At 69.1% G+C, this 115,343-nt stretch carries 95 protein-coding genes (2 of these 95 cut by a window edge); 62 read left to right on the top strand and 33 right to left on the bottom strand.

Going from position 1 to position 115,343, the window contains the following annotated elements; translation table 11 throughout:
- Positions 1-481, bottom strand: partial view of a hydrogenase small subunit gene (locus tag R3E10_04330; GenBank protein ID MEZ4414959.1) — the beginning only. It extends 614 nt beyond the left edge of the window; 481 of the gene's 1,095 nt are visible here — the first part of the coding sequence; its start codon is at positions 479-481; its stop codon lies off the left edge, out of view.
- A 326-nt stretch (positions 482-807) separates the two neighbouring features.
- On the opposite strand from R3E10_04330, the gene R3E10_04325 reads away from it, so the two are divergent.
- The 3 genes from R3E10_04325 to R3E10_04315 are packed head-to-tail and all read left to right on the top strand — an operon-like array spanning position 808 to position 5,543.
- Complete coding sequence (locus R3E10_04325; protein ID MEZ4414958.1) at positions 808-2,976, top strand: response regulator; 2,169 nt, start codon at positions 808-810, stop codon at positions 2,974-2,976.
- 3 nt (positions 2,977-2,979) lie between these two features.
- Entirely contained in the window at positions 2,980-4,068 is a 1,089-nt protein-coding gene (locus R3E10_04320) for a HEAT repeat domain-containing protein (GenBank protein MEZ4414957.1), read from the top strand.
- Positions 4,065-5,543: a glycosyltransferase gene (locus R3E10_04315; GenBank protein ID MEZ4414956.1), complete on the top strand. Its 1,479-nt coding sequence runs from the start codon at positions 4,065-4,067 to the stop codon at positions 5,541-5,543. The genes R3E10_04320 and R3E10_04315 overlap by 4 nt, the downstream gene beginning before the upstream one ends.
- Here the strand turns inward: R3E10_04315 and R3E10_04310 are convergent.
- From R3E10_04310 to R3E10_04300, 3 genes are all read right to left on the bottom strand, one after another.
- A complete protein-coding gene (locus tag R3E10_04310; protein ID MEZ4414955.1) occupies positions 5,504-6,919 on the bottom strand; it encodes a tetratricopeptide repeat protein in 1,416 nt (471 codons plus the stop codon). The two genes, R3E10_04315 and R3E10_04310, sit on opposite strands and share 40 nt — an antisense overlap.
- Entirely contained in the window at positions 6,919-8,103 is a 1,185-nt protein-coding gene (locus tag R3E10_04305) for a hypothetical protein (protein ID MEZ4414954.1), read from the bottom strand. Before R3E10_04305 ends, R3E10_04310 begins: the two co-directional genes overlap by 1 nt.
- A 173-nt stretch (positions 8,104-8,276) precedes the next feature.
- Complete coding sequence (locus tag R3E10_04300) at positions 8,277-10,226, bottom strand: M1 family metallopeptidase (protein ID MEZ4414953.1); 1,950 nt, start codon at positions 10,224-10,226, stop codon at positions 8,277-8,279.
- Between the two features lie 253 nt (positions 10,227-10,479).
- On the opposite strand from R3E10_04300, the gene R3E10_04295 reads away from it, so the two are divergent.
- The 3 genes from R3E10_04295 (at position 10,480) to R3E10_04285 (ending at position 14,160) form a co-directional block, all read left to right on the top strand.
- A complete protein-coding gene (locus tag R3E10_04295; GenBank protein MEZ4414952.1) occupies positions 10,480-13,074 on the top strand; it encodes a DPP IV N-terminal domain-containing protein in 2,595 nt (864 codons plus the stop codon).
- 118 nt (positions 13,075-13,192) lie between these two features.
- Positions 13,193-13,681: a hypothetical protein gene (locus tag R3E10_04290; GenBank protein ID MEZ4414951.1), complete on the top strand. Its 489-nt coding sequence runs from the start codon at positions 13,193-13,195 to the stop codon at positions 13,679-13,681.
- Entirely contained in the window at positions 13,678-14,160 is a 483-nt protein-coding gene (locus R3E10_04285; protein MEZ4414950.1) for a prepilin-type N-terminal cleavage/methylation domain-containing protein, read from the top strand. The genes R3E10_04290 and R3E10_04285 overlap by 4 nt, the downstream gene beginning before the upstream one ends.
- Before the next feature lie 56 nt (positions 14,161-14,216).
- On the opposite strand, the gene R3E10_04280 is transcribed toward R3E10_04285, so the two are convergent.
- Complete coding sequence (locus R3E10_04280) at positions 14,217-15,272, bottom strand: proline racemase family protein (protein ID MEZ4414949.1); 1,056 nt, start codon at positions 15,270-15,272, stop codon at positions 14,217-14,219.
- A gap of 251 nt (positions 15,273-15,523) precedes the next feature.
- Between R3E10_04280 and R3E10_04275 the strand changes: the two genes are divergently transcribed.
- The 3 genes from R3E10_04275 to galK are packed head-to-tail and all read left to right on the top strand — an operon-like array spanning position 15,524 to position 18,430.
- Positions 15,524-15,865: a YciI family protein gene (locus R3E10_04275; GenBank protein ID MEZ4414948.1), complete on the top strand. Its 342-nt coding sequence runs from the start codon at positions 15,524-15,526 to the stop codon at positions 15,863-15,865.
- On the top strand, positions 15,858-17,180 hold the full coding sequence (locus R3E10_04270; protein ID MEZ4414947.1) for a DUF6596 domain-containing protein: 1,323 nt from the start codon (positions 15,858-15,860) through the stop codon (positions 17,178-17,180). Before R3E10_04275 ends, R3E10_04270 begins: the two co-directional genes overlap by 8 nt.
- Positions 17,177-18,430, top strand: a complete 1,254-nt coding sequence (gene galK / locus R3E10_04265; GenBank protein MEZ4414946.1) for a galactokinase — start codon at positions 17,177-17,179, stop codon at positions 18,428-18,430. Before R3E10_04270 ends, galK begins: the two co-directional genes overlap by 4 nt.
- Here the strand turns inward: galK and R3E10_04260 are convergent.
- Genes R3E10_04260 through R3E10_04250 form a run of 3 tightly spaced genes read right to left on the bottom strand, consistent with a single transcriptional unit; the run spans position 18,414 to position 22,014 of the window.
- Positions 18,414-20,183, bottom strand: a complete 1,770-nt coding sequence (locus R3E10_04260; GenBank protein ID MEZ4414945.1) for a sodium:solute symporter family protein — start codon at positions 20,181-20,183, stop codon at positions 18,414-18,416. The two genes, galK and R3E10_04260, sit on opposite strands and share 17 nt — an antisense overlap.
- A gap of 55 nt (positions 20,184-20,238) precedes the next feature.
- Entirely contained in the window at positions 20,239-21,132 is an 894-nt protein-coding gene (locus tag R3E10_04255) for an NTP transferase domain-containing protein (GenBank protein ID MEZ4414944.1), read from the bottom strand.
- Between the two features lie 18 nt (positions 21,133-21,150).
- Positions 21,151-22,014, bottom strand: coding sequence for a dienelactone hydrolase family protein (locus R3E10_04250; GenBank protein ID MEZ4414943.1), 864 nt, complete (start codon positions 22,012-22,014; stop codon positions 21,151-21,153).
- Here R3E10_04250 and R3E10_04245 point away from each other — a divergent pair.
- From R3E10_04245 to R3E10_04235, 3 genes are all read left to right on the top strand, one after another.
- On the top strand, positions 22,004-22,507 hold the full coding sequence (locus R3E10_04245) for a VOC family protein (protein MEZ4414942.1): 504 nt from the start codon (positions 22,004-22,006) through the stop codon (positions 22,505-22,507). The two genes, R3E10_04250 and R3E10_04245, sit on opposite strands and share 11 nt — an antisense overlap.
- 131 nt (positions 22,508-22,638) lie before the next feature.
- Positions 22,639-23,013 carry a BlaI/MecI/CopY family transcriptional regulator gene (locus tag R3E10_04240; GenBank protein ID MEZ4414941.1) on the top strand — a complete coding sequence of 125 codons (375 nt, stop codon included), beginning with the start codon at positions 22,639-22,641 and terminating at the stop codon, positions 23,011-23,013.
- On the top strand, positions 23,010-24,680 hold the full coding sequence (locus tag R3E10_04235) for a M56 family metallopeptidase (protein MEZ4414940.1): 1,671 nt from the start codon (positions 23,010-23,012) through the stop codon (positions 24,678-24,680). The genes R3E10_04240 and R3E10_04235 overlap by 4 nt, the downstream gene beginning before the upstream one ends.
- A gap of 44 nt (positions 24,681-24,724) precedes the next feature.
- On the opposite strand, the gene R3E10_04230 is transcribed toward R3E10_04235, so the two are convergent.
- The 3 genes from R3E10_04230 to R3E10_04220 form a co-directional block, all read right to left on the bottom strand.
- Positions 24,725-25,645: a proline dehydrogenase family protein gene (locus R3E10_04230; protein ID MEZ4414939.1), complete on the bottom strand. Its 921-nt coding sequence runs from the start codon at positions 25,643-25,645 to the stop codon at positions 24,725-24,727.
- A 165-nt stretch (positions 25,646-25,810) separates the two neighbouring features.
- Complete coding sequence (locus R3E10_04225) at positions 25,811-28,093, bottom strand: tetratricopeptide repeat protein (protein ID MEZ4414938.1); 2,283 nt, start codon at positions 28,091-28,093, stop codon at positions 25,811-25,813.
- On the bottom strand, positions 28,090-29,418 hold the full coding sequence (locus R3E10_04220) for a c-type cytochrome (GenBank protein ID MEZ4414937.1): 1,329 nt from the start codon (positions 29,416-29,418) through the stop codon (positions 28,090-28,092). Before R3E10_04220 ends, R3E10_04225 begins: the two co-directional genes overlap by 4 nt.
- A gap of 130 nt (positions 29,419-29,548) precedes the next feature.
- Between R3E10_04220 and R3E10_04215 the strand changes: the two genes are divergently transcribed.
- A complete protein-coding gene (locus R3E10_04215; GenBank protein MEZ4414936.1) occupies positions 29,549-30,049 on the top strand; it encodes a Yip1 family protein in 501 nt (166 codons plus the stop codon).
- A gap of 27 nt (positions 30,050-30,076) precedes the next feature.
- Here R3E10_04215 and R3E10_04210 read toward each other — a convergent pair whose 3' ends face one another.
- Complete coding sequence (locus tag R3E10_04210) at positions 30,077-30,934, bottom strand: hypothetical protein (GenBank protein ID MEZ4414935.1); 858 nt, start codon at positions 30,932-30,934, stop codon at positions 30,077-30,079.
- A gap of 130 nt (positions 30,935-31,064) precedes the next feature.
- On the opposite strand from R3E10_04210, the gene fdhD reads away from it, so the two are divergent.
- From fdhD to R3E10_04180, 6 genes are all read left to right on the top strand, one after another.
- Entirely contained in the window at positions 31,065-31,928 is an 864-nt protein-coding gene (fdhD, locus tag R3E10_04205) for a formate dehydrogenase accessory sulfurtransferase FdhD (GenBank protein ID MEZ4414934.1), read from the top strand.
- Positions 31,925-32,566 carry a molybdenum cofactor guanylyltransferase gene (locus R3E10_04200; protein ID MEZ4414933.1) on the top strand — a complete coding sequence of 214 codons (642 nt, stop codon included), beginning with the start codon at positions 31,925-31,927 and terminating at the stop codon, positions 32,564-32,566. Before fdhD ends, R3E10_04200 begins: the two co-directional genes overlap by 4 nt.
- Before the next feature lie 222 nt (positions 32,567-32,788).
- Positions 32,789-35,806 carry a SusC/RagA family TonB-linked outer membrane protein gene (locus R3E10_04195; GenBank protein MEZ4414932.1) on the top strand — a complete coding sequence of 1,006 codons (3,018 nt, stop codon included), beginning with the start codon at positions 32,789-32,791 and terminating at the stop codon, positions 35,804-35,806.
- 18 nt (positions 35,807-35,824) lie between these two features.
- Positions 35,825-37,054 carry a RagB/SusD family nutrient uptake outer membrane protein gene (locus tag R3E10_04190; GenBank protein ID MEZ4414931.1) on the top strand — a complete coding sequence of 410 codons (1,230 nt, stop codon included), beginning with the start codon at positions 35,825-35,827 and terminating at the stop codon, positions 37,052-37,054.
- A 141-nt stretch (positions 37,055-37,195) separates the two neighbouring features.
- The gene (locus tag R3E10_04185; GenBank protein ID MEZ4414930.1) at positions 37,196-37,651 is read left to right on the top strand and encodes a hypothetical protein; all 456 of its coding nucleotides are present in this window, start codon (positions 37,196-37,198) and stop codon (positions 37,649-37,651) included.
- A gap of 123 nt (positions 37,652-37,774) precedes the next feature.
- Entirely contained in the window at positions 37,775-39,658 is a 1,884-nt protein-coding gene (locus R3E10_04180; GenBank protein ID MEZ4414929.1) for an ATP-binding protein, read from the top strand.
- Between the two features lie 35 nt (positions 39,659-39,693).
- Here R3E10_04180 and R3E10_04175 read toward each other — a convergent pair whose 3' ends face one another.
- Together R3E10_04175 and R3E10_04170 are read right to left on the bottom strand one after the other, a co-directional pair.
- Positions 39,694-40,440: a glycerophosphodiester phosphodiesterase family protein gene (locus R3E10_04175; protein MEZ4414928.1), complete on the bottom strand. Its 747-nt coding sequence runs from the start codon at positions 40,438-40,440 to the stop codon at positions 39,694-39,696.
- A 5-nt stretch (positions 40,441-40,445) separates the two neighbouring features.
- Positions 40,446-40,736 carry a hypothetical protein gene (locus R3E10_04170; GenBank protein MEZ4414927.1) on the bottom strand — a complete coding sequence of 97 codons (291 nt, stop codon included), beginning with the start codon at positions 40,734-40,736 and terminating at the stop codon, positions 40,446-40,448.
- Positions 40,737-40,923: 187 nt separating this feature from the next.
- Between R3E10_04170 and R3E10_04165 the strand changes: the two genes are divergently transcribed.
- Genes R3E10_04165 through R3E10_04145 form a run of 5 tightly spaced genes read left to right on the top strand, consistent with a single transcriptional unit; the run spans position 40,924 to position 45,052 of the window.
- Positions 40,924-41,460 carry a sigma-70 family RNA polymerase sigma factor gene (locus tag R3E10_04165; GenBank protein ID MEZ4414926.1) on the top strand — a complete coding sequence of 179 codons (537 nt, stop codon included), beginning with the start codon at positions 40,924-40,926 and terminating at the stop codon, positions 41,458-41,460.
- Entirely contained in the window at positions 41,457-42,149 is a 693-nt protein-coding gene (locus R3E10_04160) for a zf-HC2 domain-containing protein (protein MEZ4414925.1), read from the top strand. The genes R3E10_04165 and R3E10_04160 overlap by 4 nt, the downstream gene beginning before the upstream one ends.
- Position 42,150: 1 nt before the next feature.
- On the top strand, positions 42,151-43,071 hold the full coding sequence (locus R3E10_04155; protein ID MEZ4414924.1) for a DUF4097 family beta strand repeat-containing protein: 921 nt from the start codon (positions 42,151-42,153) through the stop codon (positions 43,069-43,071).
- Positions 43,068-43,988, top strand: coding sequence for a DUF4097 family beta strand repeat-containing protein (locus R3E10_04150; GenBank protein MEZ4414923.1), 921 nt, complete (start codon positions 43,068-43,070; stop codon positions 43,986-43,988). Before R3E10_04155 ends, R3E10_04150 begins: the two co-directional genes overlap by 4 nt.
- Positions 43,989-44,008: 20 nt before the next feature.
- Complete coding sequence (locus tag R3E10_04145; GenBank protein MEZ4414922.1) at positions 44,009-45,052, top strand: DUF4097 family beta strand repeat-containing protein; 1,044 nt, start codon at positions 44,009-44,011, stop codon at positions 45,050-45,052.
- An 89-nt stretch (positions 45,053-45,141) separates the two neighbouring features.
- Here R3E10_04145 and R3E10_04140 read toward each other — a convergent pair whose 3' ends face one another.
- Positions 45,142-45,726: a DUF2911 domain-containing protein gene (locus R3E10_04140; protein MEZ4414921.1), complete on the bottom strand. Its 585-nt coding sequence runs from the start codon at positions 45,724-45,726 to the stop codon at positions 45,142-45,144.
- Between the two features lie 100 nt (positions 45,727-45,826).
- A complete protein-coding gene (gene thiO, locus R3E10_04135) occupies positions 45,827-46,933 on the bottom strand; it encodes a glycine oxidase ThiO (GenBank protein ID MEZ4414920.1) in 1,107 nt (368 codons plus the stop codon).
- On the opposite strand from thiO, the gene R3E10_04130 reads away from it, so the two are divergent.
- The 22 genes from R3E10_04130 (at position 46,932) to R3E10_04025 (ending at position 74,848) form a co-directional block, all read left to right on the top strand.
- Complete coding sequence (locus tag R3E10_04130; protein MEZ4414919.1) at positions 46,932-47,372, top strand: thioesterase family protein; 441 nt, start codon at positions 46,932-46,934, stop codon at positions 47,370-47,372. The two genes, thiO and R3E10_04130, sit on opposite strands and share 2 nt — an antisense overlap.
- A 334-nt stretch (positions 47,373-47,706) precedes the next feature.
- Positions 47,707-49,440 carry a tetratricopeptide repeat protein gene (locus R3E10_04125; GenBank protein ID MEZ4414918.1) on the top strand — a complete coding sequence of 578 codons (1,734 nt, stop codon included), beginning with the start codon at positions 47,707-47,709 and terminating at the stop codon, positions 49,438-49,440.
- 165 nt (positions 49,441-49,605) lie between these two features.
- Positions 49,606-50,277 carry a hypothetical protein gene (locus tag R3E10_04120; GenBank protein MEZ4414917.1) on the top strand — a complete coding sequence of 224 codons (672 nt, stop codon included), beginning with the start codon at positions 49,606-49,608 and terminating at the stop codon, positions 50,275-50,277.
- A 10-nt stretch (positions 50,278-50,287) separates the two neighbouring features.
- Positions 50,288-51,205: a 16S rRNA (cytosine(1402)-N(4))-methyltransferase RsmH gene (gene rsmH / locus R3E10_04115; GenBank protein ID MEZ4414916.1), complete on the top strand. Its 918-nt coding sequence runs from the start codon at positions 50,288-50,290 to the stop codon at positions 51,203-51,205.
- Positions 51,202-51,483, top strand: a complete 282-nt coding sequence (locus R3E10_04110; protein ID MEZ4414915.1) for a hypothetical protein — start codon at positions 51,202-51,204, stop codon at positions 51,481-51,483. The genes rsmH and R3E10_04110 overlap by 4 nt, the downstream gene beginning before the upstream one ends.
- Positions 51,480-53,516 (top strand): penicillin-binding transpeptidase domain-containing protein, encoded by a 2,037-nt coding sequence (locus R3E10_04105; protein MEZ4414914.1) that lies wholly within the window; start codon positions 51,480-51,482, stop codon positions 53,514-53,516. The genes R3E10_04110 and R3E10_04105 overlap by 4 nt, the downstream gene beginning before the upstream one ends.
- Positions 53,513-54,982, top strand: coding sequence for a UDP-N-acetylmuramoyl-L-alanyl-D-glutamate--2,6-diaminopimelate ligase (locus R3E10_04100; GenBank protein MEZ4414913.1), 1,470 nt, complete (start codon positions 53,513-53,515; stop codon positions 54,980-54,982). Before R3E10_04105 ends, R3E10_04100 begins: the two co-directional genes overlap by 4 nt.
- Positions 54,979-56,355 (top strand): UDP-N-acetylmuramoyl-tripeptide--D-alanyl-D-alanine ligase, encoded by a 1,377-nt coding sequence (gene murF, locus R3E10_04095; GenBank protein ID MEZ4414912.1) that lies wholly within the window; start codon positions 54,979-54,981, stop codon positions 56,353-56,355. Before R3E10_04100 ends, murF begins: the two co-directional genes overlap by 4 nt.
- Before the next feature lie 3 nt (positions 56,356-56,358).
- Positions 56,359-57,468 (top strand): phospho-N-acetylmuramoyl-pentapeptide-transferase, encoded by a 1,110-nt coding sequence (mraY, locus tag R3E10_04090; protein ID MEZ4414911.1) that lies wholly within the window; start codon positions 56,359-56,361, stop codon positions 57,466-57,468.
- 9 nt (positions 57,469-57,477) lie between these two features.
- A complete protein-coding gene (murD, locus tag R3E10_04085; protein ID MEZ4414910.1) occupies positions 57,478-58,821 on the top strand; it encodes a UDP-N-acetylmuramoyl-L-alanine--D-glutamate ligase in 1,344 nt (447 codons plus the stop codon).
- 2 nt (positions 58,822-58,823) lie between these two features.
- Positions 58,824-59,987, top strand: coding sequence for a putative peptidoglycan glycosyltransferase FtsW (locus tag R3E10_04080; protein MEZ4414909.1), 1,164 nt, complete (start codon positions 58,824-58,826; stop codon positions 59,985-59,987).
- A 1-nt stretch (position 59,988) separates the two neighbouring features.
- Positions 59,989-61,122 (top strand): undecaprenyldiphospho-muramoylpentapeptide beta-N-acetylglucosaminyltransferase, encoded by a 1,134-nt coding sequence (murG, locus tag R3E10_04075; GenBank protein MEZ4414908.1) that lies wholly within the window; start codon positions 59,989-59,991, stop codon positions 61,120-61,122.
- Positions 61,119-62,516 carry a UDP-N-acetylmuramate--L-alanine ligase gene (murC, locus tag R3E10_04070; GenBank protein MEZ4414907.1) on the top strand — a complete coding sequence of 466 codons (1,398 nt, stop codon included), beginning with the start codon at positions 61,119-61,121 and terminating at the stop codon, positions 62,514-62,516. The genes murG and murC overlap by 4 nt, the downstream gene beginning before the upstream one ends.
- Complete coding sequence (locus tag R3E10_04065) at positions 62,513-63,277, top strand: FtsQ-type POTRA domain-containing protein (GenBank protein ID MEZ4414906.1); 765 nt, start codon at positions 62,513-62,515, stop codon at positions 63,275-63,277. Before murC ends, R3E10_04065 begins: the two co-directional genes overlap by 4 nt.
- Entirely contained in the window at positions 63,274-64,506 is a 1,233-nt protein-coding gene (gene ftsA, locus R3E10_04060; protein ID MEZ4414905.1) for a cell division protein FtsA, read from the top strand. Before R3E10_04065 ends, ftsA begins: the two co-directional genes overlap by 4 nt.
- A 137-nt stretch (positions 64,507-64,643) precedes the next feature.
- Positions 64,644-65,795 (top strand): cell division protein FtsZ, encoded by a 1,152-nt coding sequence (gene ftsZ, locus R3E10_04055; GenBank protein MEZ4414904.1) that lies wholly within the window; start codon positions 64,644-64,646, stop codon positions 65,793-65,795.
- 51 nt (positions 65,796-65,846) lie between these two features.
- Positions 65,847-67,187 carry a peptidoglycan DD-metalloendopeptidase family protein gene (locus tag R3E10_04050; GenBank protein ID MEZ4414903.1) on the top strand — a complete coding sequence of 447 codons (1,341 nt, stop codon included), beginning with the start codon at positions 65,847-65,849 and terminating at the stop codon, positions 67,185-67,187.
- A 31-nt stretch (positions 67,188-67,218) separates the two neighbouring features.
- A complete protein-coding gene (locus tag R3E10_04045) occupies positions 67,219-69,162 on the top strand; it encodes a hypothetical protein (GenBank protein ID MEZ4414902.1) in 1,944 nt (647 codons plus the stop codon).
- 28 nt (positions 69,163-69,190) lie between these two features.
- Positions 69,191-70,111, top strand: coding sequence for a signal recognition particle-docking protein FtsY (ftsY, locus tag R3E10_04040; protein MEZ4414901.1), 921 nt, complete (start codon positions 69,191-69,193; stop codon positions 70,109-70,111).
- A gap of 127 nt (positions 70,112-70,238) precedes the next feature.
- Positions 70,239-72,329: an ATP-dependent DNA helicase RecG gene (recG, locus tag R3E10_04035; GenBank protein MEZ4414900.1), complete on the top strand. Its 2,091-nt coding sequence runs from the start codon at positions 70,239-70,241 to the stop codon at positions 72,327-72,329.
- A 167-nt stretch (positions 72,330-72,496) separates the two neighbouring features.
- Positions 72,497-73,798, top strand: a complete 1,302-nt coding sequence (gene asnS / locus R3E10_04030; protein MEZ4414899.1) for an asparagine--tRNA ligase — start codon at positions 72,497-72,499, stop codon at positions 73,796-73,798.
- 21 nt (positions 73,799-73,819) lie between these two features.
- The gene (locus R3E10_04025; GenBank protein ID MEZ4414898.1) at positions 73,820-74,848 is read left to right on the top strand and encodes a D-2-hydroxyacid dehydrogenase; all 1,029 of its coding nucleotides are present in this window, start codon (positions 73,820-73,822) and stop codon (positions 74,846-74,848) included.
- A gap of 71 nt (positions 74,849-74,919) precedes the next feature.
- Here the strand turns inward: R3E10_04025 and mazG are convergent, their stop codons facing one another.
- Positions 74,920-75,696, bottom strand: coding sequence for a nucleoside triphosphate pyrophosphohydrolase (gene mazG, locus R3E10_04020; protein MEZ4414897.1), 777 nt, complete (start codon positions 75,694-75,696; stop codon positions 74,920-74,922).
- Positions 75,697-75,748: 52 nt separating this feature from the next.
- Between mazG and alr the strand changes: the two genes are divergently transcribed.
- The 11 genes from alr (at position 75,749) to R3E10_03965 (ending at position 93,247) form a co-directional block, all read left to right on the top strand.
- On the top strand, positions 75,749-76,873 hold the full coding sequence (gene alr, locus R3E10_04015) for an alanine racemase (GenBank protein MEZ4414896.1): 1,125 nt from the start codon (positions 75,749-75,751) through the stop codon (positions 76,871-76,873).
- Positions 76,863-77,264, top strand: a complete 402-nt coding sequence (locus R3E10_04010; protein ID MEZ4414895.1) for a cytidine deaminase — start codon at positions 76,863-76,865, stop codon at positions 77,262-77,264. Before alr ends, R3E10_04010 begins: the two co-directional genes overlap by 11 nt.
- Positions 77,265-77,358: 94 nt before the next feature.
- Entirely contained in the window at positions 77,359-78,600 is a 1,242-nt protein-coding gene (locus R3E10_04005; GenBank protein ID MEZ4414894.1) for a hypothetical protein, read from the top strand.
- Complete coding sequence (locus R3E10_04000) at positions 78,597-79,763, top strand: hypothetical protein (protein ID MEZ4414893.1); 1,167 nt, start codon at positions 78,597-78,599, stop codon at positions 79,761-79,763. The genes R3E10_04005 and R3E10_04000 overlap by 4 nt, the downstream gene beginning before the upstream one ends.
- Positions 79,764-79,777: 14 nt before the next feature.
- Complete coding sequence (locus R3E10_03995) at positions 79,778-81,094, top strand: MiaB/RimO family radical SAM methylthiotransferase (GenBank protein ID MEZ4414892.1); 1,317 nt, start codon at positions 79,778-79,780, stop codon at positions 81,092-81,094.
- Positions 81,095-81,135: 41 nt separating this feature from the next.
- Complete coding sequence (gene miaB / locus R3E10_03990) at positions 81,136-82,560, top strand: tRNA (N6-isopentenyl adenosine(37)-C2)-methylthiotransferase MiaB (protein ID MEZ4414891.1); 1,425 nt, start codon at positions 81,136-81,138, stop codon at positions 82,558-82,560.
- 3 nt (positions 82,561-82,563) lie between these two features.
- Positions 82,564-82,872 carry a lipopolysaccharide assembly protein LapA domain-containing protein gene (locus R3E10_03985; protein MEZ4414890.1) on the top strand — a complete coding sequence of 103 codons (309 nt, stop codon included), beginning with the start codon at positions 82,564-82,566 and terminating at the stop codon, positions 82,870-82,872.
- Positions 82,873-82,948: 76 nt separating this feature from the next.
- Positions 82,949-85,213, top strand: a complete 2,265-nt coding sequence (locus tag R3E10_03980) for a DNA internalization-related competence protein ComEC/Rec2 (GenBank protein MEZ4414889.1) — start codon at positions 82,949-82,951, stop codon at positions 85,211-85,213.
- 44 nt (positions 85,214-85,257) lie between these two features.
- Complete coding sequence (fbp, locus tag R3E10_03975; GenBank protein MEZ4414888.1) at positions 85,258-86,262, top strand: class 1 fructose-bisphosphatase; 1,005 nt, start codon at positions 85,258-85,260, stop codon at positions 86,260-86,262.
- Between the two features lie 350 nt (positions 86,263-86,612).
- Positions 86,613-89,717, top strand: a complete 3,105-nt coding sequence (locus tag R3E10_03970; protein ID MEZ4414887.1) for an SdrD B-like domain-containing protein — start codon at positions 86,613-86,615, stop codon at positions 89,715-89,717.
- 305 nt (positions 89,718-90,022) lie between these two features.
- Positions 90,023-93,247 (top strand): carboxypeptidase regulatory-like domain-containing protein, encoded by a 3,225-nt coding sequence (locus R3E10_03965; GenBank protein ID MEZ4414886.1) that lies wholly within the window; start codon positions 90,023-90,025, stop codon positions 93,245-93,247.
- A gap of 141 nt (positions 93,248-93,388) precedes the next feature.
- On the opposite strand, the gene add is transcribed toward R3E10_03965, so the two are convergent.
- The 14 genes from add to lexA form a co-directional block, all read right to left on the bottom strand.
- Complete coding sequence (gene add / locus R3E10_03960) at positions 93,389-94,414, bottom strand: adenosine deaminase (GenBank protein ID MEZ4414885.1); 1,026 nt, start codon at positions 94,412-94,414, stop codon at positions 93,389-93,391.
- A 48-nt stretch (positions 94,415-94,462) separates the two neighbouring features.
- Positions 94,463-95,917 (bottom strand): amidophosphoribosyltransferase, encoded by a 1,455-nt coding sequence (gene purF / locus R3E10_03955; protein ID MEZ4414884.1) that lies wholly within the window; start codon positions 95,915-95,917, stop codon positions 94,463-94,465.
- Complete coding sequence (purL, locus tag R3E10_03950) at positions 95,917-98,199, bottom strand: phosphoribosylformylglycinamidine synthase subunit PurL (GenBank protein ID MEZ4414883.1); 2,283 nt, start codon at positions 98,197-98,199, stop codon at positions 95,917-95,919. Before purL ends, purF begins: the two co-directional genes overlap by 1 nt.
- Positions 98,200-98,219: 20 nt before the next feature.
- The gene (gene purQ / locus R3E10_03945) at positions 98,220-98,918 is read right to left on the bottom strand and encodes a phosphoribosylformylglycinamidine synthase subunit PurQ (GenBank protein ID MEZ4414882.1); all 699 of its coding nucleotides are present in this window, start codon (positions 98,916-98,918) and stop codon (positions 98,220-98,222) included.
- A complete protein-coding gene (gene purS / locus R3E10_03940; GenBank protein MEZ4414881.1) occupies positions 98,915-99,181 on the bottom strand; it encodes a phosphoribosylformylglycinamidine synthase subunit PurS in 267 nt (88 codons plus the stop codon). The genes purQ and purS overlap by 4 nt, the downstream gene beginning before the upstream one ends.
- Positions 99,178-100,035, bottom strand: coding sequence for a CDP-diacylglycerol--serine O-phosphatidyltransferase (pssA, locus tag R3E10_03935; GenBank protein MEZ4414880.1), 858 nt, complete (start codon positions 100,033-100,035; stop codon positions 99,178-99,180). The genes purS and pssA overlap by 4 nt, the downstream gene beginning before the upstream one ends.
- 24 nt (positions 100,036-100,059) lie before the next feature.
- On the bottom strand, positions 100,060-100,737 hold the full coding sequence (locus R3E10_03930) for a phosphatidylserine decarboxylase (GenBank protein ID MEZ4414879.1): 678 nt from the start codon (positions 100,735-100,737) through the stop codon (positions 100,060-100,062).
- Positions 100,734-101,681, bottom strand: a complete 948-nt coding sequence (locus R3E10_03925) for a phosphoribosylaminoimidazolesuccinocarboxamide synthase (GenBank protein ID MEZ4414878.1) — start codon at positions 101,679-101,681, stop codon at positions 100,734-100,736. Before R3E10_03925 ends, R3E10_03930 begins: the two co-directional genes overlap by 4 nt.
- Positions 101,678-103,129 carry an adenylosuccinate lyase gene (gene purB, locus R3E10_03920; protein MEZ4414877.1) on the bottom strand — a complete coding sequence of 484 codons (1,452 nt, stop codon included), beginning with the start codon at positions 103,127-103,129 and terminating at the stop codon, positions 101,678-101,680. The genes R3E10_03925 and purB overlap by 4 nt, the downstream gene beginning before the upstream one ends.
- Positions 103,129-104,532 carry a trypsin-like peptidase domain-containing protein gene (locus R3E10_03915; protein ID MEZ4414876.1) on the bottom strand — a complete coding sequence of 468 codons (1,404 nt, stop codon included), beginning with the start codon at positions 104,530-104,532 and terminating at the stop codon, positions 103,129-103,131. Before R3E10_03915 ends, purB begins: the two co-directional genes overlap by 1 nt.
- A gap of 6 nt (positions 104,533-104,538) precedes the next feature.
- On the bottom strand, positions 104,539-105,195 hold the full coding sequence (gene fsa / locus R3E10_03910; protein ID MEZ4414875.1) for a fructose-6-phosphate aldolase: 657 nt from the start codon (positions 105,193-105,195) through the stop codon (positions 104,539-104,541).
- A gap of 4 nt (positions 105,196-105,199) precedes the next feature.
- Entirely contained in the window at positions 105,200-106,018 is an 819-nt protein-coding gene (truA, locus tag R3E10_03905) for a tRNA pseudouridine(38-40) synthase TruA (protein MEZ4414874.1), read from the bottom strand.
- Between the two features lie 93 nt (positions 106,019-106,111).
- Positions 106,112-106,264: a hypothetical protein gene (locus R3E10_03900; protein MEZ4414873.1), complete on the bottom strand. Its 153-nt coding sequence runs from the start codon at positions 106,262-106,264 to the stop codon at positions 106,112-106,114.
- A gap of 40 nt (positions 106,265-106,304) precedes the next feature.
- Positions 106,305-106,913 carry a transcriptional repressor LexA gene (gene lexA, locus R3E10_03895; GenBank protein ID MEZ4414872.1) on the bottom strand — a complete coding sequence of 203 codons (609 nt, stop codon included), beginning with the start codon at positions 106,911-106,913 and terminating at the stop codon, positions 106,305-106,307.
- A gap of 257 nt (positions 106,914-107,170) precedes the next feature.
- Here lexA and R3E10_03890 point away from each other — a divergent pair, with 257 nt between their 5' ends.
- Together R3E10_03890 and R3E10_03885 are read left to right on the top strand one after the other, a co-directional pair.
- Positions 107,171-108,910 carry a HEAT repeat domain-containing protein gene (locus R3E10_03890; protein ID MEZ4414871.1) on the top strand — a complete coding sequence of 580 codons (1,740 nt, stop codon included), beginning with the start codon at positions 107,171-107,173 and terminating at the stop codon, positions 108,908-108,910.
- 1 nt (position 108,911) lies between these two features.
- Complete coding sequence (locus R3E10_03885; GenBank protein MEZ4414870.1) at positions 108,912-110,360, top strand: HD domain-containing protein; 1,449 nt, start codon at positions 108,912-108,914, stop codon at positions 110,358-110,360.
- Positions 110,361-110,428: 68 nt separating this feature from the next.
- Here R3E10_03885 and R3E10_03880 read toward each other — a convergent pair whose 3' ends face one another.
- Positions 110,429-112,033, bottom strand: coding sequence for an NFACT RNA binding domain-containing protein (locus R3E10_03880; protein MEZ4414869.1), 1,605 nt, complete (start codon positions 112,031-112,033; stop codon positions 110,429-110,431).
- 179 nt (positions 112,034-112,212) lie between these two features.
- On the opposite strand from R3E10_03880, the gene R3E10_03875 reads away from it, so the two are divergent.
- From R3E10_03875 to lepB, 3 genes are read left to right on the top strand one after another with little or no spacing between them, the layout of a single operon-like run.
- Complete coding sequence (locus tag R3E10_03875) at positions 112,213-112,788, top strand: hypothetical protein (protein MEZ4414868.1); 576 nt, start codon at positions 112,213-112,215, stop codon at positions 112,786-112,788.
- Entirely contained in the window at positions 112,781-113,254 is a 474-nt protein-coding gene (locus R3E10_03870) for a LytR C-terminal domain-containing protein (GenBank protein ID MEZ4414867.1), read from the top strand. Before R3E10_03875 ends, R3E10_03870 begins: the two co-directional genes overlap by 8 nt.
- Before the next feature lie 30 nt (positions 113,255-113,284).
- Complete coding sequence (gene lepB / locus R3E10_03865) at positions 113,285-114,070, top strand: signal peptidase I (GenBank protein ID MEZ4414866.1); 786 nt, start codon at positions 113,285-113,287, stop codon at positions 114,068-114,070.
- 10 nt (positions 114,071-114,080) lie between these two features.
- Here the strand turns inward: lepB and R3E10_03860 are convergent, their stop codons facing one another.
- Positions 114,081-115,343: the 3' portion of a bifunctional UDP-sugar hydrolase/5'-nucleotidase gene (locus tag R3E10_03860; protein MEZ4414865.1), read on the bottom strand. 540 nt of this gene lie beyond the right edge of the window; 1,263 of the gene's 1,803 nt are visible here — the last part of the coding sequence; its start codon lies off the right edge, out of view; the stop codon is at positions 114,081-114,083.

Below are 115,343 nucleotides of genomic sequence, written 5' to 3'. Positions count from 1 at the left end.
ACGCCGCGCAGGTGCCCACCGCGATCGTCGCTTCGGCGTTGGCGCACACGCTGCGCACGATGTCCAGGGCCGAGCGGCCGCCGATGGTGCAGTAGGCACCTCCGGCGCCCGTCGGAATCGAGCCCTCCACGACGACGAGGTATCCTTCACCTTCGGCGACACCGGCCAGCGCCGCTTCGGCCTGGTGGCCGGCCGCGGCCATGATGGTCTCGTGATAGTCGACGGAGAGAGTGTCCAGCAGGATATCCGCGGTCGAGGGGCGCGCAGCGCGGAGGAAGGACTCGGTGTTGCCCGCGCAATCCTGGAACTCCAGCCAGACGAGCGTCGGCTTCCGCCCCGTCTCCAGCGCCTGTACCAGATCGCCGGCGGCGGAGCGGGGAAGCATGAGGATGGTCGCGACGCCGCCGCAGAATTCGAGAAACTCGCGCCGGGACACGCCCCTGCGCTCGAGCTCCCGCCCAAGCCAATCCACGCTCGCCATGCTCGCGCCTCCTGCGGGCCGGTCTGGTGCCGGAAACGCCGGACGACTCTGACGGGACGGGACGGGACCCGCGCCTCCCCGTGCCGCTGGATGCTTGACCAAGATCCGGCCAACTCCGCGGCGCCGGATGTAGGAGAGGGAACGCGGGTTTCGGTGGGGAAATCCCCCCGGATCCCGGGGCTGCCGGGCCGGTGACTCCACGGGGCGGACCTCGCTGCGGGAAGGGGCGGGCCCTGGATTCGACCCCGCGACGACAACCCTGGGGAGAGACGGCCGATACTCCCGGGGGAGGGGCGCCGCGCCGGTGCCCGCCTGAACCGAGAGCAATGCCGTCTACACTGTCTGTCGAGTCCGCCACTCCGCCCCGGGCGGCGCCGGCGACCCACCGGGATGCCCCCCGGCAGGTTGCGCTGCTGCCGGCGTCGAGCCCCGAGGCGCGTCGGCTCCTGGAGGCGGGAATCGAGTCGCCCCCCACCGGGGAGGATCTCAGGGTCCTGCTCAGCCCGGACGCGCGCCCGGGTCTCGATGTGGGGCCAGGAACTCGAGTGGGGGTGTGGCCCGTCAACGACGGCCCCCGCAATCGCGCCGCCTTCGAGCGACTGCGACCCGGCGCCGTGGTCCTCCTTTGCCAGGCGGGGCGCGTTTCGCAGGCCCACACCCTCCTCGTGCGCGACCCAGGCCTCGATCGTGGCCGACTCCTGGGGGAGAAGACCGCTCGCGGCCCCGGTCTGGTTCTGGCCCTGGGCGGCCCGGTCGACCGCGCCTACGCGGAGATCCGCGACGCCCTGGACCGAGGGCCCGTCTCGGGCCCCTCCGGCCTGCTCCTCGTGGAAGGCGAGGCTGCCGAGAAGGTGTTGGCACTCGTGCCCACCCCACCTCGCTCCCCCACCGTCGTCGCGCCTCCTGCAACTCCCCCCGAGAGCGGTCAGCCACTTCCAGCGCGCGTCCCGGAGCCGCTTTCCGCGGCAGACGGGGCCGACCCCATGGATCGGTGGTTCCGCCAGGGCCTGGTGGCGCAACGCGATGCGCTGCGGACCGCGCTCCAGGTGGCTCGCACCGGACGGGCGGGTGACGTCGATTCCCTGCGACGCTTGTCCGCAGCCCTGTCGCGGAAGATCGCGGGGCGCTTCCCCGAGCTGGCCGAGGTGGCGGGCGCTCTCGCGCGCCTGGAGGACGCGGCCCTGCTCGGGGCCGCCGAGGACCTGATCCGACGAGTGGAAGCAGAGCTCGAGCCCAAGATCGACGACCCCGTCACCATCCTGGTCGTCGAGGACGACGCCACGACCGTGGTGCTGACGCGTGCCATCCTCGACGCTCCCGGACGCCGGGTGCTGGTCGCGTCCACCAAGGCCGAGGCCGATCGGTTGCTCGGGATGGAGCGCATCGATCTGGTGATCCTCGACCAGAAGTTGCCGGACGCGGACGGGCGCGACCTTCTGGTCGAGCTTCGGGCCCGGCCCGTCACGTCGGGCGTTCCGGTGATCGTGGTTTCGGGGGCCACGGGCCCCCAGCCCCAGACCGAGGGGTTCGCCCTCGGCGCCGATGCCTACCTGACCAAGCCGGTGCACCCGGCGGTTCTCTCGTCGTTGGCGGGTGCCTTCCTCCTACGGGCGGCGCAGATCCGTGATCAGGCGCTGCGCGATCCACTGACCGGTTTGCGCACCCGTAGCGTGTTCGTGAGCGCGCTGGCGGACAGCTGGCGAGCCCTGGTGCGCAAGGGGGAACCGCTCACGCTGGCCCTGCTGGACGTAGACCGCTTCCGGGCCCTGAACGACTTCCACGGTCGGGACGTCGGGGATGCCGTGCTGCGGCTCCTCGGTCAACGCCTCTCCTCCACGCTGCGCCGCTCCGATCTGGTGGCGCGCTGGGGCGACGATGCGTTCGCGGTCGCGTTTCCGCACACGGATCTGCAGGCGGCGCGCGTCGCCATCGAGAAGATCCAGACGGCGCTGGCCGAGCAGCCCGACGGGACCCGTGTCCCTCCGATCACCTGCTCCGTGGGGATGGTGGCGCTGGAGTCGGCCGAGAGTCTCGAGGACGGCATCATGAGCGCGGAGCGGCGACTGGTCTCTGCGGCCCGCGCTTCGGGCGCTGGGGTGGTGTGGACGGACGATCCGACCAGGCCGGTGCAGGCTACGGTACTTCTGGTCGAGGACGACCAGCTCACGGCCCGCCTCATCTCCGAGCGCCTCACCCGGGACGGCCTCAACGTGGTTCATTTCGGCGACGGGCTCGACGCGCTGGAGGTGACTCCGACGCTCGGGGCTGCCGCCATCATCCTCGACGTGGCCACGCCCGGAACCGACGGGTTCGGGTTGCTCCGCAAGCTCCGCGAGACGGCCACCTTCGCTCACGTGCCCATCATGATGCTGACCATGGAGCGCGAGGCACAGGTGTCCAGAGCGTTTTCCATGGGAGCCACCGACACGTTGAGGAAGCCGTTCTCGCTTGCCGAACTGTCTCTCCGTGTGCAGCGGCTGATCACGGGAGGCTGATCCATGCGCCCGCTCGTCTGGCTTGGTGCGGTGTCGCGCGCGGTGGCGCCTTCCTTGTCGTTTCTGGCGGTCGTCACCCTGGTGCTGGTCCTGGTCGCCTTGGGTTGCGCGCTCCTGGCGCTCGCGTACCGACGCAGCGCCCGTCGGATGCTCGAGCGACGCAGGACGCTGACGGCCGAATGGGACCCGTGCATCGTCTCGGCGCTGGTGGGTGACGGAACGGAGGACGCGCGGGCGCTGATCGATTCGGTACACCCAGGGGATCGCCTGCTCTTCGTGGGCAATCTGCTGCGCTTCGCACGGCGCCTGGCGGGCGAGGATCGTGAGCGCATACGCGCCCTGGCCCTCCCCCTGCTTCCGGTGGTGGCGGAGCGTACCACCCGCCGGTCGGCGCCCGTTCGCGCACGGGCCATCCAGACGCTGGGCGAGCTGGGTTGGCCCGAGTACACCGCGCAGGTGCTGCGGGCGCTCGACGACGAAGCGCCACTGGTGACGATGATGGCAGTGCAGACGCTGTGTCGGCCCCAGGGCGCCGAGCACCTGCCTGCGGTCATTGCCCGCCTCCACCGTCTGTTGGACTGGACCCCGCGTTTCCTGGCCTCCACGCTGGCGGCGGTGGGCCCGGCGGGAGCGCCGGCGCTGCGCGCCGCGCTCGAGGATGACGCGCGCGACGCCCAGGTGCGCACGGCCGCAGCCGAGGCGCTCCGCCAGCTCAACGATTTCGAGGCTGCCTCCAGCGCCGCCCGCATCCTGGCGGTCGAACGCGACCGCGAGGTACTGGCGGCCTGTCTGCGTCTGCTGGGGCAGGTGGGAAGCTCGGATCACCTGGACATCGTGATGCGCTGTGCCAGTGATGCCGACTTTGTGGTGCGCGTGGCCGCCGCGGACGCGCTGGCGGCTTTGGGCGGACCCGCGGAGTTGGAGACCCTCAAGCGCATGGTCTACGACGATCCCTCCCAATGGGTGGCGCTGCGTGCGGCCCGCAGCCTGCTCCAGGCCGGCTGGCGGGCGGAGCTGCGAGCCCTGGCGTTGTCCAGCCACGCGCGGGCGGCCATCGGCTCCCAGGTGCTTGCCGAGGGGAGCCCGCGATGACGGATGTGCTCCTTCCGTTGGTCGAGACGTTCAATCTCTTCGTCCTCGTCTACTTCGGTCTGATCAACGCGGTCTACGGCTGGATGGCCGTGTTGGCGGTGCGCACGCTGGCCCGCTACGTCCCCAGCCTGGGCACCTTCTCCGCATTGGAGCCCACGCTCATCTCTGCCGCTCCCCCCATTACGGTCTTCGCCCCGGCCTACAACGAAGAGGCCACGTGCGTCGAGTCGGTTCGGTCACTCCTGGCGCTGGACTATCCCGAGCACGAGATCCTGGTGGTCAACGATGGCTCCAATGACCACACGTTGGACCGACTCAAGGAGGCCTTCGACCTGGTCCCCGGGGTGCGGGCACGCACGGCCCAGATCCCGACGGCGAAGGTGCGTGGGCTGTTCTCCAGTCGCCTCCATCCGAATCTCTGGGTGCTGGACAAGGAGAACGGAGGAAAGGCTGACGCGCTGAACGCCGCGGTCAACCACTGCGTGACGCCACTGTTCTGCGCGATGGACGCCGACAGTCTTCTGGAACGCGATGCCCTGATGCGCATCGTCCGTCCCTTCCTCGAGGATGGCACCACCGTCGCGGCAGGGGGGATGATCCGGGTGGCCAACGGATGCAAGCTGAAGGGCGGCATCATCACCGACGTGCGGCTCCCCAGGTCGCGACTCGCGCGCTTCCAGGTGCTGGAGTACCTGCGGGCCTTCCTGGTGGGTCGGGTGGGCTGGGCGTCGGCGAACGCCTCGTTGGTGATCTCGGGCGCGTTCGGACTCTTCAAGCGACTCACGGTGGTCGGCGCGGGCGGGTACGCGAGTCGCTTCACCGGCGGAGAGACCGTGGGAGAGGACATGGAGCTGGTGGTGCGCCTCAAGCGCCACTGCCAGGAGTCCGGGGTGCCCTGCCGCATCGCGTTCGCACCGGATGCGGTCGCCTGGACGGAGGTGCCCGAGGATCTACGGACGCTGGGCCGCCAACGCGACCGCTGGCAGCGGGGGCTCTACGAGAGCCTCGTCCGACACCGCGCCCTCCTGCTGAACCCACGTTACGGCTTCACCGGCCTGGTCGCCTTCCCCCACTTCTTCTTCCTCGAGATGGTGGGTCCGGTCGTCGAGGTGTTGGGCTATGCCTCGTTCGCCCTCACGCTCCTCATGGGATGGACGGTGTCCTGGTACGTGGGGCTGTTCTTCCTGATGGCGGTGGCGTTGGGCGCCCTCGTGTCCCTCCTGGCCGTGACGCTGGAGGAATACGCATTCCATCGCTACCTGCGGATCCGCGACGTGCTCTCGTTGTTCCTTCTGGCCGTAGCGGAGAACTTCGGCTACCGCCAGCTCACCGTGTACTGGCGCTTCCGGGGGCTGCTGCGCCTCATGAAGGGAAGCGCGGACTGGGGCAAGATGCAGCGCCGCGGCTTCGACGCCGAGCCGACGACTCGACTACCTCAGAAGACCCAGCTTCCCGCGACACCGATCGAGGTGTAGCGGTACGACCCTCGGCCCCCAGAGAGCCGGAGTGCATCGGATCGCGTCCAGACTCCGGTCAGCACGATCTCGCGCCCTGGCGCCAGGCGGTAGCCGGCATCCAGCGCCACGCGAGGCGCGAAGCTCACTCCGTCCTGCAGCGCGCTCGCCTGCGCACCGACCGCCCCCTCCAGCCGCCCCCGCCAGGGGCCGGTGGTGCGGCTGGTGGCGACTGGAATCTCGGCCAGGAGGAAGTGGCTCGGATCGAAGTACCCGTCGCGCAGATCTTCCGAGAAGCCGAAGCCGCGCGCGATCACGCCGGACTCCCAACGCTCCCCGAAGGTCCGGCGCACGCGGGTGCCCACCGTCCACTGCCGGTTCGACTCGGTGCCACGGTAGCGTGCGAGGGACGAGGTCGTCGCGAGCGACCAGACGCCGGAGGTCCAGGCGGCATCGAGGCCCGCTTCGTCCGCGTGTACCCCGCGCTCGATGAGGGTGCTCGTGTAGTGTCGCGGGCTGCGCGCCAACCGCACGGTCAGCTGCAGTGGCGTCGCCACCGGCGTCGCGACTGCGACGTCGAAGTCGGCCGCGACCGCCTGGCCCAGGACGCTCGTCTCGTTCGCGCCCACGCCTCCGCGAAGGCGCCAGCCCGAGGGAAGCGTCACGGCGCTGGTGAGATGGTAGGCAGCCGCCCGCCGATCGCGGTCGATTCCGAACGAGGTGCTACGAAGGTAGCTCTGCCACCCCAGCCGGATCCGGGCGTTCACCGGCAGGGCCCCTCCCAACGAGAAGGTGGTGACGTGGTTGTCGTCCGAGTCTCCTTCGTGCGTGATGCGTCCCTGAACCGTCGCGCCCAGCGTGGCCCGGTTCCAGCCTGCTTCTTCGCGCGCCGCGTTGTCCGCGGGGTCCAGGGCGAGCGCGCGCTGCAGGAGCGGCTGGGCAGCCCAGGGGTCTCCTTGCCAACGCAGCACGCGGGCCCGACCGACCAGTGCCTCGACGTCGTCCGGCTGTTGCTCGAGCACGGTGCGCCAGTGTCGCTCGGAGGCGGCGATGCGGCCGCTGCGGCCTTCGAGTCTGGCCAGACCCTTTCGAGCGTCGCCGTGGGTGGGATCGAGCAGCAGGGCCCGTTCGAGCAGCAGGCGGGCCTGTGCCAAGCGGTCCGCCCGCAGCTCCACGTAGGCAAGTCCGACGGTGGCGTCGACGTCGTCGGGACAGACGGCCAGTACTTCGCTGAAGGTTGCACGAGCACTCGCGAGGTCTGCGTCTCGCAACGCGCGCCAGCCTGCCTCGTTCTGGACGGCCTCCGGACATGGAGGGGTCCGCGCGGAGACCAGCGCTGGCGACAGCATGCCCAACCCGGCGAGCAGGGTGGGTGTGAGTCGGAGTGCGGCAGGCATCAGTTGTCGAACTCCACGATGGTGAGCCCCGCCAAGCCGGTGGCAACGAAGAGGAGGTCGCCCTTCACCTCCACGAAGTTGGCGGAGCCGCTCAGATCGATTCGGCCCACGATGTGGAAGTCGGGGGCGGCTCCGCCCAGGCGATCCAGATCGCGCGTGGCCTGCGCCATCCAAAGACCGCCCTCGCCATTGGCGACGAACAAGAGGTCCTTGTACCAGGCCAACCCGTTGGAGACGGAGATGCCGGGTCCCGGTGGCGCGGCGAGGCGCTCGAGCACCTGGCCGGTCGCCACGTTCGCGACCACGACCCCGCCGTCGCCCGCCGCCGCAAAGGCCAGGTCGCCCACGAGAAACAGGGACGACTTGGCGTTGGGTGTGTTGGCGCCACCGAGCGGGATGTCGCGCAGGACCCTTCGCGCACCGCGGTCGTAGACGCGGAGCAGGCCGGGCGTGCCCCGCATGGCCACGAAGTAGGCGTCGTTGACATCGACGGCGCGCGCGTCGGCGAGCGCGTCGGAGAACACCGGCCGCAGCGCACCGTCGAAGACGGTGACGTGCCCATTGGAACCCGAGGTGGTGAAGACCTCGCCCCCGAACGCACGCACCCCCGTGCCGGCGAAGCTGGAGAGCTCGACCCTGGCCGTGCTGATCAGGCTCTTGGCGCCGTTGTCGACCGACATCACCTCCAGCACAGCCGGCGAGCGGAACGACTCATCCGCGGTGGCGGTGGCCAGGTAGAGGCTGCCGCCGGACAGATCCACCGATGAGATCTCGGAGTCGTACAGGAGCGCCTGCGCACGCAGCCGCGGCTCTTCGCCGTTCAGTTGATCGAAGACATCCACGCCGCCACGGAAGACATCGCCGCGGACGTTGTAGCCGACGAACGCCCGCGAGCCGTCCCGCACGAGGTGGGAGGCCTGCAGTTGAACGCCGGCCACCACCGGGGGACTCACCCGCGCGATCTGTTTCATCTTGTAGCCGGCGGCGCCACCCCCCTGGGCATCAGCTGCGGCCACGACCGGAAGCTCCTCGCCGCCCAGATAGGTCACCCTGGCCTCCAGGGCCACGGTGTCCTCGACCACGTCGAGGTGCTCCCAGAGGGTCGGATCGAGAGGCTGCTGCTCGAGGCAGGCGCCCAGCGCCAGGCCGAGCGCCAGCGCTGCGATGATGGGACGGGGCGTCATGTCCTCCTCCATGGGGCGATACGCTTGGCCCCAGGGGAGCAACCGGTGTGCCAGTTAGACTGTTGCGGGGGTGCTACGCGGCCCTGCGCCGCCGGGTGGAGGGAGCCTGGCGGCGGCGCCGGCACCCCGCAGGGCGCCGGGCCGCCACCTCGGCTCGGAACGACGGGAGGGGTTCAGCTCACCGGCCTGGCCCGCCAGACGTCGTTGGCCCGGTCGGTGTCGGGAAGGAGCGCGTCCGGATCCAGGGTGACCCGGACCGGTGGCAGCCGGGTGAACAGCTCCAACATGTAGTCGTCGCCTCGGGCCCAGACCTCGGCGGGCAAGGTCTCTCGCAGAGTACTCCCGTCCTCGAGCTCGATCTCCAGAGGCACCGGCATCACCAGACCCGCTTGGTTCCGTAGCTGGACGCGTGTGGTGCCCTCTGCGAAGGCCACCTCGGTGACGGCCTGGTCCAGGGTCTCGGTGGTGCGGTACCAGCCGCGCCAGAACCAGGCGAGCTGCTCTCCGCTCACCTCTTCCATCATCCGATAGAAGTCCCAGGGCTTGGGATGCTTGAATGCCCAATTGGCCACATAGGAACGGAAGGCCTGGTCGAAGCGCTCATTCCCGAGCACGAGTTCGCGGAGCAGGATCAGTCCGTAGCCGGGCTTGCGGTAGGCCATGAAGCCCAAGCCTTCGCGCCTGAGCACGTCCGGATAGGTCTCGATGGGTTGGTCTGCCGTGGCTGCCAGCATCTGGCTGGTGATGTAGCCCGAGCTGGTGCGCTGCGCGCGCTGCGCTTCCTCTCCGTAGAAGGCGAGGTTCGAATAGTGGTTGAGGAAGGTGTTGAAGCCCTCGTCCATCCACGCGTAGCGACGTTCGTCGTTGCCCACGATCATCGGGAACCACGTGTGTCCGAACTCGTGGTCGGTCACGCCGAACAGCCCCTGTCCACGGGCCTGCACCGAGCAGAACACGATGCCCGGGTACTCCATGCCACCGACGATGCCCGCAACATTGACGGCCACGGGATACGGGTAGCGGAACCACTGCGCCGAGTAATACGGAATCGTGTGGCGCAGATACTCCGTCGAATGCTCCCACCCCGGGTTGTCGGCCGTGCCCAGACCCTCTCGCGGGTAGGCGGACTGAAGCAGCACGTCCTCCCAGGACGAAGCGTCCCAGATGAAGGCGCGTGAGGCAGCCCAGCTGAAGTCGCGGGCGTTCTCCAGCGTGAACTTCCAGGTCAGGGGCCCCGAGCCGGACGGCCGGCTCGCAGCAGACCCCACTTCGTCGGCTGCGACGATGGCCACCGTCTGCGTACTGCCACGCGCGCGCTCCAGGCGACGTTGCTGCTCCGCGGTGAGCACTTCGGGCGCGTTGGTGAGGTGTCCACCGGCCACGACGATGTGATCGCGCGGCACGGTGATCTCGACCTCGTAGTTCCCGTAGTCGAGGTAGAACTCGCCCTGCCCGAGGTAGGGAAGGGGGTTCCAGCCATCTACGTCGTCGTACACGTACATGCGTGGATACCACTGGGCCAGCTCGTATACCCAGCCGTCCTGTCCCTGCAGGCGCCCCATGCGGTCGGCGCCGTACTCGGGCACGACGAAGGACCATTCGATCTCCACTTCAACGCGGCCGCCGGACTCAGCGACGGGCGTTTGGAGGTCGACGCGCATGCGCGTGTCGTCGATCATGGTGGCCGGTGTGTAGCGCTTGCCGTCCTGGATCACCTCGATGCGGCGCAGATCGATCCCCCCCTCTTCGAAGGCTCCCCGCCAGCGCGACCCCGAGTTCACCAGCGCGCCTCGGGACCCTGGACGGAACAGGTTCTGTTCGAGCTGGATCCAGAGGAACTCCAGCGCGTCGGGCGAGTGGTTCGTGTAGGTGATCGTCTCCGAACCCGTGACGCGATGCGCCGACGGGTCCAGCGACGCTCGGATGCGGTAGTCTGCACTCTGCTGCCAATAGGCGGGTCCCGGTTCGCCCGTGGGAGACCTGACCGACGTGGGATCGGGCATCTCCAGAGGGGCGAACATCTCCTGGTTGGTCGGGGGAAGCCGGTCCGCCATCTGGGCGGAGAGGGGCGTCAACAGCAGGGCCGTCGCGGCCACGTGGAGGATCAGGGTCCGCATCTTCATCACCACTACCTCGAAAAGGGCTGCCCGCGTCGGGCGCGGGTGAGGCGCCATACCCCCTCTCGGAGGTGGAGTTCGGTCCGCGCCCCGCGTGGGGCGGCGGGGCCACGCGCAGGGCCGGGTGCGCGGCGGGAGCCGTGGGGTGATTTGCCGAATCGCCTGCGGCTCCCCCTCTTGGGTGACGCCTGTTCCGAGCTCGCTCTCCATGGAGATCCTGATGCACACTCTCGCATGCCCGCCCCGGCGGGAACGCTGGATGTCAGGTCTACTCACCGCGGTCCTCCTTGCTGCTTCCGTCACCCCCCGCCTCGGCGCGCAGGCCGCGCCGGAACCCGGGTGGGTCGGTGGTCCGGGATCGGCCAACTACGAGCTGGCGGCGCGCTTCGCGCCATACAAGATCCGCGACCTGGTGGGTAGCCTGTCCGTCACGCCTCGATGGATCGAGCACGGCGACCGCTTCTGGTACGAGTGGGAGGACTCCCAGGGAAAGACCTTCGTCATTGTCGACCCGGTTCGCGGGACGCGTCGTCTCCTGTTCGACCGGGACCGCATCGCCGCCGAGCTCACGCGGCTCACCAGGGATCCCTGGGACGCCCAGCATCTACCCATTCGCAACATCCGCTTCATCGATGACAACACGCTGCAGTTCGAGGTGCAGACGTCCCAGGATGAGGTGATCACCGAGGCGGACACCGTCCAGGAGCAGGATCAGGAGCAGGAGCGCTCTCGCAGCCGCCGGCCGCGCACGCGCAAGCAGGTGATGTACTTCGAGTATGATGTCAACAGCCAGGCGCTGCGACTCCTGGAGGACTACGAGGCTCCCGACCTGCACCCGTCCTGGGCCAGCGTCTCCCCGGACACGGCCTGGGTTGTCTTCAGTCGTCATTTCGATCTGTGGATGATGAGCTACGACGAGTACCGGAAGATCCTCGACGCGCGCCGGGGGAAGTCGGGCGCGGAAGCGGATTCTGCGGAGATGAAGGTGGAAGTCGCCGAGGTCCGCCTGACCACGGACGGAGAAGAGCACTACAGCTACGGGTTCGCGGGCCGGGGCGACACCGACGACGAAACCCGCAAGGAATACGACAAGCGGCAGCGCTCGGGCGCCTCCTGGTCGCATGATTCCCGCTGGTTCGCACTCACGCGCCAGGACCGCCGCGAGGTGGGCGACCTCTGGGTCGTGCACGCCACCGGCAACAAGCGGCCCCAACTGGAAACGTACAAGTACGACATGCCGGGTGAGGAGAACGTCACCCAGACCGAGCTCTGGGTCTTCGACATGGAGGCCCGCGCCATCAAGCAACTCGACGACTCCCCCTGGAAGGACCAACGGATGGGGGTCTTCGACGATCCGGACAGCCGCGGTGGAGGCGGGTTCTTCGGCGGTGGTGGCAACGGCTCGGAGGAGATGCCGATCACGCGCTGGCTCTCCGACCGGTCCGGCGAGCTCTATTTCTGGCGTCGCAGTCGCGACCAGCATCGGGTGGACGTGCTGGTCGCCGATCCGGAGACCGGATCGGTGCGCGTGGTCATCGAGGAGCGCCTGAACACCTACATCGAGCATCAGAATCCGTACCGGTTGTCGAACGGCGACCTCATCTGGTGGTCGGAGCAGGACGGGTGGGCGCACCTCTATCGGGTCGCAGCGGACGGAACGCGCACGCAGCTGACCTCAGGCCCCTGGCACGTCGATGGCGTCGAGGGGGTCGATGAGACGCGAGGCTTCGTGTTCTTCACCGCCAACGCCCGGGAGGAGGGCGAGGATCCCTACTACCGGCATCTCTACCGCGTGGGAGTCAGCGGCACGGGCCTATCGCTCCTCGATCCCGGCGACTTCGATCACCAGGTCGCCGTGTCGGAGTCCAACCGGTACTTCGTGGACACCTACTCGCGTGTGAACACGACACCGGCGTCGGCGCTCTTCGATTCGAACGGGCGCAAGGTGATGGACCTGGAGACCGCCGATCTGAGCCGCCTGGAGGCGGCCGGGTACCAGATGCCGGAGCCTTACCGCGTCAAGGCCGCCGACGGAGTGACCGACCTCTATGGGGTCATGTACAAGCCGTACGACTTCGATCCGGAGCGGGTCTATCCGATCGTCGCCTACGTGTACCCCGGGCCGCAAACCGAGTCCGTGGCGAAGGCGTTTTCGCTGGCGCCCTTCGAGCAGGGACTGGCGCAGTTCGGGTTCATCGTGATCACCATCGGTAACCGGGGCGGCCACCCCGACCGCTCCAAGTGGTACCACAACTATGGCTACGGCAACCTCCGCGACTATGGATTGGCGGACAAGAAGGCCGCGATCGAGCAACTGGCGGACGAGCACGGCTTCATCGACCGGGACCGGGTGGGGATCTACGGTCATTCCGGTGGCGGCTTCATGTCCACGGCGGCGATGCTGGTCTATCCCGATTTCTTCAAGGTGGCAGTGTCGTCGTCCGGGAATCACAACAACGATGTCTACAACCAGAACTGGTCGGAGAAGCACGACGGCATCAAGGAGATCGTCGGCGACGATGGCGAGGTCTCCTTCGAGTACGACATCCAGAAGAACTCCGATCTGGCCGCCAACCTGAAGGGCCACCTGCTCCTCACCACCGGCGACGTCGACAACAACGTCCACCATGCGGGCACCTTCCGCATGGCCGAGGCGCTGATCCGGGCGGGCAAGCGCTTCGACTTCTTCGTCTTCCCTGGGCAGCGTCACGGCTACGGCAACATGAGCGACTACTGGTATTGGCTCCGGGCCGAGTATTTCGTTCGGAACCTGCTGGGAGACTCGCAGTGGAACGCCGATCGGGTCGAGCTGCAGGTGGAGACTCCGAAAACGGGCGGACGGGCGGGATCCTGAGCGCCGGGGCAGCGGTCCCGCCGGGAACTCAACCCGGCGGGGCCGTTGTCCGAGACTCCAGGGCGAGGAGGGTCTGCGTCGTAGGGGCGCGCGCCCTCGTTCCCAGACCGGATCTCCGATGGACCACGCCAACCCGAACGCTGCGAACGCCGAAGCCAGCCAGGCCGAGCGCGAAGCCCTCGCATCCGTCATGGAGCGCGTAGAACAGCGCGCCGAGACGTCCCGGCAGGTGGCTCAGACCCAGCGCCCGCCCAAGCCGCTTCTGGCCCGCCCGAGCACGATGATCGGGCTGTCGCTCACGCTGGTGGGCGTGCTGGTCTGGAACACCATCACCTTCAGGGAACAGCCGCTGACCCTGACGCGGGACCAGGCGGCGGAGGCGGCCCGGGCAGGCGCTGCGCTGGCCGTGCTCGGGATCGAGGCGTATCGGACGACCAACGGACGGCTGCCCACGTCGCTGGATGAGCTGGGCTTCGGAATTCCCGGCGTCACCTATCGCCCCGCGGGCGCGCGCTACACGCTCACCTCCGAAGTGGAGGGGCAAGCCACGCACCTGGCCGAATACGAGAACCCCTCCATCCTCTTCACGCCCGGAGTCGTACGATGAGCCGCCACCGCCTCGGCCGGGCGGGCTTCAGCCTTCCCGAGCTGTTCTCCGCCATGGTGATGGTGGGCATCCTGGCCGCGATCGCGGTGCCGCGCCTGCGCGGCCCCATCGGGCGGGCGGACGCCGCCAAGGTCCTTTCCGACTTCAACTCGATCCGCCACGCCGCCTATGAGGTCCTCGAGGACAAGGGCCGCTTTCCCCTGTCGGGAACCCCGGGCGTCGTTCCGGCCGAAATGGCCGGCGCGGTCCCAGAGTTTCAGTACAAGGGACTCACCTATACGTGGACGGCCGTCGATCTGCGCTCCACACCGGGGGGCGTGTTCGGTGGACGCGCGCTGGGCCTGCTCATGGTCACGTTCAACGGCAAGCTGGACGTCGCCGATGCCCTGCAGGGGCACGAGGCCAAGCCCATCGCAGGCGGTGTGCTGTTCGACTACTACTGGACGCCGACCCAGGCGTTGTTCCTCATCCTGGAGTAGCGCCACGCGCCACGGAGTGCGGGGCGGGGCCGGCACGGGCGCCGGGCGAAGCGCTGCTACCCCCACAGATCGCCCACGGTGAAGCCGGTGGGGAAGGGGTCCGAGGCATCCAGCAGGTACTGTGCGATCCCGGTGATCCAGGCCCGACCCTCCAGCTGAGGAACCACGGCCGCCGTGCCGGCGATCTCGGTTTGGCGCTGCAACGTTCCGGTCCAGACCGTGCCCAGGATCCCTTCGTGCCGGAAAGGCTCGCCGAGCCCCAATTGACCCCGAGCATGCAGCGTGGCCATGCGCGCACAGGTGCCGGTGCCACACGGCGACCGGTCGATGGCTCCGCGCCAGGTCTCCGGGCGGTCCCAATCGACCGTCGCGGTGCTGACCACCACCACGTTGCGCAGGTCGGCGTGCGCGCCACGGGCCGGGCCGGAGAGCTGAGCAATCGAGACTCCCGCGATCCCCGGGTTGTCGGGGTGCACCGCCGGAAGTTGCTCACGGGCCGCCGCCGTGAGCAGGGCACCGGCTCGCGCCAACTGGTCGCCGCGCTCGGGAACCAGCTCCAGGCCGAGCTGCGTCGCGTCGGCGATCACATGGAACATGCCGCCCCAGGCGACGTCGACCCGCACCCGTCCCAGCGTGGGGACCTCGATCTCCGCATCCAGGTGCACGGCGAACGAGGGGACGTTCTCGAAGCGCACGCGCTCCACGCGGCCGCCCCGCACGGTGGCCTCGACGCGCACCAGCCCCGCGGGCGTCTCCAGCGTCAGGTGCGTCAGAGGCTCGACCGCCTCCACCATTCCGGTCTCGATCAGGACGGTGGCGACGCAGATGGTGTTGCTGCCGGACATCGGCGGGTATTCGGTCTGCTCCATGATGATGAACCCGGCATCCGCCTCCGGATGGCAGGGCTCGACCAACAGATTGCAGCAGAGCGCGGGATAGCCGCGGGGCTCCCGGAGCATCCACAGACGCAACGCGTCTCCGTAGCGCTCGAGGTGACGCATCTTCTCGTACACCGTGCGTCCGGGCGGAGAAAGGACGCCTCCGGTGATGACCCGGCCGGGCTCCCCGCCGGCGTGGGCGTCCACTGCTGTGATCATCCGCTGAGTCCGCATGGCTCCTCCGTTCGGGCGACGTCGGCAGTAGAGGCGCTGGGGCAGGGCCACGCAACCCAGTCTGGCGCGGGTGCGAGCGGATGCCCTACCCTTCCCGAGACGCCCCGTGGCGCCCGGTTGGGGGGGGCACCGGCCCGCGACCCGAACACCGGGCAAGTGTCGAATGGCGAGGCCTCCGTTCGACAGGAAGCAGAGCCCGCCGAGCGCGGCTCACGAACGGCCCGCCGTGGCTCATAGGTTGGGGGAGTCCCATGAAGTACATGCTGCTGCTCTACGAAGACGAGGCGAACTGGGACGGGGTGGAGATGACTCCCGAAGTGATGGAGCCCTGGATGAAGTACTCGCAGCGTGTCCAGGAGGCCGGAGTCTACATTTCGGGGGCTGGTCTGCAGCCGACCACCGCCGCCACGACGGTTCGGGTTCGCGGTGGTAAGGTCCTCACCACGGACGGACCCTTCGCGGAGACCAAGGAGCAGCTGGGCGGCTATTACCTGCTCGAGTGTTCCGACCTCGATGAAGCCTTGCGCTGGGCGGCGGAGATCCCGATCGCGCCGGTAGGCTCGGTCGAGGTCCGTCCGCTCCTGGATGTCTGATCCGAGCGCCGAGCGGTCCACCGCACCCGCCGGCCCACCGCTGGCGGGTGCGGCCCGGGCCGCTCTGGACCGCGTGTTTCGACGCGACCGGGGCTCGATCCTGGCCAACCTCATCCGTTTGACCGGCGAGTTCGAGCACGCCGAGGACGCGCTGCAGGACGCCGTGAGCGAAGCCCTCGACCGTTGGCCCCACAGCGGCGTGCCGCGCCAGCCCGCGGCCTGGCTCCACACCGCCGCTCGGCGCCGAGCCATCGACCGCATCCGTCGCAGCGAACGCTTCCGCGAAAAGGCGGCGGTGCTGTCTCGACTGGAGGGAGCACAGGGGGCTGCCGAGGGTCTCCCCGACGACGCCGTTGTGGCGGACGATCGTCTGCGGCTGATCTTCACGTGTTGTCACCCGGCCTTGCCCATCGAGGCGCGTATCGCCCTCACGCTCAAGACCATCGTCGGTCTCACCACGCAGGAGATCGCACGGGCCTTCCTGATCGAGGAGCCCGCGCTGGCGCAGCGCATCGTGCGCGCCAAGCGGAAGATCACCTCTGCGGGGATCCCGTACCGCGTCCCCGAGCCGGCGGACCTGCCGGAACGCCTCGCTGCGGTGCTGCAGGTGATCTACCTGATCTTCACGGAGGGACACTTCTCCTCCGGAGATGCCGAGCTGGTGCGCTCGGAGTTGAGCGACGAGGCGCTGCGCCTCGGCGCGAGCCTCGTGGAGCTGCTTCCAGGCGAGCCGGAGGCACGCGGCCTGCTGGCGTTGCTGTTGCTCGCGGATGCCCGTCGCCACGCGCGGCTGGACGAGGCCGGCCGGCTCGTCCTGCTGGAGCGGCAGGACCGGTCGCGCTGGGACCGGGGCAAGATCGCCCACGGCCTGCTCGAGCTCGAGCGCGCCCTCGGGGAGCGGCGTCCCGGACCCTTCCAGATCCAGGCCGCGATCGCCGCGGTGCATGCGGTCGCGCCGCGGGCCGACGCGACGGACTGGGCGGAGATTCTGGCGCTATACGATCAGTTGACGATCGTCGCCCCCACTCCGGTGGTCGCTCTGAACCGGGCCGTGGCCGTGGCGATGAGCGACGGACCCGAAGCCGGATTGCGGCTCCTGGACGACCTCGGACGCGAGCCGGGCCTCCGCACCTATGGGCCCTATCAGGTGGCACGTGCCGACCTGCTCCGTCGGGCGGGGCGGGAAGTGGAGGCACTCGCGGCCTACGAGGCTGCGGTCGAGATGGCGACAAACCCCGCGGAGCGTGCCTACCTGCAGTCCTGGGTGGATGCCTTGGGGGATGGGGCGAGGGGTCGCAGGGAGGCGGCGGTTTGAACGGCCCCGCGCCTCCGCGCGGCACCGCCGGCTTCGCGCGCGTGTTTGGTGCGGACTCCACCCACCGTGCCTCCGCGCCGGGGCGCGTCAACCTGATCGGAGACCATACCGACTACAACGGGCTCCCGGTGCTCCCGATGGCCATCCAGTTCCGGATTGCGGTGTGGTTCCGCCCTCGCAACGACGCGACCGTCCGTCTGGTCAACGCTGATCCGGGCTCGGAGCCCGGCTCGTTCCGGCTGGACCAGCCGCTCGAGCGGGGAGCGGGCGGTCACTGGCTGAACTACACCAAAGCGGCCGCCTGGGCGGTACAGCAGCTCGTCGAGGAACGGGGCGGGCAGCCACGGGGCATGGATGCATGGGTCGATGGCGACGTTCCGGTGGCCGCCGGCTTGAGCTCCTCGTCCGCCCTCGTGGTGGCTACGGGGCTGGCCCTGCTCGAGGCGAACGGGCTCGTGGTCGAGCGCACCGACCTGATGGGGCGTCTGGCGCGCGCCGAGCGCTTCGTGGGCACCGAGGGTGGGGGCATGGATCAGGCGATCTCGCTGGGCGGCGCCCGTGGACATGCCGCCCGCATCGACTTCGACCCCCTCACGCTCCGCACCGTCCCCGTCCCGCAGTCCTGGCGCTTCGTGGTCGCCCACTCCGGCCAGCGTGCGGAGAAGTCCGGCGGCGTGCAGGCCTTCTACAACCGCCAGGTGCGCCGCTGCGCAGAGGCGCTGCAGCAGTTGGCGCCGCACTGGAGCGGAGCGGACTGCCAGGTGCTCCAACGCAAGTCGGGCGCGGAGGTGACCTACGCCGACCTGCTCCGCCAGGCCGAGCTCGATCCGTTAGGGCGCGCAGCGGACGTTTTGCCCCCGGAGCTGTTCCGCTGCTTTCGCCACACACTGACGGAGGCCGAACGCGTGCAGCGGGCGGAACGTGCATTGCGGACGGGCGACACCCAGACCTTCGGGGCCTTGATGGACGCCTCGCACGCGAGTCTCGCGGACGACTACGAGGTCAGCACGCCTCGCCTGAACGCGCTCGTGGACGCCGCCCGCGCGGCGGGGGCGGCGGGAGCGCGGCTCACCGGAGCGGGCCTGGGCGGCTCGGTGGTGGCGCTGTGCGACGCGGTCTCGGAAGTGGCCGTGAAGCGTGACTGGACCGCCTTGCTCCGCACCTGGGGCGAGGACCCGGTCGTCTTCACGGCCGTGCCTTCACCCGGTGCCCACGTCGAGTCCCTGGAGCCGCTCAGCGCGTCAGGCTGACGCGGGGCAACACGCGCAACACACCCCAGCCCGCCACAGCGAAGATCGCATACGCGAACAACGCCAGGGACAGGCGCCCGTAGAGCAGGTAGCCGGTTCCAAAGAGGGCCGCATAGATGGTCGTGCAGCCCAGGAACCACCCAGCCACCGCCGCGGGGATGGTGCCGTCCCCGCCGTCGCCGCCCGTGTCGACCACGTACCGCCAGCCATGGCCCGCTGGATGGATCAGGTCGTAGTAGCGCTGTAGCGTCGCAGTGTCGACGGGTCGCGTGACGAACGTGACAAACAGCCATCCCGCCGTTGTGATCGCCACGCCGATCAAGAGTTGCGCAGTGGGATCGACCGCGGGTAGCCCGATGCGGGTGTGCACGAACTGGAACCACACCGCCACCGCGAACGAGACGATCATGGCCGCGATCTCCGTCCAGGCGTTGATGCGCCACCAGAACCAGCGCAGCAGGAAGACGAGGCCGGTGCCTGCGCCGATCTGCAGCAGAATCTGGAACGCCTGCCAGGCGTTCTCCAGCCAAAGGGCCACCGTCGAGGCCAGTACGATCAAGACCACCGTCGTGACACGACCCACCTGGACGTAGTGGCGCTCGTCCTGGTCGGGAGCCAGGAAGCGGCGGTAGACGTCGTCCACCACATAGGACGCGCCCCAGTTGAGGTGCGTGCTGATGGTGGACATGTAGGCGGCCGCCAGGGAGGCCACCACCAACCCCAGAAGCCCGCTCGGCAGAAAGACCAGCATGGCAGGGTAGGCCAGATCGTCCCGCACGATGGACGGATCCAGGTTGGGGAAGCGAGCCGTCAGCGAAGCCAGGTCCGGGTACACCACCAGAGACGCCAGGGCCACGATCATCCAGGGCCAGGGCCGGAGCGCGTAGTGCGCCACGTTGAACCACAGCGTCGAGAGCATCGACTCCTTTTCGTCGCGCGCGGCCAGCATGCGTTGCGCGACATATCCGCCACCCCCGGGCTCGGCGCCAGGGTACCAGGTGCTCCACCATTGCACCGCCACGGGCACGATGAAGATGGCCAGGGCCGTCTTGGGGTCGCCGAAGTTCGGTAGCAGGGAGAGCCGGCCCTGCACGGCCGGGTTCGTGAACAGACCGGACAGTCCACCCACGTCGGGATGGGCCAGTGCGAACCAGGCCGCGGCCACGGAGCCGATCATCGCGATGACGAACAGCAGCAGATCGGTTACCACCACGCCCCATAGGCCCGAGGTCGCGGAGTAGATGACCGTGACCGTGGCCGCCAGGGTGACCGTCTGGAACTTGGACAGGCCCAGCAGCACGCCCCCGATCTTGATCGCGGCCAGGGTGACCGAGGCCATGATCATCACGTTGAAGAAGATCCCGAGGTAGATCGCGCGAAAGCCGCGCAGAAAGGCCGCCTGGGGGCCGGAGTAGCGGAGCTCGTAGAAGCTCATGTCGGTCAGCGCGCCCGAGCGCCGCCAGAGCTTTGCGTAGAAGAACACCGTGCACATGCCGGTGATCGCGAACGCCCACCAGGCCCAGTTCTGGGAGACGCCGCCGTTGCGGACCAGGTCCGTCACCAGATTGGGCGTGTCGGTCGAGAACGTCGTGGCCACCATCGAGGTGCCCAGCAGCCACCAGGGGAGCTTGCGGCCGGCCAGGAAGAAGTCCTCCGTGCCTTGGCCTGCGCGGCGAGCGAAGAACACGCCGATGGCCAGCGCCAGGACGCCGTAGGTGGCGATGACGGCCCAATCGATCCAGTGCAGCTCCATGCGGCTCCTCGTGGGTCGCAGGCGCGGCGCTCCGCGCGGTGGGCGGATGCCGACTCTAGGTGAACAGCCGGGTAGGATAGCGTCCCTCGGCGAACCACGCCCGCAGGCGCGCCCGGACCGGCAGGGCATCCTCCGGGTGGGTCACGCCCAGCCACTCGGCATCGGTCGTCTGCACCTGGACGCGAAGCGTTCCTCGTGCCAGGGCCTCTCCTACGGCGGTGGGAAGCTGGTACTCGTCGCTGGCCCCGGCTTCCGCTCGGAAACGCGCAAAGGAGTCGTCCAGAAGCGTCAGGACGTCCTCGTCGAAGCCCCACAGGTTGAGTGACGCGGGCTCCACGCCCGAGAACCGCCGCGCCGACCCATCCAGGGCACGGCCCTGGATCTGGCCGGCGTCACCTCGCCCGATGTCCAGCACCTCCTCGATCCCCATCAGTCCCTGTCCCGGGTCCAACGCGCAGATGCCGCGTGAGACCCCTCCGTTGGGCGAGAGGGTGCGATCGAGCCGGTAGGCGATCAGGACACCTGCGGGCCGGCGTTCCGCGACGCCGAGTCGCTCGAGCCCCCGGGCAAGCTCGACCAGGGCGCTGGCCCCGTAGAGGTCGTCGGCATTCGCCACGCCGAACGGTGCGTCCAGCAGCGCGCGCGCGGCCAGGACCGCGTGTGCGGTGCCCCAGGGCTTTCGTCGCTCCGAACCGGATGTCCCAGGCCCCTCGTCCTGGAGCGCGTACTCCAGTGTGAGCGCGGATCCCACGCGATCGTCGAGTCGCTCGCGCAAGCGTCCCAGCAACTCCGCGCGCGTGACCAGAACGGCGCGCCGGAAGCCGGCGCACCAGGCGTCGTGCAGGGTCAGCTCCAGCAGCGTTTCGCCACCGGGCCCCAAGGGCTCGAGTTGTTTGGGGCCTCCGAAACGGCTCCCCAGACCCGCGGCCAGAACCACGAGCGTGGACACGATATGAGCCCGCGAGGGTCAGGAGAGCGTGCGCTCCAGATAGGCCTTCAATCGTTGCCAGGCATCGAGGGCCGGGGCGCGCGCGTTCTCGGCATCGCGATCCACGTACAGCCAGAAGCCGTGGTTCACGTCGTCGTAGACGTGCACGTCGTTCGGCACGCCCGCGGTGCGCAGGGCGGCCACGAACGATTCGACCGCCGACGGCGGGATGCCCTGGTCCTCGGCCGCGAAGGTGCCGTACACCTCGTGGTGGATGCTCGCTAGTCGCTGGGGATCGTCCACGAGACGTCCATAGAAGATCGCGGTCCCCTCGTGCGGGTCGCCGTCCAATGCGTACGACAGCGCAACGCCGCCCCCGAAGCACCACCCCATGGTCGCGATCCGGCCGGATACGTCGGGGCGCGCGCGCAGGTAGGCCGCCGCGGCATTCAGGTTGGCGACCATGGCGTCGGGATCGGCCTGGGCCTCCGCGACCAGGGCCCGATTCTCGTCGGCGTTGGCGCCCGTCTTTCCGTGGTAGAGATCCGCGGCCAGGGCCACATACCCTTCCGCCGCGAACGCGTCGGCGATCTGCCGGATCCGGTCCACCACGCCGTTCCACTCATGGATGAGGAGAACGGCGGGGAAGGGGCCGGCGCCTTCCGGGAGGGCCAGATAGCCCGTGGTGGCCGCATCGCCCTCCAGATACTGAACGTCCATTCCACCGGGGGCGGACGCCTCTCCCAGGATGGCGGCCGGAAGCTGGTCGCCCGCGGTGGGCGCCATCGCGATGCGGGGCTCGGCCGGCGTCGCCTCCCCCTCCCGGGCTGCCTCACCCCCGGAGCACGCCATTGCGAGGGACGTCGAGAAGGCCAGGCAGAGGGACAGCGAGGTGCGGGTCATCGAGATCTCCGGGCTGGGGACGGAGCCGGCATCATCGGAGGCGCTCTGGCTCCGCGCAACGGGGGCGGTATTGTACCGGAACCACTCGCCACCCAGGGCCACCATGAGTCAACTCTCGCACGCACCCGCGTCGATCGGTCAGATCGCGCTGCACGTGAGCGACCTCGAACGTGCCACCGTCTTCTACCGCGACGTGCTCGGGCTCCGCTTCCTCTTCCAGGCGCCGCCGGGGTTGGCGTTCTTCGAGTGCGGCGGCGTGCGCTTGATGCTCAGCTCCGCGTCCGAGCCCGGGCACGATCATCCCGGGTCGATCCTCTACTACCGGGTCGACGATCTGCCCGCCGCCTACGAAGCGATGCGAGCAAAGGGAGCCGAGTTCGTCGACGAGCCGCACGTCGTGCACCGGACGGACACCTACGAGTTGTGGATGACCTTCCTGGAGGACCCGGCCGGCAACACGCTGGCCCTCATGGAAGAGCGCGCCGTCTCCTGAGCCCCCGCCGTCCAGCGACAGGCACCCTCCCCCCCCCGGGATCTACTAGTTGACTAGTTGACAGTCGGTCGGGCCTGTCGTACGATCTACTAGACGTTTAGTAGATCGAATGACCGACCGAGGAGGCGTCCATGGATCTGGTCTTTGCCGACCGGGAGCTGGATGTGATGACGGTGCTCTGGGAGACGGGCTCGGCCACCGTGGCCGAGGTGCAGGCCCGACTCGCGGATCCGCTCGCCTACACCACCGTCCTCACCGTACTGCGAACGCTGGAGGAGAAGGGGTTTGTCGGGCACACGGAGGAGGGCAGGGCCCACCGCTACCACCCCCTGGTGGAGCAAGCCGACGCCCGCAAGAGCGCTGCCAAGCGGCTCGTCTCCCGCGTCTTCGCAGACTCGCCCGAGTTGTTGTTGGCGCACCTCGTGTCGGACCGGCGCCTCTCGGAGGCCCAGCTGCGCCGGATCCGAAAGCTCCTCGACGACCGTCTGAAGGAGGAGGACCGATGATCGCTGCCTGGATGCTCTTCACCGTGTTCGTGACCGCCTTGGCAGCCCTGGGGGCCCTCGGTGCCGAGCGGATCCTCCAGCACCGCGGTCTTCCCGCCCGCTGGTCCTGGGTGTGGGCGGGGGTGCTGGCGCTGCTGCTCCCGCTCGTTCGCCTGAGTGGCGTGCCCTGGACTGCGGACGCGGCCACGCCTCCGCCTCCCACGGAGGTGGTCGTGCTCGACGGCCTACAGCTCACGATTCCATCCTCGACCGGTGCCGACCGTCTGGACCGTTGGATGGTGATCCTGTGGGGCCTCGCGTCCGCGCTGGCATTGGCCTGGGTTGCCCTGGCGGTGCTCCGTCTGCGGCGCCGCGCCCGCTCCTGGACGCCCGAGGTGGCGGCGGGGGAAGCGGTGTGGATCTCGGAGCAGACCGGGCCGGCGGTGGTCGGATTCTGGCAGCCGCGCATCGTGCTGCCGCGTTGGGCGCTGTCCGCACCTGGACTGCCGCTGATGGTGGCGCACGAGCGTGAGCACGTGCGCGCCGGAGATGGGCGCCTGTTGGCGATGGCGACGATGCTGGTGGCGGCCTTGCCTTGGAACGCGCCGCTCTGGTGGATGCTGAGGCGGTTGCGCGGAGCGATGGAGTCCGACTGCGACCAGCGCGTATTGCGACGCGCGGGCGTGCGGCTGCGGGACTACTGCGAGCTCCTCCTTCAGGTGGGTAGTGTGCGCCCCGTCAGCGGCGTGCCGCTACCGGCGCTTTCGGAACCTCCCTCGTTGCTCGAGCGGCGCATCGACCGGATGACGGGCGGCGCTCGTCTGCGCGTGCCGGTCCTGGTGGCGCTGACCGTGTCGGCCGGGATCGCCCTCGCGGTCGCGTGCTTCGCGCCCGGTCCGGAGCGGGCTGGGATCACCGCGCCGGTCGTGGAGGATGCTGCTGACGCCGAGGCCATCCGCTCCGGGCCCACGTTCACTCCGTTCACCGTCCGGCCAGATCTCAAGAACGCGATGCGTGTGACGGAGGAGTTGCAGGCCGCCTACCCACCGCTCCTGCGCGACGCGGGCGTGGGCGGGACCACCAACGTCTGGTTCCACATCCAGGCGGATGGAATCGTCGACGACGTACGGGTCCAGAACAGTTCCGGACATCCCGCCTTGGACGAGGCCGCGCTACAGGTGGCGCGCATCATGGAATTCACGCCGGCGCTCAACGGGGAGACCCCCGTCCCGGTCTGGGTCGCGTTCCCGATCACGTTCCGGCGGAACGCCACGGCGGAGCGCGAAGGGACGGTCGCCCCGGAGCGGGCAGATGGAGAGACCCGCGGCAGCCCCCCAAGGGCGCGCGGTGGCCCGGTGGACGTCCCGGAGGGCGCGGAGTTCACGCCCTTCACGGTGCCTCCCCGCCTTCAGGACGCGGAAGCGGCGGCCACCAGGCTGCAGCGCGAATACCCGCCGCTGCTGCGCGACGCGGGCATCGAAGGAGAGGCGCTCGTGTGGTTCCACATCGATGACGAGGGAACCGTGACCGACGTACGCTTGGGCCGGACCTCGGGACACCAAGCACTCGATGAGGCCGCGATGTCGGTGGCGCGCAGCTTCCGCTTCGCCCCGGCGCGGAACGGCGATGACCCGGTCGCCGTGTGGGTGGCCTATCCCATGGCCTTCGAGCTTCCGAAGGCCAGGTAACGCGGGAGCGCTGCGCACGGTCGTTGTCGTGCGCGGCGCTCCGCTCACCCTCCCAGCATGCTGCGCAACACGAAGCCCACATTGGCGGGCCGCTCCGCCAGGCGCCGCATGTACCAGGGGAACCACGCTTCGCCGTAGCTGATGAGCACGCGGGTGGGGAACCCTTCGCCCGCGAACTGGAGCTGCGCCGCGCGCTGGATGCCGTACAGCATCTGCACCTCGAAGCGATCGTTGCCCCATCCTTGACGGCTGGCCGCGGCCGCGATGCGACGGAGGAGGGGCACGTCGTGGGTGGCGACGCCTGGTACCTGGCCTGAGCCGCCGTACAACTCGATGAGACGGAGGGCCAGCCGCTCGAACGACGCGTCCACGTCCGCCTTGCGCGGCATCGCCACCTCGGGGGGCTCCGCATACGCGCCCTTCACCAGGCGGACGGCCGCTCCCGCGCCCGCGATGCGCTCCAGATCCTCCGGCGTGCGGTGCAGATAGGCCTGCAGGCAAAGCGCCAGATTGGGATGCTGCGCCCGGGCCGCCTCGAACACGTCCAGGGTGGCATCTACGTAGCGCGAGTACTCCATGTCCACCCAGAACGTGTGGCCCAGGCGCGCGGCGCGGGCAGCGAGCGTGGACAGGTTGCGGATGGCCACGTCCTGTCCCTGGTCGAGGCCCATGTGGGTGAGCTTGACCGAGATGTGCGTGGGAAGCCCCAGGGCCTCGACGCGCTCCATCGTGTCCAGGTAGTGCTGGACCACGGCGTCGACCTCGGAGACCGTGGCCACGTTCTCGCCGAGGCAGGTCACCACGGTGCTGATGCCCTTCTCGCTCAACGAGCGCGCTTCGCCGAGCGCGTCCTCGGGGCGCTCGCCCGGCATGAAGCGGGAGACCGCCTTCTTGGCGAAACGGCGCCGGCGGAACTGATGCTCCAACCAGCGATTCTGCGAGCCCCACAACAGGGCGGAGCGCATCACTCCCACTTCGACTCCTGGCTCGTGTGTTTGGGGGCTCTGGCGGCGTGCCCCGTTCGACGATACCGCACCGTGCTGCGGCGGGCGAGAGGTGGGCGTCCGTTTCGGAGCCCGTGCGACGGCGGGGACGCAGGGCGGCTGTGTGTCGTCCGGTCCGGCTCTGGGTCAGCGCCCCGGAAGGGCCCGCTCCAGATCCTCCATCATCTGCCGGGAGGGGGCGTGGTCGGGCATGAACTCGACGGCGCGGCGAGCCGCCTGCAAGGCCTCCGGAAAGCGCTCGAGTCGGAAGAGCGTGCGTCCCAGCTCGAACCAGCCGCGACCCAACCCGGGGTCGCTGGCGGTGGCGCGCTGGTACGCCAGGACGGCGTCGTCCAGGCGGCCGGCTCTCTGATGCAGGTTGCCGAGATTGAACCAGGCCAGCGGTTCGTGCGGGTTGAGACGCGTGGCCTGCTCCAGTGTCGTACGGGCGCCCGCCGGGTCGTTGGCACCCTCCAGCGCCAGGGCCAGGTTCACCAGCACAACGGGCTGGTTCGGATCCAGCGTCAAGCTCTCGCGGAACGCGCGCACGGCGGCGGCGCTGTTGCCGGTCTGATTGTGGAGCTGCCCCAGCGCGGTCCACACGGAGGCGGAGCCCGGCTCGATCTCGAGCGCTTTGTCGTAGGCGCGTTCCGCCCGCGCGTACGAGCCGGCGTCCCGGTTCTGGTCTCCCAGGAATCCAAGGGCCAACACCCAGCGCCCACGAAGCGCGGAAGGCGCGTCCGACTCGACGAGTGCCCGCACCAACAGGTCTCGCACGGCCGGGTCGTCGCCTCGACTCCAATGCAGCGCCGCCAGCGCCAACGCACGTACGTCCAGATCGGGACTCCGCGCCAACCCTTCCAGTCGCGACCGGGTCTCCGGCGGAAGCGAGGGCAGGTCCGGCCCGAGCGATTGCAGGAGGAAGCGGCTCAGCGCCTGGAACTGCAGAAGCGGGTCCGTCAGGTCGGGGCGGAGCAGGTCGATCCCGGCGCTGTCGCTCAGCTGCGCCTGCACGAGCGGGCGCTGCGGTTTGAGCTCGCCCCACCAGGCGCGCGCCGAACGCTCCAACGCTTCGCTGGAGCGATCCTCGTGGCACCCAGCGCACGCACTGGTGATCCCCAGGGAAGCGTCGAAGGCCGGACGAGGAACCGGGATCGTGTGGTCGGAGCGCGCGAACGGCACGCCCGGCCCTACCTCCGGATGCTGCAGATACGGCATGTGACAGGACACGCAGCGGCTGCCTTCGGAACCAGGAGCATGGAAGGTGTGCCGTTCAGGCTCGATGGCCTTGCTTTGATGGCAGGCGGTGCACTGACCGTCGTCGAAGGGTGAGGCGAGCGGAGCGCGGTTGATGTCCCAATAGCCCTGACCGTGCGGCTCGTGACAACTCACACAGTCCATGGGTCCCTCGAGATAGCAGGCACTGGCCAGGTGCGTCGCCTGATAGGCGAAGCTGCGCACTCGTGCATCCGCGAAGTAGGGCCGGTCTCCCAGCACCGGGAACTTGAGCGCGAAGTGCTCTTCGAACGGGTCGCCCGGGAGGTAGCCTTCCCGCACCACGTCCTTGAGGCCGTGACAGCGGAAACACACGCCGAGCGAAGCGTCCTTCTCCATCCAGGCCAGGCTGGCCAGCCCGATGTCAGAGTCTACGAACGTGCCGGCGCGTGCCATCTCCACGTGGCGCGCGGCCGGCCCGTGGCACGACTCGCAATTGACCTGCAGCGTGGTGTACGTAGTCTCATACGCCGTCGTGCCCGGATCGAAGCGCGTCTGGATCTGACTTCCGTGACACTCCTGGCAGTTGGCGAAGCGGTCCACGGTGCCGATGGGCCGAACGGGGGGCCAGTCGCCGCACGCCCAGAGCGACATCGTCTCATCGATCGGCACCCAGCCGCGGTCGAGCCGGCTCCCGCTGTTGCAGAACCAGACCGCGGCTCCTCCCGACCAGTCCCAGGGCAGGAAGCGCTCGGTTCCATCTTCGAGGAGCGTGAGGAAGCCCTGGGTGCCTCCGCCCAGCATATGCGCACGTCCGATCACGCCGACCACCGGAAAGACCTGCTCTTCGAAGTGGTCCTGGCGTACCACGAACTCGTAGCTCCCCCCGCGGATGCGCGGAATCACCGTGGCGTCGGCGAAGCGGATCGCGCGCCCGTCGAAGGGTGCGATCACCACGCGAGGGCCCGGTTCGCCCCCGGCGCGCCCGTGGGTGGAGCGCGCCCAGGCGCTGTATTGCTCCGCATGGCACTCCGCGCAGGGCTCCGCGCCCGCGAAGTCGGAGGGCTGCACGGTCTCCGCAGGCGGGGCGAGCGGGGCGGGGAAGGACTCGGGCCCCTGGGACCGAGGAGAGGACTCCCCTCCGCAGGCCCCCAGCAGCGAGGCGAGGGCGAACAGCCCCGCGCGCCCGACACACGTGTGCGCGGCGCTGATCACGCCTCGCCTCCGGCCCAGGCGGGCTGCGCGCAGGCGCACAGGACGCGGATGTACGCCACCAGGGCGCGGATCTGGGCGTCGCTCAACAGCGAACCGAAGCCCGGCATGCGTGCGCTCCCGTCCAACACGAACCCCCCGGCGTGGATGCCGTCGTAGAGGGTGTCGTCGGGACGCCGCCCCATGGCTTCGGGATCGGCGTGCACCGCCGGTGGCACCGGGAGCGTGCCCGCGTTCCAGCCGTTGCCGCGCCCTTCCGGTCCGTGGCAGGAGCCGCAGTGGCGTGCGTAGAGCGCGGCACCCTCATCTTCGCCACCGCCGTCGGGCAGGGCGCTCCAGGCGGGGTGGTCGGGATCGGAAAGGGATCGTGGCGGTGGAGGCGCGGCCCGACTCGAGGTGTACAACAGCAAACGCGCCACCCGTGACGCCTCCGCGTCCGGAAGGGGTTGGTGCGGCATGGGCGCGCCCGGAGCGGCCCGCGATGGATCGGTGATCATCTCCACGACGAACTCGGGGCGCAGGCGCTCTGCCGTCGCCACCAGGGACGGGCCGATGCCACCGCCGCCGAAACGGGTTTCGTGACACCCCAGGCAGGAAAGCCGCTGCACCAGCAGGTGCTGGGTGCGGGCTGCCATGAAGGGAGAGAGGGGCGTGGGATCGCTGGCGCGGGGCCGCCCCGTGCTGGAGAGCAGGGCGCTCAGCGCGGCCACCTCGTCCGGGCTCAGTCGGAAGTCGGGCATGCGGCTCCCGGGCGCCGCCGGATGTGCCGGCCCCCGGACCGGTGTGGGGGCGGCCAGGAACGCGCTCAACCATCCAGGCAGGACCCGCGCGCCCTCCCGGGACAGGTCGGGTCCAACCTGCGCTGGGAGTACGTCGCGGTGCCCGTGACAGGAGGCGCACCCCAGCACGCCGAAGATCCGGCGGCCCCGATCGGCGTCCACGCTCGGGAAGCGCTGGCGAGCGGCCTCGACCGTGGGTGAAGGTGCGCCTCCCTTCCCGAGGTACAGCGCCAGGGCCAGGCGCTCGCCCTCGTCGAGCCGGAAGTCCGGCATGCGGGAGGGTGCGATCTCCGGTCGGCGCACGATGGGATCGCCGAGATACTCGAAGATGAACCCCACCTCCAGGGTCTCCCCGTCGGGTCCCAGCACGGGTGCGCGCGTGCGGATCTCCTCCGCGCCGGGAAGTCCCGCATGACAGGCTCCGCACCCGAGCGCCGAGGCGAGGCGTTGCCCTTCTTGAGCGCGCAGCGGGAAGGGCACGAGGGCGAGCAGCGTGGCTGCCAACGCGAGGCACCGAGGCGCGCCCCGGCGGGCGAGGGAGGTGGGCATGGGCCAACCCTCGGCGTGCCCTGGCGGAGTGTCAAGCACCGAAGCGCGCCCGCGCGGTACGGTGCGCCGCCGCCCCGCACGGCATAGCTTGCTGCACCATCTGGAGCGGCTCCCCTCACGGAGGTCAACCATGGAAGCGCAAGCTCGCACGATGTCGCAGCGCATGGTGGGCGCAGCGATGCTGGACATCGACACCTTCGAGGAGGTCGAGGCGGACGAGACGGCCACCGGTCAGGCGGCGGCGGTGGTCGCCATCGTGGCCGCGTGCCAGGCGCTGGGTCATTGGGGCAGCCAGGTGGGGATGATTCGCGCTGCCATCGCCGCGCTGGTGGGATGGGCCGTCTGGGCGGGCGTCACCTATTTGATCGGCACGCGCCTGTTCGACGGCAAGGCCACCTGGGGAGAGGTTCTGCGCACGCTGGGCTTCGCGCAGGCGCCGGGCATCTTGGCCGTGCTCGGGTTGATTCCCCTCGTGCGCTGGGGCGTCGGGCTGGTCCTGCCGTTCTGGATGCTGGCGGCCGCCATCGTCGGGCTTCGGCAAGCGCTGGACATCAGTACGGGGAAGACGGTGATCACCGGCGTGTTGGGATGGCTGGCGATCGCGATTCCGCGCATCGCGTTGGGCTGGTAGGGCACGTGGGGGACCACCGCCCCGGGATCACTCTCGGGGCGGACCCTGGTTGACGCGGATCTCCTGGACGTCCACCACCAGGCGCATCGGCGCATCCCCGCCCAGCTCGCGCTGCAGTCGCTCCACTTGCTGGCGCACCACGTCCTCCACCAGCGCGCGATCCTGCTCGCCCAGGGTAGCCATCTGCGCTTGCAGGTCCGCCAGAAGCTGGGTAGCGGTGCGTTCCGCGTCGGACGGGGCGCCCAGCCCGTGGACCTCGATCTCCAGCCGGAAGGGGTGGGTCAGGCCCTCGATGGTCCGATAGTCCTGAAGGAGGGCCAGCATGCGCACCGGGCGGGCCGCTCCGTCCTGTTGCAGATAGGAGCCCGTGACGTCGAAGCGCTGTACCAGGAGATTGCGTCGGTCCAGGTAGAGGCGCCCGACGCTGGGCCGGAAGACGCCGTCGGCGTAGGTCCCCGGGGTCAGCCCCCACTCGCTGCCGCCGAAGTCGTCGATACGGATCACCCAGTTGACCACGCCGTCGATCACCTCGGTGCCCTCGACCGTGGCGGACGAGGCCCAGCGCTGCAGGTGGCCGAAGGGGTCCGCCCAGGCTGAAATGCCCAGGTGACCCGTGCGATCCTGGCGAAGGCGCTGGTCCGCGAGGTCCGTGGCGGTGATGCGGGGTACGAACACCCAACGACCGTCCACGTCGGCCCGCTCGAAGTACGACTCCGAGGTGAGTCCCAGGAATCGGTGGACGACCGTGTAGTTGTAGACGGTTTCAGTGCGGGAGTCGTTGCGATCCAGCGCGTCCTGGATCAGCCGGGCGGCGTCCTGGGCTTCCGCCGGGCCGGCCGCGAGCGCGGCGGCCAAGGAAAGCAGCGGTAGGGCGCGGTTCCGCATCCGGGCAGCTCGCGTGTTGACGGGGCAGGTGGAGGCACCCGGTACCCGGAGTGCTGAAAAAGGAGCCGGGCCCGGGTTGACGGTGCCGGCCAGGGCCGGGGAGACTTCGGCGTCGCGAACGAGGGAGGGAGTGCGCGTGCTCGGTGAACGGAAGGGCGTCCAACGGGTCGACGTCGTGCGGTTTCGGGAGGGAGGAGCTCGGCGCACTCGCGACGAGGTTGCCCTCGAGGAACCGCTCGAGATCCGCGTGCAGCAGGGAGCGACCACCGACGAGGGCCCCGCAGAGCGCTCGATCGCGGTCACCATGCGCACACCGGGTGCCGACTTCGAGCTCGCGGCCGGTTTCCTCTTCAGCGAGGCCGTGCTCGAGGACTCCCGCCAGATCCGCGAGATCGCCTACTGTGCTTCCGAAGAACAGCGCACCTACAACGTGGTGACCGTGTCCGTGCGCGCGGGTGTGGAGCTCGACCTCGGTCGGCTGGACCGCAACTTCTATGTCAGCTCCAGTTGCGGTGTCTGCGGGAAGGCCTCCTTGGATGCGGTGGAGCAGTTGGGGTGCGCCCTGCTCCCCGACCTCGGGGAGCGCTGGCCCGCCGAGCTGCTCGTGGAGCTCCCGGACGCGTTGCGACACGAGCAGTCCCTGTTCACGCGTACCGGTGGACTACACGCCGCGGGGGTCTTCGCCCTCGATGGGCGTCCGGAATGCGTGCGGGAGGACGTCGGTCGCCACAACGCCGTCGACAAAGTGGTGGGGTCGTTGTTCCTCGAGCGCCGCCTTCCCCTGGAGCGCAGGGCGCTCGTCATCAGCGGGCGGGCCTCCTTCGAAATCCTTCAGAAGGCCGTGCGGGCGGGGTTGGCCACGGTCGTGGCCGTGGGAGCACCCTCCAGCCTGGCCGTCGACCTGGCTCAGCGCTTCAACGTCACCCTGGCCGGCTTCGCCCGTGCCGGCGGCTTCAACGTCTACGCCGGCCCCGAGCGCGTGACGTTCCCGTGAGCGCACTCCTGGGGGTGGTGCTGGCAGGGGGAGGGAGCCGCCGCTTCGGATCGGACAAGCGACAAGCGCGGGTCGCAGGGCGATCACTGCTCGAGCGCGCCGTCGGAGCCTTGGCCCCGGTGACGGGGCGCGTGGTGGTGGCGGTCGCGAGCGAGAGGGATGCCACCTCCCTGCCGGACGTGGGCCGCGTCGTGGATCCGCAGCCGGGGCTGGGCCCGTTGGGGGGGATCCTGGCAGGGCTGGGCGAGGCCCGTCGGCTCGGGCGCGGGGGTGTCCTGGTCTTGGCGGTGGACCTGCCGCTGGTGACCGAGGCGGAGCTACGCTGCCTGGCGGCGGCGCCCGCTCCGGACGGCTCCCTGGCCTCCTGCCCCGAAGCGGGAGACCAGCCTCTATGCGGGCGCTACGGGGTCGAGGTCGAAGACCGGTTGGAGGACTTCCTGACGGCGGGGGGGCGGTCCGCCCGCGAGTTCGTCGCTGGCCTGAGGGTGAGCCGGGTCGTCCTGCCCAACCAAGGGGGTTGGTCCCCCCTGTTGAACCTCAACACGCCCGCCGATCTGGAGCGCGCCCGGGAGGTGTTGGAGAGGGGGGAGACAGGCCCGGGACAGGGCGGGCCGCACCCCGAGATCTTGACGATTTGACGCCACTTCCCCCAAACTGACTGGGATCTTCTCCGCCCGCGGGCAACCCTCGCGCCCATGTCCACTGTCGGAGGAACCAGAGGAGAGGAAGTCGGTCCAACGAGCTGGCGATGCGCCAGTTTGTGCGTCGGTGCCACCCGCCTGCACCGGGCGCGAGCCATCACACCCCTTTTCCCATGCGGAGTCCTGCGCGCTGGCGCGGGCCCCCGCCGGAGGTCGTGCATGAACATTCGATTGTCCGCCCTGGCCCGCGGGTTCGCCATTGTGGCGCTCCTGGCTGGGCCCTTGACCCCTGACCTCGACGCCCAGGAAATGGGCCGTGTGGTCGGTCGCGTGCAAGCGGCCGCCACGGCGCGTCCGCTCTCCGGTGCCCAGGTCTTCATCGAGGGACTCCGCATCGGCGGTCTGACCAACGCCGACGGTCGCTTTCTCATCCTGAACGTGCCGGCCGGCACCCATACCGTGCGCGTAGAGCTCCTGGGCTACGTATCCGGTTCGCAGCAGATCACCATCGCTGCCGGCGGTACAGCCACGGCCGACTTCAACTTGAGCGAGACCGCGATCGCGCTGGACGAGATCGTGGTCACGGGCACGGCGGCCGAGGTGCGCGCCAAAGAGGTGGGCAACGCCCTGGACGCCGTGACCTCGCGCGACCTGGAGCTGGCTCCGGTGACCAACCCCGAGAACATCATCGGTGGCCGCATCCCGGGCGTGACCGTATCGCAGGCCCAGGGGCAGCCCGGCACGGGCGGCACCATCCGCATCCGCGGACAGAACACCGCGTCTCAGGCGCCTGAGCCGCTCATCTACATCGACGGCGTGCGCGTCTACAACCAGCCGATCTCCATCGGGACCGCGGCCCGTCAGTCGATCTCGCCGCTGCAGGACATCAACGCGGAGGACATCGAACGGGTCGAGGTGGTGAAGGGTGCCTCCGCCACGACGCTGTACGGCACCGAGGCTGCGGGCGGCGTGATCCAGATCTTCACCAAGCGTGGTGTGTCCGGTGAGCCCATCTGGACGGCCGACCTGACCACGGGCTTCTCCAACATGGGCCAGGTGGGCCCGGATGGAGATCCGACCGAGCTGTTCACACAATGCGGTCGCACCCAGGACCTGTACGGCCTGTCTATGAGCCGCAGCACGGCGGGCGAGAAGGTCTACTTCGAGGATCCCACCTGTCCGGCGTCGGGCCGCTGGTTCCAGAATGGGCTTCAGCAGCGCTACGGCCTCTCCGTGCGCGGTGGCTCCGAGCGCGTCTCCTACTACGTGTCCGGCAACTACTCGGACGCGGAGGGCACGCTGCAGACGCAGCGCTCACGCGACGGCGGCTTCCGGGGCAACCTGGACTTCTCGCCCATCGAGGACCTGAGCGTGGCGCTGAACACGGCCTACACGCGCCGCAACAGCCGCTTCGTGGAAGACGGCAACAACGCCAACGGCTTCCTGCTCAACGTGGGGCGGGGCACCAACGGCAACTTCAAGGGCGGCAAAGGCGAGGATTGCGCCAACGTGACCGTGCTGTGCGCCAGCAACGGCTACCTGTTCGACTCACAGAACACGGGCACCAGTGACCGCTACACCACCGGGCTGGTGGTGGGCTACAATCCGTTCGAGTCCCTTTCCAACCGTTTCTCGGTGGGCTGGGACTATCTGTCCTTCGACTCGGAGGAGTGGGACCCCTTCGGCCACCTCCGTAACCCCGGTGGCTTCTACAGCTCGGAGAGCAACATCCGCTCCAAGCTGTCCGTGGACTACGCGGGCTCCTTCCAGAACAGCTTCGGCGAGTCCATCGCTTCGACGTTCTCCTGGGGTGGTCAGATCTTCAGGGATCGCTACCGCACCAAGTTCGTGAGCACGCAGGAGTTCGCGGGCCCGGGCAAGCCGACGCTGACGTCGGGCGGTGGCGCCACCGGTGTGACGGACGCGACCGTGGCGACCACCAACGCCGGCTTCTTCCTGCAGGAGTCGGTGGGCTTCCAGGACCGGCTGTTCCTGACGGCCGGTTTGCGTGTGGACGGGAACTCGGCCTTCGGTGACGACTTCGGGCTCCAGTACTATCCGAAGCTCTCCCTGTCCTGGATTCTGTCCGACTACGCGTTCTGGCCGACCGACTGGTTCGACGCCGCCAAGTTCCGGGCAGCGGTCGGAGAGTCCGGCAAGGCACCGGGCGCGTTCGACAAGCTGCGCACCTGGAGGCCCGTGACCGGCGACGAGGGCGTGGCGGGCTTCACCCCCGGCGACATCGGCAACGACCAGGTGGGTCCCGAGCGCACGCGTGAGATCGAGGTGGGCTTCGATGCGTCCTTCCTGGAAGGCCGTTTCGGTGTGGAAGCCACCTACTACAGCACCACCACGACCGACGCGCTGGTGCCGGTGACGTATCCGCCTTCGCAGGGCTTCCTGGCCACGCGCGTGGAGAACGTGGGCGAGATCAAGGGCTCGGGCAGCGAGTTCCAACTCAGCGCCACGCTGCTGCAGCGCGCGAACTTCGAGTGGCGGGCCCGGGCCAACATCGCGTTCAACAAGACGGAGGCCGTGGACCTGGCGGGCCAGGAGTTGGACGCCGACAACCTGGCGGGCATCCGCGAAGGGCACGCGGTGCCGTCCTACTACGGACTGGTGGTGACCAACCCGGATGCCTTCGCGGATCCGATCATCGAGGAAGATGCGCTCATCGGACCCACGAACCCGACGCGCCTGATCGGGCTCAACTCCACGATCACGTTGGGGCAGAGTCTCTCGATCGACGCGTTGCTGGAGCACCAGGGTGGGCACTATCTGCCCAACTATACGGGCTACCAGAACGGTCGCCGGGGCGTGTGGTACCCGTGCTATGGCGTGCAGGAGAAGATCTTCGCGTCGCGGGCCGGTGACGCGAACGCGCTCAACGACGTGACGGCGCTGGAGCGGGCGCGCTGCGCCACCAACCTGTACGGTGGCCACGACGCGTCGTTCTGGATCGAGAAGGCGGACTTCTGGAAGCTCCGCAACATCTCGCTCACCTACAACCTGCCCAGCTCCTGGGTGGGCCGTTATGCGCAGCGGGCCAGCGTGACGCTGTCCGGTGTGAACCTGTTCAAGTGGACGGACTACACCGGCGTGGACCCGGAGGTCGAGGACTTCCAGGACCGAGCCGAGGGCGGGATCTATGACGGCGCCACCGACTACGGTCGCCGCGAGTACTACCAGATCCCGGCGCCGCGTACGTTCCTGTTCTCCATCCGCGCGACGTTCTAGGGGGCGGCGATCATGACGATGAACAACAAGACGATCCGCTACGCTCTCGCGCTGGCCCTGCTGGGGCCGGCGGCCGCGTGTTCCGACGTGCTTTCGCTGGACGTCGAGGCCCCGGGTCGCATCGCGGACGCCGACCTGAACACCGCGGATGCCATTCCCGGCATCGTGGCGGGGATGTCCTTCGATCTCACGCAGTCCATCGACGGCTCGCTACAGAACGTGCTGCTTGCGGACGGCGAGATCTGGCACGGTGGCAGCTATGACTTCGGCACCTATCCGCGCGGACAGCTGCTGCAGACGCCGGCGGATTGGGACGGCGAGTACGGCACGTTGCAGCAGGCCCGCTGGGTAGCCGAGGACGGCCTCCGGCGCATTGCCGAGATCCTGGAGCCGGCCCAGTTCGAGAAGGATCCGAACGTGGCACGCGCCTACCTGCTCGGCGGCTTCGCCAACCGCACGTTGGGCGAGTGGCAGTGCACCAGCACCGTCGACGGTGGCCCAGAGGTGCCCAACACGGAGCACTTCATCCGGGCGGACTCGCTCTTCACGCGGGCCATCGCGGTGGGGACGGCCGCCAATCGGCAGGATTATGTTCGGGCCGCCTACGGTGGGCGCGCCTCCGTGCGCGCCTGGTTGGACAACTGGTCGCAGGCGGTGGCGGATGCCCAGCAGGTGCCGGCGAGCTTCGTCTACAACGCCATCTACAGCACGGCGGTGGGCGCGGTCAGCAACGACCTGGTCTTCGAGACCACGGCCCGCAAGGAGTTCACGGTCTTCAACACCATCTGGGAGAACAACGACCCCAACGATCCGCGCGTGCCCTGGCAGATCGTGTACGACAACTCGGGGCAGGTCTCCAAGGGTCAGGATGGCGAGACGGACTTCTATCAGCAGCTCAAGTTCCGCACGCAGGACGACGACATCCCGCTGACCAAGGGCGCCGAGATGCTGGTGCTGAGGGCAGAAGCAGCGCTGCGGAACGGTGACATCCCCGGGATGACCGATCTGCTGAATCAGGCCCGGGACGTCTATGGTCTGGCGGCGCTGGCCGAGCCCGCTTCGCTGGCCGAGGCCTGGGAGACGTTGCGTTTCGAGCGGGGCGCCACCCTGTGGTTGGAGGGACGGCGTTTGTATGACCTCCGTCGTTGGCAGGAGGAGGGAGGCGTGGTGGCCGATCCGTTCTCGAGCGGCCGGGACACCTGCTTCCCAATCTCCCAGGAAGAGCGCCGGGTGAACCCCAGCCTCTGATCGGGAGCAACAACACGTAGGAGATCGACGCGGGGGCGGCCGGCTACGGTCGCCCCCGTCGTCGCTTGCCGTGGGAACGAGAAGGGAGGTTCAGTGCAAACCAGTCGTGCGAGAACGAAGAGAACCGTCCGCGACCTGTGCGTGGGCGTCGCGGTCGCCACTGCGCTGGGAGCCTGTCAGACCTTCGCGCCGGTCGACCCGCGCGCGGTGGAGGCGGGTGACCCTGTGCGGGTGACGTTGACCCGGGAGGAGGCGCTCAAGCAGGCGGATGTGATCGGCGAGCTCACGGAGCGCGTGGAGGGCCGGGTTGCGGAGCCCACCGATGCCGCTGCGCTGGCGTTGACCATTCCGGCCCGGGGCAGCACGCCCGCCACCGGCAGTCGCTTCAACACGTACCTGGCGCTGCCTTGGGACGGTCTGGTGAGCGTGGAGGAGAAACGCTTCAGCTGGGCGCGCACGGGGGCGCTGGCCGCAGTCACCGGAGTGGCCGTGGCGGTCATCCTCTCCGTGACCGAGGGCAGCAGCCAGGGAGGACCGGGCGAAGGGCCGCCTGACAACTCGGACATCCGGTTCCTGGGGTTCCGTCTGCAGTGGTGATCCTTTCCGAAGCGTCCGTTGGGCGCGCCTTGAGACGTTGGCTTCTCGGCGGGGGTGACCGGCCCGTCCGGCCATCATATGTTTCCCCCCGGGTGGTGGCTCTGGCTCGAGCGAACGAGGTGCATGGCGGGATCCCAGGCTGAACCCAGCCGGCTGCATCCCCTGGCGGAGGCGGAGAACCGCCGCCGGGAGCGGGCGACGCACGCCCTTCTGGCATTCCTGGTGGTGCTCCTGTTGGCGCTGGGTCTGGTGCCGGTCCAGCTCTCCAAGCGCCTCACCCCCCTCGAAGACCTCGTGGGGGGCATCTACGAGCCTGCCCAGGAGCTGGCCTGGCGCTTCCATGTCGCCGAGGTACGTGCGTTCTCGCGGGTGCAGGCCTTCCAGCAAACCGAGAGCGCGGTCGAGCGCCGACGCATCCGCGACGCCTACGAGGCGGAGCGCGCCCGCGCGGGCGAGCGGTTCTCCGAGCTCCAGCAGCTGGTCGAGGAGCGGTTGCCGGAGGAGTCCGGTCAGCGGGACGAAGAGCTCGAACGCCTGCTCACGGATCTGTGGGAACGTGCGCAGGATTGGCACCTGTACCACCTACCTCTGCTGGCGGGAGACATCAGCCTCGAAGAGTGGCTGCCACGCGTGGCCACCGAGCAGACCTACTACGACGGGCTGCTGACCTCGTCGCAACGGTTGAACGAGGCCTTCCGCAGCCGCGTCGCCGACTTCCGCGCGGAGGCGGCCGCCAACCAAGCCCTGCAGCAGCGGATCATGTCGTGGTTGGTGATCGCGGCGCTGTTTTCGGCGCTGCTCGCCATTGTTGCCGTGGGGTTGGTCGCGCGTCGGCTGCGAGGACTGGCCCGTGAGGCGAATGGCCGCCGGCTGGACGCGGTCCACGCCCGACGCGAAACGGACGCGGTGCTGCGTGCCACCGCCGACGGCGTGCTCGGGGTCGACCTCGATGGACGCTGCACGTTCATCAACCGCGCTGCCGCGGAGATGCTCGGGCGCTCACCCCGAAGTGCGCTGGGCCGGGATCTCGACTCGCTGGCATTCGGCGACGAGCCCGAGTCCGGCATGCCACGGCTCTTCCGCCAGGCCCTGGAGTCGGGCAACGTCTCGTTCAGTACGGACACCGAGCTTCGTCGGCTGGATGGGAGCACGTTCCCCGCCAAGGTATCCTGTCGACCCATGATCGACGGGCGCGAGGTCCGGGGCGCCGTGTTGTCGTTCGTCGACTTGACCGAGATCCGGGAGGCCGAGGCCGCGCTGCACGAGGCGGTCCGTGCCCGTGACGAGGTGGTGGGCGTGGTGTCGCACGATCTGCGGAACCCGGTGGGCACCATCTACATCGCCGCCGACCTGTTGTTGGAGGTGCCGCTCCCGCTCGAGAAGCAGCGCGAGCAGCTGGTGGTCATCAAACGCCAGGCCAAGCACATGGAGGAGCTGATCCGCGACCTCCTGGATATCTCCCGCATCGAGACCGGCACCCTGCCTGTGCACCCGACGCCCAACGCGGTGGGACCCCTGGTCGAAGACGTGCTCGCACAGCTGCGGCCGCTGGCCCACCAGAAAGGCATCCGCATCGACGAACAGCTGGCGGGGGCGCTGCCGCATGTCAATGCGGACCGCAACCGCGTCCTGCAGGTGTTCTCGAACCTGCTGGGCAACGCCATCAAGTTCACCCCCGAGGGCGGGCGGATCGTGATCCGCAGCCTGCCCGGCGAGGGCGAGGTGGTCTTCGAGGTCGCGGACACCGGCGTGGGCATCCCCACCGATCATCTCGACCGGATCTTCGATCGCTTCTGGCAGCTCAGCGAAGGGCAGGGGGGCGCCGGGCTGGGTCTGTCGATCGCGAAGGGCATCGTGGAGGCCCACAGCGGCCGCATCTGGGTCGAGAGCGCACCGGGAGAGGGCACCCGCTTCCTGTTCACTCTGCCTTCGATCGGAGGAACCGTGCCGGAAGCACCCGGCAAGCCGCTCTTCGGAACGGTGCCAGGCGTCGGAGAGCTACAGTAGGGAAGGCGCCGCGCGCCCGCGTCTGAAGAAGCGGGTCAGCCCTCGGTTTTCCATTCGCTGGCCCACTCCAGAAGCCGCTCCACTTCATTGGTGGTGAACCGGCTCACACCCATCCGCGCCAGTCTCGCCGCCTCCTCGGGATCGTTGACGGTCCAAACGGCGAACTCGATGCCCAGGGAGCGCGCCCGGGCGGTACGGTCCGGATCCGCGAGCACGAGGCGATAGTCCGGATCGAGGAGGGTGTGCGGTCGGTCCCGCGCACGGTCGATCGCAGCCTCGAAGCGGTCCTCGGCCTCCACGATGTAGGCCACGGAAGTCCCGGGAGCTGCCGCCTGGATCCGATCCAGGGCGTCCCAATCCATCGAGATGAACACGGTCTTCCGGAGAAGCTCGCGGTTCTCGACCTCGCGGAGGATGCGGTCCACCTCCTTCGGGGATGCTCCCACCTTGATCTCCGGATACAGGCGATGCGCCCGGGCGCCCACGGCGTCCAGGACCTCGCTCAAGGCGGGCAGGGGTTCTCCGGCGAACGCCGGGTCGAACCACGATCCCGCATCGAGATCGGAGAGTTCGGCCTGTGTGTAGGTGTCGACCCTACCCAGCCCATCGGTGGTTCGCTCCAGGGTCTCGTCGTGCACGACCATGGGGACCCCGTCCGCGCTCGCTTGCAGATCCCACTCCAAGGCGGGGGCTCCTACGTCCAGCGCCAGCCGCAGCGCTGCGACCGTGTTCTCGGGCGCCCGTGCCGAATACCCTCGGTGAGCGATGATCTCCGGTGTCACGAAAGTCAGGGGGCCTTCGCGGTTCCCGAGGTGAGCTGTCGATCGAAGTCCGCACCCTCGCGGAGGCGCTGGACATCCATCTCCATGGCCTCGAGCTGGCTCTCCAGAAGCGCGCAGCGGCGCTCCAACAGGACGAGAGCCTCGTCTCGGCCCTTCGACTCGAAGAAGCGTGAAAGGGCCTCGACCGTGGGCTTCAAAGCGAAGCGGGCGGTGAGCCCGATCACCGGCACCAGGACCACGGAAATCCCCAGGATCACGGCGACTAGACCTGTCAGGTCGACCGGAAGGATCTGCATGCTGAGTCTCCTGGCGCTGTCCAGGGCGCCAAAGGTGGACGGACCGTCTGACACGTGAGAGGCTGGCGCTCCGTACGGGGGACGGTCAAGGGGCCCGGGCCCAACCCGCGCGGCGGACCGTTCCAACCCGTGGAGGCCGGCCCCTATCGAATACGTCGAGACCGATCCGGGGGATTCGCCGCTGAACGTGGGGCCGAACGCCGCCAGTGAGGAGATACGGGACGTCGAGTTGGCCCGGGGCGGGGATCCCCAGGCGTTCGAGCGTCTGTATCGCAGCACCGTCACGCGGGTGTTCAGTCTCGCCTGTCGGTTGGTGGGCGACGATGCTGCGGACGATCTCACCCAGGAGGTGTTCGTGCGGGCGTGGGAGAAGCTCCCGACCTTCGAGGGGCGGTCCCGGTTCGCGACCTGGCTGCATCGGCTGGCGGTGAACCACATCCTGGGACGCAGGGAGCAGATCGCGCGCCGGCGACGGTACGCGGGTGGGCTCCCGGACGGAGACCGGATCGCCGGGCCCAGGGCCACGGTGGGGCTGGCGATCGATCTGGAGCGAGCCATCGGCACGCTCCCGGAAGGAGCGAGGCAGGTGTTCGTGCTGTACGATGTGGAAGGGTTCACGCACGAGGAGATCGCGACGGCGATGAGTATCTCGGTAGGGACGTCCAAGTCCCAGCTCCATCGGGCGCGCATGATGCTCAGGACGCAGTTGGGAGGCCGGGCGTGAGCCACGTCGCGGAGCGGCTCTCCGATTGGATGGACGATGCCCTGTCGCCCGCGGAGCGCGGCTCGGTCGAGGCCCATCTGGCCCGGTGCGAGGCATGTCGTCGGACCCTGGCCGACCTGCAGGCCATCGTGGACGCGGCAGCAGGGCTTCCCCCGCGGCAACCGGCCCAGGATCTGTGGCCGAACGTGCGGGACCGGCTGACTCGACGCGTGGCGTCGCCGGAGTCAGGGACCGCCGCCCAGGTCGTGCCCCTGCGGCGCCGGCGCATCCGACTGAGCGTTGTACAAGCGGCCGCGGCCTCGTTGGCCATGGCCACGCTCGGGGCAGGCGCAGCCTGGGTGGCGCGCGGGCCGGCGCCCCGGACCGAACGGGTGGCCGCGGTGCCCGTGCTGGGGCCGGCCGTCGCCCTGCCGACGGAGGCCCGCGTCGTCTCCGACGCCGCGCGCTCTCCGGAGCTGGCCAAGGAGCTGGCCGAGCTGGAGGCCGTGCTGGCGGGGGCGGAAGACTTTCTCGCGCCGGAGACGCTGCGCGTCCTGCGCCGCAATCTGGACCTGATCGATCGGGCCATCGCGGAGAGCCAGGCGGCGCTGGCCGCCGACCCCGCCGATCCCTACCTGCAGGAACACCTGGAAGCGACCCTGCGGCGCAAGGCGCGCTACCTCCAGGAAACGCTCGTGGTGAGTTCCTGACATGCTTGCTGCCCTCCCCCTCGTTGCGCTGCTCGCGGTCGGCTCCCCCGCCACCGATACCGTGCTGCGCGTCGAACGCGGCGACCATCTCCATCTCTCCCGCATCGGGGGCGTGCTTCATGTCGAGGCCACCGACGGAAGCGAGCTGGAGATCGCGGTGGACGGTTGGCGGGGCGGGTACCGTCTGGACCGCGATGGCTCGCAGATCCGTGTCCGGGCCTCGAGCAGGGGGCACTCGGCGGACGTGCCCCGGGAGTACCACGTCCGAGCACCTCGCTGGCTGGACCTCGAGGTCGACGGGCAGGAGGTGGAGGTGGACGTGCGCGGCCTGAGAGCGGACGTGTCCCTGCGGATCCAGGAGGGCGACGTACGCCTGCGCGACGTGCAGGGCACCGTCTCGGTCCGGGCGCTGGACGGCGGCGTCTGGCTCGAGGACGTGCGGGGCAACGTGAACGTGGACGCGCCGGACGACGAGATCCTCGTCCAGCGCGGGGCCGGTGCATTCGTATTGAGCAGTGTGGACGGGGACGTGGACGTGCTCGACGTCGATGCGCGGTCGCTGGAGGTGGCCACCATCGATGGTGACGTACGCTTCCGGGGTTCGCTCGCGCCCGGGAGCCGATCCTCGATCACCACCCACGACGGGAACATCACCCTGGCGCTGCCGCAGGATGCCTCGTTGGAGGTGCGGGCCCGCGCCCGGCAAGGGTCCTTCAGCGCGTCCTTCCCGATCGAGGCCAAACGGCTGCGGAACGGCACCGAGCTGGAATTCAGGATGGGCGCAGGGGAGGCCACCCTGCGGGTCGAAACTTTCGATGGGGACGTGCGCGTACGGGGCTTGGGGGAGAACGACCGCGAGCAGGTGCGCCGGGACGACCGGAGCGATCAGAGAACACGGCACAGCCGAGGAGAGGGTCGATGAGGAAGCCGATTGGAACGACGGTTTTGCTGGGGATCGCGCTGATGGGCAGCCTCTGGCTGGTGCGCGAGAGTTCGCTGGGCGCCCGTGCCGCCTGGGCGGCCGATCGCGTCACGCATGCCGCCTTCTCGCTGACGGAGCGGCTGTTCCACCGGGACGACGGCGCCGCCCATCGTGTGGTCTACGAGTACAGGAGCGCGGAGCGCCCCTCGGCCGAAGCCCGGGAAGGACAGGAAGGCCCCTTCGAGTGGAGCGGGCGGGTGGACCGGGGGGACCGCGTGGCCGTGGTGGGCTTGAACGGAAAGATCACGGCGTCGGCGTCCGACGGCCCCGAGGTTGAGGTGCGGGCCGTGCGCACCAGCCGTCATGGCGACGTGGCGGACGTGCGCGTCGAGGTGCGCGAGCATTCCGGTGGGATCACGGTGTGCGCGATCTACGACAACTGGGACGGCTGCGAAGACGGCTCACGCCGCGGCCGCGTTCGCAACGGTGATGTGCAGGTGCAGTTCGACATCCGTGTTCCCGAAGGCGTCGAGTTCTCGGCGTCGACGGTGAACGGGGGCGTCGAGGTGACGGGCGGCATCGACGCGGTGGACGTGAGCGCTGTGAACGGGAGCGTCGAGGTCGAGTCCCTGGGACGTCTGAATGCCTCCAGCGTGAATGGCTCCGTCCGAGCGCACCTGATGGCCGACGCTCTCAGTGGCCCTGTGCACGTGAGCACGGTGAACGGAGCGGTCGAGCTCGACCTGCCCGACGGTGCCGACGCCGATGTGGACGCCAGCTGGGTGAACGGGAGCTTCGCCTCCGATTTGCCCGTCACCCTGCACTCCAAGGGCAAGCGCAATGCGCGCGGGCAGCTGGGAAGCGGGGGCGAGCGCGTCCAGGTCGAGACGGTGAACGGGCGCATCCGCATCCACTAGGGGTGAGGGAAAAGGACATCATGCATACGTGGAGAGTCGCGCCGATCCTGGTGCTGGCGTTGGGTGCCGTGGCGGCAGCGCCGGGTGCGGCACAAGAGCGGTATGCCATCAGCGGCCGGGAAGTCGCCATCTACAATCTGGCCGGACAGGCGGAGATCGTGCGGGGATCCGGCTCCGAAGTTCGGGTGACGCTGACGCGCCACGGTGACGACGCGGAGCAGCTCGAGGTCGAGACGGGGCGCATCGACGGGCGTGAGACGCTTCGGGTCATCTATCCCGGCGACAACATCGTCTACGGATCGCGCCGCAATGGCAGCACGGACCTGCGCGTGCGCGACGACGGCACGTTCTTCGATCAAGGGCGTGGCGGCCGACGGGTTCGCGTCCGCAGTTCCGGCCGCGGCCTGGAAGCATGGGCAGATCTCAGGATCGAGGTGCCCGCCGACCACGATCTCTCCATCTACGTGGCGGCGGGTGAGGTCACTGCCCAGGGCATGCAGGGCGCGCTGCACGTGGACGTCGGTGCCGCCACCGTCGGGGTCGAAGAGCACAATGGCCCCGTGAGCATCGACACCGGATCCGGCGACGTGTGGGTGCGCGGTGTGGAAGGGGACGTGGTGGTCGACACCGGCTCGGGAGGCGTGGAGATGGAGCGGGTGAGCGGGAGCCGCGTGGACATCGACACGGGGTCGGGCGGTATCCGCGGCTCCACCGTCTCGGCCGAGTCCGCTCGGTTCGACACGGGCTCCGGGTCGGTATCGATGGAGGAGCTCCGGTCACCCGTGGTCGTCGTCGACACCGGGAGTGGTGAGGTCTTCCTCGACGTGACGGTCGACGTGGAGCGACTCGAAGTGGATACCGGCTCCGGTGCCGTGACCCTGGCGCTGCCCGAGCAAGCCGGCGCTGAGCTGGAGTTGGAGACCGGAAGCGGTGGCATCGACGTCGACCTGCCGATCCGCATCTCGCAGTCGCAGCGGGACTACCTCCGCGGGATCCTCGGGGACGGCCGTGGACACATCGAGGTCGACACCGGGAGCGGCGGGATCCGTATCCGCAGTCGCTAGTCGGCGGCGTCGACGCTCGCGAGAAAGGCCCCGGCGGCGGTTTGCCGTCCGGGGCCTTCGTCGTGTGGTGCGCTTTGGTGGGGCAGTGGCTACATGGAGCCGTGGATCGGGATGCGGATCCGGTTGTGCTCCCAACTCACCAACAGCTCCGCATGACCTCCACCGTGGGGCTCCAGCTCCATGGTGAGGGTCTCCACCGGCTCGTCGGCCCGGGTCACAGGCACGGTGCCGTGTCCCACATCGGCGCTCACGACAGCATCGTCGAGCGGAATGCCCCAGCGCTCGACGATCCGGTTGACGTGGACTTCCCATTCGGATTCCCCGGGGATCACCCAGAGCGAGTAGGAGCCAGGCTCCACCCGCACCCCCGCGATCTCCGCTGCGAAGGGGAGATGGATCGACGTGGCCTCGTTGGCGCCGAAACGCCACGGCTGTCCGTAGGGCTGCAGCTGGCCTCCGATCATCGTCCGCCCCCGCGCCGACGGGGCGCCGTAACAGACGAGCACGGTCTGGTCGCCCACCTGGGCGGTGGTGGTGCGCAGGGGGCTGGGCCGGTTGGCCGCCTCCTCACGGTTGCCGCGCACGAAGCACTCCTGTGCGCTCAGCGTGGGCGGCGCAGCTGCCGCGAACGAGAGCGCGAGCGCGAGTGCCCAGAGACGTGGACGAGAATGCATGGTTCCTCCTGAGCGGGTGAGCGGAACGGTTCGTTCCGGTCGGGACGCGCGTTCAACACGGGGGAGCGCAGCGTGTTCCGCGTCCGAAAACCGTTGAATTTCAGGAGCTCGGTGCGAAGGCCTGGGCCAGCGGGGCAGGGTGCCCCGCGAGCAGGTCGGCGACGAGCGCTGCCGTGACCGGGGCCAGAAGGATGCCGTTGCGATAGTGACCGGTCGCCAGCAACAGGCCCTCGACGTCCGGTGCCCACCCCAGCACGGGATGCCCGTCGGGCGTGCCCGGACGGAAGCCGATCCACTCCTCGTCGACGGAGGCGCCCGCGAGGCCTGGCAGGGCGCGGACAGCGCCGGAGCGGAGGCGGTTCGCGTTGGCGGGGGAGAGCGTTCGATCGAATCCCGCCTCCTCCACGGTAGCTCCCACCAGCATCCGTCCCGCCCGCGGGATCACGTAGACGTCCCCCGAGTCCACGATGGGGTGCTCCGGCGGGGTGGCGGCAGGCGCCAGGGCCAGCATCTGCCCGCGCACCGGTCGGACGGGCACCGGATGGGGGCTGTCCATCATCCCCGACCAGGCTCCGGCCGCCACGATCACCCGTTCTCCGGGGAGCCGATCCCCCGAGTCCAGTCGTACTCCGGCGGCACGGCCCCCCTCCATCAGGATGTGGCTGACCCCACTGCCGCAGCGGACCGCGACGCCAGCCCGCTCGGCGGCCCGCAGGAGCGCGGGGCCCAGTTTGCGGTTGTCGACGTGGGCATCCAGAGCGTGCCAAGCAGCGCCTTCGATGTCCTCGGAGAGCGTCGACAGGTGCGCGCGTGCGTCCGGGCGGCTCAGCCACTCGACGGCGTGACCCTCACCAGACAATACGGCGCACTCCTGGCGGAGGGCGGCCGCACGCTCGCTGGAGCGGGCGAGCACGAGGCGGCCGCTGGGGCGCAGGTCCACCGCGTGGCCACTCTCTTCTTCGACCGCCGCCGTCCACTCGGGGTAACGCGCATGGCTGTCCAGGGCCAGCGCGCGGAAGGGGCCGCTCTCGGACTCGCCCAGCGGTGAGAGCATGCCCGCCGCCGCCCAGCTCGCCTCTTCAGCGGGTCGGCCGCGCTCCAGGATGGTGACGTCCCAGCCGTCCCGGGCCAGTTGCCGGGAGACCGCCAGGCCGATGATGCCGCCTCCCACCACCAGCACCCGCTGTCCGTTACCTTGTCTCCCCATGAGCGATCCCATCCTGCGTTTCCGCCACCGCGTGCCGGTGCGCTTTCGCGACATCGACGTTGGCGGCCATGCCCATCACTCCGTGGCCCTAATGTATTTCGAGGAGGCTCGCGCGGCGTATTGGCGCGACGTGATGGGGCGTCCCGGCATCGAGGACATCGACTACGTCCTGGCCGAGGCCACGCTACGGTACCGCCAGCGAGTGCTGTATCCGGACGACCTCGAGGTCGCCGTGGGCATCGTACGCCTGGGGAAGAAGCACTTCGAGATGGCCTACGAGGTCCGCTCCGGGGAAGGAGCGCTGCTGGTAAGCGGCCGGACCATCCAGGTCATGTACGACTACGCGGCCGGGCGTTCCACCCGGATCCCGGCAGAGCTCAGGGAGCGTATTCTGGCCCATGAGGGTCCGGGCTTGGGGGGGGAGGAGGGAGCGACCTAGGGAACCGGCGCTGACCCGTGGGATCGGAGCGGCAGCAACGGCTCGGCCCATGGAGCGGGGCCGACCCCGCCCCGGGTCGGGACCGACGGCAGCCTTCGCGGAGGCCGAAAGGGGCCGGGGGCCAGGCCGTATTCTCCCGGGACGGAGGGAAAACCCCGCGATGAAGCGCCGGTTGACCGCCCCCGCGGGCTGGTCCTAGGTTGCAGGTTTTGGGGTTTGAACGGCCCCAGGGGACCCTATGCCCCGGGCCGGTTTACTTCCCTTCAAGCTGCAAGGGTGTTGGGTGGGGATGGGTTCTCGATCACGATACCGGGGGTCTCTACGGAGAGGTAGGATGCACGAACGCTTGACTCGGGGTCTCGCAACGGGCGTAGCGGCACTGCTGCTCGCCACGCTTCTGCCCACGCTTTCCGCGGCGCAGGAGCAGACGGCGTCTGCTCGCTTTCGCGTGTTGGTGCCGAACTTCTGGCCCGCCGAAGGCGGCAACAAGAAGCTCGGGGAGAAGATCGCGGAAGAGCTGCGCGATCGGATCAATGATTTCCCGACCCACAGCCCCATCGACAAGAAGGAGCTGAAGGACGTCCTCAAGCGCAACCGCATCGACGAGGACGACCTGGACTGCATCAAGGCCCGCCAGTTGGCCAACATCGCGAACGCTGCGGTGGTGGTCTGCGGCTATGTGAAGCCGGCCACGGGCAAAGACGCGACGGTGACCGCGCAGTTCATCGACGCCCAGACCAGTGAGACCTTCGACGTCCAGGAAATCACGGTGGGCGAGAAGGGCGAGAAGGAAGCTGCGGACCACATCTCCACGTTCTTCCGCACGCTGGTCGAGCAGCAGCGCTATGCGCAGTTCTGCGCCGAGTACGCGCAGAGCCAGCAGTGGGAGAGCGCGGAGGAAAACTGCACCCGGGCCATCGAGTTGAATCCGAACGGTGTGGGGTCGCTGTACACCCGCGGGTTCGTCTACAACTCGCAGGACCGCTACGAAGACGCCATGCGCGACTTCCGTCAGGTGCTCGAGAAGAACCCGATCCACGAGAACGCTCTCCTGGCCGCGGGATATGCGGCCGTGAAGCTCGGCAATGCCGAGGAGGCGCGCGGGTTCTACAACGATTACCTGGAGCTCTCTCCAGGGAACGTGCAGGTCCGCATGAAGGTGGCCTTCGATATGGCCCAGGCTGGTGACCCCTACGGGGCCATGCAGGTCATCAAGGCCGGTCTGGACATCGAGTCGGACAACGCCGATCTGCTGGAGCAGTACGCACGCTACGCGATCGTGGCGGCCAGCGCCGTCGGTGGCAGCGATGCCAGCGTGATCACGGACGAGCAGCGCACGCTGCTGGAAGAGGGTCTCAACGCGTATGCCAAGGTGCTGCCCATGCGTGGCACCGAGGCCAACGTGACCGACATCCGCAACCGCATCGCCGCGCTCCAGCAGCTCGACCGCTTGCCCGAGGCCATCTCGGCTGCGGAAGACGCGCTGAAGACGCACGGGGACGAGGCGCAGCTCTGGTCGCTGTACGCGGACGTGCTGAAGCGGGCCGACCGTCTCGACGACGCGCTCACCGCGCTGGATCGGGTGGCTTCGATCGACTCAGCGTATCCGAACCTCTTGGCGCGGCGTGGACTGTGGCTCATGGAAGCCGATCGCACTGACGAGGCCATTCCCGCGCTGCGCACGGCGGTGGAGAGCGGAGAGCAGAACGGTGACGCCATCGCCAACATGCTCTTCAGCCAGGGCTACCGGGGTGGAGTGCAGGAGCAGAACTTCGGCAAGGCCATCCAGCTCTTCGACCACGCCATGACGTTCGCGCAAAGCACCGAGGTCAAGAACCAGGTCGGGTTCTGGAACGGGTATGCGCGGTACAAGATGGGTGAGGCCATCGGCAAGCCGCAGACGCTGGAGACGGCGCAGCGGGCGCTTCCTTACTTCCAGCGGGCGCTCGAGCTGTTCCAGGCGCACCGCGGGTACCAGCAGCAACAGAACGTGAACATCGATCAGTACATCACCAACTCCAACACGTTCATCGAGATCCAAGAGGCCATCATCAAGCGTGGCCGTTAGAGACTGACGGGCCGGCCGGGGCGTCCCCCCGGCCGGCACCGTCCCCGGAGGTTCTCCCTCCGGTTGTGGGATCCCGGCGCCCTGGAGCGGAATCGCTCCAGGGCGCTTTGTCGTGTTCGGGGGAGGGGAGTCCGCCTCGCTCGGCTCGCCGCGATCCCGGGAGCGATGGCCGTCTCCTGCCGCGCTGGGTGGATCGCCATTCCGAGCCGGAAAATAGATCCTACCGGCCGGCCCTCCCGGCCGTTTGGCGGACGTGCCCCGAGGCGCCTCGAGACCTGGTTCGAGGCGCCTTTTCGCCATTTCTCCTCCCAGACGCCCCCTCCCCTTGCTCGCCACCCCCGTGGCCCCTATCTTGCCCCCCTGTTTGCCACGATCTGCCACTTTCTCCCACAATGGTGTGCGGTGTCGGGCTTCCTGGGGCGGTACGAGGGTTCACTGGACGAGAAGGGACGCGTCAGCCTCCCGGCTCCCCTTCGGCGGCAGGCCGAGGGGGAGGGTTTCGTGCTCCTCCAATGGCAACCCCAGGCTCTGACGCTGTTTCCGACCTCTGCGTGGGCGGACGTGAGCCGCCGTCTTCTGGACTTCAGGCGCTCGTCGCAGGACGCGCAGGACCAGGTGCGCTGGATCACGGCCAACGCGGTCGATGCCTCCCTCGACAAGCAGGGCCGGCTTCTGGTTCCGGGCTGGCTCAAGGAGGCGGCCGCGCTGGGAAACACGGTGCTGTTCGTGGGGATGCTGGATCGGATCGAGATCTGGGATCCCGCCCGCTTCAGCGAAAGCGCGCGCGCCGCGGCGGGGCCCGACTTCGATCGCTTCGCGCTGCAGATCTTCGGATGAGGTCGTTCGCGTGTCGTACCACGAGCCAGTCCTGGTGGACGAGGTGTTGGAGCACCTCGGCCCCCTTCACGGAGGCACGGTGCTCGATGCCACCGTGGGCGGGGCGGGCCACGCTGCGCGGATCCTCGAACACTGCCCCGCCTGCGACCTCCTGGCCGTGGATCGGGATCCGGAGGCGCTCGCAGCAGCTCGAGCCCGGCTGGCTCCCTTCGGGGAACGGGTTCGCTTCGTGAACGCCCGCTTCGACGAGGCCCTCGGCGTGGCCGAGGTGGCGCCGGGCTCCCTGAGCGGGGCGCTCCTGGATCTGGGGGTCAGCTCCCATCAGCTCGATGCCGATCGCCGCGGATTCACCTTCCGGCCCGGGGCTCCGCTGGGGATGCAGATGGAGGGCGAGGGGCCGAGTGCCGCCGACCTTCTGAACGAGGCGTCCGCGGACGAGCTGCACCGCATCTTCAAGGATTACGGCGAGCTGCCCCGGGCCAGGGGATTGGCAGCAGAGATCGTGCGGCGTCGCGCCGCGGCTCCGTTCGCGGTCAGCGACGACCTGGTGGCGGCCTTGTCCCGTACGCTGGGGCGCTCGGCGTCGATGGGGGAGAAGGCACGCGCATTCCAGGCGCTGCGCATCGCCCTCAACGCGGAGTTGGAGGCGTTGGAGAGCGCGTTGCCTGCCATCCGCGCTGCGCTCGCGCCCGGCGCGGTCGTGGTCGTCATCGCCTACCACTCCCTGGAAGATCGCATCGTGAAACGCGCCTTCCAGGAGTGGAGCCGCTCCTGCGTCTGTCCGCCGCGCCTGCCGGTGTGCGTGTGCCGGGGCCGCCCGCTGGGTGAGACGCTCACCCGCTCGCCGGTCACCGCCTCCGCTGAGGAGGCCGAGCGCAACCCGCGGGCGCGTAGCGCCAAGCTGCGCGCGTGGAGGGCCGCCGCATGAACCGGGCGTCCACTCCCGTGCTGGTGGCTGTGGCCGTGGCCTGCTTCCTCGCCGCGCTCAGCGCCGTGGCGTGGCGCCAGGGCCGGGCTCGCCTGGTGATGGAAGCGCGGGAGCGGCTGCGGGCCGACGTCCTGTTCGAGCGGGACGAGCGTTCCGATCTGGCACAGAAGATCCGTTACCTGGAGAGCCGACCGCGCGTTCGCGAAGCCTCCGCCCTTCTGGGACTCCGCCCACCCCGAGAAGACGAGCTCGGGCTCATTCCGCTGGAGGACTCGTGAGTCGTCGCCGCTCCCGATCCGCATCAGCCCGTGTCGGTCGCCCCGTGGGCCGGCGTCGCGTGGTCCTTGCCTTCTGGGTGCTCGCCGGCCTGGCCATCGTGCTACGCGCGGTGCAGGTGCAGGTGCTGCAGGCGGAGGTGTGGAGGGATCTGGCCGAGAACCAGCAGCAGCGCACCGTGAAGGTGCCGGCGGCTCGTGGCGCGATTCTCGATCGGAATGGGGCTCCACTCGCCGTGTCGCAGGAGCGGATCAAGGTCGCGATCGCCCCGCGGGAGGTTGGGGACGCGGACGCTACGGAAACGCGCCTGGTCGAGGCGCTCGGCATTTCGCGCAGCGAGGCGCGCAGCGCGGTACGCTCGTCCCGGAAGTGGAAGTACGTCGCTGGCGACTTCGCGCCTTCCGTCCGTGAGGGACTGGAGGGCCTCGCCGGCGTGCACACCGAGCGCATGGTCCGGCGCGTGTATCCTGCGGGCCTCCGGGGCACGCAACTGCTCGGCAGCATCATCGACGGAAAGGCCCTGGGGGGGATCGAAGAGACGTTCGACGCGATCCTGGCTGGCGCCGCTGGCGAGGAAGTCAGCGCCCGGGACGGGTACGGCCGGGAGATTCCGGGCGAGACCTGGACGGTGCGCCCGCCGGTCCCGGGAGGGTCCGTCACGCTGACCCTGGATCTGGACGTACAGGAGATCGCCGCAGAGGCGTTGCAGAGCCAGATCGAGCACACCAACGCCGCGGGCGGCGACCTCCTCGTGGTGGACCCCCGCACGGGCGAGATCCTGGCGATGGTCTCGCTGCGATCGGACGGTCAGCCCGGACTGTCGGTGGTCAATACGCCCTATGAGCCGGGCAGCACCTTCAAGCCCATCACGTTGGTGGCCCTGCTCGAGCGTGGGCTCATGCAGCTGTCGGACTCCATCGACACCGGGAACGGGAGCTGGACCATCCACGGCCGGACCGTGCACGACGTGCACGCCGGCGGAAAGATGACGCTCGCGGACGTGCTGCGCGTCTCTTCGAATGTCGGTGTGGCCAAGGCGGCCCAGCGCCTCAGCGCGCGTGAGCAGTACGAGACCATGCGGGACTTCGGCTTCGGCAGCTACACGGGAGTGCCGTTGGCGGGTGAGGTGCGGGGCACGCTGCGGGCCCCCTCGCAATGGTCTGCGCAGTCCGCCGTCTCCCATGCCATCGGCTACGAGGTCGGTGTGACCCCGATCCAGATGACCATGGCCTACGCCGCGCTCGCCAACGGCGGGACGCTGCTGGAGCCCTTGCTCATCCGCGAGGTCCGCGACCCCTCAGGCAGCGTCGTGCGGGAAGACCGCAAACGGGTCGTGCGCCGCGTCGCGAGCGAGGACGTAACGCGGGCCATCCGCGAGGTGCTGGTCGATGTCGTCGAGGACGGCACCGGCACGCGTGCGCAGATGTCCATGTTCCGCGTGGCCGGCAAGAGCGGAACGGCGCGCGCCTACGGCGTCGGTGGATACGAAGTGGGCGCGTACTACTCCTCGTTCGTGGGCTTCTTTCCGGCCGACGACCCCCAACTCGTGGTGTACGTCAAGCTGGACCGGCCCCGCGGTGGCTACTACGGCGGATCCGTGGCCGCGCCGGTGACACTGGCCACGCTCGAGTCCATTCTCGCCGCCCACGGCACGCCCCTCGATCGCGGTGCCCTGGTGAAGACGTCCCGCCGACAGGCGCGCCGGTCGCCGGTGTCGAGTCCCTTCCGCTTCGCCGGCCGGGACGCCGGGAACGACGACGCCCACTCGAGCGCGGAGGCCTGGGCCGCGCTGCCCACGCCGGACCCCGCCGTCGCGGTAGCCCCTTCCGAAGGCGCCTTGCGGGTGCCCGATGTGCGCGGCTTGTCCTCGCGCGTGGCGGTTCGCCGCCTGCACGCCTCCGGGTTCCGAGTGCGCTGGAGCGGGGAGGGCGTGGTGACCGGAACGCGTCCGACCATCGGCAGCGTGCGAACCGCTGGCGACACCATCTTCATCGTGGCCGCCCCACGCAACGGGAGTCGAGACCCACGCCCGTGAGCGCTGTGTTGCGACTGAGTGCGCTCCGTGAGGAGCTGGAGGCGGCGGGGCTCGTCACCGGCGTGGCCGGAGCAGGCGATCCGGTGCTCGCCGGCGCGGCCCAGGACTCCAGGGCGGTGCAGGCGGGCGACGTGTTCCTGGCATGGGCCGGTACGCAGTTCGACGCCAACGACGCGGTCGCGGACGCCGCCCATCGCGGTGCGGTGGCGGCGGTGGTTGAGCGCCCCACGCCCGGCCTGACGCTTCCGCAGGTCGTGGTGCGGGACGGACGCCGGGCGGCTGGGCTGGCCGCGCAGCGGGTCTACGGTTCGCCGTGGCGAGCGCTGACGCTGATCGGCGTGACCGGCACCAACGGCAAGACTACCACCGCGCTGTTGATTCGCGCGCTGCTCGCCACCCGGATGGACGCGGTGGCCATTGGCACGCTGGGGCTGGTGGAGCCCGGCGGGTCGGTGCGCCCTGGCACGGAGTCGCTCACCACGCCTGGGCCGGTGCAGCTGGCGCAGTGGCTACGCTCCCTGGTCGATGCGGGAGTGGGGGCGGTGGCGATGGAGGTGTCCTCGCATGCGCTCGATCAGCGTCGCGTCGATGGTCTCCGTTTCCAGGTGGCGGTGTTCACCAATATCAGCCGTGACCACCTGGACTACCATCCGACCCTGGACGACTACATCGCCGCCAAGGCCCGGCTCGCGGAGTTGATCGACGAGCGTGGGACGGCGGTGATCAACGCGGAGGAGGAGGCCTGGAGCGGCCGACTGTCCGCGCGGCCTGCGCTGACCTTCGGGGTCGAGACGAGGGCGGATCTCGAGGCCACCGGACTCACGATGGACCACCGCGGCTCGGCGTTCTTCCTGCGATGGAAGGGAGAGAAGGCGCGCGTGCAGCTGCCGCTGCTGGGGCGCTTCAACGTGGAGAACGCCCTCGGTGCTGCCGCGGCGGCGCTGGCGCTGGGGCTCTCCCTTCCGGAAGTCGCCCTCGGACTCGAGCGTGCACCTCAAGTGCCTGGCCGCCTGGAACGAGTGGCGACGGCTCCATGCACGGTGCTGATCGACTACGCCCACACCCCTGAAGCACTGGACCGGGTTCTGGAGACACTGCGACCGCTGACTCGCGGCCGATTGATCGTGCTCTTCGGTGCTGGTGGGGATCGTGACCCCGGGAAGCGTCCGCGCATGGGCGAGGCCGCCGCACGTCACGCCGACTGGATCGTGGTGACGTCCGACAATCCTCGTACCGAAGATCCGGACGCGATCATCGATCAGATCGTGCCGGGACTGGGGACCGCGCGCTACGAGCGGATCACGGACCGCCGGGCGGCGATCGGACATGCGCTCGACATGGCCGGCCCCGAGGACGTGCTGGTCCTCGCGGGGAAGGGGCACGAGACCTACCAGGTGGTGGGGCGTGAGCGTCGTTCCTTCGACGAGCGCCGTATCGTGCATGAGCACCTGGGACGCCACGCGTGACCGCCTTCCGCTGGACGGATCGCGAGGTCCGCAAGGCACTTGGCATACAAGGTGGCTCGCAGCGTCCTGTGTACGAAGATGTCTCAACCGACACGCGCGCCATCCGCACGGGGGACCTGTTCGTGGCGCTGGTCGGGGAGCGCTTCGACGGCCATGCGTTCCTGGCCGAAGCGGCGCGCGATGGAGCCCGCGGTGCGATCGTGCGGGAGGACCGCGCAGAGGAGGCCGGGAGCGTCGGACTGGTTGCGTACGCCGTGCCGGATACGCTGGTGGCGCTGGGCGCCCTCGCGCGTCACCGCCGTCGAGCCCTGGCTGCGCGTGTGGTTGGAATCACCGGGTCGTCCGGGAAGACCACGACCAAGGAGCTGGCCAAGGGAGCCATCGGTGGCGCCCTGCGCACGCATGCCACCACCGCCAACCTGAACAACCGGATCGGCCTCCCGCTCACCCTTCTCTCGGCCCCGGCCGATGCGGAGGTCGTGTTGCTGGAGATGGGTACGAACGAGCCGGGTGAGATCGCGACCCTCACCGACGTAGCCGAGCCCTCCCTGGGGGTGGTCACCACGGTGGGGGAAGCGCACCTCGAAGGCCTGGGAAGCCTCGCAGGCGTGCTGCACGAGAAGCTCGCGCTGGTCCGCGGTCTTCCGGCGCACGGTGTGGCCCTGGTGGGAGACGAGCCCCCCGAGTTGGCGGCGGCGGCCCGTGCCACGGGTCGGGCCGTGCGCGTGGCCGGCTGGAGCCCCCGGGCCGATCAGGACCTGCGCCCCGACGACGCGGCCGTCGACGATCAGGGCTGCTTCGGGTGGACGTGGAAGGGAGAACCGGTGCGCCTTCGTATCCCGGGACGCGCGGCGGTGGTCGACGCACTTCTGGCACTCGCCCTTTCAGAAGAGCTCGGCGTGGAGCCGCGGGTGGCCACCTCCGGCCTCGGCTCCGTCGAGCCGACCGGTATGCGTGGCGAGATGCGCGCCATCGGTACCCTGCGCGTGCTGGTGGACTGCTACAACGCCAATCCCCAGAGCGTCGAGGCCGCGTTGGATCTGCTGGAGATGCTCCCCCATGCGGGAGGAAAGGTCGCGGTGCTGGGAAGCATGTTGGAGTTGGGAGACCGCAGCGGGGCCCTGCACGAGCAGGTGTTGGGGAGCGCTCTGGCGCGTCGACTGGACCGTGTGATCGCGACGGGCGCCTTCGCGAGCGCGGCCCCGGAACGCACGGACGAACGTCTGGTGCGCGTCGAAGATCCCGAGGCGCTGGTGACGCGGGTCTCGTCTCTGCTGAAGGGCGACGAGTTGGTGCTGCTCAAGGGCTCCCGTGGTGTGCGGCTGGAGCGGTTGCTGCAACCTCTACGCGCAGCGTTCGGGGGGGAGGCCTGACCCGTGCTCTACCACCTGCTCCCCCAGCTCAGCGACGTGTACTTCGTCTTCAACGTGTTCCGGTACCTGACGTTCCGGGCCGCGGGTGCGGTGGTGACGTCACTGCTGTTCGCGTTCTTCTTCGGGCCCATGACGATCCGGTGGCTCCGCCATTTCAAGGTGGGCCAGGTCATTCGGGAGCTGGGTCCGCAGAGTCACCAGGCCAAAGCCGGGACGCCGACGATGGGAGGGGTGCTCATCGTTCTTTCCGCGACGCTCTCCACCCTCCTCTGGGCCGACCTGACCAATCCATTCACTTGGACCGCGCTCATCTCGCTGCTCTGGATGGGCGCGCTCGGGTTCTTCGACGACTACCTGAAGGTCGTACGGGGACACTCCAAAGGCCTGGTGGGCCGCTACAAGCTCATCGGCCAGTTCGCCTTCGGTCTCGCCCTCGGCGCCACATTGATGTGGCGTCCCATCTGGGGGGCGATGCAACCCAACGCCACCATGGTGCCGTTCTTCGCGGATTGGCTGGCGGTATTCGCTCCGCCGATCTACGTGGCCTTCGTGGCCTTCGTGGTGGCCGGCTCCTCCAATACGGTCAACCTCACCGACGGGCTGGACGGTCTGGCGTCAGGACTGTGCGCGGTGGCACTCGTGGTCTTCGGGATCTTCGCCTACCTCATCGGCCGCGTCGACACCTCGGCCTATCTGGGCCTGCTGTACCTGCCCGGGACGGGCGAGCTGACCGTCTTCGCCGTCGCGTTGGCCGGCGCGGCCATCGGCTTCCTGTGGTACAACGCCCACCCTGCAGAGGTGTTCATGGGCGATACCGGCTCGCTGGCGCTCGGCGGTGCCATCGGGACCCTGGCCATCCTGCTCAAGACCGAATTCCTGCTCGTCATCGTCGGTGGCGTCTTCGTGCTCGAGGGCGTGTCGGTGATGCTGCAGATGGGGTGGTTCAAGTACACGGCCCGGCGCTACGGCGCAGGGCGACGGATCTTCCGGATGGCTCCCATCCACCACCATTTCGAGAAGCTCGGCTGGTCCGAGACGAAGGTGGTGATCCGGTTTTGGATCCTCGGAGTGCTCTGCGCAATGCTGGCGTTCGGCACACTGAAGATCCGGTGAAGCACGCGTATGACGATCGCCATTCTGGGTCTGGGGGCCAGCGGGGAGTCCGCTGCGCGCCTGGCCCGTCATCACGGGAGTGACACGTATGTCTCGGAAGCCAGGACCGATGCTGCAACTGCAGCTCGTGCAGACGAGCTGCGAGCCCTCGGAGCCGACGTCGAGCTGGGAAGCCACGACCTCGAACGCATCGCAGGAGCCGACCTCGTCGTGGCCAGTCCCGGGATCCCACCAGACGCTCCGGTGCTCGCGTCGCTACGCGCACGGGGCGTCCGTTGGGTATCTGAACCTGAGTTCGCCGTTCGGTTCCTACGCTCGTCACTGATCGGGGTGACGGGGACCAACGGAAAGACGACGACGTCTGCGTTGATCGCGCATCTGCTGGACGGCGAGGGACGGAGTGTCGGGCTGGGCGGAAACATCGGCGCCGGCCTGGGGCCGGCCGCCTCGTCCCTGGCTCTGCTCGATCCGCAACCGGATTGGTGCGTGCTGGAGCTGAGCTCATATCAGCTGTCCGCCATCGAGACGCTCCAGGTCGATATCGGCGTGGTCACCAACCTGGCCCCCGATCACCTGGATCGCTACCGCTCGGTGGCGGAGTACTATGCGGACAAGGCACAGCTCTTCCGCAATGCCACGACCGAGAGTCGCTGGGTGCTGGCGGACCAAGCGGAGGTGGACGCCCTGGCGGGTGACGTTCCTGGCCGGCGCTACCATTTCAGTGTGGGACGGGCACGCCGTCCCGGTGCGTTCCTGGAGGGCGACGCCCTCGCGTTGGATCTGGGGCAGGGAACCGAGTCGTTGATTCCTCGGTCACGCCTTCCGTTGCTCGGCGTGCACAATGTGCAGAACGCGTTGGCAGCCGCGCTGGCGGCCCGTCTGGCTGGGGCGAGCGTCGAGCATGTGCGCGAGCGTTTGGAGAGCTTCCGTCCCCTGCCACACCGCTTGGAGCCGGTCGCCGAGGTGGGAGGGGTCCTCTGGATCAATGACTCCAAGGGCACCAACGTCGCCGCTTCCTGCAGCGCCATCGCCAGCGTCGAGCGCCCACTGGTGGTCCTTCTCGGGGGTGTGGACAAGGGAGAGAGCTTCGCCCCCTTGAGCGAAGTGCTGCGGAAGAGCGCAAGGGTGGCGCTGGTGTACGGCGCGGTCGCCGATCGGCTTTCCAGCGAGATCGCCGGCGCGACTGAAGTGGTACGGGTGGATGGGCCCTTCGAAGATGTGGTCGCGCGGGCGCGCGCGCTGTCCCGACCCGGGGACGCGGTGTTGCTGAGCCCGGCCACGGCCAGCTTCGACATGTTCAAGAACTATGAAGAGCGAGGGAACCGGTTCCGGGCCCTCGCGGCAGGAGGATGAAGGTGGCACCGCGAGACGACATCGCCCTTCAGGGTCCGGTTCGCTTCCCTGACACGGGACTGGGGCGGGGCTGGGAGCCGGCCGCCGTCCTCACCATCACCTTGCTGCTCCTGTCGTTCGGCCTGGTCACCTTGTACAGCACCAGCGCCATGCTGGCCCTGCGCGACGGTCACGCCGACTATTACTACGTGCTTCAGCAGATCATGGCGGCGGCGTTGGGGTTGGCCGCGTTGGTCGTGTGCGCGCGCATGCCGTACGGCTGGTGGCGTCACCTGGCCTGGCCGCTGCTGTTCGCCTGCTGGCTTCTGCTGCTGGTGTGTGTCATCCCCGGTACCGAGGCGATCGCTCCACGAATCAACGGAGCACGGCGCTGGATCCGGCTCGGCGTCAGCATCCAGCCGTCGGAGCTCGCGACCTTCGCCATGCTGGTCTGGACGGCGGGGCTGGCGGTGCGCAAGCAGGAGCACTTCAAGAGCTTCTCGCGTGGCCTGCTGCCCTTCTTGGTCGTGTGGGCCGCCATGGTCGTGCCGGTGGCGCTGGAGCCGAATCTGTCCACGGCGGCCCTCATGGGACTGGCGTCGACCGTAGTGGTGTTTGCGGCCGGTGGGCGCATCGGCCACTTCGTGCTGCTGGGGCTGCTGGTGGCGCCCGCGCTCTATCGGGAGATGCAGGTGTCCTTCCGAGCCGAGCGCTGGGCCGCGTTCCTCAACCTGGGTGCGGACCCCACCGGCGCAGGCTACCAGGTGCGTCAGTCGCTGATCGCGCTGGGCTCCGGGGGGCTCACCGGTGTCGGCTTCGCCGAGGGGCGGCAGAAGCTGGGCTTCCTGCCCGAGCCCCATACGGATTTCATGTTTTCGGTGATCGGCGAAGAGTGGGGGTTCGCCGGTGTGCTGATCCTGGTGGTCCTCTATCTGGCGCTGATCCTGTTCGGATTCCGCATCGCGCGCCGCGCACCGGATCTCTTCGGGGAGCTGTTGGCCGTCGGACTCACCAGTCTCATCGCGCTGCACGCCATCCTGCACATGGGTGTGGGCCTGGGAATCGTGCCGTCCACGGGTCTTCCTCTTCCCCTGATCTCCTACGGGAAATCCAACCTGGTGGTCACGTTGGCCATCGTCGGTGTGCTGATGTCCATCGGCCGCGGGCACACGTGGGCCCGGGGCTGAGGTGGAACGGCCCGTCGTGGTGTTCGCAGGAGGCGGGACCGGCGGTCACCTGTATCCTGCTCTGGCCCTTTGCGAGGCGCTGCAGGGGCTGCGCCCCGACATCACGCCCCATTTCGTGGGTGCGCGGCGCGGGATCGAGGCGCGGGTGTTGCCCCAGCGCGGGTTCGAGCCGCTGCTGCTGGACATCGAGGGCCTGTCACGCGCTTCGCCGCTCCGTAACGTGGGCGTCGTCCGCAAGCTCGTCCGCGCGGTGCACGTGACGCTCGCCCACTATCGTCGGTGGCGCCCCCGGCTGGTGGTGGTGACCGGCGGATATGCTGCGGCACCGGCCGGCTTGGCGGCGGTGTTCCTCCGCATTCCGCTGGCTCTGCAGGAGCAGAACAGCTGGCCCGGGGTGACCACACGGATGTTGGCGCGCTGGGCCCGGCAGATCCATGTGGCCTATCCAGAGTGCATCCCCTTCTTGTCCGCCCGCGCCCGTCCTCGGGTCCAAGTGAGCGGGAATCCGATCCGGGCGCTTCGGGAGGAGTCCGCTGCTCAGGCGCGGGCTGCGTTGGGGCTCCCCGACCGGCCCACGCTCCTGGTCGCGGGAGGCAGCCAGGGGTCGCGTGCTTTGAACGAGCGCGTGCTCGATGCCGTGCGGGGCGTGGAGGGAGAGGCGTGGCCCCGGCCCGAAGCGCTCCAACTCCTCTGGTCCACCGGACCCACCCATGAAGAGCCGGTGCGCGCCGCGCTGCGCCAGCTCGGGGACCCCGAGTGGGTGCACGTGGTGCCCTACATCGACGACATGCCCCGCGCGCTGAACGCCGCCGACCTGGCCTTGAGCCGGGCGGGGGCCATGACCACGTCGGAGTATCTGGCCGCGGGTCTGCCCTCGATCCTGCTTCCGCTTCCCACTGCCGCGGAGGACCACCAGACGCGCAATGCCGAGGCTTTGGCCGCGGCGGACGTGGCCGTGCACCTCCCGGAGCGCAGCACCGACGGTCGCGGCCTCTGGAGCGCAGTGTGCGCGCTCCTGCACGATCCTTCGAAGCTCAGGCGCATGTCGGAGAACGCTCGGGCGCGGGGTCGGCCGCAGGCGGCGCAGGCCATCGCGCGGGCGCTGAGCGAGCTGCTTCCGGAGGGTGACGAGTGAGCGCCCCCGCTTCCACGCAGTTCGCTCCCGGGAGCCATGTGCACTTCGTCGGCGTTTCGGGCGCGGGTATGTGTGGTCTCGCTGAGGCGATGGCTCGTGCGGGGTTGGTCGTGACCGGGTCGGATCTGGCGCTTGGTGCGCAGGTCGAGCCCCTCCGTGCGCTCGGCGTGCAGTTGTTCGAGGGCCACGCGGCCCAACAGGTGGAGGGGGCCACGCTGCTGGTGCGAACGGCGGCCGTGACCGAGGAGAACCCGGAAGTGGCCGCGGCTCTCGACCACGGAGTCCCCGTGCTCAAACGGGCCCAGGCCTTGGGCCAGTGGGTGGAGCGCGGGCGCGTGGTCGCGATCGCGGGCACGCATGGCAAGACCACCACCACCACGCTGGTCACCGAGGTGTTGGTTCGGGCGGGGTTGGATCCGTCCGCCTTCGTGGGGGGCGCGGTGCGGGCCTGGGGTGGCAACTACCGGGCGGGGGCGGACCGGGTGTTCGTGGTCGAGGCGGACGAGTACGACCGTTCCTTCCACCAGCTCGCTCCGGACGTGGCCGTGGTGACGAACGTGGAAGCCGACCACCTCGACATCTACGGCGATCTGTCCGGGGTCGAAGAAGCCTTTCGGATCTTCCTGGCCGCTCGCCGGGACGGAGGCACGGTGGTGGCCTGTGCCGACGACGTCGGTGCCGGACGCGTGGTCGCCGGACTGGAGGACGTCGTCTCCTACGGAACACGCGCGGGCGCGGTGCTCCGGGTGCTCGACATCACGCCCAAGGAGGGTGGGTCCGCCTTCACGCTGGTGGAGCGGGGCCACCCCGCGGGGCGCTTCCAGATTCATGTCCCCGGTCACCACAACGTTCTCAACGCCACTGCCGCGGCAGGTGCGGCCCGGGCGCTCGGAGTGGGGTGGGAGGAAGTGCGCGAGGGACTGGCCAGGTATCGAGGCGTGGGCCGTCGCCTGGAGCCACTGGGCCGTGTGGGTGGCATCGACGTGCTCGACGACTACGCACACCATCCCACCGAGGTCACGGCGACGCTGCAGGCGCTCAGGCAGGCGTTTCCGGGGCGGCGGCTGGTCGCGCTGTTCCAGCCACACCTGTTCAGCCGCACGCGTGACTTCCAGATCGAGTTCGGGCGCGCTCTGGCGGCGGCGGATCGGCTGTGGGTCTCCGACGTCTATCCTGCGCGGGAGCGGCCGCTTCCGGGAGTCACTGGTGCTCTGATCGCGGAGCAGGCGCGCACGCAAGGCGCCAGCGACGTTCACTACCACGCCGACATCGCGACGCTGGCCGCAGCCGTCGCTCCCACCTTGGAGGAGGGCGATGTCTGCGTCACATTGGGGGCGGGCTCCATCGAGCACGTCGGTCCCCGGCTGATCCGTTCTCTCGAGGAGGACACGTGAGACCTCGCGCTCGTCGGCGCACACGTTGGGTAGGGCGCTTCGCGTTCGCGCTGCTGGTCAGTTCCACCCTCTGGGTCGGGGCTCGGCAGCTTCCTCGCGCGCTCGCCCACATGGAGCTGTTCGGATTGTCCAACTTCGAGGTGACCGGCACACGGTATCTGACCGGAGTCGAAGCGGCGGAGATCGCTGGGATCACGGCGGAGTCCAGCCTCTGGGACGATCGGGAGGCCTGGGAGGAACGCCTGCGCGCCTATCCGTTGGTGGAGAATGTTCGCGTGCGCCGGCGCCCACCCTCGACGCTGCGCTTCGAGATCGTGGAGAACAAGCCGGTTGCGTTCGTCTCCGCAGCCACCCTGGAGCCCATTGGAACCGACGGTCGACTCCTTCCCATCGATCCGAGCGTACACCGGCTCGACCTACCGGTCCTGCGCGCCTCGTTGGATCCGTCCGATCCCCAATTCGCGTCCTCCGGTGCCCTGCGCGTGCTCCTGGGCGAGTTGGCGCGCCTGGAGTCCGTCGACTCGGAATTCCGTGAGCGCATCTCGGAGGCGTGGCTCACCGAGCGGGGCGAGGTGGGGATCCGGCTGGTGGCGCCGGATGTCACGTTCTACTGGCGGGCGCCCGTGAGCGCACGCCGCTTGTCCGAAGGCATGGCTGCGCTGACGCACGCGTTCGAGCCCGGCTCGAGACCGGATCCCACCGAGGTGGACCTGCGCTTCGCCGATCAGGTGGTGGTGCGCTTCGGGCGGCAGCGCCGATGAGATCGCATCTCGTAGCGGGCCTGGACATCGGGACGACCAAGACCTGCGCGGTCCTGGCCGAGGTGTCGAGTGATCCCCGCCACCGTTCGCAGGTCAAGATCGTGGGCGTGGGGCAAGCGCGTACGGAGGGGATGCGCAGCGATGTCGTCACGCATATCGACGAGACCGCCGAGACCGCGCGGGCCGCGCTGCGCGAGGCGGAGGTCATGGCCGGCGTCACGGTGGACCGCGTTTACGCCGGGATCGCCGGCGCCCACATCCAGACCAGCGCCTCGCTGGGCGTGGTGGCCATCGGAGGCGACGAGATCCAGCAAGAGGACGTGCAGCGTGTTCACGAAGTGGCCCGCGCGGTGGCGTTGCCCCCGGACCGGGAGCTGCTGCACGCCATTCCGCAGGACTACGTCGTGGACCATCAAGGAGGGATCGTCGACCCGGTGGGCATGACCGCCACGCGCCTGGAGGCGGACGTCTACCTGATCACCTGCGGGGCGCAACCCGCGGGGAATATCCGCAAGGCCGTCTCCAAGGCCGGCTACCGGGTGCAGGAGTTGGTCCTGGAACCCCTGGCCTCCGCTCGCGCGGTGTTGACCGAGGACGAGAAGGAGGTGGGCGTGGCCATGATCGAGATCGGGGCGGGCACCACCGACATCGCCGTCTTCCACGAGGGCAAGTTCCGGCACGTGTCCATTCTGCCTCTGGGCGGGACCACGGTCACCAACGACCTGGTGAAAGGCCTCTCCATTCCCTTCGCCGAGGCGCAGAAGGCCAAAGAGAGCTGGGGGGTGGCGGTCTCGCGGCTGACGGATCCCCAGGAGACCGTCGAGCTCCCCGGCCCCGGACCGGGGCAGGTCCGACAGGTGTCCCGGGAGCTGATCGCCCACATCATCGAACAGCGACTGGACGAGCTGCTGGGGCTCGTGCAGCAGGAGTTGGAGCAGACCCGCCTGTTGGATCGCCTGGGTGCCGGTGTGGTGCTGACCGGCGGGACCGCAGGCATTCCCGGAATGCTCGAGCTGGCCGGTCAGGTCTTCGCATCCCCGGCCCGGATCGGTGTTCCCTGCGAAGGCCTGGTGGGGCTCTCCGACTCGGTGGCTCGCCCGCGCTTCGCCACGGGCGTGGGGTTGGCGCTCCGGGGTGCCGACCGTTTCTACGACACCGGAGAAGGAACGTCCACGCGTGCCTCGGGCGCGTTCGCGCGCGTGGGCGCCTGGTTGAGGGAGTTCTTCTGATGCCGAGCGAGCACGCTCGCTTCGGTCGCTTCAGAAGCGGCATACACTACTGGAGGGATGGCGCAAACCCCGATGCCACTAGATATTGGGGTCCGGCTACACCCCCTGGGCAAGCGCGCGCGTAGCGGAGGAGATCGATGATCTTCGAATTCGAGGAGCCGCCGATCCGGCAGGCTCGCATGGTGGTGGTCGGCGTCGGTGGTGCCGGTGGCAACGCCGTCAACCGGATGATCGACGAGGAGCTGGAGGGCGTCGACTTCATCTCCGCGAACACGGACGCCCAGGTTCTCAAGGGCTCGCGGGCCCATCACGTCCTGCAGCTGGGAAAGAAGCTCACGCGCGGCCTGGGCGCAGGAGCGCGCCCGGAGATCGGCCGCCAGGCCATCGCCGAGAGCGCCGACGAGGTTCGTACCCTCATCCAGGGGGCGGACCTGGTGTTCGTGACCGCAGGCATGGGCGGTGGCACCGGGACCGGCGCGGCGCCCATCATCGGTGAGCTGGCGCGGGAGATGGGAGCGCTGACCATCGCCATCGTCACGCGGCCCTTCTCCTTCGAGGGCAAGAAGCGCATGCGGCAGGCCGAGCAGGGGTTGCAGGAGCTCAGGCGCACGGTCGACACCATGATCGTGGTACCGAACGACCGCATCCTCTCGGTGGTGGGCAAGGGGACCTCCTTCCGCGATGCCCTCAAGAAGGCGGATGAGGTGCTCCTGCATGCCACCCAGGGCATCAGTGATCTGATCCGGGTGAGCGGGGAAGTGAACGTGGACTTCGCGGACGTCCGCACCATCATGGCCTCCCGAGGCCCTGCCCTGATGGGCTCCGGCTTCGGTGAGGGGGACAACCGTGCCCAGGAAGCCGCCCAGGAAGCCATCTCTTCACCCCTGTTGGACAACGTCTCCATACGCGGTGCCCAGGGGGTGTTGATCAACATCACCGGTGGAATGGACCTTGCCATTGACGAGGTCACCCAGATCTCTACTATCATTCAAGACGAGGCTGGGGACGACGCGGAGATCATCTTCGGGGCCGTCCACGACCCGGCTCTCGAGGGTCGGGTCCGGGTCACCGTCATTGCGACGGGGTTCGAACAGCCGGGCGAGGAGGTCGCTCCGATCGCCCGGCCGGAGCCTCGTCGTCCCGCCGAGCCGGCTCGCCGGGTGGCGGTAGCAGGGGGCTCCAGCGATTCCGAGGTCACTCCATTCCAGCGGTTCCCGGAGCGGATCGTGACCAAGGAACAGCTGGGCGAGTTGGACATACCGACGTTCATCCGTCGTCAGATGGACTGACCGGCCTCCCGCCCGGTCCGGAAGACGGCGCGACCGGGTGGATCCGGAGGCATGCAGCCAGGGAAAGCGCTAACCGTAGGGCTGATCGGCACCTCGGCCCTCTTCGCCATGGGGCTGGTCCGCTTCGGGGGCGCTCCCGACGTCGGCATGATCCGGCCACTCCAGGCCGAGCCGCCGTTGTCGTTCGACGTCCACACGCTCGGCACCGGCCAGACGCTCGGCCAGCTGATGGAGGCCGCCTCCCTCACCATCAACGAACAGCAAGAGCTGTTGATGGCGTTCCGGGAGCAGGCCAGCCCGCGCCGCATGCGTACCGGGACGGAGGTCACCTTCCAGCGCAACACCCGGGACGGTTCGCTGAGAGCCGTGGACGTTGCCTTGTCCCCGGATGAGACCGTCCACCTCACACGTCAGTCTCTGGGCTGGCAATCGGAAACGGTCCAGACCCCGGTATGGGTGGACACGGTCTACGTGGCCGGGGAGATCAAGGACGTGCTCTGGAACGCCGTGACCGGCAATCCAGGCTTGGCGTCGATGACCCCCGGCGACCGGGCGCTCCTCATCCACAAGCTCGATCAGGTCTTCCAGTGGCAGGTCGATTTCTCCCGCCAGATCCAGGAGGGGGACTTCTTCCGCTTCGCCTTCGAGCGCCAGGTCCGTCCCGACGGATCCATGCGAGACGGCGTGCTCCTGTCGGCGGAGCTGATCAACCAGGGAGCCTCGTACCGGGCCATCTGGTTCGATCCGGACGGCGACGGCCAAGGCAGCTATTTCGACGCGGAGGGCAAGTCGGTCCGCCGCGCTTTCTTGCTCAAGCCGCTCTCGTATAGTCGTATCTCTTCACGTTTTACGATGTCGCGCTTCCACCCGATTCTCAAGACGTGGAGAGCCCATACCGGCGTCGACTACGCTGCCGCCTCCGGGACGCCCGTCATGGCGACCGCCGACGGCGTGGTGGTGCACAGAGGCCGCCGGGGCAACTACGGCAATGCCGTGGAGATCCAGCATCCCAACGGCTTCCTCAGTCGCTATGCCCACCTGAGCGCCTTTCCACCCGGCTTGAAGGTCGGGGACCGGGTGCACCAGGAGGACATCATCGGCTACGTGGGCATGACGGGGCTGGCCACCGCGCCCCACCTGCACTACGAGCTGCGGCGTCGCGGGTCGGCCATCGACCCCCTCTCCGTGGACCTGCCGCAAGGCAATCCGGTCCCGGACGAGGAGCGCGAGGTCTGGGACGCCCACCTGGCCGTCAGCCTCGCGCTGCTCGAGCGGCTGCCGACCCAGCCGGCCCCGACCATCGCGTCCATGACCACGGACGACCTGGACGAAAGCGGCCGCATCCGACCCGAGGAGTCGCCAGCGGTGGCGGGCGGGTCCGCACCACGGTGACCCCACCAATCTCAACGGCGACCGGCAGCGCGTGACCCCCACCGGCTGGGCGATGCTCGTCCTGGGCGGCGCGCTCCTCATCCTCTTTGCCGTCTGGAACTACCGAACGCGCGAGCTGCGCGTTTCCGGCACCGGGCTGTTGATCGGCCTTCGTGCCGCCGCCCTGGTCCTCGCGCTGCTGCTGCTGCTCAATCCGCAACTCCCCTGGACTCGCGAAGGCGACGTGGGGGCCTGGCGTCTTCTCGATCTGTCGTTGAGCATGGGGGCCGCCGAAGGCGCCCCCTGGCAGCGGGCCCGTGCTGGAACGGCCGCCACGCGGGTCGTGGGGTTCGGCGATCTGCCCCGTGCCCTGTCGTCTGACACCCTGGCGAGCCTGGTTCCTGATCAACTGGGAAGCCGGCTGGGCCCGGCGCTGCGGGTCGCGGCAGAGGGAGGTGCCGAGAGCGTCGTCGTCCTCAGCGACCTCCGGATCGCCGACCTGGCGGGAGCCCTGCAGGAGGCAGCGGGGCTGGGCTTGACGGTCGGCTTCGACGACGCGGGGCAGGCGCTGCGCAACGTGGGTGTGGCCTCGTTCGTCCTGCCGGAAGTAGCGGAGACCGATGGGTTCGAGATCGAGCTGACGGTGTTCGGCGAAGGGCTCCGCTCGGGCGACTCCGCCCGCGTGGAAGTGCGTGAGGAAGACACATTGGTGGGGACGACGACCGTTGCGGTGGGCGCCCCCGGCGCGGTCGTGGGGACGCGCCTGCGACTGCCGGGCCCCAAAGCCGATGGGCCCCTGGTGCGCTACACGGTGCGGGCGTCGGTGGAAGGAGACGCCTTCCCTGAGGATGACGAGCGCGTGGCCTATGCCTTCAAGCAAGGCGAGGAGGGCGGCCTGGTGCTGGTATCCTGGTCGCCGGACTTCGAGCCGCGGATGCTGGCGCCGGTGCTTCAGGCCGCGACCGGCCTTCGGGTCACCACGCTGCTGCGTGTCGGCTCCGACCGCTTCCTCCTGAACGACCAGGCCGGGCCGAGCGTGCGCTCTCTCAGCGCGGAGCAGGTGGCTCAGCGTCTGGCAGCGGCGGAGCTGGCAGTGCTGCATGGCGTAGGGGCGGACCGCCCCGCCTGGCTGGACGACTTCATGGTGCGCGCCCGCCGGCTCCTGATCTTCCCGGTCGCGTCCGATGCGCTGACGCCGCTGGGATTGACGGCCAGCGGCCCGGTGGAGGCCGAGTGGACTCCCGAGCCGGTGCTACCGGCGTCGCCGATCGCGGCCGAGTTGGCCGGACTTCGACTGGAGGCGGCTCCTCCGCTTACGGCCGCCATCACGGTTGCCATCAGCGCCGGTTGGTTTCCGGCGCTGCAGATGCGCCGGGGCGGCCGCGGAGTGCTGGAGCCCGCGCTGGCCCTGGGTGGGAGCGCGGATCGGCGCTGGGCGCTGGCCCTCGGTCAGGGCTTCTATCGCTGGGCCCTCCGTAGCGATGGGCCGGCGGACGCGTACCGCAGGCTGTGGACGGGCGTGGGTCAGTGGCTGGTGGGTGGAAGCACCGCAGCAGCCGGCGACAGGGTGCGTCCGGAACGTCCGGTGGTGGCGCGCGGAAGTCCGGTGCTCTGGGCGGCACCGGGACTCGCCGGGGATTCCGTACGGATCACGCTCGAGGGCCCGGCGCACCTGGACACCGTTCTCACGGTGGGAACGGATGAGCGGGCCTTGATGCCGTCGCTCGTCCCAGGGACCTATCGCTTCAGCGCGGTTGCGGGAGACGGCACCGATGCGGCGCTGCTCGGGGAAGGCCGCTTCGACGTCGAGCGCTTCTCCGATGACCTTCGCATCCCCACCCAGGACCCCGAGCGCATCGGTGCCGAGTTGGGCAGTGGGTCCACGGTACGGATGCTGGGCCGCCAGCGGCTGCGCACCACTCCCATCCCTTTCCTCCTGCTCATCGGCCTGCTGATCACCGAGTGGATCGCCCGGCGCCGGCGCGGCTTGCGCTGAGCTTCAACCAGAGGTCTGGACCCGACGCATGGCACGGTTGTTTCGCAAGAAAGACGAGAAGAAGAAGGGGATCTGGAAGCGCATCGTCGACCTGGCCCTCACGGACGTGCGCGTCGCGGCCAAGGGTGTGGACCAGGAGGCGCTGGAGCAACTCGAGGAACGGCTGATCGCAGCCGACTTCGGCGTCTCGGCGGCGCTGTCCTTGGTGGACCATGTGGAGCAGCTGTTCCGGCGCGGGAAGGTGCGCACCGTGCCGCAGCTCGAGGCAGCGCTGGCAGAGCGCGTGCGCGACATCCTGGCCGGCGCACCCTCCAGCGAGCTGAGCGCCGCCGAATCGGGACCCACCGTCTACCTCATCGTCGGCGTCAACGGGGTCGGCAAGACCACCTCGATCGCCAAGCTGGCGGCTCGGCTGCGGGGCGAAGGCCGTTCCGTGCTGTTGGCTGCCGCTGACACCTTCCGTGCCGGCGCGGTCGAGCAGCTGCGCATCTGGGCGGGTCGAGTCGGCGCAGAGTTCGTGGCGGGCCAGGCGGGCGGAGATCCGGCGGCAGTGGCCTTCGATGGCATCGAGGCGGCGGTCGCGCGCGGCATCGACGTGGTGCTGGTGGACACCGCGGGCCGGCTGCACACCCATGGGGGACTCATGGAGGAGCTGTCCAAAGTGGACCGCGTCATCCGCAAGCGGCTGCCGGGGGCACCTCACGAGTCGCTGATCGTGCTCGATGCCACGCTCGGGCAGAATTCGGTCCGCCAGGTCGAGGCGTTCCGCAAGGTTGTGGATCTGTCCGGGATCATCCTGGCCAAAACCGACTCCACTGCTCGCGGCGGGATCGTGGTGGCGTTGGCCCAGGACTACGGGTTGCCCGTCAAGCTGGTGGGGACGGGCGAGGCGATCGACGACCTCGAGACCTTCAGTCCCCAGGAATTCGTGGACGCGTTGGTCCACTGAGCCTGGACCAGGGCCGTCGGCGGACAGGGGCGCCCCGCTCTCCAGCCCGGGCCCCGGGCAACGCCGATCCGGTACCGGGGGATCCGGGTCCCTGACCGAGCGGGCGCCCATTGATTATCGTCGCCGGGTGACCTTCTCACTGCTCGACCGACCGATCCAGTTCCTGAAGGGTGTGGGACCGGCCCGCGCCGAGGCGTTCGCCCGCCTGGGCGTGAAGACGGCGCGCGACCTTCTCTACTGGGTGCCGCGCCGCTACGACGATGCCTCGCGCGTGGACCCGATCCACAGCGTGGAGGTGGGCACGGAGGCCACCGTGGTGGGGACGGTCATCAGCAAAGGCATCGTCCCCACGCGCAAGGGCCTCCGGATCTTCCAGGCCGTCCTCAAGGACGACAGCGGCATGATCACGTCCGCCTGGCCCGGGCAGCCTTGGCTCGACCGAAAGCTCGAGAAGGGGGACCTGGTCCTCGTCAGCGGGCCGGTGCGCTTCTTCCATGGGCGCCAGATCCAACCGAAGGAGATGACGGTCCTGTCACGGGCGGGGAAGGAGTCCGACGGGGACAGCACCGGCACCATCTTCGTGAGCTATCCGGCGAGCGAGGAGCTACCGCAGTGGGTGCTGCGCAGCGTGATCGGGCGCAACCTCGACGCGTTGCTCCCGCAGGTGTCCGAACAGGAGGAGTGCTGGTCACCCGCCGAGCTGCGCGAGTTGGGACTGGTCGGCATCCGGGAGGCTTTGGAGGCGCTCCACCGCCCCACGTCGCTGGAGCACGTGGAGCAGGGGCGTCGTCGGCTCGCGTTCGACGAGCTCTTCTTCCTGCAGCTCGTGCAGGCTCGCGCCCGACGCGAGGCGATGCTGGCCTACCCCGGTGTCGTCTTCGAACGCAGCAATCTCTACATCCGGCCGTTGGTCGAGTCTCTCCCGTTCGATCTGACCGATGCGCAGAGCCGCGTGCTCCGGGAGATCGTCGCGGATCTCACCTCCGGGCGACGCATGAACCGGCTGGTGCAGGGCGACGTCGGTTCCGGAAAGACCCTGGTGGCGCTCTTCGCGATGCTGCTCGCGGTGGAGAGCGGCTACCAGGCCGCGCTGATGGCGCCCACCGAGATCCTCGCCGAGCAGCATCAGCGTCGCATGGGCGCTTTGGTCTCGGGACTCGGGCTGGACGTCGATCTGCTCACGGGTCGCCTCACCGCGCTGGAGCGGGGGCGGGTGCTGGAGCGGATCCAGACCGGAGAGGTGCCGCTGGTGGTGGGTACCCACGCGCTCATCCAGGAGGGCGTGCGCTTCTCCAAGCTCGGGCTCGCGGTGGTGGACGAACAGCATCGCTTCGGCGTGCGTCAACGGATGGCGCTCGGTGAGCGCGGGGAGCAGCCCCACACGTTGGTGATGTCCGCGACACCGATTCCGCGGTCCTTGGCGATGGCGCTCTACGGCGACCTCGATCTGAGCGTCATCGACGAGCTGCCAGCGGGCCGCACACCGATCCGCACGCTGCTGCGCTTCTCCGGGAAACGGGAGGAGGTGTACCGCTTCGTCCGTCAGGAACTGGCGCGGGGCCGGCAGGGCTATGTCGTGTTCCCCCTGGTCGAGGAATCCGAGAAGATCGACCTGCGCTCCGCCACCCAGGAGTATGAGCGACTCCATAGCGACGTGTTCCCCGACAAGACCGTGGGGCTGCTGCACGGACAGATGCCGGCGGACGAGAAATACCAGGTCATGCGCGCGTTCTCCGAGGGCCGCATCGACCTGCTGATCTCCACCTCCCTCATCGAGGTCGGGATCGATGTACCCAATGCGACCGTCATGGTGATCGAGCACGCCGAGCGTTTCGGGCTGTCGCAGCTCCATCAGATGCGGGGGCGGGTGGGGCGGGGGGAAGCGGAGTCCACGTGCATCCTGGTGGCTGAGCCCGGCGAGGTGGCGATGGAGCGGCTCAAGGTATTGCGCGACACCCAGGACGGGTTCCGCATCGCCCACGAAGATCTGCGCATCCGGGGGCAGGGAGACTTCTTCGGCGACCGACAGCATGGGCGGGACCCGGTGTTGCGCTTCGCCGACCTAGGGCGGGACGAGCCGCTGCTGGTCGTGGCCCAACGGCGCGCGCGCGCTCTGGTCGAACGCGATCCGGATCTGGCCCGACCGCAACATGCTCGTGTGCGCGAGTTGCTCGAGACCCGGCACGCCGAGCGCCTGCGGCTCTTCCAGGTGGGCTGACCGCGCGCGGGGGGGAGGGGGCACCCCGGGTTGAGAGCCCGGGGGGGTGGCTGCCGCCTCCCGAGGTGGGGCCCCGTCCGTGTGTTGGGGCCGATTGACAGCTACCCCGGGGCCGAGCCAACCTCCGGCCTCGCATCCTTCTCTTCCCCGGAGTGCGCACGCGTCCCATGAGTGAGATCCCCGTCGCCGAAGTGCGAGACCTGTCCCGCTGGGTGGGCCAGACGGTACGTATCCTCGGGTGGGTGGAAACCACCCGGATCCACGGCAAGGTGGGCTTCGCGGTGGTGCGGGACGGTACGGGGCTGGTGCAATGCGTGGTCGCCAAGAAAGAGGTGGCGCCCGAGGTATGGGAACGGCTGGGGACGCTGACCCAGGAGACGTCCCTCGCGGTCGAGGGCTCGGTGCGGGAGGAGCCTCGCTCGCCCGGAGGACACGAGCTCGGCGTGACCGGCATCGAGGTGATCGGCGCCAGCGCTGAGTACCCCATCCAACCCAAGGAACACGGAGTCGACTTCCTGCTCGACCACCGGCACTTGTGGTTGCGGTCTTCGCAGCAGCGAGCGCTCCTGCGGATCCGCGCCGAGGTGGAGCAGGGCATCCTCGACTTCCTCTACGAGCGTGACTTCGTCCGGATCGATACGCCGATCCTCACGGGCTCGATCGGTGAGTCGGCAGGCACGCTCTTCGAGACCGACTACTTCGGTGAACGCGCCTTCCTGGCGCAAACCGGCCAGCTCTACGTGGAGACGGCCTGCCCGGCCTTCCGTCGGGTCTTCTGCTTCGGCCCCACCTTCCGCGCCGAGAAATCGAAGACCCGCCGCCACCTGACCGAGTTCTGGATGCTGGAGCCCGAGGTGGCGTTTGCGGACTCCGACGACAACATGCGCTTGCAGGAGGATCTCGTCTCCTACCTCGTGGCGCGCGTGCTGGACCGCCGCAAAGAGGAGCTGGCGCTGCTGGAGCGGGACACGTCCGCACTGGAACGCGTGGTCCCTCCGTTCCCGCGCGTCTCCTACACGGAAGCCGTGGAGATCGTGAAACAGGAAGGCAGCGAGATGGAGTGGGGAGACGACCTGGGCGGTGCCGACGAGACACGGCTGGCGTCTCGATTCGAGCTGCCCGTGATGGTCTACAACTACCCCAAGCAGGCCAAGGCCTTCTACATGAAGGAGAACCCGGCCGATCCCCGCACGGTGCTCTGCAACGACATGATCGCGCCGGAGGGGTACGGAGAGATCATCGGGGGCAGCCAGCGCGAAGACGACCTGGACCGGCTGCTCGCCCGCATCCGCGAGGAGCATCTGCCGGAAGAGGCCTACGGGTGGTATCTCGATCTGCGGCGCTACGGGACCTTTCCGCACTCGGGGTTCGGTCTGGGTCTGGAGCGCTTCGTGGCGTGGGTCACGGGACGCCCCCACATCCGGGAGCTCATCCCGTTCCCGCGCATGATGCACCGCCTCACGCCCTGACCGCGTTCGCCGGTACGTCACGTGCGCCGTTTCGTGCTCGACCTGCAGGACCGCAGACCTGTGTGGTCGATGCCCTCCTGGGTGGGCGAGCGCGTGCGCCGCGCGCTCGGACCCACGTGGGAGGTGATCGAGATCGAAACGCCCTCCGACGGCTCGGGCGATGGGGCCGGGGTGGCCACACCCGCGGTCCTCGAGGCCGTGCGAGCGGCTGAGATCTACGCCGGCTACGGCATTCCCGACGACGTCCTGGATGCGGGTGCGGGCCTCCGCTGGGTCCACTCGGGGGCGGCCGGCGTGGGTGGGTCTCTGCGCGGCAGGCTTCTGGAGCGGGACGTGCTCTTCACCAACTCGGCCGGAGTGCATGCCGTTCCGATGGCCGAGACCGTCCTCGCCTACCTGCTGTTCTTCGCGCGAGGACTGGACCTGGCGCGCCGCGGACAGGGCTCCCGCGCCTGGGTGGCCGAGACCTTCTACGCAGCGGATACACCGGTGCGCGAGCTCGGGCAGAGCACGGTCGCGATCATCGGGTTCGGGGGGATCGGCCAGGAGGTGGCGCGCAAGCTGCGCGCGCTCGGGGCACGGGTCCGAGCCGTGCGGCGCCGCCACCTTCCCAGCCCCGTGGAGGGAGTCGAGGTGCGCGTAGGCCGCGAAGGGCTTCTGTGGGCCGTCGAAGGTGCCGACTTCGTGGTGTTGTCCGCACCCGCCACGGACGAGACCCGGGGCGCCTTCGACGACGCCTTCTTCGACCAGCTGCAGAGGGGCGCCGTGCTGGTGAACGTGGCGCGAGGGTCGCTGCTCGAGCCCGAGGCGCTGCTACGGGCCCTGGCGACGGGGCGCCTCCGGGGTGCGGCCCTGGACGTCTTCGCCACCGAACCGCTCCCGGCGGGGGATCCCCTCTGGGCGCGCGAGGACGTGCTGGTCACCCCGCACGTCTCTGCCGTGACGCGCGGGTTCTGGGAGCGAGAGACCACCTTGATCGAGGCGAACGTGGGCCGCTACCTCCGAGGCGAACCACTGCTGAACCTCGTGGACAAGCGCGCAGGCTACTAGGGAAGCTCTGCACAAGTGGGGCACCCCGCGTCGGGGCTTCCACGGACCCGCGCTGGGGCGCTCTCACCGGCTCACTCGTCTCGCTTCGCCTCGTCCCACAGACGGTCGAGCGCGGCCAGGTCCATCTCCTCCCAGCGCAGACCCCGCTGCGCCATCCGAGCCTCGATGTCGGCGAAGCGTCGACGGAACTTGCGGTTGGTGCCGTCCAGCGCCTCGTCGGGATGGTGACCCAGGAGGCGAGCCACGTTCACGACGCTGAACAGCACGTCGCCCAGCTCGTCCCGGGTCCGTTGCGAATGACCCTGACGGACCGCTTCCTCGAGCTCGCGTGCCTCCTCCGCCAGCTTCTCCAACGCTCCCCAGGCGTCCGGCCAGTCGAATCCGACGCCGGCGGCCTTTTCCTGGAGGCGGAACGCCAGGTGCAGGGGGTCCAACCCTGCGGGCAGGGAGTCGAGCACGCCGTGCTCCTGCGCGCGCTCCTCGGCCTTCAGCTCCTCCCAAGCGCGTCGCTCCCCATCGCCGTACAGATGGGGATGCCGGCGACGCATCTTCTCCTCCAGGTGCGCTGTGACGGCCTCGGCGTCGAAGCGACCCGATTCCTCCCCGATCACGATCTGGAAAGCCAGGTTCAGCAGGAGGTCGCCGAGCTCGTCGCGCAGGCGGGCCGCGTCGCCACTTCGAATGGCGTCGGCCACCTCGTGCGCTTCCTCGAGTAGGTGGCGGATCAGACTCTCGGGAGTCTGTGCGGCGTCCCACTCGCAATGCGCCCTCAGGAAACGAACGAGCTCGAGGGCCCGGTCGAGCCGGGGTCCTGGAGGTGGTGTGGAGGGCGGTGGAGGAGTGCTCATGGCGGCCGGGACGATTGGCGAAAGCCCCACTTCTTGGCATCTTCGGGCCGCCATGTCAACGGAACGAGCCACGCGCGCCTGGATCGAGGTGCGTCCCGCCGCGCTGCGCGCCAATCTCCGCCGGGTGCGGGCAGCGGTGGGGGAGGGCGTCCGCCTCATCCCGATGATCAAGGCCAACGCCTATGGCCTCGGCATGGGCGCCGCGGCGGCCGCGCTGGACCTCGAAGACCCCTGGGCCTTCGGGGTGGCAACGGTCGACGAGGGGCGCGAGCTGCGGGCGTTGGGCGTACAGCGACGCATTCTCGTCTTCAGCCCTCCTCCGCCGGGGGCCCTCGGCGAGCTCGTCGCGGCGGGCCTGACCCCGGCCCTCTCGGACCTGCATTCCGTCGAGTTGCTGCAGCGGGCCGCGGCCGGGCACCGGGTGCCCTTCCACATCGAGATCGACACCGGGATGGGGCGGGCCGGCTTCGACTGGCGGACCGTCGCCGACTGGGGCCCCGTGGTGTTGGGGGGCGCCCACTCCGGCATTCATCTGGAAGGGTGCTTCACGCACCTCCATTCGGCCGACGAGCCGGACCTGAGCTCTGCTCGGGAGCAATGGGGACGGTTCCGGGAAGCCCTTGCCCGGCTGGGCCCTCCCGACGACGTCCTGGTCCACGCCTGCAACAGCGCCGGGGCTCTACGCCTTCCGGAGTACGCCGCCGGCGGGGTGCGCCCGGGGATCTTCCTGTATGGGGGGCGGGTGGGCGAAGGCGCGCCCCCTCCCCAGCGGGTCGCGACCGTGCGCGCACGGGTCCTCCATGTGCGGGACGCTCCCCCGGGCACGACGCAGGGATACGGCGCCACTTACGCGGCCGCCGGGGCGGAGCGTTGGGCGACCCTTGGGATCGGGTACGGGGACGGGCTTCCGCGGGCCCTCGGCAATCGTGGCTCCGCCCTTGTCGACGGAGTGCGCGTTCCCATCGTGGGGCGGATCTCGATGGACATGACCGTGGTAGACATCACCGGCGTGCCCTCGGTGCGGGCCGGCGCGGTGGCCACGCTCCTGGGCCGCGACGGCCAGGAGGAGATCACGCTGGAGGAGGTCGCCGGCCACGCCGGGACCATCTCGTACGAGGTTCTGACCGGCCTGACGGCCCGGCTTCCCCGCATCTGGATCGAGGACGGTGGCGACTGACGGCGCAGAGGGAGTGGCGCGTTCCGCGCGCTCCAGGGCGTACGCGCCCTATTCGGGGCTCCACGTGGGCGCTGCCCTCGAGTGTACGGACGGGTCGCTCTGGGCGGGATGCAACGTGGAGAACGGGTCGTTCGGTCTCACCCTGTGCGCCGAGCGCTCGGCGGTGGCCGCGGCCGTGGCCGCGGGTCGACGCGAGTTCAGGCGGGTGGTGATCGTCTCGGACGCAGAGCGGCCCATTCCGCCGTGCGGCGCCTGCCGTCAGGTGCTGGCCGAGTTCGCGGACGACATCGAGATCGTATCTATCGCAGAGAAGGGAGGGCGGGGCGAGTGGCGTTTGAGCGAGTTGCTTCCGGTGGCGTTCCGCTTCGAGGAGGGGGTGTCCGCTGAGTAGCATCGGAAGGAAGCACCGGGCCACTTCAGGCCTCCTCGGCCTGCTTGTGCTGGCGGCGTGCCAGAACGAGGTGCCGACCGCGCAGGATCCCGGGTTGGTCCCGGTCGAGCCCATCACGGTTGAGGTGATGCTACCCGCCTCCGAGTTCCTCACCTCCGCCAGGACGGCGGGCGGGTTCGGGCGCACCAGCGAGCTGATCGGCGGGGACGGGAGCCGCGTGGGGTTCATCGCGCATCAGTATTCGGCGGACTCCCTGGAAGCGCGCACGCTCGTGCGCTTCATCCCCGGGGCCACGTCGGTGACCGTGCTCGACACGACGGGTGCCAGCGTGAGCGACACGCTGCTCACCACCCTCAACGCGTTTCTGGTCGGGATCGTCGACACCGCCGCCAGTGTGTACGAGGACTCCGTCGGGATCTCCGTCGGCCGCGTCGACCGGATCTGGCACGGCGAGACCGCGTCCTGGGAGTGGGCTGTCGATTCCGTCGGCGCTCAGGAGCCCTGGACGGAGCCCGGCGCGGGTCCCGTCGCGTTCCTGGCGGAGGGCACCTGGGTGCCGACCGTCAGCGCCGATACGTTCCGGATTCCGCTGGACAGCGCTGCGCTGAGCATGGTGCAGGATTCCACGACGCGGGTGCGGGGGGTTCGGCTCGATACGCGCACGCCCGGGACCCGCTTGAGGATCTCCAACTTCAGCATCCAGGTGGAGGTCCAACCCAGCGTGAACCCGGACACCAGCGTGGTGCTGACCTCCCCCGCGGACGACTTCTCGGGGGTGACCTTCATCTATGATCCCATCCCTTCCCCAACGGGAGGGGAGTTGCGCGTGGGAGGGGCCCCGGCCTGGCGGGCATCGCTCTCCCTTGCGCTGCCGGCCCAGCTCACCGGTCCTGCTGCGCTGTGTGCGGTCGTGACCTGTCCGCTGACCTTGCGTGCGGACGAGCTCAGCTCCGCCCAGCTGCTCCTGACCACGATCGAGGGGCCGCCCGCGTTCCAGCCACGCGACTCCATCAGCATCGGTGCGCGACAGTTGCTCGCACCCGAGACGTTCCCGAGATCGCCACTGGGTGATCTTCTGACTCCCTTCGCGGGGATCCGTATCAGCGGGCCGGCGTTCTCCAGCGCGCCCGGGCAGACCGTGCCGGTGTCCATCACGCCGTTCATCCAGAACCTCATCGAGCCCGACTCAGGGACGGTCGCCGTGAATAGTCTGGCGCTGATCAGTCCCGTCGAGCCGTCGTCCCTCGAATTCATGTCGTTCGCGGGACTGGGGGGCTCGGGGGCGCCGGTGCTCCGCCTCATCCTGACCGTGGGCGGCAAGGTAGGTATCCGATGAAGCGCACTCTGTCGGGGCTGGCGCTGCTGCTGGCGCTGCACGGCCCGCTCGCTGGCCAATCGTTGTTCGGGTCGGGAGGGTTGGGTCTGCCGCTGGAGGCGCTCGACGCCCGGGCCCGGGCGCTGGGGGTGGTCGGACCGGGGCTGCTCGGTGGCTCGATGGTCCCGAACGACCCGGCCAGCGCAGCGACCATCGCGCTCCCTACGCTCATGGCCACCATGCAGCCCACCTGGGGTCGCTATGAGGAAGGTTCGCTGGCGGGTGATCTACAGGGGGTCCGCTTCCCCATGCTCGCCGTAGGCTATCCCATCGGTCCCTGGGGGAACCTGACCGCCACCTACCAAGGCGTCTTCGATCAGCGCTGGGCGGCGGAGCGGACCACCACCGTGGACGTGGGGGGTGAATCCGTTGCCGCTGAGGACCGCTTCGAATCGCAAGGCGGCGTGGCCCTGTTCCAGGTTGGATGGGGGAGGCGGATCGGCGAGCGGGTCGGGGTCGGTGCGGCCTTCGGTCGCTACACGGGGCGGCTCGATCGTGCCTTCACGCGCACGCTGGATTCGCTATCGGTCGGGAACGACGTGGCGACGTTCACCGAGGTGGCGGCGTGGTCCTATTCGGGCACGGCCGGCTCCGTCGGCGTGCAGTTCGATCCCGTTCCCATCGTACGGCTGGGGGCGGCCGTGGGGTGGTCCGGCAGCCTGAAGGCCGATCCCAAACCCGGCTTCGATGCGGAGGGCGCCACCTTCGACCTTCCTCTCGAGTACCGCTTCGGCGCCAGTGCCGCGCTCACGCGGCGCTTGATGGTGACCGGTGGCTTCCGCTACGCCGACTGGGCGGGAGCGGACGCAGGAATCCCCGGCATCGAGACCACGGGCGCCGTCACGGCGCTCGGTCTGGGCATGGAGTGGGGCGGTCCGCGGTTCATCGGGCGTACCCTGCCGATTCGGCTCGGCTATCGTCGGGCGGGGCTCCCCTACCGCTACGGAGAGGGAGACCCGGTCGAGTCGTCGCTTTCGGCCGGCCTTTCGCTCAACCTGGCGCAGGTCGAGGAGTTCACGCTGGCGGGCATCGATCTGGCGCTCGAGCGCGGCACGCGTTCCGACGACACACTCTCGGAGCGTTTCTGGCGCATGACGGTCAGCCTGCGCGTCTCCGGGCGCTGAGCAGCGGCAGCGGAGTGGCGGTCCACTACCTGACCTTCGGCTGCAAAGCCAACCAATACGACAGCGAGCGCATCCGGCAGGAGCTGGAGGCGCGCGGCCTGTCCACCACCGATGACGTCTCCCGCGCGAACGTGTTCGTAGTGAACACCTGCACGGTCACGCATCAGGCCGATGCCGATGCGCGGCGTGCCATCCGGGGGCTCCACCGCAGACATCCGGACGCGCGCATCGTGGTGCTCGGGTGCTCGGCGGCACTCGAAGCCGACCGCTATCGGGAGATGGCGGGCGTCAGCTTCGTGGTCGAAGGGCATGATCCGCAGATAGTCGCTGCTGGCGTGCTGCAGACGCCGCACCTCGTGCCACTGACGCTGCGCTCCTCCTTGGACCGGCTCGACCATGAGCCCATTGGCGCGGATTTGCTGCGTTCCCGTCGGGGGCGGACACGCGGATGGTTGAAGGTGCAGGACGGTTGCGATCGCAAGTGCGCCTTCTGTGCCACGCGGATCGCGCGCGGTGCCAGCCGCTCGCGCGCTCCCGACGAGGTGGTACGGGAAGCGTCGCACCTCGCTGAGCATCATCCCGAGCTGGTGATCACCGGCATCCACATCGGGCACTACGGGCGGGATCTGGAGCCGCGCATCACGCTCTCGGGTCTGGTCGAGCGCCTCCTGGAGCAGATCGACGGAGTGCGGTTCCGGCTGGGGAGCGTCGAGGCCACGGAACTCGACGATCGCATGATCGACCTGCTGGCGGGTGCCGGCGACCGTTTGGTGCCCCACGTGCACATGCCGCTCCAGAGCGGCTCGGACGCGGTGCTACGCCGCATGCGTCGCTGGCACACCCGGGAACAGGTGCGGGAGCGCGTGCTGAGCTTGGCGGAACGAACCCGGTGGCTGGGGCTGGGGGCCGATGTGATCACCGGGTTCCCCGGGGAGAGCGAGCGCGACCATGCCGACACCCGCGCCCTCGTGGACGAGCTGCCCTACACCTATCTGCACGTCTTCCCGTTTTCCGCCCGCAGGGGCACCGCGGCCTGGGACCTCCCGGATCCCGTGCCCAAGGAACTCGCAGCGGACCGAGCCCGAGAGCTGCGTGAGTTGGCTCAGGCCAAGGGCGCGGAGTACCGGACTCGCCGCATCGGGACCACGGCCGCAGTGGTGGTCGAGGGTGCGCAGGCCGGTTTGACCGAGGACTATCTGCGCGTGCGCGTCGAGGGGTGGCGCCCCGTCGCCGGGGCGGACGGGGCCGGAGGCGTGCTCACCGGGACCCTTCGGGGATCCGCGGCCGATCTCTATATTCACGCGGCTTCCGGGGCCCTCGTCCCGGCGTAGGCGGGACACCGAGATTCAGCTTCGATTCGGGGCCGTTGACCATGGCGACCACCGCAGCACAGCGAGCGCAGCGCTCGGAGGGCGGCTATCGGCCGGAGGCGGCGGGGGAACCGTCCGCCGGCCCGCGACGGGCCTACGTCGAGACCTACGGGTGCCAGATGAACATCAGCGACGGCGAGCTGATGGAGGGGATTCTGGCCGGGGCCGGATACGAGCTCGCCCCGCGGCCGGAAGACGCCGACGTCATCCTCATCAACACGTGCGCCATCCGCGAGCATGCGGAGCAACGGGTGCTCGGCCGCGTCGGTCAACTGCAGGCGCTGCGCAACGAGCGCCCGGACATCCTGATCGGCGTGACGGGCTGCATGGCACAGCGCCTGGGAGACACCCTCTTCGAGCAGGCCCCCTACGTGGATCTGGTGGTGGGCCCGGACGGCTACCGCGATCTCCCGCAGCGGTTGGCGCAGGCCCACGGTGGACGGAGCGCACGGACCCGCCCCAAGAGCCGAGGCCTACAGCTCACCGTCCTGGAACTGGACCCGCGGGAGAACTACGAAGGTCTGGAGCAGCGCCACACGGGGCGCACGGCAGCGTGGATCCCGATCCAGAGAGGGTGTGACCACCGCTGTACCTTCTGCATCGTGCCCTACGTGCGCGGCCCCGAAAAGAACCGCCGCCCGGCCGACGTCCTGGAGGAGGTGACGCGCCTGGCCGATGGCGGACTGACCGAAGTCACGTTGTTGGGACAGACCGTCAACTCGTACCAGGCCGAGGGCTGGAGCTTCCCGCGTTTGCTCCGTGCGGTGGCACGCGTCCCGGGCATCCGGCGCGTGCGGTTCACGTCGCCGCACCCCAACGACGTAAGCGAGGAGTTGATCGCGGCGATGGCCGAGGAGTCCGCCGTGTGCGAGCAGCTCCATCTCCCGTTGCAGTCCGGGAGTGACCGGATCCTCAAGCGGATGGTGCGGCGCTACACGGTGGATCGCTTCCTCGCCATCGTGGAGGACGTGCGCGCGCAGGTCCCTGACATCGCGCTCTCCACCGACGTCATCGTCGCCTTCCCCGGCGAGACGGAGGCCGAGTTCGAGGAAACGCTGGCCGTGATCCGTGCGGTGCGCTTCGACGATGCGTTCACCTACCGCTACTCGCCGCGCGAGGGCACTCCGGCCACCCGGCTCCCGCCCGAGGAGTTCGTCCCGGACAGCGTGGGTGCTGCCAGACTCGAGCGGTTGATCGAGGTGGCGCGCGCCGTCCAGCAGGAGATCAACGAAACGGAGGTCGGGCGCGTCGAGGAGGTATTGGTCGAGCGCGAGGCACGAACGCCCGGACAGCTGATGGGACGAACGCGTCGAGCCAAGGTGGTGGCGTTCGAGGCATCCCCGGAGCGTATCGGCAGCTACGTGCACGTGCGCCTTACCGGCACCACTGGGCCCACCTTCGCCGGCCAGTTGGTCGAGGGAGCCTAGGCCGTGCGATCGTTGGTGGGATGGATCGGGGGGCTTGTGCTCCTGATTGCCTCGCTGTCCTTCGCCGCGGCGAATGGTGCCCAACGGGTACGCTTGGATCTGGGGCTGACCACGCTGTACCGCGTGCCGCTCGCCCTGGTCGTGTTCGGCTCGCTCATCCTGGGCATGGTCATCATGCTGCTGGTAGGGATCCAGGCGGACCTGAAGGTGCGGCGCCTGCTCAAGGAGAAGCTGGCGGAGGAGGGAAGGGAGGAGCGTGAGCGGGTCGACCGCTTCCAGCGTGACCTCTTCCGCCCCGATCCGGAGGAGTAGTCCGGGAGCGACCGGCTAGCCCGGCTCGCCTCCTTGGTCGTCGAGTACCAGGAGACCCACAACGCCCGTAGCGCCCTTGCTCTGGGTCGCGCTCGCCTATGCAGCGGGCGCGCTGCTCGCCCTGGCCCACGTGGGGCCCGCGGGGTGGGTGGGAGCGGGTGGGGCGCTCGGCGGTCTCATCGTCGCATCCAGGAGCCCCGGGCGCCGTGGGTCGGCGCCGCGCAGGTCGGGGCTGGTGAGCGTCGTCTGCGTGCTCGCGGGCGCGCTGAACGCGTCTGCGGTCCTCAGGGATCCTCTCGCGCGCTGCCTTCGCGAACGAGCCGCCGGCGCGTTCGTGGCCGAGGGTCGTTTCGAGGGCTACGCGGACCTGGGGCCCACTCACTTCCGGATCGAGGTGGGTCCGTGCGCGGGCGCCGAGGCGCGCACACTCGCGCAGGACGTGCATGCGGTACCGGGTGCGCGGGTCCGCGTGCGAGGGTGGTGGCGCCGCACGGATTCCGACCCGGCGGGGTGGCTGATCGTTCGTAGCAGCGAACCCCTCTCCACGCCGCCGGGTGGGGCGTGGGCGTACCGGCTGCGTGCGGCAGGGCTGGCCGCCTCGGCCGAGCGCTTCGGACGCGCTGCGCCTCTGATGGATGCGCTCCTGTTCGCTCGGCGTGAGCGGATCCCGCCCGACGTACGAGAGGCGTTCGCGCGCGCCGGCGTGGCCCATCTGCTCGCCATCTCGGGGTTTCACGTCGGGGTCGTCGGCGTGGTGTTGTACGGAGCCCTGCTGCTGGCGCCGCTGACGGCGGCCACTCGGATGTCCCTGACCGTCGCCGCCGTCTGGGCCTACGTCGGGGTGATCGGCTTTCCGGGCGCGGCCACCCGGGCCGCGGTGTTTCTGTGCACGGCCGCCTGGGTGCGGGCCCGAGGGCGCCCGACGCTCGGCACCGCGCCGCTCAGCGGCGCGGCGTTGCTGATGCTGGCGGTGCGCCCCGAGTGGGCGGCGAGCGTCGGCTTGCAGCTCTCCTTCGCCGGAATGCTGGGGCTGATCCTGTGGCGCAGGCCGCTCGTCCGCTGGCTCGAGGATACCCCCGTGCCCGCGCCCCTCGCTTCCTCGTTGGCCGCGACTCTGGCGGCCACCGCGGCGACCCTACCGCTCGTCGCCTGGCATTTCGGGGAAGTCTCTCTGGTCGGGGTTCCCGTCTCGCTGCTGCTGACCCCGTTCGCGGGCGTCGTGATCGTCTCCGGGGTCCTGACGTTGACGCTGGGACTGGTGCTCCCGCCGCTCGCTCCCGCCCTGGGACAGGTGACCGCCTGGGGAGCCTCTGGACTCGCCCGTGGGGTGGAATGGGTCGCGAGCTTCGAGTGGGCAGCGCAGTCGGTCTCGAAGCCCCAGCTCGCAGTGACCGCCGTCGCGGTAGCGGCGGTGATGCGGGCCACGCGGCGTGGCACGGTCCCGGTCCGGGTCTTGGCGCTGGCCGCCGCGCTGACGGGGGCGCCCACGCTGCTGCGGGCGCTGCAGGAAGTGGGGGGGAGGGGGGAGCTGGACCTGTACGTGCTGGACGTCGGGCAGGGGGACGCCATCGCGGTACGCTCACCCCGGGGGCGTTGGCTGCTCGTGGACAGCGGAGGCCGGGGGCGTTCGTTCGATGCGGGGCGCGACCGGATCGTTCCCTTCCTCACGGACCATGGCGTCGAGATCCTGGAGACGCTCGTGCTGAGCCACGCCGATCTGGATCATTCCGGGGGTGCTCAGAGCGTGCTGGCTGCCCTCGAAGTGCGCTCGGTGATCGATCCCGGCGTCGCGGCCGCTTCGTCGCCCTATCTGGACGTCCTGCGCAGCGCGCACGCCGAGCGGATTCCCTGGGTCCCCGCGCGCAGTGGGCAGGTGCTGGACTTCGATGGCGTCCGCATCGAGGTCCTTTCGCCGGCGACCGCAGATGCGGACGCATCGCTCAACGATGGCTCGGTCGTGCTCCTGCTCCGGTACGGGAGTTTCGAGGCGTTGCTCACCGGGGACATCTCCGCGGAGGTGGAGCGCAGCCTGCTGCCCCTGCTCCCGTCGGAGTTGGAAGTCCTCAAGGTCGCGCATCACGGCAGTGCCACCTCCACCTCCTGGGACCTGCTGGAGGCGACTCGACCGGAGCTGGCCGTGATCTCCGTGGGTCGCCGCAATCGCTATGGGCACCCCGATGGTGGGGTGATGGCTCGGCTGAACGCCTCCGGGGCACGCATCCTGCGAACGGATCGAAATGGCACGGTCCGGGTGCGGGTCGACGCGGCGGGCCGTTGGCGGGTGCGGCGGGCCCGAGGGGCGTCGGGGGAGGCGTTTCCGGATGGGTCGCCGGCCCGGTAGTTTGCAGCCGTCCAACGTCTACAGCGCGGGAAAGGCGGGAGCGCATGCCAGAGACCAGCGTCATCACCATCGGACGCCACATCATCGACGAGCAGCGCTTCCACCCGGGTGCCACCGGGGCCTTCAGCAACATCCTCTATGACATCGCCCTGGCGGCCAAGCTCATCTCCCGGGAGGTGAACATGGCCGGTCTGGTCGACATCCTGGGTGCCGATGGCTCGACCAACGTGCATGCGGAGGCGGTCCAGAAGCTGGATCTCTTCGCGCAGGACGTGCTGTACAAGGCCATGGACCATGCAGGGAACCTCTGCTGCATGGTCTCCGAGGAGTCGGAGGAGATCATCCCCATTCCGGCCCGGTTTCCGACTGGGGACTACGTCCTGATCTTCGACCCGCTCGACGGGTCTTCCAACATCGACGTCAACATCTCGATCGGGACCATCTTCTCCATCCACCGCCAGATCACGGATGGGCGGGACGGCACCCTCGAGGACTGCCTCCAGCCGGGGTCCAGGCAGGTGGCGGCGGGCTACGTCGTCTACGGGTCCTCCACCATGCTCGTGTATTCGGCCGGGCATGGGGTCCATGGCTTCACCCTGGACCCCTCGATCGGCGAGTTTCTGCTCAGCCATCCCAACATCCGTCTACCGGATCCGCCGCAGCGCCTCTACTCGGTGAACGAGGCCTATTCCGCCCGATGGTCGGACGGTCAGCGGCGCCTGGTCGAGCGCCTCAAGTCCGGCGCCGAGGGCTCCTGGAGCGGCCGCTACATCGGGTCCCTGGTGGCCGACTTCCACCGGACCCTCCTCAAGGGCGGGATCTTCATGTACCCGGCCGACACCAAGGCCCCCGCGGGCAAGCTCCGGCTCCTCTACGAGGCGGCGCCTCTGGCCTTCCTCTGCGAGCACGCGGGGGGCGGGGCCTCGGACGGCAAGCGGGACATTCTCTCGCTGCAGCCTACCAGCCTCCATCAGCGAACCCCCCTCTACCTGGGATCGAGGGAGTTCGTGGAGCTGGCCGAGCGGGTGCTGGCCGAGTCCGAGGCCTAGGAACGGCCCGGCCCGCCGTCCCTCGACCCTCGGGCGCCCTCCCGAGGTTCCGAGCGGTCCGAGGAGGCACCGAGGGGCCGCCCGGGACCGGCCCTGAGTGCCGGATCGGGCGCCACCCCGGGGCACGGGAGTTACCGGATCGTCAAAAAACTGGATTCCCCGGTCGGCGATCGACGGAAATCAGATGTGGAAAACCCAGGAAAGCGCCCGAAAACCGGCCATGAACCGGGTGGACAACCTGGCATCGGTCTTGCTTCCAACCCTCCCGGTTCTTTCTGTCCGTCGGCCAACCATCCGCATGGTGCGGGGGCGCGGAGCAGAATACAGTCACCTTCATCGGACCCTAGTGGATGATGAGAAAGCTCAAGCTCTTCACCCTGGCGGCTCTCGCGGCGTTCGCCTTCGCGGCGTGCGACGAGGGGACCCAGGCAGTGACGGGCACCATCAGCGGGACTGTGTCGGCCGAGGGGCAGGGCCTCTCCGGCGTCGCGGTATCGCTCAGCTCTGGTGCCTCCACCACGACGGACGCGAGCGGGAACTTCTCGTTTGCGAACCTCGATGCCGGGACCTACACGGTCTCGATCACTCCGCCGTCGGACGCGACGTTCTCGGCGACCTCCCAGTCGGCAACCATCTCGACCCAGGGTCAGGTGGCCACCGTCAGCTTCAGCGGCTCCTTCGTCCGCACCTCCTCGATCTTGGGTAACGTCGCCGTCGCCGGCGTCGGCTCCCTGAGTGGGGTGACGGTCACGCTGTCGGGCGCCGGCTCGGGCTCGACGACCACGGATGCCGCTGGTCAGTACGCCTTCTCGGGGCTGCGCTCCGGCACCTACACGGTGGCCATCAGCGGCTTCGATGCTACCAAGTACCAGTTCTCGACGGCGTCGCAGAGCGTCACGGTGTCCGCGGGTGAGGCCGAAGTGGTGAGCTTCTCCGGGACGCAGCTGGCCAACGCGATCGTCCGCGGTATCCTGTACCTCGACGAGAACGACAAGAACGACGTGTATGATGGCGCGGCGCTCGAGAACAACCTCGAGGCGGCCAACGTCCTCATCACGCTGACCGGCCCTGGCGTGGGTCAGACCCAGACCACGCAGACCGACTCGACTGGTTCGTACGAGTTCACCGACCTCGTGGCCGGTAACTACCAGGTCGAGATCAACTCCGCGGATCCGGACATCCCGTCCTTCGCGGCGTTCGGCGGCACCAGCGACACCGAGGCCCTCGCGGTTTCGGCCGGCGCAGCCGCCACGGTCAACTGGCCGTTCGACATCGTCCAGCAGACGGTCTCGGTGTGTAGCTTCACCGGTATCGACTCGGTCAGCCCGGGCCACAACCCGGTCGCCGGTTCGACCATCAAGCTGTATCCCACCGAGGCGGACGCGATCAGCGACATCAACGCGTTCGGCACCAAGGTCACGGACGCCACGGGCTGCGTGGACTTCACCTTCGCCCGTGCGAACGACGCCAGCCCGCAGCCGGGTCTGACGGACCACATCGTCTTCGCGCAGTACTTCGGCAACCCGAACGGGCTGCTCACGCTCAACGGTGAGACCCGGATCGAGACTGCCTACGATCCCACCAGCAGCATGGATCTGGCGTCGGACACGTTCGACGTCCTGAACTCCGAGGTTCGGATCCAGTTCGACGCCACCACGATCAACGGCGTCGACACGCTGAACGGCTGGAACTGGAGCGCCTTCAACGACACCACGGCGTCGGCCCGGAAGTCCGGGGTGACCAACGCCGCCGGTGTGGCGACCATGTGGGATACGATCGGCTCCGCTTCGCTGCCGATCACGTACTACGTGCGTCTGGCCGAGGGTATCGGTAGCCAGCCGGCTCCGGCGGGCAACCAGCTCTTCAACCAGACCCCGGATCCGGATGCGCCCGCTACGGGAGCGACCCGGTATCTGAAGTTCACGCACGACGGCTTCCAGGGCCCCGGCACCAGCAACTTCCTGGGCACCGAGGAAGTCCGGTTCCTGACGGCGGACATCGTCGTCCGGATCCACCACGAGGCCGATGACTCGCTCGTTGACCCGATCTTCACGGGCGGCGACGACATCACCAACGTGGACGAGATCGAAGTGTCGCTGTGGTACCTGCCGTCGAGCGGCGCTGCGCCGGTCCTCGTGACCTCGGCCAGCCCGGGCCCCGGCGTGAACACGGTGACCTTCAACAGCTTCTTCACGGACACCTCGTACGCCGTGACCGCGCATCCGCTGGCGCTCGGTGGTTCGAAGGTCGTGTTGAACGACACGATCCAGTCTGTGACGGATTGGGGTGGCCAGAGCTTCCAGGCCGACCTGTGCCCGCTGCAGGGCAACACCAGCGGCCTCGCTGGGTGCTCGACGTTCGCCTACAAGTACGACAACACCTCGCTGACCGGCGTGGTGCGTGCGGCGGACGGCACGGACGCGGATGGCATCCATGTCCACATCACGCCCGATCCGATGCTGATTCAGCCCAACGTGACGGACACCACGCTGACGGTCAGCGGCGGGTCCTACTCGCTGGGTGGCCTGGTCGAGGGCGTCTACCACGTCGAGGTCGCCGACTCGGTGACCGCGACCGGTGACTCGATCTGGTCGTTCTTCGGAACGAATGCCTCGTCCAAATCGGCTGAGCTCGAGGGCAATGCCGACAACGACATCGTGAACTTCACCGCTACGCGGATGGACACGAAGATCCTCGGTGTCGTGGTCAACGATCGTGACGCGGACGGTGACGTCCGTGATCCGAACGAGGCCTTGGGCGGCGTCACGCTGACGCTGTACAAGGGCGCGATCAGCGCGGACTCGGTCGTCGGCACTGCCACGTCCGATGCGAACGGCAACTACGCGTTCGACAAGCTCCGCGAGGGTCTGTACTTCGTGAAGGCCGATGCGTCCAGCGCGCTGACGGCTGCGACCGTGCTCCGCACGATCTCGGCTGGTGGTGTGGTGGCGGACACGGCCCGTGTGACCACCGGTGCGACGACCACTGGTCTGGGTGGCAACCTCACCCGCCAGGTCGGTGACACCGCCGTGACGACCACGGGTCTGCCCGTTCTGCCGCGCTGGGACTACAGCCAGACGCAGGGCAACTTCGTGACCCCGTCGCACTTCACCTTCCTGTACGACAACACGACCGCTCGCGGTACGATTGTCGACGGTGCCGCTGCTCCGGTGGCCGGCATGACGGTGACGCTGCGTCGCTGTAAGGACTCCGCTGGTTCCACGTCGCCTCCGACGGCCGGAACCTGCACCACCTACCTGCCGGGTGCGCCGCAGAACGTGGCGACTGACGCGAGCGGCCAGTTCGTGTTCAGCAACCTGGAGGAGGGTGTGTACGAGGTGACGCCGAACCCGGTCACCGCCGGGTTCGCCACCGTGACGCCGGCCAGTCTGCTGTTCCTGATGGTCGACAACGGTGACATCGAGCAGCCCGCGGCCAACCTGGTGGCGAACTAAGCCTCAGGTCTGACCCGGCTCTCGAGCGGGAATGACGGGCCCCCGTCCGGCTTCGGCCGGGCGGGGGTTTCGTCTTTCTACGACCCCCGCCGACCCACGACGTCAAGTGTTTCCTCCAACCCGTCGGGAAGCGGTAACGCAGCCGTAAACGGGGGCCTTCCTCCCGTTCACTCCGACCCCCCCGTTACATAGCTTTAGATGCTGCTCAGTGGCTGCCTCCCCCCTTGCAGCCCTGACACGGAGACCCCGCGGACGACGGCCCTTGTCCGGTGTCCGCTTATCCAGAAAAAAGGAGTGATGGAGCGATGCGGCTCAAACGTCTGTGCGGACGGATGGGGCTGCTGATTCTCGCGCTCGGGCTTCTGCCCGGCGTGGGAGCAGCTCAAAGCGTGACCACCGCGACCGTCAGCGGTCGAGTGACCGGTCCGGACGGGACCGGCGTCACCGCGGTGGAGGTGGTCGTGACGAACCTCGCCACGGGATTCACCAAGGCGACGCTCACCGGGGACAACGGCGTCTATGTCGTTCCCGGTCTCCAGGTGGGTGGTCCCTACCGGGTCAGCGTCTCGGCCCTTGGATACGCGACGCAGGAGCGGAGCGGGTTCACGCTCACGCTCGGCCAGAACCTCTCCCTGACCTTCCAGCTCGCCGTGCAGGCGGTGCAGCTCGAGGGGCTCGAAGTCACGGCCACGGCGACGCGGGAGCAGGTGATCAACCCCGCTCGCACCGGTGCCGAACAGCTCGTGACGGAGAACCAGCTGCGCACGCTGCCCACCATCACCCGCAACTTCACCGACTTCATCGCGCTGAGTCCGCTGACCAGTGGCGCCTCGGTGGGTGGTCAGAACAACCGCTTCAACAACATCCAGATCGACGGTGCGGTCTCCCAGGACCTCTTCGGCCTCGGTGCCACCGGGCAGCCCGGCGGCCAGGCCGGAGCCCGCTCCATCTCGATCGAGGCGGTCAAGGAGTATCAGGTGCTGGTGGCGCCCTACGACGTCCGCCAGAGCGGCTTCACCGGCGGGCTCATCAACGCGGTGACCAAGTCCGGCACCAACGACGTGCATGGGTCCGCGTACGCCTACTACCGGAACGAGAGCTTCCTCCGGGAGACCTTGGATGTGCGGGGGCAGACGTTCTCCGCCCCGGGCGAGTTCACCAACCGCCTGCTGGGAGCTACCGTCGGCGGCCCCCTGGTCCGGGACAAGGTGCACTACTTCCTGTCCGGCGAGTTCGAGACGCAGGATTCCCCCGCGGGCGGGCTGGCCCTGGGGCGTGACCCGGTCACGCAGACCGGCATCGCCGACGCGGACGCCGCCCGCTTCGTGCAGCTCCTGCAGAGCCAGGGAGCCAGTGCGGGCGAGGGCGGCCCCTTCACGGTCGAGAACCCCAACCGCAACCTGTTTGCGCGCATCGACGCCCAGCTGAACGCCAACCACGTGCTCACCCTGCGGCACAACTACGTGCGTGCCGAGGACGATGTCACGGTCAACCGGTTCCCGGGCTCGAACTACTCGTTCGACTCGAACTTCTACTTCTTCGGGTCGACGACCAACTCGTCGGTGGCCCAGCTCAACTCGCAGTTCGGGAAGTACTACAACGAGTTGACCTTCGGCCGCACGGACATCGAGGACCGGCGCACCCCGCGGGAGCGCTTCCCGGTGGTGCAGGTGAGCGTGCCCAACCAGGCGGGCACCGGCACCAAGCGTCTGATCGCGGGCGCGGAGTTCTTCTCGCAGGGCAACGAGCTTGATCAGACCAGCTGGGAGATCACCGACAACGTGACCTTCTCGGCCGGTGATCACCGCCTCACCTTCGGGGCGCAGAGCCAGTGGTACAGCTTCCGCAACCTGTTCGCGCCGGGCATCACCGGCGAGTGGACGTTCAACTCGCTGGACGACCTGGCGGCCGGTACGCCGAGCTCCTACCGGCGCGGCGTGCCCTACCGGCCGGGCCTGGACCTGAATGCGCGCTTCACCGTGAATCAGCTGTCCGCGTACGGGCAGACGGAGTGGACGGTCCGGCCGAACGTGGTGTTCACGGCAGGGCTGCGCTACGACGTACCGCTGGTGGGAGACAAGCCGGAAGCGAACGCCGACGTGGCCGCCGCCTTCGGTCGCAGCACCGACGAGGTGCCGTCGGGCAACGGGATCATCTCTCCGCGCCTGGGCTTCAACTGGGACGTCTTCGAGGACCAGAGCCTGCAGGTGCGTGGTGGCGCCGGCATCTTCACGGGCCGCTATCCCTACGTGTGGCTGTCGAACCTGTACAGCAACACCGGGCGCTTCCAGGTGACCATCAACTGCTCGGCCTCTGGTTCGAACATGCCGGCCTACACCCTGGACCCGGACAACCAGCCCACGACCTGCGCCGCGGGCGGCACGCCGGCACCCCCGCTGGCCGTGATCAACGTGGTGGATCCGGACTTCCAGTGGCCGCACGCCTGGCGCTTCAACCTGGGTGCGGACAAGCAGCTGCCCTACGGTCTGGTGGCTACCGCCGACTTCCTCTATACGAAGTCCGCCAAGCAGATCCTGCTGCGTGAGCTGAACGTGAACTTCGCCTCGCCCGTGACCACGACCCAGGGCGGGCGGCCGGTCTTCGGCACCATTGCGGCGGGTGCGATCGCCGACGGTGCGGACAACCGCAGCGTGGCTTCGCCCAACCGCATCAACTCCACGGCCGGTCTGGCGGTGGTGGAGCTGGGCAACAGCGACCAGGACCGGTCCTGGAGCAGCACGCTGCAGCTCCAGAAGCGGTATGCGGACGGGTATGAGCTGAACGGCTCCTACACCTACGCGCGGGCGGAGGACCTGAGCGGCCTCACGTCGTCGATCGCGACGTCGAACATCGGGTTCAACCCGGTGCAGGGCAGCCCCAACGACCCCGTCTTGTCGACGTCCGACTACGAGACGCGCCACAAGGTCGTGCTGAGCGGGCTGGTGGACCTGGGGCAGTACGTGAGCTGGTCGTGGTTCTACATCGGCAACTCGGGCGGGCGCTACAGCTACGTCTACGACGGTGACGTGAACGCGGACGGCTTCGAGGCGTCCTACGCCAGCAACCGCTTCAACGACCTGCTCTACGTGCCCTCGGGCCCGGGCGACATCACGCTGACGGATCCGGCGGACTGGAACGTGCTCAACGCCTTCATCGAGAGCGAAGCCTGTCTGGCGGAGAACCGGGGACAGATCCTGACCCGTAACGTCTGCCAGGGTCCCTGGCAGAACCGGGTCGACACGCGCTTCACCTTCAAGGTGCCGACCGTGACGGGACAGCGTGCCGAGATCACGCTCGACGTCTTCAACGTGCTCAACCTGTTGAACCAGAGTTGGGGCATCAGCGAGGGGCCGCAGTTCGCCGGGCTGGACCTGCTCCAGCTGCGCGGCTGGGACACGGCCAACAACCGCGGGATCTTCCGCCCCACCGGGCGGCTGCGGTTGGACGACGACGGCAACGCGGACCCGCTCAGCGTCTTCGACCTGAGCTCCCGTTGGCAGATGCAGCTGGGCGTGCGCTACGCCTTCTGATCGAGAGGTAGTACGAAGTGTGACGGCCCCGGGGGAGACCCCGGGGCCGTTTTGCTTGGGGCGCCCGTTCCATCGGTGCGGGAGGGGAGGGGATGTCGGTGGGGTTGCGGAGGGGAGAGGGGCCCCGGCGCGCTCCGACCGTCAGTCGGCGCCCAGACGGGCCGCCTCGGCGTCGAACTCCCGGAGCAGGGTCTGCTTCTCGTCCCAGGGCAGGAAAGCGCTCTCGAAGCCCATGCGCGCCAGGCGCACCAGCTCCGTCCAGGAGAAGGCGAGGTGGTCGTGGGCCAGCACGTACTCGTCGGTGACCGTGGTACCGCTGATGAGGCGGTTGTCCGTGCAGAGGCTCAGGACCAGGTCGGCGTCGAAGTAGCTGCGCAGCGGATGGTCGTCGTAGGAGGGGACGGCCCGGGTCTGCACGTTGGAGGTCAGGCAGACCTCGATGGGGATCCGGAAGTCCCGCATGTAGCGCAGCAGGTCCAGGTCCTCGTACAGGCGGGTGCCGTGACCGATGCGGTTGGCCCGGCAGTAGTGCAGCGCCTGGTGGATGGACTCGGGGCCGTAGGCCTCTCCGGCGTGGATGGTGGTGGCCATGTTCTTGTTGATGACCGTGAAGAACGCGTCCTTGTGCTTCTTGGCCGGGTAGTTGTACTCGGCCCCGGCCAGGTCGAACGCCACCACCCCGCGGCCCTTGAAGGCCACCGTCAGATCTGCGAGGTCACGTGAGGTCGCAGGGTCCATGTTGCGGATCCCGCAGATGATGAGCCCGGTGCGGATCCCGAACTCGGCTTCCGCCCGCTGCAGACCCCGGAGCGGCGCCTCCACGGCCTCGGTCAGGGGAAGGCCCTCCTGGGTGTGCAGGATGGGCGAGTAGCGGATCTCCACGTAGCGCACGTTCTCGCGGGCGTTGTCCTCGGCCAGCTCGTAGGCGATGCGCTCCATGGCGGCAGCGTGCTGCATCAAGGACAGGGTCACCCGGAACTTGTCGAGGTACTCCTCGAGATTGTGCGCGTCCCGGGCCAGCATGAGGTTGGCCAGCTCCTCGGGATCGGTGGAGGGGAGGGGGATTCCACGCTCCGAGGCCAGGTCGATCATGGTGGCCGGCCTCAAGCTGCCGTCCAGGTGCACGTGGAGCTCGGTCTTGGGGAGGCGCTGCAGCCGGTCGCGCAAAGGGGTGTGGGGTTGAAGGGTGAACGCAGTGGACCGCTTCGGCCCACCTCAGCAGCCTGGTGGCAGCCCCGCCGCCTGGAGTCCCTGTTCGACGTCGACCAGAGGCGCCGGGTACTCGCCTGAGAAGCAGGCGTTGCAGAACGGTCCCGCCTGCCGCACCGCGTTGTTCATGCCGTTCAGGGAGAGGTAGCCCAGGGAATCGACACCGAGGGTTCGAGCGATGTCGGCGACCTCCAGGCGCGAACCGATGAGCTCGTCCTGGCTGGGCATGTCGATCCCGTAGAAGCACGGGTGGCGGACGGGCGGGCTGGCGATGCGGAAGTGCACCTCGCGCGCTCCGGCAGCCCGGATGAAACGTACCAGGCTCTTGCTGGTGGTACCGCGGACCAGGGAGTCGTCCACCACGATCACGCGGCGGCCGTGCAGGACCTCCCGCACGGGGTTGTATTTGATGCGGGCTCCGAAGTCGCGGTCCGCCTGGGAGGGGCGGATGAAAGTGCGGCCCACGTAGTGGTTGCGAAGCAGGCCCAACTCGTAGGGGATGCGGCTCTCCTCGGCGTAGCCCAGTGCCGCGGAGTTGGCCGAGTCGGGCACGGCGATCACGCAATCGGCGTCGACCGGGTGCTCGCGGGCGAGCTGGCGGCCGAAGGCGCGCCGGGCCCGGTCCACGCTCATGCCCCAGATGCGGGAGTCGGGGCGCGCGAAGTACACCAGCTCGAAGATGCAGGGAGAGGGTCGTGCGGCAGCGGGCAGGGAACGCAGCCGCGTCAGCCGTGAACCCTGGATCTTCAGCACCTCGCCGGGTTCGATGTCGCGGATGTACTCGGCCCCGATGATGTCGAGCGCGCAGGTCTCCGAGGCGACGATGTGTCCGTCGCCCTTCTTGCCCAGGACCATGGGACGGAAGCCCCGGGGATCCCGCACGGCGTAGAGGGTCTCGCCCACGCTAATGACGAGCGAGAAGGCCCCCTCGAGCTGTGTGAGGGCATCGTCGATCTGGCCCTCCACGGAATGGTGCCGGGAGCGGGCGATGAGGTGGACGATGATCTCCGAGTCGCTGGAGCTCTGGAACAGCGCGCCCTCGGAGACGAGGCGCTGCCGGAGCTCGAGCTGGTTGGTGAGGTTGCCGTTGTGGGCGATGGCCAGGTGCCCTTCCGCGTAGCGGACCACGATGGGCTGGGCGTTCTGCAGCACGCTGCCACCGGCCGTCGAATAGCGCACGTGGCCCACGGACACGCTGCCCGGAAGCCGAGCCAGCGAGTCGGCGGTGAACACGTCCGACACCAGCCCCTGGCCCTTCTGGAGGCGCGCCTCACCGCCGTCCAGCGCCACGATGCCGGCCGACTCCTGCCCGCGGTGCTGCAGGGCGTAGAGCGCCAGGTAGGCGAGCTCGGCGGCACCCGAGATGCCCGAGACCCCCACCACGCCACACTCCTCGTGCGGACGGTCGTCCAGATGGGCGGCCGCAACGTCGGCGGATGGCGGCACGGTGGGGAGGCGCATCAGCTCTCTCCGTCCAGTTGGTTCATGAGGGCACCCAAGGTTCCGTGGTAGCGTTCGGCCAACGCGTCCGTGGCGAGGTCCACCTGGCAGCGCGGGGACGCGACCCGGAAGCCCCGGCTCCGCTCGACCACCGTTCCCAGGCGCCGGGCCGGAACGTCGTGTTGGGCCGCAGCGGACAGGACCTCGGCGACCCGTGCTTCCGGGCACGACACCACAATGCGGCCCTGGGACTCCCCGAACAGCAGTGCGGTGCCGTGGAGGTCGTCCTCCAGGGTCACGTCGACGCCGAAGGGGCGTTCCGGGTCGGCCAGCGCGCACTCCACCAGGGCAAGAGCCAGGCCGCCGTCCGAGCAATCCTGCGCCGACTCCAGTACGCTCTCCTCGGCCAGCGAGAGCATCAAGCGTTGCAGCGCGCGCTCGGCCAGCAGGTCCACCTCCGGGGGCATGCCCACGACCTGGCCGCGATGGTGAGCCGCGTACTCCGAGCCGCCCAGCTCCCCCCGGTTGGTCCCCAGGAGCAGGATCGCGTCCCCCTCCGACCGGAAGCCGGAGTGGAGCGTGCGCTCCACGTCCTCGATCACGCCGACCATCCCGATCACCGGGGTGGGCAGGATGGCCACGCCGTCGGTCTCGTTGTAGAAGGAGACGTTGCCGCCCGTGACGGGCGTCTCGAACGCCGTGCAGGCCTCGGCCATGCCGAGGACGGCCTCCCGGAACTGGTAGTAGATGTGGGGTTTGAGCGGATTGCCGAAGTTGAGGTTGTTGGTGATGGCCAACGGCAGGGCGCCCACGCAGACCAGATTGCGCGCCGCCTCCGCAACGGCGATCTGCGCGCCGCGGCGGGGGTCCAGGTAGACGTAGCGTCCGTTGCAGTCCGTGGTGGCGGCCACAGCGCGGTTCGTTCCCCGGATGCGCACCACGCCGGCGCTCCCGCCCGGCCGCTCCACGGTGCTGGAGCGGACGGTGGAATCGTACTGGCTGTGCAGCCAGGTCTTGGCGGCCAGGTTGGGAGCGCCCGCCATCTCCAGCAGGTCGGCGGACAGGTCCCCGTCCTTCATCAGATCGGCGAGCGGGTCCGCCCGCAGGCCTGCCATATGCGCGGCCTCGACACCCTCGCGCTCGTAGGTGGGACAGCCGTCCGTCAGCGGCAGCGCCGGGATGTCCGCCACCACCGTGCCGTGTTCCAGGATGCGGAAACGGCCGTCATCGGTGACCGTGCCCACCACGGCGGCCTCCAGCTCCCACTTCTCCAGGATCTTGCGGACCTCGTCCTCGCGGCCGAGCTCGGCCACCACCAGCATGCGCTCCTGGGATTCGGAAAGCAGGATCTCGTACGGGGTCATGCCCGATTCACGCACGGGCACGTCCGCGATCTCCAGCGCGATGCCGTTTCCGGCGCGCCCCGCCATCTCGGAGGCGCTCGAGGTGAGGCCCGCCGCGCCCATGTCCTGGATGCCGGTGATGTGACCGCTCTTGATCAGCTCCAGCGACGCCTCCAGCAGGAGCTTCTCGGTGAACGGGTCGCCCACCTGAACCTGGGGACGGCTGTCCTGCGAGTCCTCGCTCAGCTCCTCGCTGGCGAAGGTGGCGCCGTGGATGCCGTCGCGACCGGTGCGGGCGCCCACCGCCATCATGGAGTTGCCGACACCGGCGGCCTCGCCCTTGATGAGGTCGTCATGCCGCATGAGGCCCAGGCACATGGCGTTGACGATCGGGTTGCCGTCGTAGCCCGGGTCGAACTGGACCTCGCCGCCGATGTTGGGGATGCCCACGCAGTTGCCGTAGTCCCCGACGCCTTTGACCACACCGCCGAACAGGTAGCGCACCCGAGGCGAGTCCAGCGTTCCAAAGCGTAGGGAATCGAGCACGGCGATGGGCCGCGCGCCCATGGTGAAGATGTCCCGCAGGATGCCCCCGACCCCGGTCGCTGCACCCTGGTAGGGCTCGACTGCGGACGGATGATTGTGGGACTCGATCTTGAAGGCGAGGGCATAGCCGTCGCCGATGTCGATCACGCCCGCGTTCTCACCCGGTCCCTGGATCACCCAGGGCGCCTTGGTGGGGAGCAGGCGCAGAAGGCGCTTGGAGTTCTTGTACCCACAGTGCTCGGACCACATGGCGCTGAAGACACCGAGCTCCGTGAAGGTGGGATCGCGCCCCAGGATCCCCCGGATGCGTTCGAACTCGTCGGGGCTGAGACCGTGGTCGGCAACCAGCTCCGGCGTGATCTCGGGATCGCCGGGACGAGGGAGGGGCGGAGAGACGAGCGTGGCGTCAGTCACGGTGCGGGGCGGTTCCGGGTTCAGGTTCGCACGAGAGAGGAGAGCAGGGACGTGAAGATCCCGCGGCCGTCGGTGGAGCCCAACAGAGCCTCCATGGCGCGTTCCGGATGGGGCATCATGCCCATCACGTTCCCACGTTCGTTCAGGATGCCGGCGATGTAGCGGGCGGACCCATTGGGGTTGTAGGCACCGGCCTGCCCGCCGTCTGGCGTGCAGTAGCGGAAGGCGACCCGCCCTTCACTCTCCAGGCGGTCGAGCGTGGCCGCGTCGGCGTGGTAGTTTCCATCCGCGTGCGCGATGGGAATGCGCAGCACCTGGCCCGGCTGGTAGTCCGACGTGTAGAGGGAGTCGCCGCTCTCGACGCGGAGCCAGACATCCCTGCTGTTGAAATGGCGATGATCGTTGCGCAGGAGAGCCCCCGGCAGCAGTCCGGACTCGCACAGGATCTGGAAGCCGTTGCAGATGCCCAGCACCGGGCCTCCACGCTCGGCGAAGCGGATGACGGCGTCCATGATCGGGCTGAAGCGCGCGATGGCGCCGGGACGCAGATAATCGCCGTAGGAGAAGCCGCCCGGGAGCAAGACCACGTCCGCGTCTCCCAGGTCGGTTTCCCGGTGCCACACGAACGTGGGCACGGCGCCCACCATCTTGAACGCATGGTAGGCGTCGTAGTCGCAGTTGGAGCCGGGGAAGGTGACGACGGCGGCACGCAGGCTCATACGGGCTCCGCGACGGCGATCCGTTCCACCTCGAAATCCTCGGTGACCGGATTGGCCAGCAAGCGGCGGGACATGTCCTCGGCGGCCTGACGCGCATCCGCCTCACTGGATGCGTTCAAGCGCACTTCGATGGACTTGCCCACCCGGCAATCCTGCACACCACCGAATCCGAGCGAATTGAGCGCGTGGTGGATGGCCTTGCCCTCCGGGTTCAGGAGGCCGGGGCGCGGGCTCACTCGGATCTCTACCAGGTACTCGGTCACGAAAGGTCCTCCACGGAGTCGGCGGGGCGGGTCGGTTCGGTGCGGCGGCTGGAGCCGTACGATTCGTAGTCCACGGGACGCTGTGCTTCCGCCACGCTCTCCTGGTCGAGCAACGGGTCGCGGTCCGGCAGGCGGTCCAGCAAGCCCAGCACGAAGCTGCGGAGCAGACCGCTGAGTGTGTAGGCGGCCAGCGCGGGGAAGAAGTAGTAGCGGGGTACGGTGATGGCCAGCGCCACGCCGGCCGCCATCAGGGCGGCACTCAACGCACCGGTCCAGGAGCGGAGATTGATGCGGGGCACCACCGCGTAGGGCACGTGGCTCAGCATGAGCACCGAGACCATGACCACCATGGTGGCCAGGACCTCGGGTGATGCCCACCCCTGCAGGTAGGTCTGGAAGAAGGGGGTCTGGCTGAACGGGTAGAACGTGGCCAGCAGCATGCCTCCCGACGGGGAAGGCAACCCAAGGAAGTGCTTATGCGCCTTGCCGCCCTGCTCGATGTTGAAGCGGGCCAGACGGATCACCACGGCGGCCACGTGCGTGAAGGGCACCAACCATCCCCACCCCTCCGAGAAGAAGACCGCGTACATCAAGTAGGCCGGCGCCACACCGAAGGAGATGGCGTCGACCAGCGAGTCGAGCTCCGCCCCGAACCGCGAGCCGGTGCGCGTGAACCGCGCGATGCGCCCGTCCAGATTGTCGGTGATGGCGGCGAAGACGATGAGCCAGGCCGCCAGGATGGCGTTGCCCCGGTCGGCCAGCACGATGGCATAGAGGCCGAAGAAGAGGTTGGCCAGTGTAAACGCCGACGGCAGGATCAGGATGCCGCGTTGCAGTCCGGAATCGCGCTTCAAGATCACGGTCGAAGTGTCCCCCGTTCAGGCAGCGGGTGCAGGCATGCGTGCGACCACGGTTTCTCCGGCGCGGACCCGCGTCCCCACCTCGACCAGCACAGGCCAGTCGGCCGGCAGGAACAGGTCCACCCGGGACCCGAAGCGGATCAACCCGATGCGTGCGCTTCGTTCTACCCCCTCGCCCACGACGGGATCGGTGACGATGCGCCGCGCGACCAGTCCAGCGATCTGACGGACCAGCAGCCGGCCGCGCTCGGTCTCGAAGCCGAGGGTCGCCCGCTCGTTGGCCTCGCTGGCCTTGGGTTCCCAGGCAGCCAGGTACAGACCCGGATGGTAGTCCTTGAGCGCCACGGTACCACGCGCCGGCGCCCGCTGCACGTGCACGTTGAAGACGGAGAGGAAGATGGAGACGCGCACGGCCTCGCCGCCGATGAAGGTCGGCTCCGGCATCCGCACGATCTCGATCACGCGGCCCTCGGCGGGCGCCACCACGGCGTCGGCCTCGCCGACCGGCGCGGGCAGGGGATCGCGGAAGAACCAGAGCGAGAACAGGCCGAAGGCCGCGGCCAGCGCGGCCAGCGTCATGAGGACCGGACCGGCGGCGGCCGCCCAGGACTGCAGCGAGCGGGCAGCGTGCGCCAAGACGCTCCCGAGGAGCAGGCCGCCCACGACGAACGGGATGCCCTCGGGTGCGAGTCTCATGCTTCCCCCTGGGTCCGGGGGGGCTCGAAGTCGGTCAGCGCTGTGCCCGTGAGCCGCTGGAAGATCTCCAGGTAGCGAGCGGTGGTGCGCTGCACCACCTCGGGCGGCAGCGGCGGCGGGGGTGGCTGCTTGTTCCAGTCGAGTCCGTCCAGGTGGTCGCGGACCGGTTGCTTGTCCAGAGAAGGTGGCTGCGTGCCTGCGCGGTAGTGCTCGGCCGGCCAGAAGCGCGACGAGTCCGGGGTCATGACCTCGTCGATCAGGCGCAGCACTCCGGAAGCGTCGTGGCCGAACTCGAACTTGGTATCCGCCAGCAGAATGCCGCGCCGGGACGCCGTCTCGGCTCCGAACCCGTAGATCTCCAGCGAGAGCGCCCGCAACGTGTCGGCCGTCTGGGCGCCCACCGCCTGCCGGACGCCCTCGAAGGGGATGTTCTCGTCATGGCCGCTGGTGGCCTTGGTGGCCGGGGAGAAGATGGGCGGGTCGAGACGGGCGCTCTCGACGAGCCCCGTCGGCAGCGGCTCGCCCGCCAGCGTGCCCGAGGCCCGGTACTCCTTCCAGGCCGAGCCGGCCAGGTAGCCTCGCACCACGCACTCGATGGGGAGAGGCGTGGTGCGCCGCACCAGCATCGAGCGTCCTTCCCACAACGACGCCGGCACAGCGGCCAGGGCCGGGACCTCCTCACGGATCACGTCGGGGTGGGCGCTCAGGAGGTGGTGGCGCACGCGGCTGCCCAGACGATCCAGCCACCAGGCGGTGATCTGGGTGAGGACCACCCCTTTGTAGGGAACGCCCTCCGCCATCACCACGTCGAAGGCGCTCACCCGGTCACTGGCGACCATGAGCAAACGCTCGGCGTCCACCTCGTAGACCTCCCGCACCTTGCCCCCATGGACCCGAGGCAAGGGCAGGGTGGGTCGCACCAGCGCTTGGGGAAGCGAGGTCATACCCGCACCTCCGCGGCCGGAACGCTCTGCCCCTGCAGTCGCTCCGCCCAGGCCTCCAGGGTCGGCGCCACCTCGTCGTCCAGGAAGTCCTCCACCTGCTTGGGCGCCCGGCCCACGAAGCGTCTCGCGTCGACCAGGGCGTCGATCTCGGCGGCGCTCAGTCCGAAGGCCTCGTCTGCGGCGATGCGCGCGCTGAGATCGTTGTGCGTTCCTCCGGCCTTCAGGTGGGCCGCCGCGGCATGCGCGTGTTGGCGGATGCGCTCGTGCAACTCCTGTCGACTGCCGCCCCTCTGCACTGATGCCATCAGGACCGACTCCGTGGCCATGAAGGGGAGCTCCTCGGCCAGATGTCGACCGATCATGGCGGGATGGACCACGAGACCGTCCGTGACGTTCTCGGCGAGCACCAGCATCCCGTCCGTGGTGAGGAAGGCGTCCGGAATGGAAAGGCGGCGGTTGGCCGAATCGTCCAGGGTGCGCTCCAGCCACTGGGTGGCGGTGGTGTAGGCCGGGTCGGCGGACAGCGCGATCACGTGGCGGGCCAACGCGCAGATGCGTTCGGAACGCATGGGATTGCGCTTGTAGGGCATGGCCGAGGACCCGATCTGCTCACGCTCGAACGGCTCCTCCACCTCGCGCAGATGGGCCAGCAGCCGCAGGTCGTTGCCGAGCTTGGAGAGCGACTGGGCGATGCCGGAGAGCGTGGCCAGCACGGCCGCGTCCGTCTTGCGCGTGTAGGTCTGGCCGGTGACCGCGAAGCGCCGGTCGAAGCCCATCTTCTCGGCCACGCGCCGGTCGAGCTCCTCGACCCGGTCGCCACGTCCGTCGAAGAGTTGGAGAAAGGAGGCCTGCGTTCCCGTGGTGCCCTTCACGCCGCGGAAGCGCAGCGTGTCCAGGCGGAAGGCCAGCTCCTCTAGATCCAGCAGGAGATCCTGGATCCACAGCGTGGCCCGCTTGCCCACCGTGGTGGGCTGCGCCGGCTGGAAGTGCGTGAAGCCCAGCGTGGGCAGCGCGCGGTGTTCGCGCGCGAAGCGCGCCAGCGACGCGACGGTGCGCACCAGCCGACCCGCGAGCAGCAGGAGCGCGTCCCGGTGCAGCACCAGGTCGGTGTTGTCGCCCACGTACGCGCTGGTCGCTCCCAGGTGCACGATTCCCTTGGCGGTGGGGGCGGCGTCGCCGAAGAGGTGCACATGCGCCATGACATCGTGGCGGAAGCGGCGCTCGTACTCCGCGGCGCGCCCGAGGTCGATGTCGTCCAGGTGCGCGGCCATCTCGGCCAGCGCTCCCTCGGGAATGTCGAGCCCCAGCTCCCGCTGCGCTTCCGCCAGCGCGAGCCACAGGCGCCGCCAGGTTCCGTAGCGGCGACGCGGAGAGAAGATCTCCTGCATGGCCGCCGACGCATAGCGATCGCCCAACGGGTGGTGGTAGCGGTCGAGCTCCTCGCCCATCAACGGACTCTCAGGTCGTAGGTGATGTAGCGGCCGCCGCGCTCATAGATGAGCCGCAGTCCGCCGCCTCGACGAACGACATCCTCCAACGCAGCCGAGGCTTCCTCGGCCGTTGTGATCACCGCCTGGTTGACCCGTCGGATCACGTCTCCCGATGTGAGCCCCAAGCGCGCGGCCGTGGTTCCCCCCACCGCCGTCACCAACGCTCCTTCTTCACTTGCGAGCCCCAACTCCGCCTGGATGGCGGACGTGACCGTGATCAGCTCGAGACCGTCCAGTGCGGTGATGCGTGGCGCTGAAGCGGAAGGCAGGGTCGTGGCCGTCAGGTGCACGGCGTCCCGCATGCCTTCGACCTCCAGGGTGACCTCGTCACCTGCGCGCAGGTCGAGGAGCACCGCCTGATAGTCGAGGGGGCCGGTCATGGCTCGGCCGTTGGCCCGCACGATGCGGCGGCCGGCCAACAAGCCCGCCTGCGCTGCGGGGGAGCCCCCGGCGACCAAGGCGATCTCGACGCCGCTGGTGCGGCCCCACTCGTCTGCCTCGGCGGCCTGAACCCGCAGTCCCACCCAGGCACGGTCGACCCGTCCGTCATCGGACAGGTCCCGTGCGATGCGCATGGCGCGGTCGATGGGAATCGCGAAGCCCAACCCCTCGGATCCGCCACTGCGCGAGAAGATCGACGTGTTCACGCCGATCACCTCTCCGAGTGCGTTGACCAGGGGGCCCCCGGAGTTGCCCGGGTTGATGGAGGCGTCCGTCTGGATCATGCCGAGATAGAAGCCCGCGTCGGCCGCGTCCGGGACGATGTGGCGCCCGAGCGCGGAGATCACGCCTGCGGTGACGGTGGGCTCCGAGTTGGACAGCAGATTCCCGAAGGGATTGCCGATCGCGATGGCCCATTCGCCGATGAGGAGGCCCTCCGAGGTGCCCATCGGTGCGTGCGGCAGGCCTCCCTCGGACGTGCGCAGCACGGCGATGTCCGTGGTGAGGTCGACGCCCTGCAGCTCGGCCTCGATGTCCCGTCCGTCCGGGAGGGTCACGCGCAAGCGCTCCGCCCCCTCGACCACGTGGGCGTTGGTGAGGATGTGTCCGTCGGCGTCGTAGATGAAGCCCGACCCCAAGCCCGCGACGATCTGCGTGCGCCCGCCCCCGAAGAACGGATCGAAGAAGGCCGACGCCACCCGTTGGCGTCGGAGCACGTGCACGCTCACCACAGCGGGAGAGACGCGCTCGGCCGCACGCACGATCGCGGTGGCGCGCGACGCATCGATCTGTTGGGCTACGGGTGGCACCTGCGCCTGCAGGGTGTCCACCATGCCTCCCGATTCACCGTTGCCGCCGCACCCTGCGGAGGTCAAGACGGCCAGGGAAGCCAGCAGGAGTCGATGCACGTTCGCGCGCATGGTGGATCAGAGCTCCGCGCCCAGTGCTTTCCAGTCCTCCATGAAGCGCTGGAGGCCCAGGTCGGTCAGGGGGTGTTTGAGCAGCTGATAGAGCACCGAAGGCGGGATGGTGGCGCAGTCGGAGCCCAGTCGCATCGCCTCCACGAAATGGCGGGGGTGCCGGACGGAGGCCGTGAGGATCTCCGTGTCGATCCCGTAGTTGTCGTACGTCTCGCGGATCTCCGCGATCAGGGCCATCCCATCCTGGGCGATGTCGTCGAGGCGACCCACGAAGGGCGAGATGTAGGTGGCCCCCGCCTTGGCGGCCAGGAGAGCCTGCGGGCCGGTGAAGCACAGCGTCACGTTGACGCGGATGCCCTCGTCGCGCAGCTGGCGACAGGCGCCCAGACCCTGCTCGGTGAGGGGCACTTTCACGACGATGTTGTCGTGGATGTCGGCGAGACGTTTCCCCTCGGCGACCATCTGCTCGGTGCCCAGCGCCACCACCTCTGCGCTCACGGGCCCGTCCACGCTCTCACAGATCTCCTTGAAGATGACGCGGGGCTCGCGTCCGGCCGCCACCTTGGACAACAGGGACGGGTTGGTCGTGACCCCGTCGATCAGGCCGGCCTCCGCCGCGCGGCGGATCTCGCCGATGTCGGCCGTGTCCAGGAAGATCTTCATCGTTTCAAACGACTCCGGAGTTCAAGGTGAACGGGGTGGAGAGAGACGCGAGGTCAGGGGCCGCGTCTCCCGGATAACGTACGTGCGCCAGGAAGAGTCCGGAGGGGGGGGCCGGTGGCGAGGTCCGCAGGTCGTCGTCCCCGCCCAGCAGACGATCCAACTCCGCCGCCGCGCGGCGACCGCGGGCGATCTCCACCATGGTGCCTACCAGATAGCGCACCATGTGGTGCAGGAAGCGGTCGGCGCTGATGACCAGCTCCCACCCCAGGTCCCAGGGACGCCACTCGGAGCGGATGACGCGGCAGCGCTCCCCGCGCTCCGGTTGACCGGCCCGCGCGAAGGCCTTGAACGAGCGTTCGCCGAGCACCTGGCCGGCGAGCTCGGACAGGCAGGCGCCGTCGAGCGTGGCGTCCAGGGGCCAGCAATAGGGGCGGATGAACGGCGAGTGCGCGCCGGGAGCGGTGCCCACCCGGTACACGTAGGTCCGTTCCAGGGCGTCGTAGCGGGGATGGAAGGCGAGCGGTACGTCGGCGACCTGCTCGACCCAGATGTCGGCGGGCAGGAGCGCGTTGAGCGCGCGACCGAAACCTTCGGCAGTCCAGGTTCCGGGAACCAACACCGATGCGACCTGACCGGTGGCGTGGACGCCACGATCGGTACGTCCGGAGGCGAGGACGGTGCGGTGCGCGCCAGTCAGGCGCTGAACGATGCGCTCCACCTCACCCTGTACCGTCGGAGCGTCGGGTTGAAGCTGCCAACCGAAGTACCGGGTCCCATCGTAGTGGAGTGTAACGCGGAGGCGGATGTCCTCCAGGGAGCTCACCCGGGGAAAGGTAGATCGGCCCTGAGGCAAGTCAACCCGAACGCGAGCCGCGCGGTCCGCGGGTGAGTCGCGGATTCCGCGGCCCGCAGGGGGTCACGCCTGTGCGACGCGCAACCCGCTCACCGGGCGAACCAGGGCGCGCAGCTGCCAAGGGCCAGGAACAGGTGTTTGCTGGCGACGCCGGTTGAGCAGCACGATCTCGGTGGAGCGGGGGGTGAGCCGACCGATGGCGAACGGGACACGCATGTCAGTTTCCTCCGGGTCGTGAGCGACCCCGTGCAGAGTCTCAGTACTTTCGGATCACACCCACGACCACGCCTTGCACGGCCACGTCTTCGGCCGACACGACGATGGGCTGCATGGTCTCGTTGGCAGGCTGCAGTCGAATCCGGTTGCCCGGCTCGCGGTAGAGCTTCTTCACCGTCACGGAGTCCCCACCGACGAGGGCCACCACCATCTCTCCGTCGGCGGCCGTCTGCTGCGAGCTGACGACGATGTAGTCGCCGTCGCGGATCTGCTCGTCGATCATGGAGTTGCCCTCGACGCGCAGCACGTAGTTCTCCTTGCCGCGCCGGATCATGTCCACGGGCACGGAGAGCCGTTCGTGGTCGGTCACGGCCTCGATGGGAAGACCGGCCGCGACGGCCCCGAGCAGGGGAAGCTCGATGGCGGAGTTGTACTCGTCCTCCCGTACCACCTCGAGGCTGCGGCTCTCGTTGTAGGCCTTCCGGATGTAGCCTTTGCGCTCGAGGTTGCTGAGATGCTCGTGCACCGTCGCCAGGGAGGCGTAGCCGAATGCCTCGGCGATCTCCTCGAAGCTGGGTGCGTACCCGGACTCGTCGATGAACGACTCGATGTAGTCCAGGATCTCTTTCTGCCTCTTGGTCAGGGGCATGTGGGCCACTCCCTCCAGGGGTCCCGAACAAGAACCGAATAGAGGATAACCCGAAGGGACCCCGAAGCGCAACCGGCGCCCGTGCCCGGAGGTCGCGGGGAGCCGAGGGAGGGCCGGGGGTTGCCTTTTGCGCCGGACGGGGGCCTTTTCATCCGGTTGACCGGTAGCCAGAATCCCCCGGTCGGGGGCCCGGGGGGGCGCTGTGCGACTCCCGGTCCGCGGTGGGCGAAAACTGATCGGAGCCGAGCAGGAGTCGAGTGAGGCCGTTGGCGTCGAACCTTCCCGGCGGGAATACGCCGGACGGCTTTGAGATCCCGGAGCTGCCGCTCGACGACGCCCGTGACCTGTTCACGGTCCTGCAGAAGGCGCTGCGGGCCTTCCAGCTCTACGACGAGAACAACCCGGTCTACCAACGGTTCGTCCAGAACCTCCGGGTCGCGTTCGAGAAGCTGTGGACCGAAGTCGACGAGCTCCGCATCCAGATCGAGGAGGACCGCTTCCTCTGGTTCGGGGAGGAGGTCTATCGCAACGACACCCGCTCCGAGTCCCTCGCCTTCCTCTTCTACAAGGACGGCATTCGCGACGTCCAGTTCCTGAAGGGCGTCGAGCAGGAGGAATTGGAGGCGCTGCTCCGGGTGCTGCAGCGTGCGCGCTCGGTGCGGGCCGAGGGCGAGGACCTGCTGACCATCCTATGGGACGCCGACCTGCACCACCTCGAGTACCACTACGTGGATCTCCTGGCGGAGGGCGTCGAGGTCCCGGAGAAGGACCCCGGGTCGCTGGACCTGAGCGCCGCCTGGCAGGGGGAGATCGTCGAGGACGAAGCCACCTCCCAAGGTGAGGTCGCGACCGCCGCCGAGCCGGAGCCCCCCAAGGCCAAGATCGGCGCCGAGGACTTCAATCCGACCCTCTACTCCTTCGACCCGCGTGAGGTCGAGATCCTCAGGCGCGAGGTCGACCGGGAGATGCAGCGCGACATCCGCGCCGATGTGCTCTCGGCCCTGTTCGACCGCATGGAGGATCAAGGGCGTGCCGAGCGGCAGTTCCTGATCCTGGACATCTTCGGCACCCTTCTGCCCAGCTTCCTGTCCAAGGGGGAGATCAGGTCCGCCACCCTCCTCCTGGAGGGCGTGCACGCCATGCTGGCCACGCGCGGCGTCCTCTCCGAGGAGTCGGTGCGTCGGGCCAACGCGGTGCTGGACGAGGTGAGCGGGTCGGAGGCGATCGAGGAGCTGGTGTTCGCGCTGGCAGACGGCGGGATCGACGTCGGGCCCGCCGAGCTCTCGCAGTTCCTCCAGTACCTGCGCGGGGGCGCCCTGGAGCCGCTGCTGCGCGCGGCCATGGGGTCGGAGGACAAGCGCATCCGCGCCCTGCTGTTGGAAGCGGTGGCCGCCATCGGCAAGCGGAATCCGGCGGGTGTGCTCCACCTGCTCGAGGTCAAGGACGAGACGGTGCTGGCGGGTGCCTGCCGCATGGTGGGGGAGATGGCGCTGGGCGACGCCGGCCCCCGGCTGGCGGAGCTGGCCCGCCACACGTCCGCCGAGGTGCGCCTGGCCGCGGTCGAGTCCTCGGCCAAGCTCCGCGTCTCGACGGTGGCAGCCGGGTTGGAAGCGGCGCTCAAGGACCCCGATCGCGCCGTTCGCATCGCGGCGGCCCGCGGTCTCGGCGATCTGCGCTACCGTCCGGCGGCCAAGGCCCTCAAGACCGTGGTGACCGGCCGCGCCATTCGCACCGCCGACATCTCGGAGAAGATCGCGTTCTTCGAAAGCTACGGCGCCGTGGGGGGCGAGGAAGCGGTGGAGCTGCTCGGGAACCTGCTGAACAAGCGCGGCCTTCTGGGGCGCCGGGAGCCGGAGGAGATCCGGGCCGGAGCGGCGTTGGGGTTGGGTCGGGCCGGAACGCCCAAGGCGCATGAGTACCTGCGGGCCGCACAGACGGCCACCGAGCCCGTGGTGCGCAGCGCGGTGGGGCGTGCCCTGCGGATGGAGCGGGAGTAGCGTGGACGAGCGTCAGCCCCCTCACGACCGCGCGGCCGCTGCCAAGGCGCAGGAGCAGGGGCGCCACTATCTGGCGTCCCTCTACGCGCTGTTGCGCGCCCTCAAGTTCTACCCGATCGAGAACGAGACCGTCCAGCACGCGCTCGACGAGCTGCACACCTTCACCACGGGCGTGCTGGCGGAAGACGGGTCGTTGGAGCTCCGCGTGGTCGGCGAGTTCTTCTTCGTCAACGAGACCCGTCTTCGCTTGGAGCTGACCAACTACTCGACCTTCGGAAGCATCGGGAAGGTGTTCGCCGACCACGGCCTCGGAGAGGTCACGGTGTTCCAGGGCGTGCGCCGTGAGGAGTGGGCTCCTTTCCTGTCGCTGCTGCTGCGCCGCCCCCAGGGGGACGACCCCTACGAGGCGTTCATGGAAGGCGTGGAGGGGGCGCAACTCGCCAACCTGCGCTTCCGACCCGAGAGCGAGGTGCACTCGCCGGAGTCCGAGGAGGAGGAGAAGCTACAGGCGGCCAAGCGCACCTACGTACGCTCCGTGAAGGTGGCGAAGGACGTGCTCACGGACGTGCGGCTCGGCAGGGCCGTGAACGTACGCAAGGTCAAGCGCGCGGTGCAGACCATCGTGGATCAGGTGCTCTCGGACGAGCCCTCGCTCCTGGCCATGACCACGTTGCGGGACTTCGACGAATACACGTTCACGCACTCCGTCAACGTCTGCATCTTCAGCCTGGTCATCGGGCAGCGGCTGGGGCTGGACAAGCGGCAACTCTACGAGCTGGGCCTGGGCGCGCTCTTCCACGACGTCGGCAAGATGAAGATCGACTCGGCCATCATCAACAAGCCGCGTGGTCTCACCGACGAGGAGTGGGGCATCCTCAAGGAGCACCCCACCGAGGGCATGCTGTCGCTCTTCGAGATGAAGGGGTTCGCGGACATTCCGTACCGGCAGATGCTCATCGCCTACGAGCATCACATGAAGATCGATCTGACCGGATATCCGCAGAACAAGCGCCCGCGCATGCCGGCGCTGTTCTCCCGCATCGTCGCGGTCGCGGACGCCTTCGACGCCGGGACCTCGATCCGCAGCTACCAGTACGAGCCCTGGCCTGCGGACGAGGTCCTGCGGGAGATGCGAGAGAACCCGCGCCGGGGATTCGATCCACTGCTGGTGCGCGCGTTGATCAACGCCACCGGAGTGTTCCCGGTGGGAACGTTGGTGATCCTCGACACGCTCGAGATGGCGGTGGTCTCGCAGGCAAACCCCGATCCCGAGCACCTGCACCAGCCCCGCGTGGTGGTGATCTCCGACGCGATGGGCGTGCCTCGGCCGGAGACCTACATCCTGGACCTGTCGGAGCGCGACCCGGTCACGGGTGAGCCCAAGCGCTCGATCATCAAGACCACCGACCCCCAGAAATACGGGATCCGCGTCTCGGACTTCATCACCTGAGTCCGAGGGCCCCGCGACGGGCCACCGGCCAGGTGCCCGGAATCCCCCGACGTTGGGCGCCGACCGGTTCAGACGTGTTGGTCGAGTCCGTCCTCGCCCCCCTGCAGACGCTCAGCCAGGTCGGGGTCCGGGCGCGCCATGAGCGTGGCACCGCGCTCGAGCACCACCGACCCCGGCTTGGAGCCACGAGGCTTGCGCACATAGCGGCGCCGTGTCCAATCCACCGGGACCACGGCGGAGTGACGGGCGGCCGAGTGCAGGGCGGCCAGCGCTGCAGCCTCGTCCAGATCCCTTGCCGGTGGGGCCTCGTCCCGGTCCCAGCGCAACAGCACGTGTGCGCCCGGGACGCCCTGCGCGTGCAGCCAGACTTCGGCCGGGCGCGCGACGTGGAAGGTGAGCTGGTCGTTCTGGCGCGCGCCCTTTCCCACGAGGATGGCGAGGCCTCCGGAGCTGGTGTAGCGGCGGTAGGGCAGGGGCGCCTGACTCCCGGGGCGGCCCCGCGCCGAGCCGGGCACCGCGCCTCTCAGCAGAGGACGGAGCTCCTCGGGACCCCAGTGACCGCTTCGGAGTCGCTCGAGCGCTGCCGCTGCCTGCTCCTTGGCCGCGCGCGTCGCCGCGAGGCGGCCGGGGAGGTCACGCAGGGCGCGCTCCGCCTTGCGCGCCTGTGCGTACAACGCCTGAGCATTCTCCTGCGCGGTCATGCTGGGGTCGAGACGCATCTCCACGGGCTCGCCCGCAAAGCCCTCCAGCACCAGACGCTCGGCCCCGCGGGGGACCTGGTGCAGCCGGGCCAGAAGGAGGTCGGCCTGCGTGCGCATCACCTCGGCGCGCTCGGCTTTCTGCGTCTGCCGCTCCAGAGAGCGCTCCTTGCGGGCAAGCTCCTCGACCCGTTGTTCCGCCCGTCGCAGAACGTCGCTGGGAAGAGACGGCGGTGGTGGCGTTGGACCCGCGTCCAGGAGATCGGAAAGCGGGGACGAAGGCAGCGAGCCCAGCGGATGCGGGTAGGGCTGTGGCCCCGCCGGAAGGAGGAGCAGGGTGGGAGCCGGGTCCGCGCCGCGTTGCAGTGTGCGCCACAGCTCGAAGCCGCCGTCGGCGTCGAGCAGTTCCGCCGCATTGATGGGGCTGCTCCAAGCGAGCTCGCGCACCAGCGCGGTCTCCCGCTCCTCGCCGGGCAGGGAAGCGATGAACGCGTCCCACTCCGCTCTGAGCGGCGTCACCTCGGCCCAGCGTCGCCGGCTGGGCTCGGGCGGCTGGTAGCCCTCGCCCGTGGAGCGCAGCGGGTCGGCGCGCAGGGCGGCGGCAACGCGACCCCCGGACACGAGGAAGACATTCGAGCGACGCGGGATCAGCTCGATCTCCAGACGTTGTTCCCGTGGCGCGCCCCGCACGCGCCGGAGCTCCACCGTCAGTCGCCGCTCGTCCGGTGGGGAAGAGACCGCGGTCACCCGTGCGGGGAGGCTACGACTCCCCGGGTACGGCTCGGTGGCAGCACGCCACAGCACGGACGGTTCCGGCCCGTCCAGCCGGATCTCCAGCGTGCCGGTGCGGAAGAAGGCGTACGCTGCCGGCGCGGAGCGGTCGAAGTAGAGCGCGCGCAGGCGTGCGTCACCCAGGCGGCGGCCCAGCTCGCCGGCGACGGCGCGGACGAGCACCGAGTCCCATCGAGACGACATGGGTGCAACCTTCGCAGGTAGAGCGACCGCGGCCAAGGGACGGTCGCCGCTTCCCGGGGGCGCTTGATCCGCCGTGGGGAGGCCACGTAGCCTGGTGCCGTGTACGCACGTCGCTGGAGCCGAACACGCAGGCACCGGAGAGCCGCTTGACCGACCCCTCGTCGACCACAGGAGAGCCGTTGCACCCCCTTCTGCAGCGGGCTGCAGAGGGAGAGTTGCCTCCCTGGGCGGTGGCGGGCGAGAAGCGGCGGGCGCACATGCAACGGGTGCGCGCGCTGATGCGCGCCTGGGCGCAGGACCTGGGCTTGCCCCCGCGGGAGGTCGACCGCTGGGCGGCGGCGGGGCTCCTTCACGACGCGCTGCGGGAAGCCGAACCGGAGTCGCTGCGCCCGCTGCTGGCGGGCGCGCTCGCTGCCCTGCCCGGGCCGGTCCTGCACGGTCCGGCAGCGGCCCAGCGCCTCGCTGCAGAGGGAGTGGCCGACGCCTCGCTGATCCGGGCGGTTGCCTTCCACACCCTGGGCCATCCGGAGTTCGACGCCTTGGGCATGGCGCTTTCGGCCGCAGACTTCCTCGAACCGGGGCGCACGTCGCTGGCGGAGCTGCGCGATCCCCTCCGCAACCGGATGCCGGGGGAGCTCAGGAAGGTGATCCGGGAGATCATGGCGGCCCGGCTGCGGCACCTGCTCGCGCGCGGCCAACCGGTCTCCGACTTCTCGATCCACTGCTGGAACGCGTTGGTGGAGAGCGATGCGTAGTCGGCTGACTCAGCTCGGGATCCTGGTGGCGCTGTTGGCGGTGGGGACGCTGTTGGGGTCGGCCCTGGCCCAGTTCCTCCAGCCCGAGCCCACTCCTGCTCCGGAAGCGGTGGCCCCGCTGCAGGAGCGCGTGCGGGTGGAGGTGCTGAATGGGGGAGGGCGTTCCGGGGTGGCCCGCACGGCCACCGAGGCGCTGCGCAGCGCCGGCTACGATGTGGTCTCCTATCAGAACGCCGAAACCTTCTCGGAGGAGCCCTCCGTAGTGACGGACCGCGTGGGGCGCCCCGAATGGGCCCGCCGGGTGGCGGAGGTCCTCCGGATCGACTCCGTCGTGAGCGTTCCCGATTCCTCCCGCCTCCTCGAGGTCACGGTCCGCCTGGGGATCGATTGGGTCCCGGACGCGGTAGCTCCAGCGGACACCGGCTCGCGACCCTGGTGGGATCCCCGGGGTTATATTCGGCGGTGAGCGGCGGGGCGTAGCGAGGAGATGACGAGGATGGCCAAGGAACGGAAATCGGGAGGCGCCACTCCCCCCAAGGGAGCGCCGACGCGACGTGCGGCCGGCGGGGGCGGCGACCCGAAGGAGGACTCGTCGTCCGGCGTGGCCTGGGAGTGGACGAAGTCGGTCCTGATCGCCTTCGCGCTGTTCCTGGTCATGCGCACCTTCCTGCTCCAGACCTTCGTGATCACCTCGGGCTCGATGGAGAACACGCTGCTGGTCGGCGACTACCTCATCGTCAACCGGGCAGCGATCGGGAGTCGGATCCCGTTCACCGGTGAGCCGGGCATCCGGATCCCGGGCTATTCGAAGGCGCATCGCGGGGACGTCATCGTCTTCGACCCTCCGCACGAAGCGGAGCTCAAGCTGGTCAAGCGGCTGATCGGCATGCCCGGCGACACCGTCGAGATGCGGGACAAGGTGCTGTACCTGAACGGCGTGGCGCAGGACGAGCCCTACGTCCGGCACGACGATCCCAACGGCGACGACTCGCATCCCTGGATGCGCTGGCAGAGCGACTACCTCGCGCCCGGCGTGGTCCGTGAGGGCTACCGGCCCACCCGGGACAACTGGGGACCGCTGGTGGTGCCCGAGGATCGCTACTTCATGTTGGGAGACAACCGCGACCGCAGCCTGGATTCCCGCTACTGGGGGCTGCTGGAGGGATGGCGCCTGGAGGGCCGGGCCTCGCGGATCTACTACTCCTACGACAAGCAGTCGCTCAAGCCCTTCCGGTTCTTCCGCGAGGTGCGCGCGGACCGGATCGGCGCGCAGGTGCGGTAGGGGCGCCGCCTCACACGGCGACGAGCCGTCCCATCCCGGGAAGGTCGACCCGTTCCTTCTGGCGGAAGTGGTCCGCGATCAGCTCGCTCAGCACGGGATCGCGTCGGATCTCCTTGCCGTCACGAAAGTCGCGGTACCCGTCTCCTCCCTCCGCCATGAAGCTGTTGGTGGTGACCCGGTAGCGCCGCTCGCGGTCGAGGGGGACCCCGCCGATCCGCGCCGAGAGGATCCGGGACCCGACCGGGCGCCGCGGATCGTAGCGGACCTCGATGCCGCTCGCCTGCACCATCCCGGCTTCGAGGGAACACCCCTGCTCCAACGCGCCCCAGAGCGCGCCACCGGGAAGGTCGAGCGTCACCGAATCGTTCAGGAAGGGAAAGGCGTCGAGGATGTGCCCGCGGTCGATTGCGCCTTCGGGCAGGTCCGCGCGGAGGCCGCCCGCGTTGGTCAGCGCCACCTCACTCCCGGCCCGCGTGCGCATGACATCGGCGCAGAGCGCGCCCAGCGTGGATTCGAGGTGGTACTTGCGGGTAAACCGCGCGGCGGCGCTGCCCACGGGAGGCCCGATCTCGGGCGCCACCCGCGCGCGATACTGGGCCACCCGCGCCGTAACGGCCGGATGGGCCGGGATCCGGTCGCTCTCGACGGGGAGCAGGTCCACCTCGTGCCCGGTGACGCGGCCGCCGTCCAACGCCAGCCGCACCCGCCCGACCCGGGTCCCGTAGCCATAGGTCTGGGTGATCACGGTGCCCGTGTCCGGGTGGACCAGAGGCTGCTCGAGCCCGTGGTGCGAGTGCGCCGCGATGTAGACGTCGATGCCCGGAACGGCGCCGCAGAACCCGACGTCTTCGTCCAGCGGGCGCTGCACCGTCGGATCGGCCTCAGCGTCCGACTGCATGGGGCCGGGCAGTCCCTGATGGCCGAGGACCACCAGGACGTCCACGGTGTCCCGCAGCGCCCGGACGCTGGCCTGGGTCTCGGCCACCGGGTCGGTGAACTCGAGCTCCGCCACCTTGGAAGGCATGATGGTCCGGGATGCGGCCAGGCTTCCCATCACACCGATGACCCCGACGCGGACGCCGTCGCGCTCCAGGATCGTGTGCGGGCGACAGAACCGCACGCCGGAGGCGCGGTAGCGGACGTTGCAGCAGAGAATCGGGAAGGGGACCCGGGTGATCCCCCGCTCGAACGCCTGCCACCCGTAGTCGAACTCGTGGTTGCCGACCGCCATCGCGTCGTAGCGCAGCAGCAACATCAACTCGAGCAGGGCCTC

The organism is Gemmatimonadota bacterium (assembly GCA_041390105.1).
In the GTDB taxonomy this organism is placed as follows: Bacteria; Gemmatimonadota; Gemmatimonadetes; order Longimicrobiales; family Gaopeijiaceae; genus JAGQIF01.
This window is presented reverse-complemented; position numbering and strand designations above follow the sequence as displayed.

What these genes read in the sequence shown, in the direction of transcription:
- thiO (MEZ4414920.1), bottom strand. Translation starts at nt 46,933, where the DNA reads ATGGGGAGACAAGGTAACGGACAGCGGGTGCTGGTGGTGGGAGGCGGC.
- R3E10_04180 (MEZ4414929.1), top strand. Translation starts at nt 37,775, where the DNA reads ATGGCGGGATCCCAGGCTGAACCCAGCCGGCTGCATCCCCTGGCGGAG.
- R3E10_04325 (MEZ4414958.1), top strand. Translation starts at nt 808, where the DNA reads ATGCCGTCTACACTGTCTGTCGAGTCCGCCACTCCGCCCCGGGCGGCG.
- R3E10_04195 (MEZ4414932.1), top strand. Translation starts at nt 32,789, where the DNA reads ATGAACATTCGATTGTCCGCCCTGGCCCGCGGGTTCGCCATTGTGGCG.
- R3E10_04285 (MEZ4414950.1), top strand. Translation starts at nt 13,678, where the DNA reads ATGAGCCGCCACCGCCTCGGCCGGGCGGGCTTCAGCCTTCCCGAGCTG.
- R3E10_04270 (MEZ4414947.1), top strand. Translation starts at nt 15,858, where the DNA reads ATGTCTGATCCGAGCGCCGAGCGGTCCACCGCACCCGCCGGCCCACCG.
- R3E10_04290 (MEZ4414951.1), top strand. Translation starts at nt 13,193, where the DNA reads ATGGACCACGCCAACCCGAACGCTGCGAACGCCGAAGCCAGCCAGGCC.
- fbp (MEZ4414888.1), top strand. Translation starts at nt 85,258, where the DNA reads ATGCCAGAGACCAGCGTCATCACCATCGGACGCCACATCATCGACGAG.
- R3E10_04110 (MEZ4414915.1), top strand. Translation starts at nt 51,202, where the DNA reads ATGAACCGGGCGTCCACTCCCGTGCTGGTGGCTGTGGCCGTGGCCTGC.
- R3E10_03870 (MEZ4414867.1), top strand. Translation starts at nt 112,781, where the DNA reads ATGCGTAGTCGGCTGACTCAGCTCGGGATCCTGGTGGCGCTGTTGGCG.
- R3E10_03930 (MEZ4414879.1), bottom strand. Translation starts at nt 100,737, where the DNA reads ATGAGACTCGCACCCGAGGGCATCCCGTTCGTCGTGGGCGGCCTGCTC.
- R3E10_04305 (MEZ4414954.1), bottom strand. Translation starts at nt 8,103, where the DNA reads ATGACGCCCCGTCCCATCATCGCAGCGCTGGCGCTCGGCCTGGCGCTG.
- R3E10_04130 (MEZ4414919.1), top strand. Translation starts at nt 46,932, where the DNA reads ATGAGCGATCCCATCCTGCGTTTCCGCCACCGCGTGCCGGTGCGCTTT.
- R3E10_04220 (MEZ4414937.1), bottom strand. Translation starts at nt 29,418, where the DNA reads ATGCCCACCTCCCTCGCCCGCCGGGGCGCGCCTCGGTGCCTCGCGTTG.
- R3E10_03900 (MEZ4414873.1), bottom strand. Translation starts at nt 106,264, where the DNA reads ATGCGTGTCCCGTTCGCCATCGGTCGGCTCACCCCCCGCTCCACCGAG.
- R3E10_04295 (MEZ4414952.1), top strand. Translation starts at nt 10,480, where the DNA reads ATGTCAGGTCTACTCACCGCGGTCCTCCTTGCTGCTTCCGTCACCCCC.
- ftsA (MEZ4414905.1), top strand. Translation starts at nt 63,274, where the DNA reads ATGAGATCGCATCTCGTAGCGGGCCTGGACATCGGGACGACCAAGACC.
- R3E10_03915 (MEZ4414876.1), bottom strand. Translation starts at nt 104,532, where the DNA reads ATGCGCGCGAACGTGCATCGACTCCTGCTGGCTTCCCTGGCCGTCTTG.
- R3E10_04235 (MEZ4414940.1), top strand. Translation starts at nt 23,010, where the DNA reads ATGATCGCTGCCTGGATGCTCTTCACCGTGTTCGTGACCGCCTTGGCA.
- R3E10_03880 (MEZ4414869.1), bottom strand. Translation starts at nt 112,033, where the DNA reads ATGTCGTCTCGATGGGACTCGGTGCTCGTCCGCGCCGTCGCCGGCGAG.
- asnS (MEZ4414899.1), top strand. Translation starts at nt 72,497, where the DNA reads ATGAGTGAGATCCCCGTCGCCGAAGTGCGAGACCTGTCCCGCTGGGTG.
- R3E10_04215 (MEZ4414936.1), top strand. Translation starts at nt 29,549, where the DNA reads ATGGAAGCGCAAGCTCGCACGATGTCGCAGCGCATGGTGGGCGCAGCG.
- R3E10_04150 (MEZ4414923.1), top strand. Translation starts at nt 43,068, where the DNA reads ATGAGGAAGCCGATTGGAACGACGGTTTTGCTGGGGATCGCGCTGATG.
- R3E10_04275 (MEZ4414948.1), top strand. Translation starts at nt 15,524, where the DNA reads ATGAAGTACATGCTGCTGCTCTACGAAGACGAGGCGAACTGGGACGGG.
- R3E10_04140 (MEZ4414921.1), bottom strand. Translation starts at nt 45,726, where the DNA reads ATGCATTCTCGTCCACGTCTCTGGGCACTCGCGCTCGCGCTCTCGTTC.
- R3E10_04125 (MEZ4414918.1), top strand. Translation starts at nt 47,707, where the DNA reads ATGCACGAACGCTTGACTCGGGGTCTCGCAACGGGCGTAGCGGCACTG.
- R3E10_04280 (MEZ4414949.1), bottom strand. Translation starts at nt 15,272, where the DNA reads ATGCGGACTCAGCGGATGATCACAGCAGTGGACGCCCACGCCGGCGGG.
- R3E10_04310 (MEZ4414955.1), bottom strand. Translation starts at nt 6,919, where the DNA reads ATGCCTGCCGCACTCCGACTCACACCCACCCTGCTCGCCGGGTTGGGC.
- R3E10_04190 (MEZ4414931.1), top strand. Translation starts at nt 35,825, where the DNA reads ATGAACAACAAGACGATCCGCTACGCTCTCGCGCTGGCCCTGCTGGGG.
- R3E10_04240 (MEZ4414941.1), top strand. Translation starts at nt 22,639, where the DNA reads ATGGATCTGGTCTTTGCCGACCGGGAGCTGGATGTGATGACGGTGCTC.
- R3E10_03965 (MEZ4414886.1), top strand. Translation starts at nt 90,023, where the DNA reads ATGCGGCTCAAACGTCTGTGCGGACGGATGGGGCTGCTGATTCTCGCG.
- R3E10_04260 (MEZ4414945.1), bottom strand. Translation starts at nt 20,183, where the DNA reads ATGGAGCTGCACTGGATCGATTGGGCCGTCATCGCCACCTACGGCGTC.
- R3E10_04000 (MEZ4414893.1), top strand. Translation starts at nt 78,597, where the DNA reads ATGAAGCGCACTCTGTCGGGGCTGGCGCTGCTGCTGGCGCTGCACGGC.
- R3E10_04210 (MEZ4414935.1), bottom strand. Translation starts at nt 30,934, where the DNA reads ATGCGGAACCGCGCCCTACCGCTGCTTTCCTTGGCCGCCGCGCTCGCG.
- R3E10_04250 (MEZ4414943.1), bottom strand. Translation starts at nt 22,014, where the DNA reads ATGACCCGCACCTCGCTGTCCCTCTGCCTGGCCTTCTCGACGTCCCTC.
- R3E10_04145 (MEZ4414922.1), top strand. Translation starts at nt 44,009, where the DNA reads ATGCATACGTGGAGAGTCGCGCCGATCCTGGTGCTGGCGTTGGGTGCC.
- purF (MEZ4414884.1), bottom strand. Translation starts at nt 95,917, where the DNA reads ATGCGCCTCCCCACCGTGCCGCCATCCGCCGACGTTGCGGCCGCCCAT.
- R3E10_04170 (MEZ4414927.1), bottom strand. Translation starts at nt 40,736, where the DNA reads ATGCAGATCCTTCCGGTCGACCTGACAGGTCTAGTCGCCGTGATCCTG.
- R3E10_03925 (MEZ4414878.1), bottom strand. Translation starts at nt 101,681, where the DNA reads ATGACCTCGCTTCCCCAAGCGCTGGTGCGACCCACCCTGCCCTTGCCT.
- purB (MEZ4414877.1), bottom strand. Translation starts at nt 103,129, where the DNA reads ATGGGCGAGGAGCTCGACCGCTACCACCACCCGTTGGGCGATCGCTAT.
- R3E10_04155 (MEZ4414924.1), top strand. Translation starts at nt 42,151, where the DNA reads ATGCTTGCTGCCCTCCCCCTCGTTGCGCTGCTCGCGGTCGGCTCCCCC.
- miaB (MEZ4414891.1), top strand. Translation starts at nt 81,136, where the DNA reads ATGGCGACCACCGCAGCACAGCGAGCGCAGCGCTCGGAGGGCGGCTAT.
- ftsZ (MEZ4414904.1), top strand. Translation starts at nt 64,644, where the DNA reads ATGATCTTCGAATTCGAGGAGCCGCCGATCCGGCAGGCTCGCATGGTG.
- murD (MEZ4414910.1), top strand. Translation starts at nt 57,478, where the DNA reads ATGACGATCGCCATTCTGGGTCTGGGGGCCAGCGGGGAGTCCGCTGCG.
- lexA (MEZ4414872.1), bottom strand. Translation starts at nt 106,913, where the DNA reads ATGCCCCTGACCAAGAGGCAGAAAGAGATCCTGGACTACATCGAGTCG.
- R3E10_04050 (MEZ4414903.1), top strand. Translation starts at nt 65,847, where the DNA reads ATGCAGCCAGGGAAAGCGCTAACCGTAGGGCTGATCGGCACCTCGGCC.
- R3E10_04315 (MEZ4414956.1), top strand. Translation starts at nt 4,065, where the DNA reads ATGACGGATGTGCTCCTTCCGTTGGTCGAGACGTTCAATCTCTTCGTC.
- R3E10_03970 (MEZ4414887.1), top strand. Translation starts at nt 86,613, where the DNA reads ATGATGAGAAAGCTCAAGCTCTTCACCCTGGCGGCTCTCGCGGCGTTC.
- R3E10_04300 (MEZ4414953.1), bottom strand. Translation starts at nt 10,226, where the DNA reads ATGAAGATGCGGACCCTGATCCTCCACGTGGCCGCGACGGCCCTGCTG.
- fsa (MEZ4414875.1), bottom strand. Translation starts at nt 105,195, where the DNA reads ATGAAGATCTTCCTGGACACGGCCGACATCGGCGAGATCCGCCGCGCG.
- lepB (MEZ4414866.1), top strand. Translation starts at nt 113,285, where the DNA reads ATGGCCAAGGAACGGAAATCGGGAGGCGCCACTCCCCCCAAGGGAGCG.
- R3E10_04320 (MEZ4414957.1), top strand. Translation starts at nt 2,980, where the DNA reads ATGCGCCCGCTCGTCTGGCTTGGTGCGGTGTCGCGCGCGGTGGCGCCT.
- ftsY (MEZ4414901.1), top strand. Translation starts at nt 69,191, where the DNA reads ATGGCACGGTTGTTTCGCAAGAAAGACGAGAAGAAGAAGGGGATCTGG.
- R3E10_04120 (MEZ4414917.1), top strand. Translation starts at nt 49,606, where the DNA reads ATGGCCGTCTCCTGCCGCGCTGGGTGGATCGCCATTCCGAGCCGGAAA.
- purQ (MEZ4414882.1), bottom strand. Translation starts at nt 98,918, where the DNA reads ATGAGCCTGCGTGCCGCCGTCGTCACCTTCCCCGGCTCCAACTGCGAC.
- R3E10_04230 (MEZ4414939.1), bottom strand. Translation starts at nt 25,645, where the DNA reads ATGCGCTCCGCCCTGTTGTGGGGCTCGCAGAATCGCTGGTTGGAGCAT.
- alr (MEZ4414896.1), top strand. Translation starts at nt 75,749, where the DNA reads ATGTCAACGGAACGAGCCACGCGCGCCTGGATCGAGGTGCGTCCCGCC.
- mazG (MEZ4414897.1), bottom strand. Translation starts at nt 75,696, where the DNA reads ATGAGCACTCCTCCACCGCCCTCCACACCACCTCCAGGACCCCGGCTC.